This is a genomic window from Pseudomonas sp. S5F11 (assembly GCF_019641515.1).
GTDB lineage: Bacteria > Pseudomonadota > Gammaproteobacteria > Pseudomonadales > Pseudomonadaceae > Aquipseudomonas > Aquipseudomonas rhodesiae.
The window spans coordinates 4,408,168-4,523,510 of sequence record NZ_JAIFJZ010000001.1 but is presented as its reverse complement, the minus strand read 5'-3'; the positions used below and the strand labels follow the sequence as shown (position 1 = coordinate 4,523,510).

Annotated in this window: 99 protein-coding genes and 1 pseudogene (2 of these 100 only partly in view); 46 read left to right on the top strand and 54 right to left on the bottom strand. The window is 59.9% G+C overall.

The genetic code is table 11. From position 1 onward, the window contains the following. On the bottom strand, positions 1 to 1,202 hold the 5' portion of the coding sequence (locus tag K1567_RS20430) for a hypothetical protein (RefSeq protein ID WP_220698808.1). It extends 280 nt beyond the left edge of the window; 1,202 of the gene's 1,482 nt are visible here — the first part of the coding sequence; its start codon is at positions 1,200 to 1,202; its stop codon lies off the left edge, out of view. A gap of 219 nt (positions 1,203 to 1,421) precedes the next feature. Here K1567_RS20430 and K1567_RS20425 point away from each other — a divergent pair, with 219 nt between their 5' ends. After that, positions 1,422 to 2,069 (top strand): HEPN domain-containing protein, encoded by a 648-nt coding sequence (locus K1567_RS20425; RefSeq protein WP_033968774.1) that lies wholly within the window; start codon positions 1,422 to 1,424, stop codon positions 2,067 to 2,069. Positions 2,070 to 2,308: 239 nt separating this feature from the next. On the opposite strand, the gene K1567_RS20420 is transcribed toward K1567_RS20425, so the two are convergent. From K1567_RS20420 to K1567_RS20410, 3 genes are all read right to left on the bottom strand, one after another. Then, complete coding sequence (locus K1567_RS20420; protein ID WP_034100791.1) at positions 2,309 to 2,977, bottom strand: inovirus Gp2 family protein; 669 nt, start codon at positions 2,975 to 2,977, stop codon at positions 2,309 to 2,311. A gap of 489 nt (positions 2,978 to 3,466) precedes the next feature. Next, entirely contained in the window at positions 3,467 to 3,646 is a 180-nt protein-coding gene (locus K1567_RS20415; protein ID WP_023442851.1) for an AlpA family transcriptional regulator, read from the bottom strand. Positions 3,647 to 3,724: 78 nt separating this feature from the next. Then, complete coding sequence (locus K1567_RS20410; protein ID WP_179113964.1) at positions 3,725 to 4,585, bottom strand: hypothetical protein; 861 nt, start codon at positions 4,583 to 4,585, stop codon at positions 3,725 to 3,727. A 661-nt stretch (positions 4,586 to 5,246) separates the two neighbouring features. Here K1567_RS20410 and K1567_RS20405 point away from each other — a divergent pair. Beyond that, entirely contained in the window at positions 5,247 to 5,927 is a 681-nt protein-coding gene (locus K1567_RS20405) for a hypothetical protein (RefSeq protein WP_146018919.1), read from the top strand. Between the two features lie 1,500 nt (positions 5,928 to 7,427). On the opposite strand, the pseudogene K1567_RS20400 reads toward K1567_RS20405, so the two are convergent. Further along, a pseudogene (locus K1567_RS20400) lies at positions 7,428 to 7,828 on the bottom strand (transposase); the annotation flags it as partial. A gap of 701 nt (positions 7,829 to 8,529) precedes the next feature. Here K1567_RS20400 and K1567_RS20395 point away from each other — a divergent pair. From K1567_RS20395 to K1567_RS20380, 4 genes are all read left to right on the top strand, one after another. After that, entirely contained in the window at positions 8,530 to 9,462 is a 933-nt protein-coding gene (locus K1567_RS20395) for a chemotaxis protein CheV (RefSeq protein WP_034115155.1), read from the top strand. 79 nt (positions 9,463 to 9,541) lie between these two features. After that, entirely contained in the window at positions 9,542 to 10,645 is a 1,104-nt protein-coding gene (locus K1567_RS20390) for an HD-GYP domain-containing protein (protein WP_080758791.1), read from the top strand. A gap of 297 nt (positions 10,646 to 10,942) precedes the next feature. After that, positions 10,943 to 12,967 (top strand): methyl-accepting chemotaxis protein, encoded by a 2,025-nt coding sequence (locus K1567_RS20385; RefSeq protein ID WP_371918474.1) that lies wholly within the window; start codon positions 10,943 to 10,945, stop codon positions 12,965 to 12,967. 151 nt (positions 12,968 to 13,118) lie between these two features. Next, positions 13,119 to 14,552 (top strand): glycosyltransferase family 39 protein, encoded by a 1,434-nt coding sequence (locus K1567_RS20380; RefSeq protein WP_220698807.1) that lies wholly within the window; start codon positions 13,119 to 13,121, stop codon positions 14,550 to 14,552. Positions 14,553 to 14,567: 15 nt separating this feature from the next. On the opposite strand, the gene K1567_RS20375 is transcribed toward K1567_RS20380, so the two are convergent. Further along, positions 14,568 to 15,056, bottom strand: coding sequence for a TIGR00645 family protein (locus K1567_RS20375; RefSeq protein ID WP_034100811.1), 489 nt, complete (start codon positions 15,054 to 15,056; stop codon positions 14,568 to 14,570). A 164-nt stretch (positions 15,057 to 15,220) separates the two neighbouring features. Here K1567_RS20375 and K1567_RS20370 point away from each other — a divergent pair, with 164 nt between their 5' ends. Next, complete coding sequence (locus K1567_RS20370; RefSeq protein ID WP_220698806.1) at positions 15,221 to 17,044, top strand: hypothetical protein; 1,824 nt, start codon at positions 15,221 to 15,223, stop codon at positions 17,042 to 17,044. A gap of 5 nt (positions 17,045 to 17,049) precedes the next feature. Here the strand turns inward: K1567_RS20370 and K1567_RS20365 are convergent, their stop codons facing one another. Next, on the bottom strand, positions 17,050 to 17,367 hold the full coding sequence (locus K1567_RS20365; RefSeq protein ID WP_034100813.1) for a hypothetical protein: 318 nt from the start codon (positions 17,365 to 17,367) through the stop codon (positions 17,050 to 17,052). Between the two features lie 1,205 nt (positions 17,368 to 18,572). Beyond that, a complete protein-coding gene (locus K1567_RS20360; RefSeq protein ID WP_034115167.1) occupies positions 18,573 to 21,014 on the bottom strand; it encodes a Lon protease family protein in 2,442 nt (813 codons plus the stop codon). Positions 21,015 to 21,281: 267 nt separating this feature from the next. Here K1567_RS20360 and K1567_RS20355 point away from each other — a divergent pair, with 267 nt between their 5' ends. The 5 genes from K1567_RS20355 to K1567_RS20335 all read left to right on the top strand — a co-directional run bounded on the left by K1567_RS20355 (position 21,282) and on the right by K1567_RS20335 (position 25,172). Continuing rightward, positions 21,282 to 21,770: a DUF3015 domain-containing protein gene (locus K1567_RS20355; RefSeq protein WP_016973832.1), complete on the top strand. Its 489-nt coding sequence runs from the start codon at positions 21,282 to 21,284 to the stop codon at positions 21,768 to 21,770. Between the two features lie 91 nt (positions 21,771 to 21,861). Next, the gene (locus K1567_RS20350; protein ID WP_220698805.1) at positions 21,862 to 23,715 is read left to right on the top strand and encodes a DUF4105 domain-containing protein; all 1,854 of its coding nucleotides are present in this window, start codon (positions 21,862 to 21,864) and stop codon (positions 23,713 to 23,715) included. Positions 23,716 to 23,806: 91 nt separating this feature from the next. Continuing rightward, positions 23,807 to 24,112: a chorismate mutase gene (locus K1567_RS20345; RefSeq protein ID WP_034100819.1), complete on the top strand. Its 306-nt coding sequence runs from the start codon at positions 23,807 to 23,809 to the stop codon at positions 24,110 to 24,112. 135 nt (positions 24,113 to 24,247) lie between these two features. Next, positions 24,248 to 24,604 carry a hypothetical protein gene (locus K1567_RS20340; protein WP_034100821.1) on the top strand — a complete coding sequence of 119 codons (357 nt, stop codon included), beginning with the start codon at positions 24,248 to 24,250 and terminating at the stop codon, positions 24,602 to 24,604. 70 nt (positions 24,605 to 24,674) lie between these two features. Next, positions 24,675 to 25,172, top strand: coding sequence for a GreA/GreB family elongation factor (locus tag K1567_RS20335; protein ID WP_040265482.1), 498 nt, complete (start codon positions 24,675 to 24,677; stop codon positions 25,170 to 25,172). Here K1567_RS20335 and gdhA read toward each other — a convergent pair. Both gdhA and ettA read right to left on the bottom strand, forming a co-directional pair. Then, positions 25,169 to 26,506: an NADP-specific glutamate dehydrogenase gene (gdhA, locus tag K1567_RS20330; protein ID WP_184336920.1), complete on the bottom strand. Its 1,338-nt coding sequence runs from the start codon at positions 26,504 to 26,506 to the stop codon at positions 25,169 to 25,171. The genes K1567_RS20335 and gdhA overlap by 4 nt on opposite strands. Before the next feature lie 298 nt (positions 26,507 to 26,804). Then, positions 26,805 to 28,469 (bottom strand): energy-dependent translational throttle protein EttA, encoded by a 1,665-nt coding sequence (ettA, locus tag K1567_RS20325; RefSeq protein ID WP_034100827.1) that lies wholly within the window; start codon positions 28,467 to 28,469, stop codon positions 26,805 to 26,807. Positions 28,470 to 28,754: 285 nt separating this feature from the next. Here ettA and K1567_RS20320 point away from each other — a divergent pair, with 285 nt between their 5' ends. Together K1567_RS20320 and glyA are read left to right on the top strand one after the other, a co-directional pair. Further along, the gene (locus K1567_RS20320; RefSeq protein WP_169868433.1) at positions 28,755 to 32,606 is read left to right on the top strand and encodes a bifunctional diguanylate cyclase/phosphodiesterase; all 3,852 of its coding nucleotides are present in this window, start codon (positions 28,755 to 28,757) and stop codon (positions 32,604 to 32,606) included. A 228-nt stretch (positions 32,607 to 32,834) separates the two neighbouring features. Further along, complete coding sequence (gene glyA / locus K1567_RS20315; protein ID WP_034115170.1) at positions 32,835 to 34,088, top strand: serine hydroxymethyltransferase; 1,254 nt, start codon at positions 32,835 to 32,837, stop codon at positions 34,086 to 34,088. 113 nt (positions 34,089 to 34,201) lie between these two features. On the opposite strand, the gene yjiA is transcribed toward glyA, so the two are convergent. The 3 genes from yjiA to K1567_RS20300 form a co-directional block, all read right to left on the bottom strand. After that, on the bottom strand, positions 34,202 to 35,161 hold the full coding sequence (gene yjiA, locus K1567_RS20310) for a GTPase (protein ID WP_034100832.1): 960 nt from the start codon (positions 35,159 to 35,161) through the stop codon (positions 34,202 to 34,204). A gap of 151 nt (positions 35,162 to 35,312) precedes the next feature. Further along, positions 35,313 to 35,510, bottom strand: coding sequence for a YbdD/YjiX family protein (locus tag K1567_RS20305; protein ID WP_003194308.1), 198 nt, complete (start codon positions 35,508 to 35,510; stop codon positions 35,313 to 35,315). Between the two features lie 15 nt (positions 35,511 to 35,525). After that, on the bottom strand, positions 35,526 to 37,592 hold the full coding sequence (locus K1567_RS20300) for a carbon starvation CstA family protein (protein ID WP_034100834.1): 2,067 nt from the start codon (positions 37,590 to 37,592) through the stop codon (positions 35,526 to 35,528). 174 nt (positions 37,593 to 37,766) lie between these two features. Here K1567_RS20300 and K1567_RS20295 point away from each other — a divergent pair, with 174 nt between their 5' ends. Beyond that, on the top strand, positions 37,767 to 38,135 hold the full coding sequence (locus K1567_RS20295; RefSeq protein ID WP_047882031.1) for a PilZ domain-containing protein: 369 nt from the start codon (positions 37,767 to 37,769) through the stop codon (positions 38,133 to 38,135). 2 nt (positions 38,136 to 38,137) lie between these two features. On the opposite strand, the gene K1567_RS20290 is transcribed toward K1567_RS20295, so the two are convergent. The 4 genes from K1567_RS20290 to katB are packed head-to-tail and all read right to left on the bottom strand — an operon-like array spanning position 38,138 to position 42,424. After that, entirely contained in the window at positions 38,138 to 38,866 is a 729-nt protein-coding gene (locus K1567_RS20290; RefSeq protein WP_220698804.1) for a hypothetical protein, read from the bottom strand. Between the two features lie 16 nt (positions 38,867 to 38,882). Further along, the gene (gene radA / locus K1567_RS20285; RefSeq protein ID WP_017528869.1) at positions 38,883 to 40,250 is read right to left on the bottom strand and encodes a DNA repair protein RadA; all 1,368 of its coding nucleotides are present in this window, start codon (positions 40,248 to 40,250) and stop codon (positions 38,883 to 38,885) included. Between the two features lie 35 nt (positions 40,251 to 40,285). Next, a complete protein-coding gene (locus tag K1567_RS20280; RefSeq protein WP_220698803.1) occupies positions 40,286 to 40,825 on the bottom strand; it encodes an ankyrin repeat domain-containing protein in 540 nt (179 codons plus the stop codon). A 57-nt stretch (positions 40,826 to 40,882) separates the two neighbouring features. Further along, positions 40,883 to 42,424, bottom strand: a complete 1,542-nt coding sequence (katB, locus tag K1567_RS20275) for a catalase KatB (protein ID WP_034100841.1) — start codon at positions 42,422 to 42,424, stop codon at positions 40,883 to 40,885. A gap of 287 nt (positions 42,425 to 42,711) precedes the next feature. On the opposite strand from katB, the gene mscL reads away from it, so the two are divergent. Next, complete coding sequence (mscL, locus tag K1567_RS20270; protein WP_034100843.1) at positions 42,712 to 43,128, top strand: large-conductance mechanosensitive channel protein MscL; 417 nt, start codon at positions 42,712 to 42,714, stop codon at positions 43,126 to 43,128. 46 nt (positions 43,129 to 43,174) lie between these two features. Here mscL and K1567_RS20265 read toward each other — a convergent pair whose 3' ends face one another. Beyond that, positions 43,175 to 43,951, bottom strand: a complete 777-nt coding sequence (locus K1567_RS20265) for a ferredoxin--NADP reductase (RefSeq protein WP_034100845.1) — start codon at positions 43,949 to 43,951, stop codon at positions 43,175 to 43,177. A 458-nt stretch (positions 43,952 to 44,409) separates the two neighbouring features. On the opposite strand from K1567_RS20265, the gene K1567_RS20260 reads away from it, so the two are divergent. Then, positions 44,410 to 45,120, top strand: coding sequence for a LuxR family transcriptional regulator (locus tag K1567_RS20260; protein ID WP_034100847.1), 711 nt, complete (start codon positions 44,410 to 44,412; stop codon positions 45,118 to 45,120). A 124-nt stretch (positions 45,121 to 45,244) separates the two neighbouring features. Beyond that, the gene (locus K1567_RS20255) at positions 45,245 to 46,369 is read left to right on the top strand and encodes a methyltransferase (protein ID WP_047882028.1); all 1,125 of its coding nucleotides are present in this window, start codon (positions 45,245 to 45,247) and stop codon (positions 46,367 to 46,369) included. Positions 46,370 to 46,440: 71 nt separating this feature from the next. On the opposite strand, the gene K1567_RS20250 is transcribed toward K1567_RS20255, so the two are convergent. Genes K1567_RS20250 through K1567_RS20240 form a run of 3 tightly spaced genes read right to left on the bottom strand, consistent with a single transcriptional unit; the run spans position 46,441 to position 49,069 of the window. Next, positions 46,441 to 46,608 carry a DUF2474 domain-containing protein gene (locus tag K1567_RS20250; RefSeq protein ID WP_080758794.1) on the bottom strand — a complete coding sequence of 56 codons (168 nt, stop codon included), beginning with the start codon at positions 46,606 to 46,608 and terminating at the stop codon, positions 46,441 to 46,443. Between the two features lie 12 nt (positions 46,609 to 46,620). Further along, complete coding sequence (cydB, locus tag K1567_RS20245) at positions 46,621 to 47,628, bottom strand: cytochrome d ubiquinol oxidase subunit II (protein ID WP_034100851.1); 1,008 nt, start codon at positions 47,626 to 47,628, stop codon at positions 46,621 to 46,623. Between the two features lies 1 nt (position 47,629). Further along, positions 47,630 to 49,069, bottom strand: a complete 1,440-nt coding sequence (locus K1567_RS20240; RefSeq protein ID WP_034115175.1) for a cytochrome ubiquinol oxidase subunit I — start codon at positions 49,067 to 49,069, stop codon at positions 47,630 to 47,632. A gap of 319 nt (positions 49,070 to 49,388) precedes the next feature. Between K1567_RS20240 and K1567_RS20235 the strand changes: the two genes are divergently transcribed. Continuing rightward, entirely contained in the window at positions 49,389 to 50,633 is a 1,245-nt protein-coding gene (locus tag K1567_RS20235; protein WP_034100853.1) for an MFS transporter, read from the top strand. Between the two features lie 429 nt (positions 50,634 to 51,062). Here the strand turns inward: K1567_RS20235 and K1567_RS20230 are convergent, their stop codons facing one another. The 4 genes from K1567_RS20230 to K1567_RS20215 all read right to left on the bottom strand — a co-directional run bounded on the left by K1567_RS20230 (position 51,063) and on the right by K1567_RS20215 (position 55,296). Then, the gene (locus K1567_RS20230) at positions 51,063 to 53,246 is read right to left on the bottom strand and encodes a xanthine dehydrogenase family protein molybdopterin-binding subunit (protein ID WP_047882026.1); all 2,184 of its coding nucleotides are present in this window, start codon (positions 53,244 to 53,246) and stop codon (positions 51,063 to 51,065) included. Continuing rightward, positions 53,243 to 54,232 (bottom strand): xanthine dehydrogenase family protein subunit M, encoded by a 990-nt coding sequence (locus K1567_RS20225; RefSeq protein ID WP_034100855.1) that lies wholly within the window; start codon positions 54,230 to 54,232, stop codon positions 53,243 to 53,245. The genes K1567_RS20230 and K1567_RS20225 overlap by 4 nt, the downstream gene beginning before the upstream one ends. Beyond that, a complete protein-coding gene (locus K1567_RS20220; RefSeq protein ID WP_034100856.1) occupies positions 54,229 to 54,753 on the bottom strand; it encodes a (2Fe-2S)-binding protein in 525 nt (174 codons plus the stop codon). The genes K1567_RS20225 and K1567_RS20220 overlap by 4 nt, the downstream gene beginning before the upstream one ends. A gap of 96 nt (positions 54,754 to 54,849) precedes the next feature. After that, entirely contained in the window at positions 54,850 to 55,296 is a 447-nt protein-coding gene (locus tag K1567_RS20215; protein WP_034100948.1) for a DUF4879 domain-containing protein, read from the bottom strand. A gap of 188 nt (positions 55,297 to 55,484) precedes the next feature. Here K1567_RS20215 and K1567_RS20210 point away from each other — a divergent pair, with 188 nt between their 5' ends. The 4 genes from K1567_RS20210 (at position 55,485) to K1567_RS20195 (ending at position 59,335) form a co-directional block, all read left to right on the top strand. Further along, positions 55,485 to 56,780: an NCS2 family permease gene (locus tag K1567_RS20210; protein ID WP_034100857.1), complete on the top strand. Its 1,296-nt coding sequence runs from the start codon at positions 55,485 to 55,487 to the stop codon at positions 56,778 to 56,780. Then, the gene (gene trmA / locus K1567_RS20205) at positions 56,777 to 57,856 is read left to right on the top strand and encodes a tRNA (uridine(54)-C5)-methyltransferase TrmA (protein WP_034100858.1); all 1,080 of its coding nucleotides are present in this window, start codon (positions 56,777 to 56,779) and stop codon (positions 57,854 to 57,856) included. Before K1567_RS20210 ends, trmA begins: the two co-directional genes overlap by 4 nt. Positions 57,857 to 58,040: 184 nt before the next feature. Continuing rightward, entirely contained in the window at positions 58,041 to 58,487 is a 447-nt protein-coding gene (aroQ, locus tag K1567_RS20200) for a type II 3-dehydroquinate dehydratase (RefSeq protein WP_034100859.1), read from the top strand. After that, a complete protein-coding gene (locus K1567_RS20195; protein WP_034100860.1) occupies positions 58,487 to 59,335 on the top strand; it encodes a shikimate dehydrogenase in 849 nt (282 codons plus the stop codon). The genes aroQ and K1567_RS20195 overlap by 1 nt, the downstream gene beginning before the upstream one ends. A gap of 72 nt (positions 59,336 to 59,407) precedes the next feature. On the opposite strand, the gene K1567_RS20190 is transcribed toward K1567_RS20195, so the two are convergent. Then, positions 59,408 to 60,073 (bottom strand): TetR/AcrR family transcriptional regulator, encoded by a 666-nt coding sequence (locus tag K1567_RS20190; protein WP_034100949.1) that lies wholly within the window; start codon positions 60,071 to 60,073, stop codon positions 59,408 to 59,410. A gap of 78 nt (positions 60,074 to 60,151) precedes the next feature. Next, on the bottom strand, positions 60,152 to 62,053 hold the full coding sequence (gene quiC / locus K1567_RS20185; protein ID WP_220698802.1) for a 3-dehydroshikimate dehydratase QuiC: 1,902 nt from the start codon (positions 62,051 to 62,053) through the stop codon (positions 60,152 to 60,154). Between the two features lie 223 nt (positions 62,054 to 62,276). Here quiC and K1567_RS20180 point away from each other — a divergent pair, with 223 nt between their 5' ends. Continuing rightward, positions 62,277 to 63,611 (top strand): MFS transporter, encoded by a 1,335-nt coding sequence (locus tag K1567_RS20180; RefSeq protein WP_034100862.1) that lies wholly within the window; start codon positions 62,277 to 62,279, stop codon positions 63,609 to 63,611. 1 nt (position 63,612) lies between these two features. Here K1567_RS20180 and K1567_RS20175 read toward each other — a convergent pair whose 3' ends face one another. Then, positions 63,613 to 64,491: a DMT family transporter gene (locus K1567_RS20175; protein ID WP_034100863.1), complete on the bottom strand. Its 879-nt coding sequence runs from the start codon at positions 64,489 to 64,491 to the stop codon at positions 63,613 to 63,615. A gap of 198 nt (positions 64,492 to 64,689) precedes the next feature. Here K1567_RS20175 and K1567_RS20170 point away from each other — a divergent pair, with 198 nt between their 5' ends. From K1567_RS20170 to K1567_RS20160, 3 genes are read left to right on the top strand one after another with little or no spacing between them, the layout of a single operon-like run. After that, positions 64,690 to 65,106, top strand: a complete 417-nt coding sequence (locus tag K1567_RS20170; protein WP_034100864.1) for a membrane lipoprotein lipid attachment site-containing protein — start codon at positions 64,690 to 64,692, stop codon at positions 65,104 to 65,106. A gap of 53 nt (positions 65,107 to 65,159) precedes the next feature. Continuing rightward, the gene (locus tag K1567_RS20165) at positions 65,160 to 66,044 is read left to right on the top strand and encodes a neutral zinc metallopeptidase (protein WP_034100865.1); all 885 of its coding nucleotides are present in this window, start codon (positions 65,160 to 65,162) and stop codon (positions 66,042 to 66,044) included. Continuing rightward, positions 66,045 to 67,025 (top strand): alpha/beta hydrolase, encoded by a 981-nt coding sequence (locus K1567_RS20160; RefSeq protein WP_220698801.1) that lies wholly within the window; start codon positions 66,045 to 66,047, stop codon positions 67,023 to 67,025. 1,748 nt (positions 67,026 to 68,773) lie between these two features. Here K1567_RS20160 and K1567_RS20155 read toward each other — a convergent pair. From K1567_RS20155 to K1567_RS20145, 3 genes are read right to left on the bottom strand one after another with little or no spacing between them, the layout of a single operon-like run. Further along, a complete protein-coding gene (locus tag K1567_RS20155) occupies positions 68,774 to 69,373 on the bottom strand; it encodes an HAD family hydrolase (RefSeq protein ID WP_047882023.1) in 600 nt (199 codons plus the stop codon). After that, positions 69,370 to 70,239, bottom strand: coding sequence for an acyl-CoA thioesterase II (gene tesB, locus K1567_RS20150; RefSeq protein ID WP_034100868.1), 870 nt, complete (start codon positions 70,237 to 70,239; stop codon positions 69,370 to 69,372). The genes K1567_RS20155 and tesB overlap by 4 nt, the downstream gene beginning before the upstream one ends. Positions 70,240 to 70,277: 38 nt before the next feature. Next, positions 70,278 to 70,847 carry a GNAT family N-acetyltransferase gene (locus K1567_RS20145; protein ID WP_034100869.1) on the bottom strand — a complete coding sequence of 190 codons (570 nt, stop codon included), beginning with the start codon at positions 70,845 to 70,847 and terminating at the stop codon, positions 70,278 to 70,280. 76 nt (positions 70,848 to 70,923) lie between these two features. Here K1567_RS20145 and K1567_RS20140 point away from each other — a divergent pair, with 76 nt between their 5' ends. Further along, a complete protein-coding gene (locus tag K1567_RS20140; protein ID WP_213548065.1) occupies positions 70,924 to 71,844 on the top strand; it encodes a histone deacetylase in 921 nt (306 codons plus the stop codon). A 173-nt stretch (positions 71,845 to 72,017) separates the two neighbouring features. Further along, entirely contained in the window at positions 72,018 to 73,244 is a 1,227-nt protein-coding gene (locus tag K1567_RS20135; protein ID WP_034100871.1) for a TIGR03862 family flavoprotein, read from the top strand. Positions 73,245 to 73,366: 122 nt separating this feature from the next. Here K1567_RS20135 and K1567_RS20130 read toward each other — a convergent pair whose 3' ends face one another. Both K1567_RS20130 and yedA read right to left on the bottom strand, forming a co-directional pair. After that, complete coding sequence (locus K1567_RS20130) at positions 73,367 to 74,701, bottom strand: DEAD/DEAH box helicase (RefSeq protein ID WP_220698800.1); 1,335 nt, start codon at positions 74,699 to 74,701, stop codon at positions 73,367 to 73,369. Positions 74,702 to 74,748: 47 nt separating this feature from the next. Continuing rightward, on the bottom strand, positions 74,749 to 75,645 hold the full coding sequence (yedA, locus tag K1567_RS20125; RefSeq protein ID WP_034100873.1) for a drug/metabolite exporter YedA: 897 nt from the start codon (positions 75,643 to 75,645) through the stop codon (positions 74,749 to 74,751). Positions 75,646 to 75,804: 159 nt separating this feature from the next. On the opposite strand from yedA, the gene K1567_RS20120 reads away from it, so the two are divergent. After that, positions 75,805 to 76,266 carry an Lrp/AsnC family transcriptional regulator gene (locus tag K1567_RS20120; protein ID WP_034100874.1) on the top strand — a complete coding sequence of 154 codons (462 nt, stop codon included), beginning with the start codon at positions 75,805 to 75,807 and terminating at the stop codon, positions 76,264 to 76,266. A gap of 188 nt (positions 76,267 to 76,454) precedes the next feature. Here K1567_RS20120 and K1567_RS20115 read toward each other — a convergent pair whose 3' ends face one another. From K1567_RS20115 to K1567_RS20105, 3 genes are all read right to left on the bottom strand, one after another. Beyond that, on the bottom strand, positions 76,455 to 77,066 hold the full coding sequence (locus tag K1567_RS20115; RefSeq protein WP_034100875.1) for a PolC-type DNA polymerase III: 612 nt from the start codon (positions 77,064 to 77,066) through the stop codon (positions 76,455 to 76,457). Between the two features lie 25 nt (positions 77,067 to 77,091). Next, entirely contained in the window at positions 77,092 to 77,568 is a 477-nt protein-coding gene (locus K1567_RS20110) for an NYN domain-containing protein (protein ID WP_034100876.1), read from the bottom strand. 129 nt (positions 77,569 to 77,697) lie between these two features. Further along, a complete protein-coding gene (locus K1567_RS20105) occupies positions 77,698 to 78,432 on the bottom strand; it encodes a DUF2076 domain-containing protein (protein ID WP_220698799.1) in 735 nt (244 codons plus the stop codon). A 180-nt stretch (positions 78,433 to 78,612) separates the two neighbouring features. Here K1567_RS20105 and K1567_RS20100 point away from each other — a divergent pair, with 180 nt between their 5' ends. Further along, positions 78,613 to 79,272 (top strand): YciC family protein, encoded by a 660-nt coding sequence (locus K1567_RS20100; protein ID WP_034100950.1) that lies wholly within the window; start codon positions 78,613 to 78,615, stop codon positions 79,270 to 79,272. 40 nt (positions 79,273 to 79,312) lie between these two features. Further along, complete coding sequence (locus K1567_RS20095) at positions 79,313 to 80,401, top strand: endonuclease/exonuclease/phosphatase family protein (RefSeq protein WP_220698798.1); 1,089 nt, start codon at positions 79,313 to 79,315, stop codon at positions 80,399 to 80,401. A 102-nt stretch (positions 80,402 to 80,503) separates the two neighbouring features. On the opposite strand, the gene hrpB is transcribed toward K1567_RS20095, so the two are convergent. After that, positions 80,504 to 83,014 carry an ATP-dependent helicase HrpB gene (hrpB, locus tag K1567_RS20090; RefSeq protein ID WP_047882018.1) on the bottom strand — a complete coding sequence of 837 codons (2,511 nt, stop codon included), beginning with the start codon at positions 83,012 to 83,014 and terminating at the stop codon, positions 80,504 to 80,506. Positions 83,015 to 83,124: 110 nt separating this feature from the next. Here hrpB and K1567_RS20085 point away from each other — a divergent pair, with 110 nt between their 5' ends. Next, entirely contained in the window at positions 83,125 to 83,544 is a 420-nt protein-coding gene (locus K1567_RS20085) for a hypothetical protein (protein WP_034100880.1), read from the top strand. A gap of 9 nt (positions 83,545 to 83,553) precedes the next feature. Continuing rightward, a complete protein-coding gene (locus K1567_RS20080) occupies positions 83,554 to 84,447 on the top strand; it encodes a cation diffusion facilitator family transporter (RefSeq protein WP_034100881.1) in 894 nt (297 codons plus the stop codon). Here K1567_RS20080 and K1567_RS20075 read toward each other — a convergent pair. Next, positions 84,444 to 85,472, bottom strand: coding sequence for a DUF6515 family protein (locus tag K1567_RS20075; RefSeq protein ID WP_169868443.1), 1,029 nt, complete (start codon positions 85,470 to 85,472; stop codon positions 84,444 to 84,446). The genes K1567_RS20080 and K1567_RS20075 overlap by 4 nt on opposite strands. A 416-nt stretch (positions 85,473 to 85,888) precedes the next feature. Between K1567_RS20075 and K1567_RS20070 the strand changes: the two genes are divergently transcribed. Continuing rightward, a complete protein-coding gene (locus tag K1567_RS20070; protein WP_003194418.1) occupies positions 85,889 to 86,368 on the top strand; it encodes an Lrp/AsnC family transcriptional regulator in 480 nt (159 codons plus the stop codon). 175 nt (positions 86,369 to 86,543) lie between these two features. After that, positions 86,544 to 86,753 (top strand): DUF2788 domain-containing protein, encoded by a 210-nt coding sequence (locus K1567_RS20065; protein ID WP_025999909.1) that lies wholly within the window; start codon positions 86,544 to 86,546, stop codon positions 86,751 to 86,753. Here the strand turns inward: K1567_RS20065 and K1567_RS20060 are convergent. The 4 genes from K1567_RS20060 to K1567_RS20045 form a co-directional block, all read right to left on the bottom strand. After that, positions 86,748 to 87,383 (bottom strand): pseudouridine synthase, encoded by a 636-nt coding sequence (locus K1567_RS20060; protein ID WP_034100884.1) that lies wholly within the window; start codon positions 87,381 to 87,383, stop codon positions 86,748 to 86,750. The genes K1567_RS20065 and K1567_RS20060 overlap by 6 nt on opposite strands. A 71-nt stretch (positions 87,384 to 87,454) precedes the next feature. Then, positions 87,455 to 88,927 carry an AMP nucleosidase gene (gene amn / locus K1567_RS20055; protein WP_162276694.1) on the bottom strand — a complete coding sequence of 491 codons (1,473 nt, stop codon included), beginning with the start codon at positions 88,925 to 88,927 and terminating at the stop codon, positions 87,455 to 87,457. Positions 88,928 to 89,046: 119 nt separating this feature from the next. Beyond that, a complete protein-coding gene (locus K1567_RS20050; protein ID WP_034100886.1) occupies positions 89,047 to 90,702 on the bottom strand; it encodes an acyl-CoA dehydrogenase family protein in 1,656 nt (551 codons plus the stop codon). 70 nt (positions 90,703 to 90,772) lie between these two features. Continuing rightward, entirely contained in the window at positions 90,773 to 93,163 is a 2,391-nt protein-coding gene (locus tag K1567_RS20045; RefSeq protein ID WP_169868444.1) for a hybrid sensor histidine kinase/response regulator, read from the bottom strand. A gap of 277 nt (positions 93,164 to 93,440) precedes the next feature. Between K1567_RS20045 and K1567_RS20040 the strand changes: the two genes are divergently transcribed. The 4 genes from K1567_RS20040 to K1567_RS20025 all read left to right on the top strand — a co-directional run bounded on the left by K1567_RS20040 (position 93,441) and on the right by K1567_RS20025 (position 96,975). After that, positions 93,441 to 94,238, top strand: coding sequence for a hydroxymethylpyrimidine/phosphomethylpyrimidine kinase (locus K1567_RS20040; protein WP_034100888.1), 798 nt, complete (start codon positions 93,441 to 93,443; stop codon positions 94,236 to 94,238). A gap of 32 nt (positions 94,239 to 94,270) precedes the next feature. After that, positions 94,271 to 94,894, top strand: a complete 624-nt coding sequence (thiE, locus tag K1567_RS20035; RefSeq protein WP_169868445.1) for a thiamine phosphate synthase — start codon at positions 94,271 to 94,273, stop codon at positions 94,892 to 94,894. Positions 94,895 to 94,911: 17 nt separating this feature from the next. Beyond that, entirely contained in the window at positions 94,912 to 96,195 is a 1,284-nt protein-coding gene (gene hemL, locus K1567_RS20030) for a glutamate-1-semialdehyde 2,1-aminomutase (protein WP_099313208.1), read from the top strand. A gap of 225 nt (positions 96,196 to 96,420) precedes the next feature. After that, on the top strand, positions 96,421 to 96,975 hold the full coding sequence (locus K1567_RS20025; RefSeq protein WP_034100891.1) for a tetratricopeptide repeat protein: 555 nt from the start codon (positions 96,421 to 96,423) through the stop codon (positions 96,973 to 96,975). 3 nt (positions 96,976 to 96,978) lie between these two features. On the opposite strand, the gene K1567_RS20020 is transcribed toward K1567_RS20025, so the two are convergent. The 6 genes from K1567_RS20020 to K1567_RS19995 all read right to left on the bottom strand — a co-directional run bounded on the left by K1567_RS20020 (position 96,979) and on the right by K1567_RS19995 (position 103,038). Next, positions 96,979 to 98,091 carry a succinylglutamate desuccinylase/aspartoacylase family protein gene (locus K1567_RS20020; protein ID WP_047882014.1) on the bottom strand — a complete coding sequence of 371 codons (1,113 nt, stop codon included), beginning with the start codon at positions 98,089 to 98,091 and terminating at the stop codon, positions 96,979 to 96,981. Between the two features lie 9 nt (positions 98,092 to 98,100). Continuing rightward, positions 98,101 to 98,811 (bottom strand): ABC transporter permease, encoded by a 711-nt coding sequence (locus K1567_RS20015; protein WP_034100893.1) that lies wholly within the window; start codon positions 98,809 to 98,811, stop codon positions 98,101 to 98,103. Continuing rightward, the gene (locus K1567_RS20010) at positions 98,808 to 99,524 is read right to left on the bottom strand and encodes an ABC transporter permease (protein ID WP_034100894.1); all 717 of its coding nucleotides are present in this window, start codon (positions 99,522 to 99,524) and stop codon (positions 98,808 to 98,810) included. Before K1567_RS20010 ends, K1567_RS20015 begins: the two co-directional genes overlap by 4 nt. 32 nt (positions 99,525 to 99,556) lie before the next feature. After that, positions 99,557 to 100,315, bottom strand: coding sequence for a transporter substrate-binding domain-containing protein (locus tag K1567_RS20005; RefSeq protein WP_220698797.1), 759 nt, complete (start codon positions 100,313 to 100,315; stop codon positions 99,557 to 99,559). A 39-nt stretch (positions 100,316 to 100,354) separates the two neighbouring features. Continuing rightward, positions 100,355 to 102,409, bottom strand: coding sequence for an FAD-dependent oxidoreductase (locus K1567_RS20000; RefSeq protein WP_220698796.1), 2,055 nt, complete (start codon positions 102,407 to 102,409; stop codon positions 100,355 to 100,357). A 302-nt stretch (positions 102,410 to 102,711) separates the two neighbouring features. Then, a complete protein-coding gene (locus K1567_RS19995) occupies positions 102,712 to 103,038 on the bottom strand; it encodes a DUF1820 family protein (RefSeq protein ID WP_003215457.1) in 327 nt (108 codons plus the stop codon). Positions 103,039 to 103,169: 131 nt separating this feature from the next. Here K1567_RS19995 and miaB point away from each other — a divergent pair, with 131 nt between their 5' ends. From miaB to lnt, 5 genes are all read left to right on the top strand, one after another. Then, positions 103,170 to 104,498 (top strand): tRNA (N6-isopentenyl adenosine(37)-C2)-methylthiotransferase MiaB, encoded by a 1,329-nt coding sequence (miaB, locus tag K1567_RS19990; protein ID WP_220698795.1) that lies wholly within the window; start codon positions 103,170 to 103,172, stop codon positions 104,496 to 104,498. Between the two features lie 194 nt (positions 104,499 to 104,692). Beyond that, positions 104,693 to 105,697, top strand: coding sequence for a PhoH family protein (locus K1567_RS19985; protein ID WP_034100898.1), 1,005 nt, complete (start codon positions 104,693 to 104,695; stop codon positions 105,695 to 105,697). Continuing rightward, positions 105,690 to 106,148 (top strand): rRNA maturation RNase YbeY, encoded by a 459-nt coding sequence (ybeY, locus tag K1567_RS19980; RefSeq protein WP_034100899.1) that lies wholly within the window; start codon positions 105,690 to 105,692, stop codon positions 106,146 to 106,148. Before K1567_RS19985 ends, ybeY begins: the two co-directional genes overlap by 8 nt. Before the next feature lie 42 nt (positions 106,149 to 106,190). Beyond that, positions 106,191 to 107,030 carry an HlyC/CorC family transporter gene (locus tag K1567_RS19975; RefSeq protein WP_010206772.1) on the top strand — a complete coding sequence of 280 codons (840 nt, stop codon included), beginning with the start codon at positions 106,191 to 106,193 and terminating at the stop codon, positions 107,028 to 107,030. 8 nt (positions 107,031 to 107,038) lie between these two features. Beyond that, positions 107,039 to 108,562 (top strand): apolipoprotein N-acyltransferase, encoded by a 1,524-nt coding sequence (gene lnt / locus K1567_RS19970; RefSeq protein ID WP_034115195.1) that lies wholly within the window; start codon positions 107,039 to 107,041, stop codon positions 108,560 to 108,562. Between the two features lie 51 nt (positions 108,563 to 108,613). On the opposite strand, the gene K1567_RS19965 is transcribed toward lnt, so the two are convergent. The 6 genes from K1567_RS19965 to K1567_RS19945 all read right to left on the bottom strand — a co-directional run bounded on the left by K1567_RS19965 (position 108,614) and on the right by K1567_RS19945 (position 113,266). After that, the gene (locus K1567_RS19965) at positions 108,614 to 109,396 is read right to left on the bottom strand and encodes a hypothetical protein (protein WP_220698794.1); all 783 of its coding nucleotides are present in this window, start codon (positions 109,394 to 109,396) and stop codon (positions 108,614 to 108,616) included. 29 nt (positions 109,397 to 109,425) lie between these two features. Further along, positions 109,426 to 109,653 (bottom strand): hypothetical protein, encoded by a 228-nt coding sequence (locus K1567_RS27595; protein ID WP_259445011.1) that lies wholly within the window; start codon positions 109,651 to 109,653, stop codon positions 109,426 to 109,428. A 51-nt stretch (positions 109,654 to 109,704) separates the two neighbouring features. After that, the gene (locus K1567_RS27590) at positions 109,705 to 110,415 is read right to left on the bottom strand and encodes a hypothetical protein (protein ID WP_259445010.1); all 711 of its coding nucleotides are present in this window, start codon (positions 110,413 to 110,415) and stop codon (positions 109,705 to 109,707) included. Between the two features lie 105 nt (positions 110,416 to 110,520). After that, positions 110,521 to 111,579: a hypothetical protein gene (locus tag K1567_RS19955; protein ID WP_220698793.1), complete on the bottom strand. Its 1,059-nt coding sequence runs from the start codon at positions 111,577 to 111,579 to the stop codon at positions 110,521 to 110,523. A gap of 508 nt (positions 111,580 to 112,087) precedes the next feature. Continuing rightward, on the bottom strand, positions 112,088 to 112,849 hold the full coding sequence (locus K1567_RS19950) for a YdcF family protein (protein WP_034100901.1): 762 nt from the start codon (positions 112,847 to 112,849) through the stop codon (positions 112,088 to 112,090). A 99-nt stretch (positions 112,850 to 112,948) separates the two neighbouring features. Continuing rightward, positions 112,949 to 113,266, bottom strand: coding sequence for a hypothetical protein (locus K1567_RS19945; RefSeq protein WP_034100902.1), 318 nt, complete (start codon positions 113,264 to 113,266; stop codon positions 112,949 to 112,951). A gap of 262 nt (positions 113,267 to 113,528) precedes the next feature. Between K1567_RS19945 and leuS the strand changes: the two genes are divergently transcribed. After that, a protein-coding gene (leuS, locus tag K1567_RS19940) for a leucine--tRNA ligase (RefSeq protein WP_034139416.1) crosses the window boundary here: on the top strand, positions 113,529 to 115,343 show its 5' portion. The gene runs 792 nt beyond the window's last position; the window shows 1,815 of its 2,607 coding nt (coding positions 1-1,815); the start codon lies at positions 113,529 to 113,531; its stop codon lies off the right edge, out of view.

Here is a 115,343-nt window from a genome sequence, read left to right as displayed (position 1 = left end):
AGGGCCGCACGCAATCCGTCCTCACCACCGGCGACGATGCGCTCAAGCTGTGCAAGCGGTCGGCCGAACAAGTCGAACTCTTCAATGGAAAACGGGAAACAGTAGCCCTGTGCAGTGGTACGCGTGAGCGGCTTCTCGTCACGCGGCTGGGCCACCAGCCATTCAACAAACGAGGCTTTGTTATCGAGAGCACCGCTGTAGCGGAAGGCCAGATAATCCTTGAGAACCTGGCTGAAAGGATGCCCCGTGGGCACCCAATTATTGCCTCCACGCTCGCAGTCCTGCGCCTCGACTTCTGGCTTACCCGCTATGGAATTAGACGCCAGCGCCAGACCAAAGCAGCGAAGGTCATAGCCAAGCATGAACAGGCTGGCCTCGAGGGCATGGCAACGCGCGGGGAGAGTCCCTTGCCCAGCAAACCAATTGGTACGCTCGAGCAGCGCTCGAATAATCCAGCCCAAGCGCACTTGCCAACGCGCCCACTCGGCATAGTCGATCGTCGAAAACTGCGGCGCCGCCACGCTGTTCAGGAACGCTCCCGGGTTGCGGATCTGGCTGCCTCGCGCGCCGCCGGACGGGAACATCAGCAAGGGTTTACCACGCCCCGCCCACTGCTGGCGAAACAGCGAATACAACATGGCAATCGCAGCGCCCACACGGCTGTCATAGATTGGAGAACCGGACAAATCGAGCAAGGCGTGAATCTTGGTCAGTCCAGAATCGAAACGCTCGACACTGCTAGCGTCGAGGTCATCCAGGTCATTGTCACCCTCGAGCGTCATGAGTCCGGCCATCTTTTTCAGGTAGCCCGACAACTCGCCTTTGGCCGCCAGCCGGTGCAAGAACGGTATGGCGCCCCGCACGCCGCCCCAACGAAGAATCTGCAAACACGCCTGAAGCGCTTGTTGCTCATCACCTGCGTTGACCGCACTCGTCAGCCACTCACGCAGTTGCCCCAAAGAGCGTTGGGTTTCAGCCCAGGTTTCAGACTCAACCACACTCTGGTTGGAGTCGTGCCAGCTTGCCTTCCAGCGATAGTGCTCAAGTACCCGCTCAATCCCCTGGACATCAACCGTCAAACCGCCAGGTACAAACTTGCTGGACTTGAAGCGCAGCTTGAACGTGAGCGCCGGCAAGTTGGCTGCCAGCCATGCAACGAAAGATTCCACTTCGGGTTGTGCCAGGAACTGTTCACGCTTCATGCAAGCCGCCTTGCGGGCAATGTCGAATGGCCATACCCTAAGCAAAATGGCAGGCCACGTCCACGTTGTCTGTTCATACAGGTAAACAAATTGAGCAGGTTCTAATGCCCTGAATAGACGCTTTTCAACGCCAGCGGCGATTGGCCCGGCCACCTGTAAAGTTTTCAGGCACACGCTACCTCTTTACCGACCGCCCACGACTTCAAGGATCGGCACTTCATGGACCATCAAGCACTCAAAGCCCGTCACCGCCAGGAACGTGAAGGCCACCATCCCAACCTCACCTTGCGCGTTCATCGCGCATTAAGCTGGCTGAATCGCGCCGAGCAGGCGGATGATCTTGATGGGCGCTTTATCTTTCTGTGGATCGCCTTCAACTCTGCCTATGCCACGGACATTGATGAGCAGTTCCGACTTTCCGAGCAGTCCACGTTCAAGGCGTTCCTGGACAAACTCTGTGCGCTAGACACGGCCAACCTGATCGAGAACCTGGTCTGGTCCGAGTTCTCAGGCAGTATCCGCGCATTGCTGGACAACCCCTACGTATTTCAGAGTTTCTGGGACAACCAGAACGGCAAGATCAGCGAGCAACAGTGGACCGAGCGGTTTGCCAGCGGTCGACGAGCAGCGCAGCAAGCGTTAGCCAACCGCAATACCCCAGCAGTACTCGGTGTTCTGTTCAATCGAATCTATACATTGCGTAACCAGGTAATGCATGGGGGCGCAACCTGGAACAGCAGTGTGAACCGGGATCAACTGCGTGACTGCTCGAACCTCCTCGGCAAGCTGGTGCCTGTGATTATTTTGCTGATGTTGGATAACCCGGAAACGCTATGGGGTGATGCTTGTTATCCGGTTGTTGCTTAGGCAGACCACATTCCAATCCCGCGATGACCGGTGAAAAACCAAGTGATTCCGCTTGCTGCTTACACTGAGTGGAAGGCGTTCACACGCGTTTGAATATGCGCGAATGCTTTGCCTGTAGGAAGTCAACGCAACAAGAATTTGAATTCGGGGCTCGAATTTGTCCTCAGTGACAAAGCCCTCCAAGCCCTCAGGAAGGCAAACTGACCTGAGGGCTGGACTGGGAACAAGCTACTTACCCTCTATCCTCGGCTGAATCCGAAGCCATGAGCGCCCTCCCCATAACGCTTCGTCGCAGCTTTACAAAGGTAGCTGGCACGATGAAACAGATCAGGTAAGTAATCCACATTCCCTGGCCGGACCTCCCTGTCTACTCGGTATTCCGCATTAGACGGGATATGTACCAAGCCCCTCACTTGCTCAACCTCGCACTTCAACGCACTGGCCCAAGCCTCCTGCATGCGGCTGATCATGTTCGGCCTCTGTGGCTGCAACCGCCCGATTGTGTAGTAGGCGTCCCTGTTGAGCAGGATCAGCAGGTGGTAATGCTGTCGCCCTGCCTCGCTCCTCTCTCTCGCCCAGACGTAACGCACCCTGCAGTCATGGGCGTACTTGTTCTGCTCACGTGCTTTCTCACGATTGTGCTCAATTTTTGCTTTGAACGACTCGATGAACCTACTAATCACACGGTTTGACAACGCATCATCCGGAATACCCCCAAAACGCGGAAGACGCAGGTCCACCCTGAACGCAATCACCCTAGGATACTGATCAAGTGCAAGGTTGATGGTGCGACTCAGGGCTTCAAGGTATCCAAGTATAAAAGGGCCTTTTTCACCCATTATCGGCAGGCCCTGAAAAGTATCTGCTGAGTACAAACGAAGATTACGGTTCTCTGAAAAACGACGCATGGTTACTACCTACTCTACTGAAGTTCATATCTTCAGTCGGCTTGGTAGTTATTTACACGTTCACCGCAACCCATTGAGCTAGACCTCAACGAGCTCATCACGCAGATACCAAAGTTCAATATCGATCACCTAAACCATACTGCCAACCGCAAGGTATAAAGTAGACATTCATGATAGATACCCGCTAGAGGGACATCTATGACCTTAACCTAATGATTCAATATCAGGCCCTGCATGAGTGACAGGCAGGAGTTATTAAACAGTAGCGCTTAGAACACTAAAGCATACTACCCGCACCGAAAGCTCCAAAAGCATAAGCCCTAGAGAAAGTTAAAGCATTCCTGTTCAGAGCCAGAAAAACAACGCCACCAAAAGGTCCGGCAAAAAAACATCATGTCCGGGAGTCAACCGGACATGATGTTTTCATTGAAAGAAAATAAAGCAAACAAGAAGCAGACCAGCTGCCAAGAACAACCCTATCAATACCTACTAATTTCTCTCAACTAGCCTAGACTGAATCCAGGAATGAACCTCTGACTCCAACCAGCCAACAGAGCGCCCGCCTAACGAAATAGGCTTCGGAAATATCCCTTCAGCAACGTACTTATACACCGTAGATCGGGCCAAACCAGTAATTTCAATAACCGTTTTCATTCGAAGTATGCGCATGACCAACTCCTCAAATCCGTACACAGGATCTAGGAGGCCGGTAAAGAGTTACTGACCATTACTGGCATACAGAGCGATTTACCCCCGATACCGATAGCGCGTGGGAGTATGAACCTGAAAAAGAAGGCCAAAACGATAACGGTCAATCTCAGGCATCTCCTCCTCACTTGAAAACCTCTCACACGTAGGCTCGCCAAGATTGCTCTCATTCATGACATAGCACTCTCCTGCTCGAAAACTATTACCAGGAACAATCAACAGAGACCGGCCAACAGCAAACCGCCCAAAGTATGTGCCGGGCTCAAAACTCGGCAGGATCTGCAACCCGGCAATTTCGTACGCAAAACCCTTAGCACTTAAAACCAAACTCTGCACACGCCGAGCCATCAAAACAGCGACTACATAAACGAACTCAAAAAACAGCTCGCTTCGAAGGCCATCATCCTTGAAATCTCGCCCTGTGCCCGTTCCTTTACTGAAATCTTTCTTGATTCGCAGCTGCAATTCATCATCAGAATTAAACTGACCTAGTTCCAAGGCTTTCCAATGCTTGGACAGTAGCCCTGACGCGTACTCCTCCAATCTAACCTGAAGCGCCCTCGACGAGCTTCTATCCTTGGCTAAAGAAGAAAACAACCCCGCCAGCGCATTAAATCTATCGCTATCAGGCAGTATTCCAGAAAACTTTTTATGCCTCTCGAATTCCAGCCCTTTGCCAAGCCCCGCAGAGCCAATGATGACTGCAACCTCACTCATCTCCCCCGAATCCCCACTGGATTTCGAGACGAAAGTTAGCACGATCGCTCCCGAAGTACCTTTTTGAAAAAAACCATGATGAAAATTAATAAAGTAAACTGACTTTGAAACGCCCAATACAACAGATGTTGCAACACCCGGAATCACCCCTCTCATGACCCTCAGAGCGATCAGCTTGTGCACCTGGGCCTTTATTCGATCTCGATTCAGACCAGTAGCCTGGGACAGCCTGGATACTCCGATTCCCCGTACAACCCCAAATTGATCGGCGTATAGAAGCAGAGTGGACAGTAGCAACCGATTACAAACACTCAAGCCACCCTTACAATTTTCCGCAGAAGGGTTCAGTACGTGATCAATTCTCGGTCTATTTATCACATTGAGCTTTTTGTTTTCGTCTTCTAACAACCTAGACAACTTACTTGACGCCCGATACCCACTCTTGGGGCGTCCCCGCCCGCAGACGATAGGTGTGCGTATCAAAAGATCTTCGGCCACCAATTCAGCCAGAGCGCTAGATACCACACGATCCGTAGCACCTGAGGCCTTGGCTAACTCCTTAACCCCGATTGTGATCGACTCCCACAACCCGTACATCTGCACGAACCTTACAAGGACAAACTTCGCCTCAGGGCTCACCCCAGCCAATCCAAGACCCAACAGAACGCAGTGCATCACCCACCCTCACCTCTTCAGGAAGGCAGCCATTAAATCGTAGAATAACACCCTGTTTCAAGCACATGTAGAATAGTCTATGCTACTACGTAACGTCACTCCGTAACGACGCATTAAAAATTACCCCATATAACCTTTAATTCTAATAAGCGCATTAGCGAGGGATTCCTTGGAAAAGGCACAAAACAGACTTGGATGGATAAAAAAAGACAACCAAGACATGCTGAAGTGGGCCATTCGATATTTAAACAATCACAGAGCAAGTATTCCCGAGCAAATCACCTACGACGGGCTTATAAGGGAATCTGAGAAATGGCCTGAAGGCAGTGAAATACGAGAGCTCTTAAAAAAGATGAAAGGCGCCTGGCGCCAAAAGAAACTGAGAGAAAGCCTAAATGGGAAAAAGCCCAGCAACTTTATACTTTCGAATTCAGCAAAGAAATGTCTGGAAAATTTAGCCAAATCAAGACACAGCACCATAACCGAAACACTGGAGTGGTTAATTAAAAATGGAGTTGAAATAAAAAATCAATACCGCGACCAACTCAACGAGCTAAACAAGTCCCACCGCAAACAACTCGACGATTATCAAATAGCGGCTATCACTCTCACTGAAAAACTAAGCGAATCTCTAACCGAAAACTGCAAATTAACCCTTCAAATCGAAGCATTAACCCCCACCCCGAAAAGTCTTCCAACCCCACATAAGGACCAGATCGAAAATCTTTTCAGAAAGAAAAAATCAACACTCTTGAAATCAAGTTCAATCATCAAAAGAGAAGCCATACGCATACACGAAAGGCAGATACAACCAACAATCCACCACCTTGAGCAGGAGCTGGAGAAATGAATAGCTCCTAAAAATCACCCAATCAGTACTGCAACCGAAAAATCATCGGAAGATAAACCGCGTCCTGCGCTCAGTATTTTATTTCCGTCTGATACCTAACTGGTTATGAATTTTAATTTTCGGCATAACAATGCAATTACACCAGCAACCTTAGATATTCTTTACTTACTAAACCGAGGCTTCATACGTCTGAAGATACGACTTGGAGAATCACTAAGACCAAACTTTAGCGTGTCACCCAGCACCTTCTGACCGACTTTTCTAGCCTGGCCACTGGTACCAAATCACACCCATACTTGGAAAGCACCTCTGCCACAACCAAGTTTTCAGAAGTATTCCGTCAGGTCTGTTACGGGAGATACTGCACCGTCACTTTAGGTAGTCTTGGAGTAAGATCCGCGAACTCGGCAACACTACTTAGACCCGACTTTTATTCCTTTCAAAACCCTCAAAGACTATCTTTCTATAGACGACCAAAAATACTCAAAAGCTAAAACTCGGTCAAAGCTTTCCAAACCTGCTCTTGATTGATTGGCCACTTCAGCCAAAAAAGATCCAGCACTTGGCCGGCTGGACCGGCGAAAACATCACCAGGTAGCAGCTAGTGAAAGATACAAATTCTTAATACCTCGCAAAGTAAGTACCCTCAGGGTAGCAACTGACCCTTCAACATATCCTCGCAAGCGTCAAGAAACTTTATACTAATTGCATGACCAGCTCATTACAGTCGGGCGAAAGCCAACTTGCCGCCAGGGATTTAGTTATCAACCACCAAGGAAATCCTTATGCAACCAAAATAAAAAATCAATAACGCTTTATAACTCATGATCATAGCGTCGGCCATGTAAGCCTAAGACTGCATCACCTGACACAACTAGGTGAGATATCTAGCCTGATTATAACTTGTCCGGATTTTGCTCCTCTCGGCATGCGCCAATTCACGCTCGATCACGTCCGAGCGAGATTCCATCTAGTTGAGCATGGTCCAGGCGCTGGCGCGAATGTCATGGGCTGAAAAGCCGATGCGGTCCTTACCCATGCGTTCGGGTCCTCGACTCAATGTCGTTGCTGTCATGCACTCATCCGGCTTGCGATAATAAGGAAATAGCAACCGATTCGCTCCGTATAGGTGAGAAGCTCACGTAGAAACTCGACCGCCGGAAGACGCAATTCGGACAGGATCCAGATCAAATCCCACCAATCCGCCCTGCAGAGTTCTACTGTGCGAACAAAGATGAAAGCATCATATGCAGCACAATCCACGTAGTCTTGTACAAGCTGTTCGGCCTGTCTGTTGTGCGCCGGGCGGACACCCCAGAAAATCCGTGACCTAGTATTTCTCGCTCATTGCGCACATCAGCCAGTCCGATCTCTCGGGATGCCTCGATCAACTTGCTGCGCAGTGACGGCAAGTCGTAATCTGCTCGGCAAGCAGCGCTATTTGCTGAAAACAGCCTGACGCAGCGTGCGTCGAGGGCGTTTTCTGCCCGGTTCTCCGTATTAAGCGCGTGACTCGCCCATACTCATCAGGTGTTTTCGAGCCATCCGCAGGTTCGACAGAGCGAACAGGGTGGTCAACTGAGCCGTGTTTTTCATCAGCCCGCGAAAGCGTACTTTCACGTATCCAAACTGGCGCTTGATCATCCGAAACGGGTGCTTGACCTTGGCGCGCGTTTGGGCTTTGAGATACTCGATTTTACGCTTGGCCTTGTAGATCAGACCGCGCTTGTTGAGCTTGGAATAGGTGCCGCGCCGGGCAGCGATCTGCCAGATCACCTTACGACTTTTGTGCTCCTCGCGCTTCTCGACACCGGTATATCCGGCGTCCGCGTACACCGCGTTTTCGTCGCATGCAGCAGCTCTGCGACCTGGGTGACGTCAGCTACATTCGCGGACGTACCCTAGGTAAGCGGTTGTGAAGGAACGATCTAGCAATAGCACACTGTCAGCCCCCCAAGGACCAAGCAAATCCTATCGGCATTCCAAATGGCATTCCAACAAAAAAATCAAACCGATATTTTGTTTTATAATCAATAAGTTATAACTTCTGTTCAGATTACCCCGGCACTAAAGACGTCCACGGACGTCTTTTTTTGTGCCTGAAATCCAGTGAAATCAAGGATTTCAGGGCCTTTGGCTTCCGCAGAGGCCTTTTGACTTCCATGCGTTTTGGTATCCCAAGCTTTGGGAATACCAAAACGATGTCAGAGGTGGCCCGCATGCCCACCAATGCTTCCCACCACTCCCTTCTGCCAAACCAAGGCAACGAAGACAGCAGAAAACGACGTCATCCTCACTGACGATGACTAGCCTTGGCGTAGGATCAAGACCCATAAAGCCGCACTCAACGCGACTTCATCATTCTAAAAAACTCCCCGTCTACACCCTAAAACTTACCAATCACATTTATTCTCACCACACACTTAATAAGCTAGCCACCTATCTAATTTAAAACAACCGTCTGAACTCAACCCCATCTGATAACACCTCTCTTTAACCAACCACACCGCCCTGTTTTTTATTTCACAGGTATTTCACATACCCTTACTTATGCTAATGTCATTACGACATCACCGCTATCAAACCCGGATCGGGAGTGTGTATGACAGGTCTTCTGGCTTCCGTTAACAGCCGTACGCAACTGGTCGGGCAAAACCGCCTGGAATTGCTTTTATTCCGGTTCAACGATCACCAGCTGTACGGCATCAATGTGTTCAAAGTGCGGGAGGTTATTCGCTGCCCCAAGTTATCTGTACTACCAAAGTCTAATAACAACATTTGTGGCGTAGCGAACATCAGAGGCTCTTCTATCCCCGTTCTAGACCTTGCGATGGCCACTGGGCTGCCGGGCATTACCGATAAGGAGAGCGCTTTTATCATACTTACGGAGTACAACAATCGCGTTCAGGGCTTTCTGGTTTATGCAGTTGAGCACATCGTCAATTTGAATTGGGAGGACATCCATCCTCCGCCCAAGGGCAGTGGCGATAATAATTATCTGACTGCTGTGACCCATGCGGATGATCGGTTGGTGGAGATCATCGATGTGGAAAAGGTGCTGACGGAAATTTCTCCGACGTCGGAGGAGATTTCCAACGGTGTGGTGGATCAACAGGTGACTCAGTGGGCGCGGCACCTGCGCGTGCTCACGGTCGATGACTCGATGGTCGCCCGCAAGCAGGTGACGCGTTGCCTGGAAACCGTCGGGGTGGAGGTGGTTGCGCTGAACGATGGGCGTCAGGCTCTGGATTATCTTCGCGCCATGCTCGATGAAGGGCGCGATCCGCAGGAAGAGTTTTTGATGATGATCTCGGACATTGAGATGCCCGAGATGGATGGCTACACCCTGACCGCTGAAGTACGCAGCGATCCGCGCCTGGCGAAGTTGCATATTGTGTTGCACACCTCGCTGTCGGGCGGGTTTAACCAGGCCATGGTGAAGAAAGTCGGGGCCGATGACTTCCTGGCGAAGTTCCGCCCGGATGACTTGGCCGGTCGGGTCGTCACTCGCATCAAGGCGGCCAACGCCAACTGATCCATTCAACCACCACACCATTCACGCCAGGGAGGCTGAGCGGCAATACATAAAAAGAAGAAACAGTAGAGGCCATATCATGACCAAGTGTAATGAGCTCTATCATCAGGCTCCAGACGGCGAAGCAAGGCCTTTCTGGAAGGGCACGCTGGATACCTGCACATCGGGCTGCGCAACCACGTCGCCTAATTCCGCATGCGAACCCGGCACCACAACCACGCCCATCTCCCCTACCTCAATGAAAGACGAGCTGATCGCCGCCCAGGCGGTGTGCACCCGAGCCAAAGCCGCAGTCGTCGAAATGTTCAGCCATGCGCGCATGGGCCGTGCGCTGGAGCTTGAGCCCATCAGCTCGCTAGTGGATGACATTTCCAGCTCGATCGCCCGCCACCCAGACGCTTTTATCAGCCTGGCACGCCTTAAAAGCATCGACGATTACACCTATATGCACTCGGTGGCGGTGTGTGCACTGATGATCGCGCTGGGCGTACAACTCAAGCTGCCGCCCGCGCTCATTCGTCGCGCGGGGCTGGCCGGCCTGCTGCACGACATCGGCAAGATGGCTATTCCAAACGCCATCCTTAATAAACCCGGGCGTTTGAGCAGCGATGAATTGCAAGTGGTCCGCCGCCATCCCCTGGAAGGCGAAAAAACCCTGATGGGCACCGCCCAGATGTGCGACATGGTGGTGGACGTATGCCTGCATCACCACGAGAGAGTCGACGGCAATGGCTACCCTCACGGGCTGGCGGGTGAGCAAATCAGTGTTTTTTCACGCATGGCCGCAGTGTGCGACGTCTATGACGCGGTGACTTCCGACCGCTCCTACAACCAAGGCTGGGACCCAGCCGTGGCCATTCAGCAGATGTCCACATGGCAGGGGCATTTTGACGATGAAGTATTTCGGGCCTTCCTAAAAGCCGTCGGCATTTACCCCGTGGGCTCTATCGTTCAAATGAAAAGTGGCACGATCGGCGTGGTCATTGAACAACATACTGATTCGCTGTTGACGCCCAAGGTCAAGTTATTCTTCTTACCGGTTCTTAATATTTATATCACCCCGAAAGTTGTCGATTTGAGTGACCCAGCTCAAACCGATCGCATCATCGCACGGGTGCCGCCGCAACGTTATGGCTTTAAAAACACCGAGCACTTGTGGCTCGATGATAATGAGTCCAACTGAGCAGCGATAACTGTCATGCAGTATTGACCGATGAAACGATAAGCATCGGCGCTACTGCCTAAGCAGCCCATGATTAAGCCTTAAGTCTTGTGTGCACAAAAACATTGGAATGCCAGTATCCGGCGGTATTGGTAACTATCAGCGCGGGCAGGAATCATCATGAAATTCAACTCATTGCAGACTCGAATTTGCTTTACTGCAGGACTCTGCTTATTCATCTCTTGCGCCAGCCTGGTTTTATATGGGCTGTACTCTTCAAATGCGAATCAAACTTATGTGGGCCGCGAAGTTTCTACGCTGATCGAAAATTCGACCATCCGCGAAGTGCAGAACCTTGCCGAATCGCGCGCAAATGCCATCCAAGCCAAATTGCAGAACGCCCTGGACTCAGCTCGCACAATGGCCAACACCATGAGCGCCAGTAAAAGTGCGCAAAGCCCGCTCGCTCTGGGCCGGGAGCAAATCAACACAATGTTGCTCAGCGTGCTCAAGGACAACCCGGATTTCAACGGCACCTACTCGTGCTGGGAGCCGGATGCCCTCGACGCTCAGGATCAAGCCTCTCGTAACAATGAGGGCGGTAACAACCCGCTGACGGGTCGCTTTACCCCCTATTGGACCCGCAGCTCGGACGGCCATATCGCCGTGCAACCGCTGGTGGAATACGACTCCGACGCGCGTCACCCCAATGGTGTCCTTAAAGGCGGCTGGTACTCCGGCCCCCGCGACACTCAGAAAGAGAGCGTGTTGGACCCGATCCCCTACGTGGTTCAAGGCAAAAACGTATGGCTGACGACGCTCTCGGTGCCCATCACCGCCAATGGCAAGTTCTACGGTGTGGTCGGTGCTGACTTCGATATTTCGTTTATTCAGAAACTCAGTGAGCAAATGTCCGCCGCCCTGTATGACGGCAAAGGTTCGGTGACGATATTGAGCCATCAAGGCTTGGTGGTGGCCAACAGTAAACGCCCCGAACTAATCGGCCAGCCATTGAAGGCATTGCTGCCCGACACCTGGGAAAAAGTGTTGGCCAACGTGCAGAAAGGCCAGGGTGACAGTCGGATGAACCAGGAAGCTGAGGAGATCGAGGTGCAAATGCCGATCACCCTGGGCCGCACCGGCAAACCCTGGGCGATCCTGATCCATTTGCCCAAGGCCGTGGTGATGAGCCAGGCGATTGCGCTGGAGCAGGAGCTGAAGTCCCGCGGGCTGAGCAGCAGCATCTGGCAGGTGGGCGTCGGGCTCAGTATTTCTGTGCTGGCCTTGATGGTGTTGTGGTTTGCCACCGCGAAAATCGTCGGCCCGATCCGTGAGGCCGCGACCCTGGCCGCGACCATCAGTCTTGGGGATTTTTCCCAGCGTCTGGTTCAGAAATCCGAAGATGAAGTCGGGCAGTTGTCTTTTGCCCTGAACGAAATGTCGGACAGCCTGCAACGTCAGGTCAAAGTCGCCGAACGCATCTCCGAAGGCGACCTGGACCTTGAGGTTCGTCTGTCGTCCCCCAACGACACCTTGGGCAAGGCGCTGGAAAAAATGGTCGGCAACTTGAACAACCTGATCTCCCAGGTTCAGGTCAGCGCCACCGAGATCACCGGCAGTTCGGGCCAGGTCACAGAGTTGAGTCAGTCGTTGTCCGAGGGTGCGGCCAACTCCGCGTCGTCCATCACCGAGATCAGTGCGGTCATGACGCAAATGGCCGCGCAAACCACCGACAACGCGGCCAACGCTAAGAAGGCCGATGAGCAGTCACAGGCATCACGCGCGGACGCGGGGGAAAGTGACCAGCTGATGAGCGAGCTGATCGCCGCCATGGCCGAGATCGACAACTCGGGCAAAGACATCACGGCCATCATCACCACCATCGACAATATTGCTGCCCAGACCAACCTGCTGGCCTTGAACGCCGCCATTGAAGCGGCGCGTGCCGGCGAACTCGGCCGTGGTTTTGCCGTGGTGGCCGACGAAGTGCGTAGCCTCGCCGCACGCAGTGCCGAAGCCGCCCAGCAAACCGCGGCGCTGATCGCCGACTCGTCGACCAAGACCCAGCGCGGCATGGTCATCGCCGGACGCACCGCCGATTCGCTGCGCAATATCGTTAATGGCACCACGGCGGTTTCGAGCTTGGTGTCCCTGATCTACCAGGCTTCGAGCGAACAAGCCTCCGGGTTGCAGCAGGCCAGTATCGGCTTGGAGCAGATCGATGAAGTGACTCAGCAAAATCAGCACAACTCCCAGCAATGCGCGGTGGCGGCCAAGAACTTGTCGGAACGGGCTAACGCCATGCAGCAAGGGCTGAGCCGTTTCAAGGTCAAAACCAGCTAGCGCGGCGGCCCGGCCGGGGGCGGTCAACCGCTGCCCTCGGTCCCTTTCATCAACCGCAGGTTCATTCACGAAATGTTAAGAATCGCCTCCCTATACTGACCGACTGCGAGCCGCTCCCCCGAGCGGCCCCCTGCCCCGGTATCCACAACCCATGACGCGCCCCGCCTCTCTGCTGCTCCTGCTTGCTGGCCTGTTGTTTTTCTTTGCTTTGGATAACCACGAACTGCAAGGCTCCACCGAAGCCCGCGTCGCCGGGATCGCCATGGCGATGCACCTGGACAACGACTGGGTGGTGCCGCAGTTGTTTCGCGAGCCGTTCCTGGAAAAACCACCCCTGAGCCTGTGGCTGGACGCCGGCGCGATTCGCGTGCTCGGCGGCACCACCTGGGCGGTGCGCCTGGCGTCGGCCTTTGCTGGGTTGTTCAGCGTGATGCTGCTGTACGGGATGCTGCGCAAGTTCGGACGCCCGCAAACCCTGGCGTTCAGCGCGGCATTGATCCTGGCGACCATGGCCAGTTACTGGAGCAATGTGCGGGGTGTCGGCGAAGATGCGTTGCTCAGCCTGGGCGTGACCACCGCCCTGTTGGCGTTCTACCAGGCGGTGCGGCCGGATCGTCAAGGTTCGGCAACCGGCGCCTGGGCGTTGTTTACCGCCGGGATGGTGATCGCCACGTTGAGCAAAGGCGTGCTAGGCCTGGCGATGCCCGGCGTGGTGATTTTTGTGTACTTGGTCAGCACCAGCTTGATGGATAAACGCCTGCGCCTCGGGGACTGGCTCAAGCCGGCGGCGTTTACCCTGCTGGCCCTAATTCCATTGCTGATCTGGCTGACATTCCTATTCCAACGCGGCGGCCTGCAGGCCGTGGGCGAAGTGCTGTGGACCAATAGCGTCGGACGCTTCAGCGGCGAATTCGTCGAGGCTGGGCATTACGAGCCGTTCTATTACTACCTGCTGAAGCTGCCGCAAGCGTTTTTACCGTGGAACATCCTCGTGTACCTGGGGCTGTGGCATTTCCGCAAAAGCCTGGTACGTAATCGTTACCGGTTATTTTTCAGCGTTTGGCTGGTGGCGCAGTTCACGTTGCTGACGTTGGCCTCAAGCAAACGCACGGTGTACCTGATGGCCCTGACACCCGCCGCCGCGGTGCTGGCCGCCGAGTATGGGCGGGTCATCCTGGAGTGGCTGAAGGCGCATAAGCCGTCACTCTACAAGTACCACAGGCGTCTGGTCGGCGGCGTGTTCACGCTAGCGGTGGCGTGTTACCTGACGGCCGCGTTCTGGTTTGCGCCCAAAGCCGATGTGCGTCAGTCGTTCGTGCCGGTGATCCGCCAGGTTCAGGCACTGCAAGCCGAAGGCAAGGAAGTGGTGTTGTTTCAACCCAACGAACGTATCGCCGGGGCCAGCGTGTTTTATTTGCAGAGCTACTTGAAGATCTTGCAGACAGACGCGCAACTGCACAGTTATCTCGCCGCCAGGCCTGGCAACGTTGCGTTGCTGGACCGTACCGACGGCCTGAGCACGCCGGTCAAGGTGATCAAGGAAATGGCGATCAATCGCCAGCCCTACTACTTCGTCGAGCAGTAGGGCCGGCGCGGCAGGTTAGTGTTTGGTGAGTTTGTCCAGGTAACCCATGGCGAATGCCGAGACCACGAAGGTCATGTGGATGATCACGTACCACATCAGGTGCTGAGGATCGACGTTCTTGGCGTCCATAAAAATGCGCAGCAAGTGGATGGAGGAAATCGCTACGATGGAGGCCGCCACTTTCATCTTCAGCGACGAAGAGTCCATGGTGCCCAGCCAGTTGAGCTTTTCCTTGTTGTCGTCGATGTCCAACTGCGAGACGAAGTTCTCGTAGCCGGAAATCATCACCATCACCAACAGGCCGCCGACCAGGGCCATGTCGATCAACGACAACAGCAGCAGGATCACTTCGGCTTCCAACATGGTGAAGATGTTGGGAATGACGTGAATGATTTCCTGGAAGAATTTCAACGCCAGGATCAGCAAGCCCAGGGACAGCCCCAGGTAGATCGGCGCCAGCAACCAGCGCGAGGCGTACATCGCATTTTCGATAAAGCGTTCCATTGGATCTCACACAGCGTGGTTAGAAATGGCGGCGAGTATACCAGCCGCCATCAGCGCGCTGTAACCGCGAGAAAACTGACCTGGGCGGCTTCTGTAAGAGAATTTTTCTGCTAGTGTCGAGCCCATCAACTCGGCTCGATGATGTCGGACAGGAAGAAACTCAGATGATGGATGTGCGATCCCCTTTGGCCGGTTTCGGCCTGTGCGCAGCATTGCTGCTGGCGGGCGGCTGCTCCCCCAGCGATGAAAAAAAACAGGCCACCCTCGAAGAGAAAACCGCGCAATTCGAACAATCCTTGGACAGCATCCAAGATCCCAAACTGCGCGACGCCATCGCTGACCTCGGCGGCTCGCTGCTGTTGCTGGAGCGCGCGCAACTCAAGCTCGCCAACAAGCCCATCGAGCCCGAGTACGGTGAAGACTCCCTGGCCCTGCTCAAGCACTACCCCACGCCCCAGGCGTTGGTGGACACCTACATCAATGGCCTGTTCGTGCTGCGCAAGACCTCCCACTCCGATTACCTGACCGATCTGCAGCCGGTCTTCCCATTCAATTTCAACCTGCCCGACCAATTCCCGTTTCCCCACGGCCTGGAATGGCAGTCGGTCACCCTGAGCAACCACAAAGTCATTCCGTTCCAGCCGGAATGGTCGGAAACCGATCCGGGCATCCAACTGAGCCCCAGCAGCTCCAACCTGACCAACCCCGATGATCTGACGGTGACCTACCCGTTCATCGACGGCATCGAGACCGAAAACAAAAGCCAGCCGCAACCGGTGAGCCTCAAGGGCACGGTGGAGGTGATCGCGCCGGGCAATGTGCTGACGTTTGACTTGTCGACCAAGGACGTAGGCCACCCGCGCACTGAAGGCGCGATCAGCGTCAATCTGCTGCGTCTGGAGAAGAACTACGCCGAAATCGAACTGACCAATAGTCAGCCCCTGGCGCCCCAAGTCGGCGATGAGTCCCCCAACCCGCTGCTGGTACAGGCGCGCGACAGCACCGGGCAATTCCTTACTCGCTCGGGATCCATCAATGAAAGCGCGGCTCAGGTAGCGTTCTACCAGAAACAATTGGCCGAGATGCAAAAGCAAAAAGTCTGGTCCGACGCCTTGGAAAAACAGCTCAGCGATGAGCAAAAAGCCTTCGAACACCAGCAGAACACCCATTACGCCAAGGTGTACTTCAATGGGCTGATCGACACCGTGCAAGTCAACGTGCTGGATTTTTCCAAGGCCACGGTGACCCGCAAGGACCTCGACCTGCCGGTGCTTCGCTTCGACAAAAACAGCCTGGAAAAAACCGTGCAAGCCTTGCCCATGCCGGTCACCGTGTATGACGACAGCGCCGCCGATTGGCTCAAGGACGCCACACTGACCGAAGACCAGCTGAAAAACAGCGTCACCATCAGCCAGTCCGTCGAAGACGCCAGCGCCGCGACTATCGTGTTCGACCACCCCTTCACGTTCAATGACGATCTGGTGGGCGCCGAGCGTAATAGCACTGAGTCGCCGGTGACCTTCTTTACTGCCGATGAAAAAGGCGAGCGCGGCGAACCGATTGAATTGCCCACCGAGGCTTTTGAGCTGAACCCGGCACGCGGCACCCTCACCTACGACCTCACGCTGTTTCCGGAAAACCCCGCTTATGTGGTGGGCTCGATCCCGTTGTTCCTGGCGACCATCGAGAAAAACCAGATCGACGTGGGCACGTTGCCTAAGGGCCTGTCGGTTAAGGACAACGCGCTGGTTGTCGACCAGAAAGCCTTCCCCTCCGACAGCTGGCGTTTCTATGCCAAGGACGCCAGCGGCCACTATCTCAAGGAAATCCTCGCCGTCAGCCATCGCGCCGCGGAATACGGCACGGCGTTATTCGACGTGCATTACTTCTACGGCCAGCCGAGCGCGCTGGAAAGCTACCAGCGTACCGAGCTGAATACCGTGCAATACGGCTTTGAGGTCAAACTGGATAAGCCCGAGAGCAAATAAGCGGATTACAGAGCGAGCTGCTCGTGGTTGCGGTTGAGCAGTCGAAGATGAGCCTGCAAGTGCAGGCACCAGATCGGCGGGTCCTCGACCATTTCGTAGCCCTGCCGAGTCAGGTTTTCGACGATCGACTCCAGCAGATGGGCTGCCTCGAAGGGGCCGCGAAATGGGCCCTGGGACTTCACCGCGGACGGCTGCTCGCCGGTCATCCCGGCGGCAAACAGCACCGTCCACAGCCCGTTATCTCCAGCGAGAGGGCGAATGGCGCATTCGATACGGGTAGCCAGTCCGAAGTACTGGCGGGTAAGACAGAGGTTGCGCGACATGGCGGCGACCCTCGGTAGTTCGGTGTTCAGCCCCTGCGCGTGGGCGAGGCTGTTGCTGTCCAGCGACTCCTGTGGATATCCCTAATCCTCAGGATAGAAGAAAAACACGACAAACCAAGGCCGTAGAGACCAACGGTGTAGGCCCCTGTAGTCACCAGTCAAATTATTGTCATTTCTGCCAACCTTGCGGCGAGCGAACTGGCGCCGCGCGAGACAAGCTCGCTCACCACAGGGATCGGGCCAGAGGCTTGGATTTCCAGCGCCATTTCGTTTGAGAGAAGCGGCAGTCAACTCAGGTTCTGTGGCAACACACCAACCCCTGTGGTGAGCGGGCTTGCCCCGCGCGAGGCCAGCTCGCTCACCACAGGGATCGGGCACAGGCTTGGATTTCCAGCGCCATTTCGCTTGAGAAAAGCGGCAGTCAACTCACGTTCTGTTGCAACACCTCAACCCCTGTGGTGAGCGGGCTTGCCCCGCGCGAGGCCAGCTCGCTCACCACAGGGATAGGGGCAGAGGCTTGGATTTCCAGCGCCATTTCGCTTGAGAAAAGCGGCAGTCAACTCAGGTTCTGTGGCAACACCCCAATCCCTGTGGTGAGCGGGCTTGCCCCGCGCGAGGCCAGCTCGCACACCACAGGGATCGGGGCACAGGCTTGGATTTCCAGCGCCATTTCGCTTGAGAAAAGCGGCAGTCAACTCAGGTTCTGCGGCAACACCCCAACCCCTGTGGTGAGCGGGCTTGCCCCGCGCGAGGCCAGCTCGCTCACCACAGGGATCGGGGCAGAGGCTTGGATTTTTTAGCGCCATTTCGTTTGAGAGAAGCGGCAGTCAACTCAGGTTCTGTGGCAACACACCAACCCCTGTGGTGAGCGGGCTTGCCCCGCGCGAGGCCGGCTCGCTCACCACAGGGATAGGGGCAGAGGCTTGGATTTCCAGCGCCATTTCGTTTGAGAGAAGCGGCAGTCAACTCAGGTTCTGTGGCAACACACCAACCCCTGTGGTGAGCGGGCTTGCCCCGCGCGAGACAAGCTCGCTCACCACAAGGATCGGGGTAGAGGCTTGGATTTTCAGCGCCATTTCGTTTGAGAAAAGCGGCAGTCAACTCAGGTTCTGTGGCAACACACCAACCCCTGTGGTGAGCGGGCTTGCCCCGCGCGAGGCCGGCTCGCTCACCACAAAAATCGGTGCATTCAGTGACATCGGCTGTTATGAAGCGGGTTTGGCCTCGGCCAGCGCCTGTTGCGCCAGTTCCTTCTCTGCTTCTTTGAGGTCGTCTTCACTGATCATTTCTGCAATCGCGCGCAAACGCTCGACCACCCGGGCGTTGACGGTGCCTTCCGGGAATTGCCCCTCGGCATCCGGCTCACCGGCGTCCTCGCCCACCAGCAGGCTCAAGGCTTCATCGGCCTGGCGTACCGCGTAGATGTGGAACTGCCCAGCCCGCACGGCCTGCAGCACCTTTTCATCGAGCATCAGTGTGGCAACGTTGGCCTGGGGAATGATCGCCCCCTGCTCACCGGTCAGCCCACGGGCTTCGCAGAGACGGAAGAAACCTTCGATCTTCTCGTTAACCCCACCCACCGCCTGCACTTCACCAAACTGGTTGATGGAGCCGGTGATGGCAAAGCACTGCTTGAGCGGGGTTTTCGACAGCGCCGAGATCAACGTGCACGCTTCGCCGAGGGACGCACTGTCACCGTCCACGTACCCGTAGGACTGTTCCAAAGCGATGCTGGCGGAAATCGCCAGTGGGAATTCCTGGGCATAGCGGCTGCCCAGGTAACCGGTGAGGATCATCACGCCCTTGGAGTGGATCGGCTGGCCGAGGTTGACCTCACGCTCGATGTCGACAATCCCGCTGCCGCCGGGGTACACCGTGGCAGAAATCCGCGCCGGCACGCCGAACGCCGAGTCGCCCACTTCCAGCACCGTCAGGCCGTTGCACTTGCCGACCGCCGCACCGGCGGTGTCGATCAGGATCACCCCGGCGAGCATATCGTCGAGAATCCGCGCCGACACCCGCCCGGTGCGCGTGGCCTTAGCCTTGAGTGCGCGTTCGATATGGCCGGCGTCGGTCATCTCGTCGCCCGCCAGGTGACGAATGAAATCCGCCTCGCTGACCAATTGAAACAGATCGCCAATACGCGCCGACAAACGCCCCTGATGCTCCGCCAGCCGCGCGCTGTAAGTGGCCAGGCGCGCCACGGCGTCGGATGTCAGCGGCGCCATGCCCTCTTCCGAGGTGCGGGTTTTGAGCAACTGCGCGAACTGCTCCAGGCTTTCGTCGACCATCGGGATGTCTTCGTCGAAGTCCACCAGCACCCGGAACATTTCCTGGAAGTCCGGATCGGCGTCCTGCAACGCGTAGTACAACTGACGCGAACCGATAATGATGACTTTGACCTGCAGCGGGATCATCTGCGGGTTGAGGGTCACGGTGGCCAGACGCCCCAGTTCGCCCAGCGGCGACTCCATTTTCAGCTTGCGCGACTGCAGGGACCGTTTGAGGGCGTCCCACACGAACGGCTCGCTGAGCATTTTTTCCGCTTCAAGGATCAGAAACCCGCCATTGGCGCGGTGCAACGCGCCTGCGCGCAGTTGGCGATAGGTGGTGTAGAGCGCGCCTTGATCGGTGCTGTATTCGATACGCCCGAACAGGTTGTCGTAGGTCGGGTGCGGTTCGAACACCACCGGTGCGCCGCCGTTGACCGGATGGCCCACCACCAGGCTCGGGCAGTATTGCTCTTCCAGCAGTTTGCGGGCCTGGGCGTCGGTCTTGGCATCATCCACCAATTGCTCGACCACGGTCTTGAGCAGGTACACCTGCATGGCTTGCAGGTAACCGCAGACGGCCGCGTTTTCCGCGTACTTTTCCGACAGCGGCGCCAGCAATGGCTGAAGGGCCAGTGTGATGGTTTCTTCGTTGAATTGACGCAGTTGGTTATTCGACTCGCGTTTCCACTGCGGCAGGCTGGCCAGCTCCTCGTTGAGGCGTTCTTCCAGCTCGGAAATATCGGTGTGAAAGCGCTCGCGGTCGGCTTCCGGCAACTGCGAGAACTCGGCCTCGTCCAGGGCCTTGCCGTCGAGCATCGGCGTGAACGCGATATTGGAGCTGTCGCGGTACAGCGCCACGTCTTTTTCCAGGGCCAGGCGTTCGATCACGTCCAGCGCTTTGTCGTAACGCTGGTTGAAGGCGCGGTCGATAGCGCTCTTGCGCTGCTGGTAGGTAGGGTGTTCGAACACGGCCGGGAACGTGGCCACCAGGTTGTCGATCAGCGCGTTGATATCGGTAATGAACGCTGCGCCTCCCCCGGCGGGCAACTCAAGGGCGCGCGGTTCGCGGGGCTCATCGAAGTTATTGACGTAGACCCAGTCCGACGGGGTTTGCAGGCGCTTGCCTTCGGCCTTCAGGTAGCGTTTGACGAACGAAAAGCGACCGGTGCCCGGCTCGCCCATGACAAAAACGTTGTAACCGGGGCGTGGCATGGCCACACCGAACTGCAAGGCTTCAACCGCGCGTTCCTGGCCAAGCACACCGCGAAAGGGCTCCAAATCATTGGTGGTCGAGAAGCTGAACTGTTCAGCGGAGAAAGGGCGAGTCAGCGCATCGGGCGCTAGACGCAAGCTGGCAGCAACAGGATCAGGCATCGGGCTTCCTTACATCAGGCGGGGCAGATAGCGGCATTCTGGCTCCCCCTTGCGCGCTCTGGCAAGGCGGGTCTCTGGGAAAGCATAGACGCGGGAGGCGGCCAGCAAATATTTCATCAAATCGCCAACGGTTTTATAAAAACCCACGGAACCCTTCGAACGTGCCTAAACTCCAAACTGCGCGGGTTGGACTAATAACCGATCCCTAGGGCGCTATGAAGTGCCTGAACCCTTGTCCATTGGTTTGCACACAAAGAGAACAAAGCTATGAAACGGATCCTTCTCGGTACTCTCTTCACCGTCGTCTCCCTCAATGCAATGGCAGAAGCACCAGGTGGCCCGAACTGCGGTTGGGGCAACATGTTGTTCGAAGGCCAGCGCGGCACTCCGGCTCACTTCCTGGCTTCCACCACTAACGGCACCTCGGGTAACGCCACCTTCGGCATGACCTCGGGCACCAATGGTTGCAGCACCAACAGCGCGCTGACCTACGGCGGCAAGTCTTGGATTGCCATGAATGGCATGATGAACGAGCTGTCCGAAGACATGGCCAAGGGTAATGGCGAAGCACTGACCACCTACGCCGTGGTACTGGGTGTTGCGCCCGAAGATCGCGAGCACTTCGCTGCCGTGACTCACGAGCACTTCCAGCAAATCTTCAGCAAAGCTGACGTCACTGCTGACGACGTGCACAACAACACCCTCGCTGTACTGAAAAGCGATGCCCGTCTGGCGAAATACGCGACCCAGGCTTAAGCTCGACCGACCCGCGCCTCTCCAGGCGCGGGTTTTATTTTTGGGCCCGCCTCCCCTTTGGGTCTTTCTATTTCCGACTTAAGTTGCCTTTATGCTCAAACGAATTGCCTGCCTGGCACTCTTCGCCTGCGCCCCGCTGTATGCGGCCCCGCACCTTGATGATCAACGTTTGCAGCAATTGGCCAACGATCCGTTCTGGCTTTCCCTGGGCCATTACGAAGCCGGCAAGCTCAAAGGCTGGCGCAGTTATGTCAGCGATAAGAAATTTTTCCTGGCGGCCGATGGTGCTCACCATCCGGACGCGGAACTCAAGGCCACCGTCGACGCACTCTATGCGCCCGCCGGCCTGGGTGAAAAACACGCCCAATGCGTCTACCCCGCACGTACCCGCTGGCTCAAGGATCAGTTGCACCTGACCGACCTGCCCGCCGTGGACTGCGCCGAATTCAAGCAATGGTTCAAGGACGTCGCCCCCCACAGTGCGGTGATGATCTTCCCGGCGGCCTACCTCAACAGTCCGTCGTCGATGTTCGGCCACACGTTGTTGCGTATCGACCAGGCCGACGTGCAAAGCAACAACACCGCACTGCTTAGCTACGCGATTAATTTCGGCGCGTATATCGAAGGCTCGGACAACAGCATTCTCTACGCCTGGAAGGGCCTGATGGGCGGCTACCCCGGCCTGTTCGCGCTGGTGCCCTACCAGGAAAAACTCTCCGAGTACCGTAGCCTGGAGAACCGCGACCTGTGGGAATACCGCCTCAACCTTACCCAGGTCGAGACCGAGCGCATGGTCGAGCATGTGTGGGAACTCAAGCAGATCCAGTTCGATTACTTTTTCTTCGACGAAAACTGCTCTTATCGCCTGTTGGAACTGCTGCAAGTCGCCCGCCCCGGCCTGCGTTTGACCGAGCAATTCCCGCTGACCGCCATCCCCACCGATACAGTCAAAGCCGTGAAAGAGGCGGGTCTTGTAGAGAAAATCGACTATCGCCCGTCCCGCGAGCGCGAATTGCTTGAACGCGCCAAACCCTTGGATGGCGACGAGCAGCAATGGGTGCTCAAGATCAGCGACGACCAGAAGCAATTGCAGGAGCCGGCCTTCAAGGCCCTGCCCCGCGAGCGTCAGGCCCTGATTATCGACGCGGCTTATCGCCTGGGCCGCTACCGCGCCAATGGCCTGGAACGCGACACCGTCCGCTCCCAACGCAGCTTCGAGCTGCTGCGCGCGATCAACCAGAACCCTGCGCCCGACCTCAAGATCCAGCCGCCCGGCCTGCCGGAAGACGGCCATGAATCCCGCACCTGGCAAGCCGGTATCGGCACCCGTGGCGACAAGGCTTTCGGCGAATACGGCCTGCGCATGGCTTACCACGACCTCAACGACAACGCTGAAGGCTTCCCCCTCGGCGCGCAGATCGAAATCCTGCAAATGAAACTGCGCCAGTACGAAGGCAACCACTGGCAGTTGCAACAACTGGACCTGGCCACCATCCGCTCCCTGACCCCGCGCAACGCGTTGCTGCAGCCCTGGTCCTGGCAAGTCACCGGCGGCCTGGAACGCGTACCGGGCAAACACGACGACGAAACCCTGGTCGCCCATGTCAACGGCGGCGCCGGCAGCACCTGGCAACTGCGCGACGACATGCTCGGCTTCGCCCTCGGCACCGTGCGTGTGGAACACAACAACGACTTCAACGAAGCCATCTCCCCGGCCGCTGGCTTTAACACCGGCGTACTGTGGAAAAACCCGCTGGGCAACCTGAGCCTGGAAGCCAAAGGCGATTTCTTCACCAATGGCGAAGTGCGGCGCAGCCTCAGCCTCAACCAACAGTGGGAACTGTCCCGCAACCTGGGCCTGCGCCTGAGCGCCCAGCGCGAATACAGCCATCTATCCTCACCGGTCAATGAAGTGATGCTTGAAGTGAAGTGGTACCACTACTGACCAACGCCTGGCGAAAATCAAAAATGCGGGAAGGGGCAAGCACCCTCCCCCATTTGTTAGCATTGCCCGCACCATCAGGAGTTCACTCGACATGGCCGTTACCTGCACCACCCTTGAAGAAGTTCGAAACAATATCGACCGCCTCGACCAACAAATCGTCACTCTTCTGGCCGAACGCGGCCGCTACGTCTCCCAGGCCGCCCACTTCAAAAAAGATGCCGATGGCGTCAAGGCCCCACAGCGGGTCGAACAAGTGATCGCCAAAGTGCGCAACCTGGCGGAGGTGGCGGGCGCCAATCCGCAAGTCACCGAACAGGTTTATCGCGCCATGATTGCGGCGTTTATCCAGCAGGAATTGGCTGAGCACGCGGCGCTGACCACGCAGCAGGCGACCTAACCCCTAAAGCGGGCTGAGCAAAGATTTGGCCTCTACCGTTAAGGCCAACACATTTCTCACACCCCCTTCACATCCGTCCGACGAAACCCCTTCTAGACTTTCCCTATCAGCCGTAAAACGGCCAGGGAGTACGCCATGTGGCGGTATGCGGTCATGTTGTGGGCGGTAATGGGGTTGGCGGGTTGCCAGACGACCCATCAGGAATTGTTGGCCAAGGGTTATCCACCGGCCTTCGCCGATGGCTTTGACGATGGCTGCAGCAGCGGTCGCCAGGCGGCTGGGGTGATCAGTGGGGAGTTTCGCAAGAATGTGCCGCGCTATCTGCAAGAGCGGGAGTACGCCGAGGGCTGGGAGGACGGTTTTCGTCAGTGCAAGGCGATGCGGGAGAACGAAGAACTGCGCGATTACAAAGAGCGCCATTGGGATGAGCGCGAACGCGAGTGGCAGCAGGAGAAGGATCGCGATGCGGCCCGGGCCTATCGTTCGCAATAGGTCGCTTTCAGACATCCATCGAAACTAAAGCACAGCGAACATGGCCCAAGCTCCATAGAGGGAGATCATCATGAGCCGTGCTTTTGTAAATGAAGACAACGCCGCCGCCCAGGCCGATCAGCCGGTGGAGCGTCAAGTCAGTGAGCAACCCAACCGCCTGACCGCGCAAGGTCTGGCGCAGTTGCACGCCAAAGTCGCGCAGTTGCAGCAGGAACATGGCGCCGAATCCGCCAAGGGCGAGCAGGCCGATAAACAGCGCCAAGCCGACCTTGAGCGGGATTTGCGCTATTTCAACCAGCGGGTGCAAAGCGCCCAGGTGGTGGCGCCTGCCACGTCCACCGATCAGGTGCAGATCGGTAGCTGGGTCACCTTTGCCAACGAGCAGGATGAGCAGCAGCGCATCCAATTGGTGGGTGAAGACCAGGCCGACGCCAGTGCAGGGTTGATCAACTGGGGCTCGCCCCTTGGCCGCGCGTTGCTCGGTGCGCGAGTCGGTGACGAGGTGCTCTGGAAGCGCCCCGTCGGCGATCAGTTGATCGAAGTGCTGCGCATCGACACCGAGGCCTAGACGATGCCTTGGGCCAGCATTGCGTCGGCCACTTTGACGAAACCGGCGATATTCGCGCCTTTGACATAGTTAACCCGGCCGTTTTCTTCGCCGTAGTGCACGCAGGCATGGTGGATCGACTGCATGATGGCGTGCAGCTTGCTGTCCACTTCCCCGGCGGTCCACAGCAAGCGCATGGCGTTCTGCGACATCTCCAGGCCGCTCACCGCCACGCCACCGGCGTTGGATGCTTTGCCCGGTGCGAACAGAATGCCCGCCTCGATAAAGATATCCACAGCCTCCAGCGTGGTCGGCATATTGGCGCCTTCGGCCACGCAGAGGCAGCCGTTACGCAGCAAGGTGCGGGCGGCGTCGGCGTCCAGTTCGTTCTGGGTCGCACAGGGCAACGCGATGTCACAGGCCAGCGCCCATGGCGTTTGGCCTTTGCGGAACTCCAGGCCAAAGCGCTCGGCCAGTTCGCTGATACGGCCGCGCTGTACGTTTTTCAGTTCCAGCAGCGCCGACCATTGCTCCTCGGTCAAACCGCTTTCGGCGTACAGGGTGCCTTCGGAGTCAGACAGGGAAATCACCTTGCCGCCCAAGTCCATGACCTTGCGCGCCGCGTATTGCGCCACGTTGCCGGAACCGGATACCGCGACACGCTTGCCCTCCACGCGCTGGCCGTCGCGCTTGAGCATTTCTTCGGCAAAGTACACACAGCCAAAACCGGTGGCTTCGGGACGGATCAGGCTACCGCCGTAGGTCATGCCCTTACCGGTCAGCACCGAGGTGAATTGGTTGCTCAGGCGCTTGTATTGACCAAACAGGAAGCCGATCTCCCGGGCACCCACGCCGATATCACCGGCCGGCACATCGACGTCCGCACCGATATGCCGATACAGCTCGCTCATAAACGCCTGGCAGAAACGCATCACCTCGGCGTCGCTCTTGCCCTTGGGATCGAAGTCCGACCCCCCTTTGCCGCCGCCCATGGGCAACGAGGTCAGGGAATTCTTGAAGGTCTGCTCGAAAGCGAGAAACTTCAAAACCCCCAGGTTCACCGACGGATGGAAACGCAGCCCGCCCTTGTACGGGCCGATGGCGCTGTTCATCTGAATGCGGAACCCGCGATTGACTTGGACCTTGCCGTGATCATCCACCCACGACACCCGGAACGTAATCGCACGCTCGGGCTCGCACATCCGCTCCAGAATGCCCGAATTCAGATAGTGCGGATTGGCTTCGAGAAACGGCCACAGGCTGCGCAAGACTTCTTCTACGGCCTGGTGAAATTCCGGCTGATCAGGGTCACGTTTCTTTAGGCGAGCGAGGAAGGATTCGACGGATTCGATCATGAAAAGTCTCGGCAAATTGATTGTTTTTAAATGAGATTGGGCCGGACTTTAACAATTCATGTCGCACCGCGACAGGGCAAAATGTCGCTTTTGTGAATTTAAATGGTGCATTGGATGTAAATAAACCTGGGAAACGGGAGTTTTCTGCACTTTAAAGGGGATTGCCAGGCTGGGTGTGTGCACCGTCGAGGGAACTGCTATCGAGGTCAAGCCACCTCCCACATTTGATCGGTGTGGGTCAGGGGAATGTGCAAAAAAAACGGTGCCCGAAGGCACCGTTTTTTTAACCGGCCCGGGATCAGGCCAGTTTTTTGTGACGTACACGGTGTGGCTGGGCAGCGGCATCGCCCAGGCGCTTCTTGCGATCGGCTTCGTACTCGGTGTAGTTGCCTTCGAAGAACACCGCTTGGGAGTCATCTTCGTACGCCAGGATGTGGGTCGCGACGCGGTCAAGGAACCACCGATCGTGAGAGATCACAATGGCGGCGCCTGGGAAGTCCAGCAGGGCTTCTTCCAGGGAACGCAGGGTTTCGACGTCGAGGTCGTTGGACGGTTCGTCGAGCAGCAGGACGTTGCCGCCCTCTTTCAGGGTCAGGGCCAGGTGCAAGCGGCCGCGCTCACCACCGGACAGGTCCTTGACGAACTTCTGCTGGTCGCCGCCCTTGAAGTTGAAACGGCCGACGTAGGTGCGCGACGGGATTTCATAGTTGCCGATGCGGATCTGGTCGGAACCGTCGGAAATCTGCTGGAACACCGTCTTGCTGCCGTCCAGGTCGTCACGGCTCTGGTCGACACAGGCCAGTTGCACGGTTTCGCCGATTTCGATGCTGCCCGAATCCGGGGTTTCCTTGCCCATCAGCATGCGGAACAGTGTGGATTTACCCGCACCGTTACCGCCGATAACGCCGACGATCGCGCCTTTTGGCATGGAGAACGACAGGTTGTCGATCAGCACGCGGTCGCCATAGCCTTTAGTGACGTTCTTGAATTCGATGACCTTGTCACCCAGGCGCGGGCCGGCCGGGATGTAGATCTCGTTGGTTTCGCTGCGCTTCTGGAATTCCTGCGACTGCATCTCTTCAAAGCGTTGCAGACGCGCCTTGGATTTGGACTGGCGGGCCTTGGCGCCTTTGCGCACCCATTCCAGTTCTTCCTTCATGGCCTTTTCGTGAGCCGATTGCTGCTTGGATTCGGCGGCCAGACGCTCGGACTTGGCTTCCAGCCAACCGGAGTAGTTGCCCTCGTAAGGGATGCCGGCGCCACGGTCGAGTTCGAGGATCCAACCCGCCACGTTGTCCAGGAAGTACCGGTCGTGCGTAATCGCAACCACGGTGCCCGGGAAATCGTGGAGGAAATGCTCCAACCAGGCGACGGAATCGGCGTCCAAGTGGTTGGTCGGTTCGTCGAGCAGCAGCATGTCGGGGGCCGACAGCAGCAGACGGCACAAGGCCACGCGACGCTTTTCACCACCGGACAGGTGTTCGACTTTGGCATCCCACGCCGGCAGGCGCAGCGCGTCGGCGGCGACTTCCAGCTGACGCTCCAGGTTGTGACCGTCGCCGGCCTGCAGGATGGCTTCGAGCTTGGCCTGTTCGGCGGCCAGTTTGTCGAAGTCGGCGTCCGGCTCGGCATAGGCGGCATAGACTTCATCCAGGCGCGCCTGGGCGTCCTTGATCACGCTGACGGCCTCTTCGACCACTTCACGCACGGTCTTGGCCGGGTCCAGCTGCGGCTCCTGCGGCAGATAGCCGATGTTCAGTTCGGGCATCGGGCGTGCTTCGCCTTCGAACTCGGTGTCGACGCCAGCCATGATTTTCAACAGGGTGGATTTACCCGAGCCGTTGAGGCCGAGCACGCCGATCTTGGCGCCGGGGAAGAAGGACAACGAAATGTTTTTCAGGATTTCCCGCTTCGGAGGGACAACTTTGCCCAGCCGATGCATGGTGAAGACGTATTGAGCCATGGTGAACCTAGCGTCAGTGACTGATGAATTGAGCGGGCGAAGCCCGTGCCAGGCCATGCGCCGCGCGGGCCTTTGACTATCATCAATGCCAGCGAGCGGAAAAAGCCTGAATATCTGGGGCTGGAACGCCCCCGCGTAACCGGCAAAGCTACCTGAATGCGCTTGGTCAGTCCAGCCAGGCGGGACTGGCACTTTGCCACAACACAAGGCATGCTAGCCGCCCTCCGGGCGTCCGGCTTATAGTGCACGTCGCGCGCCAGTCCAGCCAAACCGCAGGATTACAGCTTGTCCAAAGTCACGCCGCCAACTCCTTTGCGCGCCGCTCATTTAGCGCCGGGAGCGCCCCTGCACGGTCCTCTTAAAGGCGCACTGGCGACGCTCGTCTTGCTGCTGCTCGCTTTATTGTTCTGGCAGTTGCTGGATCAACTGCAGCAAAACCAGAAAAACCAGCAGCAATACACCATCGACTACAGCGCCGACCTGGCCGAACAGATCAGCCTGAACATGGCCCTGAGCGCCAAGATCGCCCTGAACCTGCTGCCGATGGTCGAAGCACCGCGCGACCGCGAACAGCAACAGGCACTGATGCTGACCTTGCAACGCTCCTTGCCGGAATTACGCAGCGTGGCCCTGCTCGCCCCCAGCGGCGCGATGATCAGCGACAGCGCGCCCGATAGCCAGGACGCCGCCTGGCTCGAAGATCTGGTACAGCGCAGCCACGGCCAAGCCTATTACCTGAGCAACAACGACGACGGTTCGCTCATCTATCTGTTGCTGCACCAGCCAAGCGGCGGTTCCAGGGTGTACTGGGCGTTGCGGCTGGCACCGGAGTACCTGACCAACCTCACCCGCCAGGACAACCCGGGCCAGCGCCCGGCGTGGGCCATCGAGAACCGCCTCAACCACCGCGTGATCAGCCGTGACAGCGGCATGCCGGCCCAATGGACCAGCGCCCTGACCCCGGACGAATTGAACAAAAGTGTACTGGTCACGCCTCTGAGCAAAAGCGATTGGCAACTGCGCGGCCTGTTCGACCGCAGCGCCGTGCTTGAGGAACTGCTACCGGCGTTCATCGGCAAATGCCTCCTGGGCCTGGCCTTCTCGCTGGTCCCCGTGATCGTTCTGTTTAACATGCGCCGTCGTCAGCGCCAGGTGCATGAGGGACGCCGCCGTTACCAGGACATTTTCGAAGGCACCGGCGTGGCCCTGTGCGTGCTTGACCTATCCGGCCTCAACACGTTCTTTGAGCGCGCACACCTGCGCAGCCGCGAACAATTGAACGCCTGGCGGCATGCCAACCCGGACGACTATCGCCAACTGCTCGATGAGCTGCGCATCACCGAAGTCAACCAGGTCGCGGTACGCCTGCTCAACGTGGGTTCGTGCGAAGACGCCTGGGAACGCTTGATCAGCGATTGCCCGAACAACGTTACCTCCATCGGTTACCAGATCCTCGAAGCGGTCCTGACCCAACAGGACCAGTTAGAGCTGGAAATCCAGCTCAACGATGTGGCCGGCAACGATCAATACCTGTGGCTGGTGATGCGCTTGCCAGAGCAGCAGGACGATTTCAAGGCGGTGATCCTCAGTATCAGCGATATCACCAGTCGCAAGCTGATCGAACTGTCCCTGGTGGAGCGCGAAAGTTTCTGGTCGGACGTGGTGCGCACAGTGCCGGACCACCTGTATGTACAGGACGTGATCAGCCAGCGCATGATTTTCAGCAACCACCACTTGGGCCAGACCCTAGGCTATAACCGCGTCGAACTGCAGCAAATGGGTGAGTACTTTTGGGAAATCCTGCTGCATCCCGAAGACGCCGAGCATTATCACGACTTGCGCCAGCAGCAACGCCAGACCGGTTATGCCACCCAACTGCACTGCCAACTGCGCTTTCGCCATCGCAACAACCAGTGGCGACGTTTCGATATCCGTGAACAGGCCCTGGCCCGGGACAAAACCTCTCAAGTCACCCGCATTATCGGGGTGGCCAAGGACATTACCGACCAGATCGAAGCCAGCGAATCTCTGCGCGACAGCGAGCAGCGCTACCGCATGTTGGCCGAGAGCATCAGCGACGTGATCTGCTCCACCGACAGCAATTTGGCCCTTAATTACATCAGCCCTTCGGTCAACGCGGTGTTGGGCTATGACGTGGACTGGGTGTTCAAGAACGGCTGGCAATCGATCATCGCCAACCCGCAGCAACTGGCCGGCATTTACAGCCTGGTGGAACAGGTCAGCCGCGCCCTGGGCGACCAGGAGGCCTTGAGCAAGCTGCGCGATCAGGTGCAGACCCAACTGTTTCTGTTCGACTGCCTGCGCGCCGACGGTCGTAAAGTGCCGATCGAATTGCGGGTGGTGCTGGTGTGGGACGAGCACGGCACGTTCGAGGGCATCCTCGGTGTCGGTCGGGACATCAGCCAGCAACGCCGCGCGGAAAAAGACCTGCGCATGGCGGCCACGGTATTCGAACACTCCACGTCGGCGATCCTGATCACCGACCCGGCGGGCTATATCGTGCAGGCCAACGAAGCGTTCAGCCGGGTCAGCGGTTATGAAGTGGCGGATGTGCTCGACCAGTTACCCAACATGCTCACCGTCGACGAGCAGCAGGAAGCCCACCTGCGCTATGTGCTCAAGCAATTGCATCAGCACAGCACCTGGGAGGGCGAAGTGTGGCTCAAGCGCCGCAACGGCGAGCATTACCCGGCTTGGGTGGGTATCACCGCCGTGTTCGACGATGAAGGCGATTTGGCCAGCTACGTGTGTTTTTTCAGCGATATCAGCGAGCGCAAGGCAAGCGAGCAGCGCATCCACCGCCTGGCCTATTACGACGCCCTGACCCACCTGCCCAACCGCACATTGTTCCAGGACCGCCTGCACACTGCGTTGCAGTCGGCCGAACGGCAGAAGTCGTGGGTGGTGCTGATGTTCCTTGACCTGGACCGTTTCAAACCGATCAACGACTCCCTGGGCCATGCCGCCGGCGACCGCATGCTCAAGGAAATGGCGACCCGTCTGCTAGGTTGCGTCGCCGAAGACGACACCGTGGCGCGCATGGGCGGCGACGAGTTCACCCTGTTGCTGCAACCGCGGGTCAACCGTGAAATGGCGCTCAACCGCGCCATTCATGTGGCCGAGCAAATCCTAGCGAGCCTGGTGAGGCCGTTCGTGCTGGAGGGCCGCGAGTTCTTTGTGACCGCCAGTATCGGTATCGCCTTGAGCCCGCAGGATGGTAACGAGCTGAGCCAGCTCATGAAAAACGCCGACACCGCGATGTACCACGCGAAGGAGCGCGGCAAGAACAACTTCCAGTTCTACCAGGCCGACATGAACGCCAGCGCCCTTGAACGCCTGGAACTGGAAAGCGACCTGCGCCACGCCCTCGACCAGAACGAATTCGTGCTCTATTACCAGCCGCAATTCAGCGGCGACGGCAAACGCCTGACCGGCGCCGAGGCGCTGCTGCGCTGGCGCCATCCGCGTCGCGGGCTGGTGCCGCCGGGGGACTTTATCCCCGTGCTGGAAGAGTTGGGCCTGGTAGTAGACGTGGGCGATTGGGTTATCGCCGAGGCATGTCGCCAGCTCAAGACCTGGCACCAGAACAAAGTCCGCGTGCCGAAAGTCTCGGTGAACATCTCCGCGCGGCAATTTTCCGATGGCCAACTGGGCACCCGCATCGCCACCATTCTGAAGGACACCGGCCTGCCGCCGGCATGCCTGGAGCTTGAGCTGACGGAAAGTATCCTGATGCGCGAAGTCAACGAAGCCATGCACATCCTCGACAGCCTGAAAAACCTGGGCCTGAGCATTGCGGTGGACGACTTCGGCACTGGTTACTCGTCGCTCAACTACCTCAAGCAGTTCCCCATCGATGTCCTGAAGATCGACCGCACCTTCGTCGACGGCCTGCCGTCCGGCGAGCAGGATGCCCAGATCGCCCGCGCCATTATCGCCATGGCTCACAGCCTGAACCTGGCGGTGATCGCCGAGGGCGTGGAAACCCACGAGCAGTTGGACTTCCTGCGCGAGCATGGTTGCGACGAGGTACAGGGCTACCTGTTCGGGCGGCCAATGCCGGCGCATCGGTTCGAAGCGCAGTTCAGCAATGATGCGCTGTTCATGTTCGATTGAAGGGTGTGGCGCGGCCACAGGCCTCATCGGGGGCAAGCCCCCTCCCACATTTGAATGTATTCACAAGTCGAAGGTGGGAGGGGGCTTGCCCCCGATGAGGCCGGCACAGCCACCACCCATCCCGAAGTGAATCCCGCTTGTCCGCGACATGACGTCCTTTCATATGCCATCTAAAACCCATTGGGTTAGAATGCCCTCCTTTTCTGCCCCCGATCCTTGAGGACCGCCATGTTCAGCCGTGATTTGACTATTGCCAAGTTCGACGCCGATCTCTTCGCCGCCATGGAGCAAGAAGCCGTGCGCCAGGAAGAGCACATTGAGCTGATCGCTTCGGAAAACTACACCAGCCCCGCGGTCATGGAGGCTCAAGGTTCGGTTCTGACCAACAAGTACGCCGAAGGCTACCCAGGCAAGCGCTACTACGGTGGTTGCGAGTACGTCGACGTGGTTGAGCAACTGGCCATCGACCGCGCCAAGGAGCTGTTCGGCGCCGATTACGCCAACGTCCAGCCACATGCCGGCTCCCAAGCCAACAGCGCCGTGTACCTGGCCCTGCTGCAAGGCGGCGACACCATCCTGGGCATGAGCCTGGCCCACGGCGGTCACCTGACCCACGGTGCAAGCGTGTCCTCCTCCGGCAAGCTGTACAACGCCGTTCAATACGGTATCGATGCCAATGGCCTGATCGACTACGACGAAGTCGAGCGCCTGGCAGTCGAGCACAAACCAAAAATGATCGTGGCCGGTTTCTCTGCCTACTCGCAGATCCTGGATTTCCCACGCTTCCGCGCCATCGCCGACAAAGTGGGCGCGTACCTGTTCGTGGACATGGCCCACGTGGCCGGTCTGGTCGCCGCTGGCGTCTACCCGAACCCGGTGCCTTACGCTGACGTGGTCACCACCACCACCCACAAAACCCTGCGCGGTCCGCGTGGTGGCCTGATCCTGGCGCGCGCCAATGCCGAGATCGAGAAAAAGCTGAACTCCGCCGTGTTCCCAGGCGCCCAGGGTGGCCCGCTGGAGCATGTCATCGCCGCTAAAGCGATCTGCTTCAAGGAAGCACTGCAGCCTGAGTTCAAGACCTACCAGCAACAAGTGGTGAAGAACGCCAAGGCCATGGCCGGCGTGTTCATCGAGCGCGGCTTCGACGTGGTCTCCGGCGGTACTGAGAACCACCTGTTCCTGCTGTCGCTGATCAAGCAGGACATCTCCGGTAAAGATGCCGACGCTGCCCTGGGCAAAGCCTTCATCACCGTGAACAAAAACTCGGTACCGAACGACCCACGTTCGCCGTTCGTCACTTCCGGCCTGCGCTTCGGCACCCCGGCGGTGACCACTCGTGGCTTCAAGGAAGCCGAGTGCAAGGAACTGGCCGGCTGGATCTGCGACATCCTGGCTGACCTGAACAACGAAGCCGTGATCGACGCAGTGCGCGAAAAAGTCAAGGCGATCTGCAAGAAGCTGCCGGTATACGGCGCTTGATCGCAGTAGCTTGAACAAGAAGCCCGGCTCTTGAGCCGGGCTTTTTTATGCCTGCTCTGCAACTTGAAATGAGATCAACTGTGGGTGGGGCAAGCCCCCCTCCCACATTGTTTTCAGGGTTGGTAGACCTTGGCAAAGCCTTCGCGGATTTTGTCTTCCGGCAACTCATCGGCAATAAACACAATCACACTTTCCCGCGCTTCACCCTCGGCCCACTCGGTGTCCCAGTCGAAGCCGTAGAGTTTCAGCACGCCCTGAAACACCATGCGCCGATCTTCCCCGGCAATGTTCAGCACGCCTTTGTAGCGCAGCAATTGTTTGCCGTGGTCTTCCAACAGTTCGTTCATAAACTCGCTGAGGCGGTCGATATCCAGCGGTTGGTCGGTGCGCAGCACCAGGCTGGAGATACGGTCCACGGAAGGCGCGGCGCTCACCGGGCGCAGGCTCATGCCGGCGTTGAGATTGAAACCGCGCACGTCGAGCAATTCGCCCAGATCGATCTGCCCATGGTCGACCACACGAATCGGCGCGCGACGGTTGATGCGGGTCAGGCGTTCGCTGAGGGCGTCGAATGTGGCGTCATCCACCAAATCACGCTTGCTCACCAGCAGGCGGTCGGCAAAGCCAATCTGCGCCTGGGCGATGGTCTGGGTCAGGTGGTGCTCGGCGTGGGCTGCGTCCACCAGAGTGATGATGCCGTCGAGGATGTAGCGCTCGCGCAATTCCTCGTCGATGAAAAAAGTCTGGGCCACGGGAGCGGGGTCGGCCAGGCCGGTGCATTCGATCACCAGGCGGTCGAAGGCGATTTCGCCACTGTCCAGGCGTTCAAGCAGCAGGTACAGGGCTTTGGTCAGGTCCGTGTGGATGGTGCAGCACACGCAGCCGTTGGACAGCGTCATGACTTGCACCGGCTCCTCACCCAACAGCTGGGTGTCGATACCGGCGTCACTGAATTCGTTTTCGATCACGGCGATTTTCAGGCCGTGTTCGGCTTTGAGCAGGTGGCGCAGCAAGGTGGTTTTACCGGCGCCAAGGAAGCCGCTGAGAACGGTAACGGGAATGGGAGAGGACACAACAATTCTCCTTATAGCTGAAGAAACACAAAACAATGTGGGAGGGGGCTTGCCCCCGATAGCGGCGTGTCAGTGGCAGATAAGTGCCTGACACACTGCTGTCGGGAGCAAGCCCCCTCCCACAAGGAACACTGTCAGCCGGATTACCCGGTCAACAGCACTTGGGCCCACCCTTGCCACCGTAACGGGCTTCCTGGCGTTCGCGGAAGAACGCCTTGTAGTCCATCACTGGTTTGTCCGGGTGCTTGGTTTGCATATGCTCGACGTAGGTGTCGTAGTCGGGCATGCCGACCATCAGGCGTGCGGCCTGACCGAGGTATTTACCCAGGCGACTGATGTCATTGAACATGGCTGCAATCCTCGATCATGCGTCCGGTATGGCCTGGAACGGGGCTTCTTTATCCGTGCGTTCTTTGTTGCCCCAGGCGGCGACGCCGACCTTGAGCGCATAGAACAGGATGCTGAACACCACGAACAGAAACAGCGCCGTCAGCGTCGCGTTGGTGTAGGCATTCCAGATCACATGCTGCATCTGGTCGATGCTCTTGGCCGGCGCGAGGATCTGGCCACCGGCCAGGGCATCGCTGTACTTCTTGGCCAGGGACAGGAAGCCGATTGCCGGGTTGGCGTCGAACAGCTTGATGAAGCCTGCGGTGGTGGTGCAGATCAGCAGCCAGACCGCCGGCAGCATGGTCACCCAGATGTAGCGCTGGCGTTTCATTTTGATCAGCACCACGGTGGCCAGCATCAGCGCGATACCCGCCAGCATCTGGTTGGAGATACCGAACAGCGGCCACAAGGTGTTGATGCCGCCCAGTGGGTCGATCACCCCTTGATACAGCAGGTAACCCCACATCGCTACGCAACCGGCGGTCGCGATCAGGTTGGCAGTCCACGACTCGGTACGCTTGAGCGCCGGCACGAACGAACCCAGCAGATCCTGCAGCATGAAGCGACCGGCACGGGTACCGGCGTCGACAGCGGTGAGGATAAACAAGGCTTCGAACAGAATCGCAAAGTGGTACCAGAACGCCATGGTGTTTTCACCCGGCAGCACACTGTGCAGGATCTGCGCGATCCCCACCGCCAGGGTCGGCGCACCGCCGGCACGGGCCAGGATGGTGGTTTCGCCTATGTCATGGGCCACTGCCTGCAGCGCTTCCGGAGTGATAGCAAAACCCCAACTGCTGACCGTCTGCGCCACGGCCATCACATCCCCGCCAACTACGGCGGCCGGGCTGTTCATGGCGAAGTACACACCCGGCTCGATCACCGAGGCCGCCACCATCGCCATAATGGCCACGAACGACTCCATCAACATGCCGCCGTAACCGATGTAGCGGGCGTTGGTCTCGTTATCCAGCAGCTTGGGCGTGGTGCCCGAGGAGATCAGCGCGTGGAAACCCGAGACCGCGCCGCAAGCGATGGTGATGAACAGGAACGGGAACAGCCCGCCTTTCCACACCGGGCCGGTGCCATCGATAAACTGGGTCAGCGCCGGCATTTTCAGCTCGGGCATGGTGACCAGGATGCCGATTGCCAGGGCAATGATGGTGCCGATCTTGAGGAAGGTGGACAGGTAGTCCCGTGGGGCCAGGATCAGCCACACCGGCAGTACCGCTGCTACGAAGCCGTAGCCGATCAGCATCCAGGTGATCTGCACGCCGGTAAAGCTGAACGCCTTGGCCCACACCGGATCGGCGGCAATCTGCCCGCCCAGCCAGATCGAACCGAGCAGCAACAGCACGCCGATGATGGAAATTTCACCGATACGGCCTGGGCGGATGTAGCGCATGTAGATGCCCATGAACATCGCGATCGGGATGGTCGCCATCACGGTGAAGATGCCCCATGGGCTCTCGGCCAGGGCCTTGACCACGATCAGTGCCAGCACCGCGAGGATGATGATCATGATCAGGAAGCAGCCAAACAGCGCGATGGTCCCCGGAATGCGCCCCATCTCTTCGCGCACCATATCCCCCAGGGAACGGCCATTGCGACGGGTGGACAGGAACAGCACCATAAAGTCCTGTACCGCACCGGCCAGCACTACACCGGCAATCAGCCACAGCGTGCCGGGCAGGTAACCCATTTGCGCTGCCAGTACTGGGCCGACCAGCGGGCCTGCGCCGGCAATTGCCGCAAAGTGGTGACCGAACAGGATGTGTTTGTTGGTCGGCACATAGTCCAGACCGTCGTTATTGAGCACTGCGGGGGTGGCCCGCCGTGGGTCAAGCTGCATCACATTGTTAGCGATGAACAGGCTGTAGTACCGGTAAGCAACCAGGTAAATGGCCACTGCGGCCACCACAATCCACAAGGCGTTGATCGCCTCGCCGCGGCGCAAGGCCACTACGCCCAGGGCGCACGCTCCTACGATTGCCAGCACCAGCCAGGGTAAGTGGCGTAGCAGGCTATTATTATTTTTCATTTTTATATTCCAGCCAGGGTGGACAGAAAGGACAACCACCCGGAGTTTAGCGCTGTTGGCCTCAAAGGCCACCCCCCTCCATTGGTCTAGAGCCTTGCAACGCGGAAAAAAGCAGAAAAAACCGCCCAATGATGGCGCAGGGCTACACTCCATCCATCTCCAGAGGGTTTCACCATGACCAATCACCCGTCCGACCGCCGCTGTTTCCGCCGCATCGCCCTGGATGCGAAAACCGAACTTCGACAAAACGGCGAGGAATGGCCGGTAAAGTTGGTGGACTTGTCGTTAAAGGGCCTGGCGGTAAAACGGCCGGAGCCCTGGAAGGGCAATAAAGCCCTGCCGTTCGACGTCGATATCCGTCTGGACCCAAAGGCGCATATCAAAATGCAGGTCAAGCTGACCCACGACGATCACGGCCAACTGGGCTTTGTGTGCAAAGAGATCGACTTGGATTCGATCAGCCACTTGCGGCGGCTGATCGAGTTGAACCTCGGCGATCAAGCGGAACTTGAGCGAGAGTTGGGCGCGTTATTGGAGGTATAAGCTCAGGGAAACGCCTCGCGAGCGGGAAACTCGCTTTCCATGTCCCAGTAACCCTTTTTCTGACTCGACGCGACTTGCCATTGCCCGTCGACATAGCGATACGTCTGGTAGCGCGTGGTGAAATCGTCCTCACCGTCGCCGTCCATAAAAGACGATACCTGCAACAGTTCATCCGGCCCGCCATTGTCCGGCGTCGCCACCTGCCAGTCAGCCTTTCCGGTGTGCGCCAGGGTCAGCGGCTGGGATTTGCCGTCCGCGCCGGTGAAGCTCAGCGGTGTGAGTTGCTGCTTGGCCGGTAGCAGCATTTGGGTGGCTGGGCCGCTGTAAGTGCCCATTGGCGCAGTCATGTCGATGCTCAAAAAATACACAGGTTCGGGCAAACCCTTGAGCGGGGCCTCGCTGACCTCGGCCAGTGGGTAGCCGAGGTCCTGTTGCGCGATCACCTGATCGGCAGCCGACACCAGGCGCACTTGAGCCTCAAGCAACGGGTTGTCGACCAGATCGCCGGGCTCGTCGAACGAGTCCTCATCCAGCCCGCTGCCCCAGCTGTCCTTGTGCATCTGCGCGCTGATGCGCTGGTCTTCCAGGATCTGCAACTGGCTGCCCTGCTCGGTTGCCAGGGTTTGCGCCAGGCGATAGCCCGCCGGCGGCGCCGCCGCCCAGGTCATGGCGGAGGCGGCGGTCAGGGTGACAAATAGGGCGGCAATGCCCCAGTGCTTGGATCGTTGCATAGCGGCCCGTCCTGATTTATTCGAAAAGTGCATCCAGCGCCTGCTCCAGTCGCGTCACCGCAATGATCTGCAACCCCGCCGGCGCTTCCTTCGGCGCGTTGCCCTTGGGCACGATCGCGCGCTTGAAGCCGTGCTTGGCGGCTTCCTTGAGACGTTCCTGACCGCTCGGCACCGGGCGCACTTCGCCGGACAGGCCGACCTCACCAAATACCAACAGGTCGTGGGGCAACGGCCGATTGCGCAGGCTGGACATCACCGCCGCCATCAACGCCAGGTCCGACGCGGTTTCCAGCACCTTGACCCCGCCGACCACGTTAAGGAACACGTCTTGATCGTGGGTCGGAATGCCGCCATGGCGGTGCAGCACCGCGAGCAGCATCGCCAGACGGTTCTGATCCAAGCCAAGGGTGACGCGGCGCGGGTTGGCCAAATGGCTGTCATCCACCAGCGCCTGCACTTCCACCAACATTGGCCGGGTGCCTTCCCACGTCGCCATTACCACGCTACCGGGGACTTCTTCTTGAGCGCGAGTCAGGAAAATCGCCGAAGGGTTGGAGACTTCTTTCAACCCGCGGTCGGTCATGGCGAATACGCCCAGCTCGTTGACCGCGCCGAAGCGGTTTTTCACTGCCCGCAACAAGCGCAGACGGCCGTCGGACTCGCCCTCGAAATACAAAACCGTGTCGACCATATGTTCCAGCACCCGAGGCCCGGCCAAGGCGCCTTCTTTGGTCACATGGCCGACCAGGAAAATCGCCGTGCCGCTCTGCTTGGCATAACGCACCAGCAGCGCCGCGCTCTCACGCACCTGGGACACGCCGCCCGGCGCCGACTGCAATTGCTCGGTGAAAATCGTCTGGATCGAGTCGATCACCATGACTTTCGGCTTTTCGATCCGCGCCGTGGCGATGATGCTTTCGATGCAGGTCTCGGTCATCACCCGCAACTGGTCCTGGGGCAGGCCCAGACGACGGGCGCGCATGGCCACTTGTTGCTGGGATTCTTCACCGGTGACGTACAGCGCCGGCATGCGGCTGGCGATGCTGCACAAGGTCTGCAACAGGATGGTCGACTTACCGATGCCTGGGTCGCCGCCGATCAGCACCACTGAGCCATCCACCAAGCCGCCGCCCAGCACCCGGTCAAGTTCGCCGGATGCCGTGGAAAAACGCGGGATTTCTTCGACGCTGACTTCAGCCAGGGTTTTGATCTGCGCCTGTTGCCCGGTCCAGCCGGCGCGACCGGTAGGCGCCGCCGCCCCGCCGCTCTCGATCATGGTTTCCGTCAGGGTGTTCCACGCCCCGCATTCGCCGCACTGGCCGGCCCACTTGGGAAAGGTCGCGCCGCACTCCGTGCAGCCGTACATGCGCTTGGCCTTTGCCATTCGAGAACCTCCAACCGAAAAACCGCGATGATAGCTCAGCGCGACGCTGGGGGCCGGATTTCACCACTGGCCAATCGCGAGGCGCTATTGCCCACCGGGTCTTCGGCGTTGAGGTCGGCGCCCTTGGCCTTCAGTTCATCCAGCAGTTCGACGCGCTTGAACAGCCCGGCGTACATGGCGGCGGTCTGCCCGGCGCCGTTGCGCTGGTCGGGGTTGCAGTCGGTGGCCAGCAAGCGCTGGGCGATTTTCAGCTCACCCTTGAAGATTGCGCCCATCAGCGCGGTATTGCCGCGTTTGTCCTGCACACAGGCATCGGCACCGGCGGCGAGCAAACGATCCACGAACGGAGCCTGGCCGTGGTAGGCGGCCAGGATCAGGGCGGTGTAGCCCTTGTCGTCCTGGGTATTGAGGCTGTAGCCGGACTCGATGAAGGTATTGAGCATATCGAGGTCGCCACGGCGGGCGGCGTCGAAGTAATAGTCCTGCAACTGCGCTTTGAGCGCGGCGGGATCGGGGGATTCAGCCTGGGCGGTGAACGCCAGCAGGGCGATCAGCAAACCGATAGTTAAACGCATGGGTTTTCTCCTGCCAGGGATCGGCGCCGCTGGCCGGCGCCGATCGGAACCAACGGATCAGTCGGTCAGTTTGTCGGCCAACGCCTTCACGCGGGCCAGGTCACCCTTGGCGACCTTGGCCACACCGGTGCCGTATTCCGGATCAGCCTTGTAAAGGAAGGACAGGATGATGTGCTTGCTCACGTCGTCCGTTGTAGCCAGGGAACCACCGAAGTTTTCGATTAGGTTCTGACGCTCTTTCTGACTGTACGAACGGTACAGATCACCGGCCTGCTTGAAGTTCTGCTCACGCTGGATCTTCGCTTGCTGGGTGCTGCCGGTCAGCGGCAACTGGCTGTAGCGCGCGGCTTGTGGCTCTTCCCGCGGCTCCAGGCGGCTTGGCTGATAGTTCACTCCGCTGCTGGTTTTACCGCTGTTCATCGCGCCATCCTGGTTGCCGTTGTTGACGGTCACGCGTGGGGCGTTGATCGGCAGTTGCAGGGCATTGGCGCCCAGGCGGTACATCTGGGTATCGGCGTAGGAGAACACCCGACCTTGCAGCAGACGGTCTTCAGACGGCTCGATGCCCGGCACCAGATTGGCCGGCGCCATGGCGACTTGTTCGGTCTCCTGGAATACGTTAGCCGGATTGCGGTTCAGTACCATCTGCCCCACTTTGCGCTCGGGCACATTCGGCCAGATCTTAGTAGCGTCCAGTGGATCGAAGTCGAACTTGGCCAAGTCTTCCGGTTTGAGCACCTGCACATACAAGTCCCACTTAGGGAAGTCGCCCTTGTTGATATGGGTGACCAAGTCGTTAGTCATGTGGCTGTAATCACGCCCTTGCACATCGACCACTTGTTTCGGATCCAAGTTCTTGATGCCTTGCAGGCTCTTCCAATGGAACTTGACGTAGTGCACTTCCCCTTTGGCGTTAATCAACTTGTAAGCATGTACGCCATTACCGTCCATCTCCCGGTAACTGTCAGGCGTGCCGTAGTCCGAGTACAACTCGGTGAGGGTGCGGGTTGCTTCGGGAACATGGGAGAAGAAGTCGAAACGGCGGGAGTCGTCGTCCAGGTTAGTGCGCGGGTCGGGTTTGAATGCGTGCACCATATCTGGGAACTTGATGGCGTCGCGGATAAAGAACGTCGGGAAGTTATTCCCGACCAGGTCCCAGTTGCCGTCGGCCGTGTAGAACTTGGTGGCGAAGCCGCGCGGATCACGCAGGGTTTCCGGGGAATGGTTGCCATGCACCACGGCGGAGAAGCGCACGAACACCGGGGTTGTTTCGCCGGGAGCAAATACTTTGGCCTTGGTCAGGTCGCTGAGGCCATCGGTGACGGTGAAGGTGCCGTGGGCACCGGTGCCGCGCGCGTGCACCACGCGCTCGGGGATGCGTTCGCGGTCGAAGCGTTGCAGTTTCTGAATCAGTTGCACGTCTTGTAACAGCGCCGGGCCGGTGGCGCCGGCGGTCTGGGAGTTCTGGTTGTCGCCAACGGCGGCACCGTTGTCACGCGTGAGGGTGGCGGCGTGTACAGACAGGGAAAGCAGGCTGGCGGTGGCCAGGATCAACGCGTGCCGCGTCAAAACCGGGCCGCGGCTGAGTGAGTTTTTCATCAAGGTTTCCTCTGGTTTTTTTGATGCACATTCAGTTGTGCTTGCCAGAGGCTAGTGACCCAAGAGTCAGAAGATAAATAGAAAAGCCGTACCAGCCCGATTAACAAAATAATCTGGTAAGCCACTGAAATTCTGGGTATTTCGCGCGCGACTGATGGCACTTTGCAAACTATTTGCGTTTTAATGTGTCGATAAAAACCAACAGTGCTAAGAGTTGTTTCGCGCAAGCCCGCAACGACTGACTTACACTGAGCCCCACCCTTCTCATCTGTAACAAGGAATAACCTATGGGCGTGATCAGTGAGTTCAAGGCCTTCGCGGTCAAAGGTAATGTGGTCGACATGGCCGTCGGTATCATCATCGGCGCCGCCTTCGGCAAAATTGTTTCCTCGTTTGTAGGCGACGTGGTGATGCCGCCTCTCGGTCTGTTGATCGGCGGGGTGGACTTCGGTGATCTGGCGATCACCCTCAAGGCAGCCCAAGGCGACGCACCGGCTGTGGTGCTGGCCTACGGCAAGTTCATCCAGAGCGTGGTCGACTTCCTGATTGTGGCGTTTGCGATCTTCATGGGCGTGAAGGTGATCAACCGTCTCAAGCGCGAAGAGGCCAAGGCGCCGACCCTGCCGCCGACGCCGACCAAGGAAGAAGTGTTGTTGGGCGAGATCCGCGATCTGCTCAAGGCACAGCACGACAAACCGCTTTAAACCGCAGCGGTTTGGAAAAAAGGCGCCTCCAGCAGGCGCCTTTTGTTTACCAGTAGTTTTCCACCGCCACCTGGCCAGGGCGCCGGGATAGCGACAGATTCATGTCGCGTTTTTTCAGCAACTGACGGGTGTCATCGACCATTTGCGGGTTACCGCAAATCAGCACGCGTGAGTGTTCGGGGCTCAACTCTACGCCGGCCGCGCGCTCCAGTTCGCCGTTTTCGATCAGCGTGGTGATACGCCCATTCAGCGCGCCAGGGTGCTGCTCGCGGGTGACGATGGGCAAGTAGGTAAGCTTATGCGCGTACTCGGCCAGGTACTCGCGCTCGCCCAGCTCCTTAATCAACGCCTGATAGGCCAGTTCCTTGGCTTCGCGGGCGCTGTACACCAGGATGATGCGCTCGAATTTCTCCCAGGCTTCGAAGTCCTGCAGGATCGACAGAAACGGCGCCACCCCGGTGCCCGTGCCCAGCAGCCATAGGTCACGACCATCGACGAAGCGGTTCAACGTCAAGTAACCCGTGGCCTGGCGCTCCACCATCAACGTATCGCCGACGCGCAGGCGGCTCAGTTCACTGGTGAACTCCCCGCCGGGGACGACAATCGAGAAAAAATCCAAATATTCATCGAAGGGCGCCGACACCACCGAATACGCACGCCAGACCGTGCTGCCATCGGCTTTGGTGACGCCCAGGCGCACAAACTGGCCGGCGGTAAAACGAAAGCCGGGGTCACGGGTGGTACGCAGGGTGAACAGGCTGGGGGTCAGCGATTGCACATCGAGCAAGGTCTGACAGGTGTATTTTTCAGCACTGGCCGTCATGGGGAACTCCGTTCTGCAGAAGGCGCTAGTGTCCCTCAAAGCGGCGCCGGCTAACACCGATGATTGAAATCTCCTGACCCAATATGCGAGCAAGTGATGTTCTAACGCTGTAAAGACCACTAACTATTTAAGGTTATTAGCGCCGCAATCCTGTATGAACGCGCACTAATTATTTGGCTATTAATCCACTACCAAACTAAAACCATTCCCTATCATCCAATCAAAAGATATCAAATTGATATTATGCGCAGCCCCCTTGAATCCAATGGGAAGGCCATAAGCAAGGCGAAATTAATTACACAGAATTCCGATTCTTGTATAAGGCCAACGCTTTAAATAGCCACCTAACATACTGATTTTTTCATACGAATAAATAGCCCATGTCCTACACTCTTTTCCGTGCAGCGTTGGGATTCAGGACGTACCCAAGTCACATATACACCCATGGAGAGTTATCGATGGTCAACTGGCGCAATACACGGGTCCCCAAACTGGAAGAAGAGGACGAGATCACCAGTGTCTTCGAGATGGTTATCAATGAAACATATTCACTCGGCTTCCAATTCTGCTCATTCAAGATGAGTGCACAACATCAAAACAGTCAAAATGTCATCTTCGAGAAGAACAGCTATCCAAACGAATGGAACACGTTATACCGAGAAGCGCATTTCTCCAGCACTGATCCTGTCATGTCTCATTGCCAACGCTCTGTCCTGCCCTTTGTCTGGAAAGAAAGTGCATTTAACAGCGCACCTCACTTGTGGGAACTGGCCACCTCCTATGGCGTTCATCTGGGCTGGACTCAACCACTGCATGGGCCTCAGGGCGTCTTCAGCATGCTAACTCTAAGTCGTGGCAGAGGTGAGATCACACCGGAGGAGCTGTATGAAAAAGCCGGCAATGCGCTCTGGCTGTGTCATGCAATGCATACCGTGGTGGCGAATAAGTACGCCGATGGGCCAGCCGCGAAACCATGCAGCAAGCTGACGCCCCGCGAGATCGAAGTATTGCGCTGGTCTGCACTGGGCAAGACCGCTGCCGAGATTGCACAGATCCTGTGTTTGTCCGAACGTACAGTCGGCTTTCACAATTGCAGCTCGATGCGAAAACTGGGGGTCAACAATAAAATCGCGGCCGTGATGGTGGCCGCAAAGGCTGGGTTTCTTTAAACATCGCATGTAATCCGCATGAAAAAACCGTAACATTTACGACCAGTTCCGGGTGATGACGCGGCGCGCGCCGGCGCGTCGTCGTTCACCCCAATGGTTCGATTACCCAGAGTTTTCTCCCCCCATGCCCCTGCTCGACAGCCCCTTCGCTCAGCTCGATCTGATCCGCCAACCCGAGCAGCACAACGACCCGCTGCAAGCCTTCGACGCCGCCGACGAATACCTGCTCAACCACTTGGCCGCCCAGCGGCCGAGCGTCGACACCCGCGTGTTGGTGCTCAATGACAGCTTTGGCGCTTTGGCGGCCAGTCTGCAAGGCCAGGTGCAGGTGATTTCCAGCGGCGACTCGTTTCTGGCGGCCCAGGGCCTGGAAAAAAACCTGGTGCGCAACGCCAAGGCGTTCGATGCAGTGCCGTTCATTCCCGCCAGCGAAACCCCAACCGGGCCGTTCGACCGCGTGCTGATCCGCGTGCCGAAAACCCTGGCGCTGCTTGAGGAACAGTTGATCCGCTTACAAGGCCAACTGGCCCCGGGCGCCGAAGTGATTGCCGGGGCGATGGTCAAACACCTGCCACGCGCAGCCGGTGACCTGCTGGAGCGTTACATCGGGCCGATGCACGCCTCACTGGCGGCGAAGAAAGCTCGCCTGTTGATCGCCACCGTTGCCGAGCGCCCCGCCGCCGCCTCGCCCTACCCGACCCGCTACCGCCTGGATACACCCGCCATCGAGCTGCTGAACCACGCCAACGTGTTCTGCCGTGAAGGCCTGGACATCGGCACCCGCGCCTTCCTGCCGCACTTGCCCACCGGCCTGGGTAACGCCCGCGTTGCCGACCTCGGCTGCGGCAACGGCGTATTGGCGATTGCCAGCGCACTGCACAACCCCGACGCCCACTACACCCTGGTGGACGAGTCCTACATGGCCGTGCAATCGGCCCGTGAAAACTGGCAGGCCGCGCTGGGTGAACGTGACGTGAGCGTGCGCGCCGCCGATGGCCTGGCCGGCCAAGAGCCGCAGTCCCTGGACGTGGTGCTGTGCAATCCGCCGTTCCACCAGCAGCAGGTGGTGGGCGATTTCCTCGCCTGGCGCATGTTCCAGCAGGCCCGCGAGGCTTTGGTGGTGGGCGGTGCGCTGTATATCGTCGGTAACCGTCACTTGGGTTATCACAGCAAACTGGCGCGGTTGTTCCGCGGCGTCGAGCAAGTGGCGGCCACGCCCAAGTTCGTGATTCTCAAAGCGCGCAAATAAAAAAGACCCCGCCCCTACAAGATGTAGGAGCAGGGTCAAAAAACCGTGCCGCAAGGCAACGGGATGGGATGTCAGTGAGTGGTCAGGCCGGCCGCATTCATAAACATGCGCATCAGGCTAGCGACAACAAACAGCACCAGCACACTGCCGGTCCAGATCATTGCCAACCACCCCAGGCGCCGCCACAGCGGCTGCTTTTCCGCCTGTTCGATCTCGTGCAACGAAGGTTTGCCGGACATGTCACGCCCCTCCTAGTGATAACCGTCTTCGTGGGTGACCTTGCCGCGGAACACGTAGTAGCTCCAGAAGGTGTAGCCCAGGATGAACGGGATGATGAACAAGGTGCCCACCAGCATGAAGCCTTGGCTCTGCGGCGGCGCGGCGGCATCCCAGATCGATACGGACGGCGGCACGATGTTCGGCCACAGGCTGATCCCCAAACCGCTATAGCCGAGGAAAATCAGCACCAACGTCAGCAAGAACGGCGTGTAGTGCGCATTGCGGGCCACCGCACGGATCAGCCCGTACATGGTCACCAGCACCAGCAGCGGCACCGGCAGGAACCAGAACAGATTTGGCAGGGTGAACCAGCGCGAGGCGATTTCCGGGTGCGACAGCGGGGTCCACAGGCTGACGATGCCGATCACCGCCAGCACCACGAACGCCAGCGGCCGCGCCAGGTTGTGCATCTGTTCCTGCAACTTGCCTTCGGTCTTCATGATCAGCCAGGTGCAGCCGAGCAACGCATAGGCGACGATCAGCGCCACGCCGCAGAACACGGTGAACGGCGTGAGCCAGTCCAGCGAACCGCCGGCGAACTGGCGATTGACCACCGGAATGCCGTCGATAAATGCCCCCAGCGCCACGCCCTGGAAGAACGTCGCCGCCAGCGAACCGCCGATGAAGGCCTTGTCCCACAGGTGGCGCTTGGCGTCTTTGGCCTTGAAGCGGAACTCAAAGGCCACGCCGCGGAAGATCAGCCCCACCAGCATCAGGATCAGCGGCAGGTACAGCGCCGACAGCACCACCGAATACGCCAGCGGAAACGCGCCGAACAACGCCGCGCCGCCCAGCACCAGCCAGGTTTCGTTGCCGTCCCAGACCGGCGCGACGGTGTTCATCATCACGTCGCGGTCGACCTTGCCCGGAATAAACGGAAAGAGGATGCCGATACCCAGGTCGAAGCCGTCCATCACCACGTACATCATGATGCCGAAGATGATGATCACGGCCCAGATCAGCGGAAGATCAATACCCATCTCAATTCCCCTTATGCTGGATGTGGTCGTGGTGGTCGTCGGTGCCATCGTCGGCCGCCGACAACGGACGCGCCGGTGTGCGTTTCTGGCCAGGGCCGCCGTGGGTCGGTTCAGTACCTTCGTGGGTCACAGGGCCTTTGCGCACCAGGCGCATCATATAGCCCAAGCCCGCACCGAACAGCGCGAAGTACACCACCACGAACAACACCAGGGTGATGGTCATCTGCGCCAGGCTATGCCCAGACGACGCATCCGCCGTGCGCATCAGCCCGTAGACCACCCAAGGCTGACGCCCGATTTCGGTGGTGAACCAGCCGGCGAGGATCGCGATCAACCCCGAGGGGCCCATCCACAGCGCCAGATACAGGAACGGTCTGGAGGTGTACATCTTGTCGCCCCGGCGCAGCCACAGGCTGAACAGACCGGTAAAAATCATCAGGAAACCCAGCCCGACCATGACTCGGAACGACCAGAACACAATGGTCGAATTCGGCCGGTCCTCAGGTGGGAACTCCTTGAGCGCCGGCACCTGTTTATCCAGCGAGTGAGTCAGGATCAGGCTGCCCAGGTACGGAATCTCTACGGCGTACTTGGTTTTTTCCGCCTGCATATCGGGCCAGCCGAACAGGATCAGCGGCGTAGGCTCATTGCCTTTGTTTTCCCAGTGGCCTTCGATCGCGGCGATTTTCGCCGGCTGGTGCTCCAGCGTGTTGAGACCATGGAAGTCACCGATTACCGCTTGGATAGGCGCCACGATCAATGCCATCCACATGGCCATGGAGAGCATTTTGCGGATCGCCGGGTTGTCCTTGCCGCGCAGCAAGTGCCAGGCCGCCGAGGAGCCGACGAAAAACGCCGTCGCCACGAAGGCCGCCGTGGCCATGTGCATCAGGCGATACGGGAACGATGGGTTGAAGATTACCGCCAGCCAGTCGGTGGGAATCACACGGCCGTCGATGATTTCAAAGCCCTGAGGCGTCTGCATCCAGCTGTTGGAAGCCAGGATCCAGAACGTGGAGATCAGTGTACCCACCGCCACCATGACCGTTGAGAAGAAGTGCAGCTTGCGCCCCACCTTGTTCCAGCCGAACAGCATCACGCCGAGGAAACCGGCTTCCAGGAAGAAGGCCGTAAGCACTTCGTACGTCAGCAGCGGCCCGGTAACGGCGCCGGCGAAGTCCGAGAAGCGGCTCCAGTTGGTGCCGAATTGGTAAGCCATAACCAAGCCCGAGACCACCCCCATGCCGAAGTTGACGGCAAAGATCTTCGACCAGAAATGGTAGAGGTCACGGTAGGTGTCGTTATGGGTCTTGAGCCACAACCCTTCCAGCACTGCAAGGTAACTGGCCAGGCCGATGGTGATCGCCGGGAACAGGATGTGGAATGAGATGGTGAACGCGAACTGAATTCGGGCGAGATCTAGCGCCTCCAAACCGAACATAAGTCTTCCTCTGTCAGGTAATACCGGCTGCTGGCGGGAGCCTGCACCCACTGCCCCCACGGATATGGAGTGTGGCGAATTTCAATTCGTTTCTTTTTTTAACCAACCACGTAGGGAGTCTGGCCTTACGGCCCGCCAGAGCAAATCCTGGAAGAAATTTGATCTGGATCAATTACAGCTCAAAGAGTAGTCCCATTTTCTGCGTCCAGTTGTGTGGTCGATTGACGCGTGACAGGCTGCCTCACCCCGGTTCTCGCAACTATTTGTTACAGCTTGATGCTAATCTCGCGGTTCCCTCCGGCCGTGATCTGAATGCCCGATGCCTACTGAACCCGCGTTGCTGTTGCGTCACCACCGCCCTTTTATCGCGTTCTGGCTGGCGCGGATCTTTACCGCCAGCGGCTTCCAGATGCTCACCGTGGCCATCGGCTGGAACCTCTATCAACTGACCGGCAACGTGCTGGACCTGGGCTTGGTCGGCTTGGTGGAGTTCGTGCCGCGCGTGCTGTTTATGCTGCACACCGGCCATGTGGCCGACCGCTATGAGCGACGTAAAGTCGCGGCCATCTGCCAGACCGTACAGGCGTTGATCGCGCTGTCCCTGGCCATTGGTGGCCTGACCGGCACCGTGACCCGCGAGATGATCTTTATCCTCGCCTTCCTGCTCGGTGCCGCGCGCTCCTTTGAATTGCCCACCACGCAAGCGCTGCTGCCGAGCATCGTGCCCAGCACGCTGTTCCCGCGCGCCGTGGCGTCGTCGCAGTCGGCTCAGCAACTGGCCACCATCGTCGCCCCGGCGCTGGGCGGTCTGCTCTATGCGTTTGGCAGCGTGTGGGTGTATGGCCCCACCGTGGTGCTGTACCTGATCGCCTGCGCGCTGACCCTCAACCTGCCTGCCCGCCAGACCCCGCTGAACAAAGGCAAGGCCACTCTGGATTCACTGCTGGCCGGCATCCGTTTTATCCGCAGCCGCCCGGACATCCTCGGCGCCATCTCCCTGGACCTGTTCGCCGTGCTGCTGGGCGGCGCCACCGCGTTGCTGCCGGTGTTCGCCAAAGACATCCTGCTGACCGGTGCCTGGGGCCTGGGCCTGTTGCGCTCGGCGCCGGCGGTGGGGGCATTGCTGATGTCGTTGTGGCTGGCGCGTTTCTCGGTGGACCGACATGTCGGCCGCGTGATGTTCACCGCCGTCGGGGTATTCGGTGTGGCGACCATCGCTTTCGGCCTATCGACGTCATTCTGGTTTTCCCTGGCGGTGCTGGTGGTGTTGGGCGCGGCGGACATGATCAGCATGGTGATCCGCGCCTCGTTCGTGCAGTTGGAGACGCCGGACGAAATGCGCGGGCGCGTCAGCGCCGTCAACGGCCTGTTTATCGGCGCGTCGAATCAACTGGGCGAATTCGAATCCGGCATCACCGCCCACTGGTTCGGCACCGTGCCCGCCGTGGTCATGGGCGGGATCGGCACCCTGGTGGTGACCGGGGTGTGGATCAAACTGTTCCCCACCCTGGCCAAGCGGGATCGCATGCATGTGCCAGAACCGGTTTCCCCGCCCACCGCCTAACCTTTATGGCAGCAAGGTCAATGTGGGAGAGCACTTGCCCTCGTTAGCGGTGTAACTGTCGAGGCATCTATTGACTGAAACACCGCCATCGGGGGCAAGCCTCCTCCCACACCGGTCTCACAGCCATCGCATAGCCACTATGGCAACAAGCTCAATGTGGGAGAGGACTCGCCCTCGATGGCGGTGTAACAGTCGAAGCATAAATTGACTGAAATACTGCTATCGGGGGCAAGCCCCCTCCCACACCGGTCTCACGCCCACCGCATAACCACTATGGCAATAAGCCCCCTCCCACACCGGCCTCACAGCCACCGCATAGCCACTATGGCAATAAGGTCCAATGTGGGAGAGGGCTTGCCCTCGATAGCGGTGTAACAGTCGAAGCATAAATCGACTGAAACACCGCCATCGGGGGCAAGCCCCCACATTTCAAAGCACCTTATCCAGGGTGATCGGGAAGTCCCGCACTCGCTTGCCGGTGGCGTGGTACACCGCATTGGCCACTGCCGCCGCGACGCCGACGATGCCGATTTCCCCGACGCCTTTGGACCCCAGCGCATTGACGATCTCGTCGTGTTCTTCGACGAATACCACGTCAATGTCGCCGATATCGGCATTCACCGGGATGTGGTACTCGGCCAGGCTGTGGTTCATGTAGCGGCCCAATTGATGGTCGATCTGGGTCTCTTCGTGCAGGGCCATGCCGATACCCCACACCACGCCGCCGAGGATCTGGCTGCGGGCCATCTTCGGGTTGACCACGCGCCCGGCCGCAATTGCGCTGACCACGCGGCTGACCTTGATAGTGCCGAGGTCTTCATCCACGCGCACTTCGACGAATACCGCCGAATGGGTGGCGGTAGCATAGCCTTCGCGTTTTTTGTCCGGCTCGCTGTCTACCTGCACCTCCAGGGCATCCTCACCGCTGTCCTTGACCAGCTGCGCCAACGACACGCTCACGTCACGCGCGTGCAGTTGCCCATCCTCAAAGCGCACCGTCTCAGCGTCCTTGAACACCGGATAGGTCTGCCGCGCCACGCTCAACAGTTTGGCGGCCAAGGCTTCGCAGGCTTGTTGCACAGCGGTGCCCACCGAGGAAACAGTGAACGAGCCGCCCTGCAACGGCGCGGTGGGCAGCGACGAGTCGCCGAGCACGAAACGCACGTCGTCCACGGCTACCCCGCTGGCCTGGGCGGCGATCTGGGTCATCACCGTGTAGGTGCCGGTGCCGATATCGGTGGTGGCGCTGCTCACCACGAGCTTGCCCTCGGCATCGATTCGCGCCTTGGCGCTGGCCTTCATTTGCATGGCCTCCCACACCCCGCCGGCCATGCCCCAGCCCACTAATTGGCGGCCGTCGCGCATGCTGCGCGGTTCCGGGTTGCGCTGGCTCCAGCCGAAGCGCTCGGCGCCTTCGGTGTAACACTCGCGCAGGGCTTTGCTCGACCAGGGTTTGTCTTCGTTCTGGTTACGCTCGGCGTAGTTGATCAGGCGCAGTTGCACAGGGTCGATCGCCAAGGCGCAGGCCAGTTCGTCCATGGCGCACTCCAGGCCGATCACCCCGAGGGCGGCGCCGGGCGCGCGCATGTCCAACGGCGTGAACACATCCAGCGGCACCAACTTATAGGTCAACTGCACGTTGTCGCAGTGATAGAGCATGCCGCTCCACTCCACCACGTGTTCACTGAAGTCCTCGAAACGCGAGGTCTGGCCAATCGCCGTGTGCCCCAACGCCAGCAGGCGGCCGTTGGTGGCGGCGCCCATTTGCAAGCGCTGCAGGGTGCGTGGGCGGTAGCCGAAGGTGAACATCTGTTGACGGGTCAGGGTCACGCGAACCGAGCGTTTGAGCGCCAGCGACGCCATCACCGCCAGGGGTAACTGGTACTGCGGGCGCAGGCCGGAACCAAAAGCGCCGCCGACAAACGCGGCGAACACCCGCACCTGGCTTTTATCCAGGCCGAACACTTTCTGCACATAGGCCTGACAGTTCTGCGGGCCCTGGGTTTTGTCATGGATATGCAGCGTGCCGTCCGCCTGGTACAGCACGGTGCTGGCGTGGGGTTCCATGGGGTTGTGATGTTCGATGGGGGTGCTGTAGTGCACGTCCAGGCTGACGGCGGCAGCAGTCCACTCGGCCTGGAAATTCCCGCGCGGCGCGGGCGGTGTCTGTGGCGAGGGATGGGCCTCGGCCTGCTGGGCGACGAGATCGGTCTCGAATTCATCGCGCTCGTACTCGATGCGCACCAGGGAACCGGCATGTCGCGCCAGCTCCAGGTTGTCGGCAATCACCAAGGCCAGGGGCTGGCCGCTGTACAGCACGCGGTCGTTGTACAGCGGGCGAAACGGCGAACCATCGGCGGCATCGGCATCGGCAAACGCGTCGTCATAGCTGGCCAGCCGCGGCCGGTTGCTGTGATCGAGCACCATGACCACACCCGGCAGAGCCAGAGCCTTGGACGCATCAATACGAACCACGCGGCCCTTGGCGATCGTGCTGGACACCACGCTGCCATGCAGCAGGCCCTGCTGCGCAAATTCGCCGGCATAGCGCGCCTGGCCGGTGACTTTAAGCAGACCGTCGACACGGTCCAGGGGTTTTCCGACGGCACTCATGGGCGTTCTCCTGCGACAGCGGCATCGCTCAAGGCGCGGATAATTGCGCGCCGTGCCAGCTTGACCTTGAAAGCGTTGTGTTCCAGCGGCTCGGCGTCCTGCAACATCGCATCGGCGGCGAGGCTAAAGGTTTCGCGGCTGACGGCCTGCCCGATCAATCCCGCTTCCACCGCGCGGTCGCGCCAGGGTTTATGGGCCACGCCGCCCAGGGCCAGACGCGCGTCGACGATCACATCGCCGTCCAACTCCAGAGCGGCAGCCACCGACACCAACGCGAACGCGTAGGACGCCCGGTCACGGATCTTCAGATAATGGCTGTGCCGCGCCAGGTGGTCGGCAGGCAATTCAATGGCAGTGATCAGTTCATCGTCGGCCAGCTGGTTGTCCCGTTGTGGCGCATCGCCGGGCAAACGGTGGAAGTCGGCGAACTCGATGACCCGCGCACCGCCGCGCCCTTGCACATGCACCCGCGCCTCCAGCGCCGCTAGGGCCACGCACATGTCGGACGGATGAGTCGCCACGCACTGCGCGCTGGCGCCGAGGACCGCATGGATGCGATTCAACCCGGTGCGTGCCGGGCAACCGCTGCCGGGTTCGCGTTTATTGCAAGGCACGCTGGCGTCGTAGAAGTAATAGCAACGGGTGCGCTGCAACAGGTTGCCGCCGGTGCTGGCCATATTGCGCAGTTGCGGCGAGGCACCGGCGAGGATGGCCTGGGACAGCAACGGGTAACGCTGTTCGATCAAGGGGTGCCAGGCCAAATCAGCGTTGCTGACCAGCGCGCCAATGCGCACGCCGCCGTCGGCGGTGGGCTCGACACCATGCAGCGGCAGGCCGGTGATGTCGATCAGGTGCTCGGGGCGGCTGATGTTTTCTTTCATCAGGTCCAGCAGGTTGGTACCGCCGGCAATAAAACGCGACGCGGCACTGCTCAAGTGCACGGCCTCGTGCACGTCGGACGGTTTGCTGTACTGGAACGGGTTCATTGCTCGCCTCCCGCCGGACGGCAGGCCGGCAGGGCCTCTTCAATCGCATCGCGAATATTGCTGTAGGCGCCGCAGCGGCACAGGTTACCGCTCATCAGTTCCTGGATTTGCGCGCTGTCGTGGGCACGGCCTTCGTTGGCCAGGCCGACGGCGGAGCAGATCTGGCCAGGGGTGCAATAACCGCACTGGAAGGCATCGTGCTTGATGAAGGCTTGTTGCATGGGGTGTAACTGGTCGCCGCTGGCCAGCCCTTCGACGGTGGTCAACTCGGCACCGTCGCACATCACCGCCAGGGTCAGGCACGCGTTCACGCGCTTGCCGTCGCGCAATACGGTGCAGGCACCGCATTGGCCGTGGTCGCAGCCTTTCTTGCTGCCGACAAGATCCAGTTGTTCGCGCAGCAGGTCCAGCAGCGTGGTCCAGGGCAACACGTCCAGTTGGCGGGCCTGCCCATTGAGGGTCAGGCGTATCGAGTGGCGGGCAAACGGCTGGGCCGCCGCGCCTTGGGGGGTTGCGCTCATAAACACCTCACGGGTTGGTCTGCATCCGCGGCGTTCAGGAAAATCGCCGTCTCAGGGGTACGACTTCCCGGGGTTTTGAGCGTTCAAGATGATTGATCAGCGGATATTGAGCTGGGTCTTCAAGGTGTTTCGCGGGGGGTTGATCGAGGAGTTGCTGTATTCGAACCAGCCTGGGGCCTGCACATCCATTTCGAATACATAGATGTAGCCCATCAGCGTCCCCGCGCCGTTGCACGCCTGGCTGATGCTGCCAACCTGGCACACCGGCGTGCGCTGGCCGTTCAGTACGGCGCCATTGAACAGCCCCACCGGGTTGTTGCCCAGCCCCACTTCCATCACCGACACCTGGGTGGGCCCACGGTGCGTGCACATCTGCGTGGAGGTGATGCGTTCGGGGATGCTTTCCTTGCAGCGCGCCGACTCGACCTGAAACACGCGCACCTCGCTCAAGGCCGGTGCAGTCGCGCCCCACACCGGTGCCGCGCCGAGCCACAGGCTGATAGCGGTGATCGGAGCTAGACTCCACGCGTTGGCTTTTTTCATGCTGTCGATGACCGTGAATTGAACGTCGGCGCAGTATGCCTCAAGCCCATGCGCCACACAGCCTCGGCTGCTGGTATGATGCGCCGCTTTTTCCGATCCTCTCTGAAACCACAGGCGCTTGGCGCAGTTTGTGCTTTGACTTAGAGGTCAACAAATCACGACGCAAAATAGCGTCACAGGGAGCCGGCATGCTGGAAAAGCTGTTTCAACTCAAAGCACACAACACCAACGTGCGCACCGAGATTCTCGCGGGCATCACGACATTCCTGGCCATGGCCTACATCCTGTTCGTGAACCCGAGCATCCTCGGTGAAACCGGCATGGACAAAGGCGCGGTGTTCGTCGCGACCTGCCTGGCGGCCGCCATCGGTTCGACCGTGATGGGCCTGATCGCCAACTACCCGATCGCGCTGGCACCAGGCATGGGCCTCAATGCCTTCTTTACCTACACCGTGGTGCTGCACATGGGCCATACCTGGCAAGTGGCGCTGGGGGCGGTGTTCATTTCGGCGGTGCTGTTCTTTCTGCTGTCGATCTTTCGCATCCGTGAGTGGATCATCAACAGCATCCCTTTGCCGTTGCGTTCGGCGATTGCTGCCGGCATCGGCCTGTTCCTGGCGCTGATCGCCCTGCACAACGCCGGTATCGTAGTCAGCAACCCGGCCACCATGGTTGGCCTGGGCGACTTGAAACAACCGGCGCCGATCCTCGCCACCCTGGGCTTTGCGCTGATCGTCGCGCTGGAAGCCCTGGCCGTGCGCGGTGCGGTGCTGATCGGCATCCTGGCGGTGACCATCGTGTCGATTGTGATGGGCTTCACCCCATTCGGCGGCGTGACCTCGATGCCACCGTCCCTGGCCCCGACCTTCCTGCAGTTGGACATCAAGGGCGCACTGGATATCGGCCTGGTCAGCGTGATCTTCGCCTTCCTGTTCGTCGACCTGTTCGACAACTCCGGCACCCTGATCGGCGTGGCCAAGCGCGCCGGCCTGATGGGCAAGGACGGACACATGCCGAAAATGGGCCGTGCACTGATCGCCGACAGCACCGCGGCCATGGCCGGTTCGCTGCTGGGCACCTCGACCACCACCAGCTACATCGAATCCGCCGCAGGCGTCAGCGCCGGTGGCCGTACCGGTTTGACTGCCATCGTAGTGGCGATCCTGTTCCTGCTCGCACTGTTCTTCTCTCCGCTGGCCGCCAGCGTTCCAGCGTTTGCTACCGCGCCGGCGCTGCTGTTCGTCGCCGTGCTGATGACCTCCGGCCTGGCTGAAATCGACTGGGACGACATCACTGTGGCAGCGCCGGTGGTGATAACCGCCCTGGCGATGCCCTTTACTTACTCCATCGCCAACGGCATCGCCTTCGGTTTCATCGCTTGGACCGCCATCAAGCTGCTTTCGGGCCGCTACCGTGAGCTGAACCCGGCGCTGGTGATTCTGTCGATTCTGTTCGTGATCAAGCTGGGCTGGTTCAACGCATGACTTTTGACGCCGCACGCTACACCGCTCAACTGCAAGACAAGGTCACGCGCCTGCGTGACCTGCTCGCCCCGTTCGATGCGCCCGAGCCGCAGGTGTTCGACTCGCCGCTGCAGCACTTCCGCCTGCGCGCGGAATTCCGCCTGTGGCGCGAGGGCGGTGAGCGCCACTACGCGATGTTTTCCCAGGACGATAAGCGCACGCCGATCCTGATCGAAGACTTCCCTATCGCCAGCGCTCGCATCAACCAGCTGATGCCCCAACTCAAGGCCGCCTGGCAAGCCAGCGCCGCCCTGAGCCACAAGCTGTTCCAGGTGGAGTTCCTCACCACCCTGGCCGGCGATGCAATGATCACCCTGTGCTATCACCGCCCGCTGGACGAGCACTGGCACGCGGCGGCCAACCAGCTCGCCGCTGACCTGAACGTGAGCATCATCGGCCGCTCCAAGGGCAAACGCGATGTGATCGGCCACGATTACGTGGTGGAGAAACTCGAAGTCGGCGGTCGCACCTTCAGCTATCGCCAACCCGAAGGCGCGTTCACCCAGCCCAACGGCACGGTGAACCAGAAGATGCTCAACTGGGCCTACGAGGCTTTGGGCGATCGCCCGGACGATCTGCTGGAGCTGTATTGCGGCAACGGTAATTTCACCCTGCCCCTGGCCACCCGCGTGCGCAAAGTGCTGGCCACCGAGATCAGCAAGACCTCGGTAAACGCGGCACTGAGCAATCTCGATGAAAACGCGGTGGATAACGTCACCTTGGTGCGCCTGTCCGCCGAAGAACTCACCGAAGCCCTCAACGAAGTGCGCCCGTTCCGCCGTCTGCACGGTATCGATCTGAAAAGCTACGAGTTCGGCAGCGTGTTTGTGGACCCGCCGCGTGCCGGCATGGACCCGGACACCTGCGAATTGACCCGGCGTTTCGACAACATCCTGTACATCTCTTGCAACCCGGAGACCCTGGCGGCCAACATCGCCCAACTGCATGACACCCACCGCATTACCCGGTGTGCGATGTTTGATCAGTTTCCGTGGACGCACCATATGGAATCGGGTGTGTTGCTGACCCGACGCTGAACGTTCCATTGCTCCATGCGCGGCCGCCCGAGCCATTGGCTAAGCGGCCGCGCAGTGGGCTATACCTGCCCTTCCTTGATTAACGGTTAGATAATCGAACACATGCCGCGCTGGCAATTGACCAAATTAACCATCCGGTACATTTTATCTCCACAACCGACAAGAACTGTGGAGATACCCCCTCATGCCGCCCATCGTGCTGGTGCTCAATGGCCCCAATCTCAACCTGCTCGGCACCCGCGAACCCGCCACCTACGGGCATGAAACCCTAGCCGACGTGGCGGCCCTCTGCGGCCGCAGCGCCGAGCAACTGGGGCTTAAAATCGAATTCCGCCAAACCAACCACGAAGGCGAGCTGCTCGACTGGATCCACGGCGCCCGCGCGCGCTGCGCCGGTATCGTGATCAACCCTGCCGCCTGGACCCACACGTCGGTGGCAATCCGCGATGCGCTGGTAGCCAGCGAGGTGCCGGTGATCGAAGTGCATTTATCCAATGTGCATACCCGTGAGGCGTTTCGGCATCATTCATTTGTGTCGCCCATCGCCAAAGCGGTATTGGCCGGTTTTGGCAGCCACGGCTACCACCTGGCCCTGGAACATTTCAGCCATCTGCTCAAAGGACGTGCCTGATGAAACCGCGCATTCTTGCCGGCCTGATTGGCGCTGGCATCCAGGCCTCCCGCACACCCGCTTTGCACGAACAGGAAGGCGATGCCCAGGGCCTACGCTACCTGTACCAACTGATCGACCTTGATCCCTTGGGCCTGGATATCAAGGCCCTGCCCGACCTCCTACGCGCCGCCGAGCTGATGCACTTTACCGGGCTGAACATTACCTACCCGTGCAAGCAGGCGATTCTGCCGCTGCTGGATGAATTGTCCGACGAAGCCCGAGGCATCGGCGCGGTGAATACCGTGGTGTTCAAGGACGGCAAACGCATTGGCCACAACACCGATTGCCTGGGGTTTGCCGAAGGTTTCCGGCGCAACCTCAATGACGTGCCGCGCCAGCGTGTGGTGCAGATGGGTGCCGGCGGTGCAGGCGCGGCAGTGGCGCATGCACTGCTGGCTGAAGGGGTGGAGCAGTTGAGTGTTTTCGATGTGGACGCCATCCGCGCCCGCGACCTTGTGGATAACCTCGCACAGCGTTTCGGCAGCGGCCGCGCTCAAGTCGGCGGCGGCCTGGAGAACGCCATGGCCGAAGCCGATGGCCTGGTCAACACCACGCCGATGGGCATGGCCAAGCTTCCCGGTACACCGGTGCCGGCGGCGCTGTTGCGCGCTCATCTGTGGGTAGCGGAAATCGTCTACTTCCCGCTGGAAACCCAACTGCTACGGGATGCTCGCGCCCTGGGTTGCCGCACGCTGGACGGCGGCAATATGGCAGTGTTCCAGGCGGTGAAAGCATTTGAATTGTTCAGCGGTAAAGTGCCGGATGCGCAACGCATGCTGACGCACTTCAAAAGCATGAATACCTGACTGACAAGACCAGATCACCATGTGGGAGGGGGCTTGCCCCCTCTCACTTGGTATGCATTCCAACCTGAGGCCTCAGGCTTGCAGGTAGCGCATCACCGAGTCGCAGAGCATATCGCGGTGGCGCTGTTTAACCGCCTCATCCGACAGTTCGATCTGAAAGATCTCACTGAACGTATGGCGGTTGGACACCCGGTAAAAACTGAACGAGTTGATCAGCAGGTGCACATCCAACGGCTCCAGGCCTTCGCGGAACAGGCCCATTTCGGCGCCTCGGCGCAAGGTGGCGCCCAGGGCTTCGAGGATGTTGCTGTTCATGGCCTTGATCGAGTCCGAACGCTTCACATATTCAGCGTTGTGGATATTTTCGATGCTGACGATGCGCACAAAATCCACGTTCTGATCGTGGTGATCAAAGGTGAATTCCACCAGCCGACGGATCGCTTCACGGGGCTCCAGCGCCGTGAGGTTCATGCGGGTTTCGGTATTGCGGATATCGCCGTAGAGCTTTTCCAGTACCTCGACGTACAGCTGCTCCTTGCTGCCGAAGTAGTAATAGATCATGCGCTTGGAGGTGTGGATGCGTTCGGCGATGGCGTCTACGCGCGCGCCGGCCAAGCCCTGCTGAACAAACTCGACAATGGCTTCTTGCAGTATGTTTTCGCGGGTCTTTTCTGGATTGTTCTTACGACTCTTGCGCGGTGCGTCTGACACTGCGGGGAGTTCGGGACTCGACGTCATGGTGCTCACGGCCATTGTTGTTAGGCAGGCCGCGATTATGGGCCGGGGCGCTCCCCGAAGGAAGCACCCGGCCAGGGTTCACAGCCGCGCCTGGCGCACCGCGCCACTGCGCGACTTGGCCATCGCCGCCAGGCGTACCGCCACATTGGCCGCGCCGTAACCCGCATAGCCGTTTTTGCGCTGGATGATCTCGAAGAAAAACCGTCCTTCGAAGGGCTCGGTGTAGACGTGAAACAACTCACCGCCCTGAGCGTCGCGGTCGTACAACACGTTGTAGTACGCCAGCTCGCTGAGGAACTCGTCATCGAAATCAAAGCGCGCCGCCAGGTCGTCGTAATAATTGAGCGGGATATCCAGCAATGGCACGCCGGCCTCTTTGGCTCTGCGCACCTCGGCGAAAATATCCGCACAGTCGAAGGCAATGTGATGCACCCCCGAGCCCCGATAGCTCGATAGCGCGTGGGAGATGGCAGTGTTGCGGTTTTCGGAGATATTCAGCGGCAAGCGAATCGAACTGCAGCGGCTACGCAATGCGCGGCTTTTCACCAGGCCGTAGGGGTCGGGTAGCACCACTTCATCGTCGGCTTCAAAATCCAGCAGGCTCTTGTAGAACAGCACCCAACTGTCGAGGCTGTCGGCAGGCAGCGCCATGGCCATATGGTCGATGCGCAGCAGGCCGCCGCAGGAGACCGTGGTCGGTTGCAGGTTGAAGTCGGTGTCGTAAAGCCCGCCTTCGCTGGGGTCCACCAGGTAAATCAGGCTGCCGTCCGGCGCACGCACCGCCGCCAGCTCCAGCTCGTTCGGCCCTACCAGGCCGCGATACGGCTGGCCTTTATAAGCCACCGCGCGCTCCAGTGCCTTGGCGCTGTCCTTGACCCGCAGCGCCGTGGCGCACAGCGACGGCCCATGGGCTTCGAAAAAATTGTGGGCGAAGGAATACGGCTCGCAATTGAGGATCAGGTTGATATCGCCCTGGCGCAGCAGGCTGACGGCCTTGGAGCGATGCTGCCCAGCCTTGACGAAGCCCAGACGCTCCAACCAGTGGGAGAGCTTGGCGCCGAGGCTTTCATCCACGGCAAATTCGAGGAACTCGATGCCGTCGTACTCGCTGGCGGGCGGCGTTTCGAACAGGATATCCAGCGGTGCGGCCGGCTGTTCCTCGGCCAGGCGCTGACGGGTTTTCTCCTCCAGGTACAACAACGAGCGCAGCCCGTCGGCGGCATTGGCGCGGGTCGGCGCGGCACGGAAACCATCGTTGAAGATTTCCAGGGACAGCGGCCCGGTGTACCCACTTTTGATAATCGGCGCCAGAAACCCGGCCAGGTCGAACTCGCCCTGCCCCGGGAAGCAACGGAAATGGCGGCTCCACTCCAACACATCCATGGCCAGGATCGGCGCATCGGCCATTTGCACGAAGAAGATCTTGTCGCCAGGGATCTGCGCGATGGCGCTCGGGTCGCCCTTGAGTGACAACGTGTGGAAACTGTCGAGCAACACGCCCAGGCTCGGATGATCCACCTGACGCACCAGGTTCCATACCTGCTGCCAGGTGTTCACATGCTTGCCCCAGGCCAGGGCTTCATAGCCGATGCGCAAGCCTCGTCTGCCGGCGTGTTCGGCCAGCAGGCTCAAGTCATCCCGCAGAATGGATTCGTCGCCCACGCAATCGGCCGAGGCATTGCTGCACACCAGCACCAGGTCGGTGCCCAGCTCCTGCATCAGATCGAACTTGCGCTCGGCCCGCTCCAGATTGCGCGCCAGGCGGTCGCGGCGGCAGCCTTCAAAGTCGCGAAACGGCTGGAACAAGGTGATAGCGATGCCCAGGTCGGCGCACATCTGCCGCACTTCCCGCGGGCTGCCGTCGTAATACAACAGGTCGTTCTCGAAGATTTCCACCCCATCGAACCCGGCGGCGGCAATGGCTTCGAGCTTTTCCGGCAGGGTGCCGCTCAAGGAAACGGTGGCGATGGAACGTTGCATGGAAAACTCCCGGCAATGGTTGTTTATGGCAAATTATTCGCCCCCAGCCTAACGGCAGCAATTAAAATGTACGAACCGGTTAGTTTTTCGGGCGATTATCGAACACTATGCCCTTCTGGCGAATTGACGATTTTTTAACCGCTGCGCACCATCGATCAGGTAACAAACGTTCACAAAAGACCCAGATCACACCATAAAAATTTCAAAAAACGGGTACGACCTCATGCCTCTGCAAAACTCCGTCCTGGCCGAGCGCCCAGGCATGCCGCATGCCGGCATCGGCAGCAAGATCCGCGGCGCCCTGGCCGTGGGTAAAACCCGCTGGGGCATGCTGGCCCTGGTGTTCTTCGCCACCACGCTGAACTACATCGACCGCGCCGCCCTGGGCGTGATGCAGCCGATCCTAGCCAAGGAAATGAGCTGGACGGCGATGGACTACGCCAACATCAACTTCTGGTTCCAAGTCGGCTACGCCATCGGGTTTGTGCTGCAGGGTCGCTTGATCGACCGAGTTGGCGTCAAGCGCGTGTTCTTCTTCGCAGTATTGCTGTGGAGCCTGGCCACCGGCGCCCACGGCCTGGCCACCTCCGCCGTAGGCTTTATGGTCTGCCGCTTTATCCTCGGCCTGACCGAAGCCGCCAACTACCCGGCCTGCGTCAAGACCACCCGTCTGTGGTTCCCCGCTGGCGAGCGGGCAGTGGCGACCGGCATCTTCAACGCCGGCACCAACGTCGGCGCGATGATGACGCCGATGTTGCTGCCGCTGATCTTGCACGTATGGGGCTGGCAGGCGGCGTTCCTGTGCATGTCGGCACTGGGCGGCATCTGGCTGGTGTGCTGGGGCCTGAAGTACTACAACCCAGAAGATCATCCAACGGTTAAACAATCCGAATTGGACTACGTGCAACAAGAACCCGAACCGGAACAACCGCGCGTGCCCTTCAGCCGTATCCTGCGCATGCGTGGCACCTGGGCCTTTGCCCTGGCCTATTCGCTGACCGCGCCGGTGTTCTGGTTCTACCTGTACTGGCTGCCACCGTTTTTGAACCAGCAATACAACCTGGGCATCAACGTGACGCAGATGGGCATCCCGCTGATCATCATTTATCTGACAGCCGACTTCGGCAGTGTGGGTGGGGGGATTCTCTCCTCGTTCTTGATCGGCCGGGGGATGAACTCGATCAAGGCACGGTTGCTGTCGATGCTGCTGTTTGCCTGCTGCATCGTCGGCGTGATCATGGCGGCCGGCTCCAGCCAGCTGTGGGTGGCGGTGTTTGCCATCTCCCTGGCCATCGGTGCGCACCAGGCCTGGACCGCGAATATCTGGAGCCTGGTGATGGACTACACGCCCAAGCACATGATGAGCACGGTGTTCGGCTTTGGCGGCATGTGCGCGGCCATCGGCGGCATGTTTATGACCCAGATCGTCGGCCATATCCTGACCGTGACTAACAACAACTACACCGTGTTGTTCACCCTGATCCCGGCGATGTACTTCATCGCGCTGACCTGGATGTACTTCATGGCGCCGCGCAAGATTCCCAAAGTCGACGTTTGACTCACCGCCGCCGCTGCTGCCAGGCAGCGGCCAACCCGCTCATGCAGATCACCCCGATGCCGACCACCGTGGTCATATCGGGGGTATGGGCAAACACCAGCCAGCCCAGTAAACCCGCGAAGACGATCTGGCAATAGCCGAACGGCGCCAGCAAGGCCGGCGCCGCAAAGCGGAACGCCTGGGTCAGCATCAAGTGCGCAGTCATGCCACAGGTGCCCAAGGCCAGCATCATCACGCCGTGCCACAGGGTCGGCACCTGCCAGAAGAACGGCACCAGCGCACTCATCACCAAGGTATTGCACAGCCCGGCGAAAAAGTTGCTGGTGGTGGGGGTGTCGTATTGGCTGAGGATGCGCGTCAGCAACTGGTAAAAGCAGAAGAACATCGCCGAACACAACGGCAGCAGCACCGCCGGCGTGAACAGTTCGCCACCGGGGTGGATGATCACCACCACGCCGATAAACCCGCAGATCACCGCCAGCCATTGGCCGCGTGTCACATGCTCACCCAGCAGCGGCACCGAGAGCGCCGTCACCAGAATCGGTGCGAGGAAGTTCACCGCAGTGGCTTCGGCCAGCGGGATGTAATGCAGCGCAGTGGTAAAGAACAGGCTGGTACCCAACAGACACAACGCGCGTACCACCTGCATCCCCGGCCGTTTGCTGCGCAGCACGCGCAACCCCGATTGCGGCAGGAAGATCCCGGCCATCAGCACCGTGTGCACCACATAGCGTGCCCACACCACCATAACAATCGGGTAGAACCCGGCGAGGTATTTGGACAGCGCGTCGTGGCTGGAAAACAGAAAAGTCGCCACCACAATCAGCAGGATGCCTTTGAAAGGATGGTTGACGCCGGACAGCGGGGTACTGACAGTCATGGAATTCTCTTGCGTGGCGGGCTTAACGCTGAGCACTGAACGAGGCCGCGCTCAACCCGGTAATCTAGCAGGCGGGCCGCAGCCTGCCCCGAGAGCATAACCAAACACCGGGCGAACAGCGCACTAAATCATGGGAATCGAGTCCAAGCCTGCACGTCGCCTTCCCGTTGCACATTTTTTAATCAAGGCTTTGCCGCTATGAAAAAAACTCTCTTTGTTCTCTCCACCCTCGCCTTGCTCGCCGCCTGTAACCAGGAGGCCAAGCAAGCGCCGAAACCCGCGCCCGCGTCGGTGCAAGCGACCCTGGTTCCGCCAACCCCACCAACCGATCAGTGGGTGGGCAAATGGGTCGGCGTCGAAGGCCTGCACCTGACCATCGCCAAGGACGACAGCATCGGCCGCGGTCATTACATCCTCACCATGCAATACGGCCTCGACGCCGATGACAGCGGCACCTTCAAGGGTGAGGCGGCCGAAGACGGGATCGCCTTCAACCGTCCGGACGGCCCGCAACTGCTGCGCGCCGGTGATGGCGCGGCGACCGGCCTCAAATGGCTGGCGGACAAGAAAGACTGCCTGGTTGTGGTGACCGGCGAAGGGTATTGCCGCGATTAACGGCCATACTCATCTCAATATTTTGTAGGACCGTTCATCAAGAGGATTGCCCCATGCTATGGAAAAAAGGCCGACGCAGCGACAACGTGGTGGATGCCCGCAATGACAGTGGCGGTGGCGGCGGGATGCGCTTCGGTGGCGGTAAGGGCCTGAGCCTCACGGCCATTGTGCTGATTGTCGGTATCGGCTGGTTGACCGGCCAGGACCCGATGCAGATCCTCGGCCAGTTGACCGGTCAGATGGAGCAGGCGCCGTCGGTCAGCACCCAGACGCGCCAGGCGCCACCGGCCAACGATGAGCAGGCCGATTTCGTCCGCGCAGTGCTGGGCGACACCGAGGACACCTGGGGCCAGGTGTTCAAGGAGAACGGCAAAACCTACCAGAACCCCAAGCTGATTCTGTTCCGTGGCCGGGTCAATTCCGCCTGCGGTGGCGCCACTTCGGCGAGCGGTCCGTTTTATTGCCCGGCTGACCAGCAGGTGTACCTGGACCTGGACTTCTTCCGAGAAATGTCCCAACGCTTCCAGGCCGCTGGCGACTTCGCTCAGGCTTACGTGATCGCCCATGAAGTCGGGCACCACGTGCAGACCTTGCTCGGCATCTCGGCGAAGATCCAGGCCGCGCGCCAGCAAGGCCTGCAAATGCAGGGCGACGGAGGGCTGTTGGTGCGTCAGGAACTGCAAGCCGACTGCTTTGCCGGCGTGTGGGCCAACCGCGCACAAAAACGCCTGAACTGGCTGGAACCGGGGGACATCGAAGAAGCCCTGAACGCAGCCAACGCCATCGGCGATGACCGTTTGCAGCAGCAAGGCCAGGGTCGCGTGGTGCCGGATTCGTTCACCCATGGCACCTCCGCGCAGCGGGTGCGCTGGTTCAAGGCCGGCTTCGCCCAAGGCCAGATCAGCCAGTGCGACACCTTTAACGCTAAGAGCCTGTAAATGCATAAACGATCAGGATTGCTGCTGGGTATGTGGCTGGCCTGCTCTACCGCCGGGGCCGTCGAGCATGGGGTCAAGGTAGTCAGCCCTGAGCGTTTCCAGCTGGAGGCCGGCGCCTTAAGCCTGGGTGTAAGCCAGGACTGGGGCCAGCCGCTGCCCCATGTCACCCGCGTGCTGATCGTCGTGCACGGTCGCCTGCGCAATGCGCAGACCTACCTGCACAGTGCCGAAGCCGCCGCCGAACAGGCGGGCCAGGCCGATACGACGCTGGTAATCGCCCCGCAGTTTCTCAACGAGGCCGATGCGCAGCGCAATCACTTGGACAACAGGGTGCTGCGCTGGAAAGGCAATGAGTGGATGGCCGGCGAACCGTCCACGGGCGCAGATCGCGTCAGTTCCTACGGCGCGCTGGACCAACTGATCGAGCATCTGGGGGATCGCCGGTTGTTTCCGGCACTCAAGGAAATCGTGGTCGCCGGTCATTCCGGCGGCGGCCAAGTGGTGCAGCGCTTTGCCCTTCTCGGTCATGACCATCCGGCCTTGCATCACGAAGGCATCCGCCTGCGTTATGTGGTGGCCAATCCATCGTCCTACGCCTACTTCAGCCCGCAACGGCCCGTGCCGTTCGACGCGGCGACCTGCCCCGGTTTCGACGACTGGAAATACGGCCTGCAAAAACTGCCGACCTACGCCAACGGCCAAAACGCCGCGCAACTTGAGCAAACCTATGTGTCACGCACCATCACGTATCTGCTCGGCCAACAAGACACCAACCCCAACCACCCCGCGCTGGATAAAGGCTGCGAGGCCGAGGCCCAGGGCGCCTATCGGCTGATTCGCGGGCACAACTATTTTGACTACCTCCAGCAACGCCATCCGCAGCTGCGCCAAGAACTGGTGGAAGTGCCAGGGGTGGGGCATAACGGCGATGGCATGCTCAGATCACCCGAAGGCCAGAAAGTACTGTTTCCCCAGCTTTAACTGAACAAACCGGCCCAACCTGTGGGAAGGAACTAGCACCCGATAGCCATAGGTACCCACACAACCCTCAAAGGCTGAAATAACTCTGTGGTGAACTCGGCTGTTTGTAATGAGCTGGGCTTGTTGTGGTGACCTGGCCTTGTTGTGGTGAGCTGGACTTGCTGTGGTGACCGGGCTTGTTGTGGTGAGCGGGCTTGCCCCGCGCTGGGTTGCGAAGCAGCCCCATTCCAGGCGATGCGGTTTCAACTGACACTCCGAGGTGCCTGAGTTTGGGGCCGCTTCGCAGCCCAGCGCGGGGCAAGCCCGCTCACCACAAGAGCCTCATCTACTGAGGTGATGGTTCACTGAAGGTGGGTAGGGAGCCATGCCCGTTAGCAGTGGGTCAGTCAGCCCAGCCATTGCTGACTCACCGTTGTGGTGACCTGGCCTTGTTGTGGTGAGCGGGCTTGCCCCGCGCTGGGTTGCGAAGCAGCCCCATTCCAGGCGACGTGGTTTCAACTGACACTCCGAGGTGCCTGAGTTTGGAGCCGCTTCGCAGCCCAGCGCGGCGGGGCAAGCCCGCTCACCACAAGAGCCTCATCTACTGAGGTGACGGTTCACTGAAGGTGGGTAGGGAGCCATGCCCGTTAGCAGTGGGTCAGTCAGCCCAGCTGTTGCTGACTCACCGTTGTGGTGACCTGGCCTTGTTGTGGTGAGCGGGCTTGCCCCGCGCTGGGTTGCGAAGCAGCCCCATTCCAGGCGATGTGGTTTCAACTGACACTCCGAGGTGCCTGAGTTTGGAGCCGCTTCGCAGCCCAGCGCGGCGGGGCAAGCCCGCTCACCACAAGAGCCTCATCTACTGAGGTGACGGTTCACTGAAGGTGGATAGGGAGCCATGCCCGTTAGCAGTGGGTCAGTCAGCCCAGCTGTTGCTGACTCACCGTTGTGGTGACCTGGCCTTGTTGTGGTGAGCGGGCTTGCTGTGGTGAGCGGGCTTGCCCCGCGCTGGGTTGCGAAGCAGCCCCATTCCAGACGATGTGGTTTCAACTGACACTCCGAGGTGCCTGACTTTGGGGCCGCTTCGCAGCCCAGCGCGGGGCAAGCCCGCTCACCACAAGAGCCTCATCTACTGAGGTGACGGTTCACTGAAGGTGGGTAGGGAGCCATGCCCGTTAGCAGTGGGTCAGTCAGCCCAGCCATTGCTGACTCACCGTTGTGGTGACCTGGCCTTGTTGTGGTGAGCGGGCTTGCCCCGCGCTGGGTTGCGAAGCAGCCCCATTCCAGGCGACGTGGTTTCAACTGACACTCCGAGGTGCCTGAGTTTGGAGCCGCTTCGCAGCCCAGCGCGGCGGGGCAAGCCCGCTCACCACAAGAGCCTCATCTACTGAGGTGACGGTTCACTGAAGGTGGGTAGGGAGCCATGCCCGTTAGCAGTGGGTCAGTCAGCCCAGCTGTTGCTGACTCACCGTTGTGGTGACCTGGCCTTGTTGTGGTGAGCGGGCTTGCCCCGCGCTGGGCTGCGAAGCAGCCCCATTCCAGGCGATGCGGTTTCAACTGACACTCCGAGGTGCCTGAGTTTGGGGCCGCTTCGCAGCCCAGCGCGGGGCAAGCCCGCTCACCACAAGAGCCTCATCTACTGAGGTGATGGTTCACTGAAGGTGGGTAGGGAGCCATGCCCCGTTAGCAGTGGGTCAGTTAACCCAGCTGTTGTTGACTTACCGTCATCGGGGCAGGTCGAATCGGCACATCGCCCCTCCCACCTTTGATAGTCATTGCCTGGGCTGGATCATCCGGTGCAGTGCCGCGCAGTCTGCGGCATGCCAGTCCGTCAACTCGGGCCACGGGTTCTCCGGCAGGTTTACCAGCACGGTCCGCGTTCCCGCCGCACGGCCGCAATCGAGGTCGAAGCGGTAATCCCCAACCATCACCATCTCTTCCGGCGCTACCTGCCATGCCGCTGCCAGCTTCAGCAGGCCCCCCGGTTCCGGTTTGGGCGGTGCGTCTTCGCGGCCCAGCACATCGTCGGCGGCGAAGCAGTCGGCCAGGCCGATGGCCTGCAACGTAACGTGGGCCAGTTCCCGTGCGTTGCGGGTCAGGATGCCCAGGCGATAACCGCGCACAGCCAACTCGCGCACCAGTTCCACCGCACCGTCCGCTGCCACCGAGCCCAGCGCCAGTTCACGCTCATGCTCCAGTAACCAGGCATGTTTGGTCGCCGCCACCTCGGCCGGCAATGCCGCCAGGTGGGTGAGGATGTCGTCCTCGGGTGGAATCTCCAGGGCCACGCGGATGGCGGCGAAATCATGCACAGCCACCGTGAGGGTGCCGTCCATATCGAAGACCCAGTGCTTAACGTCCGTCAGGCTCATGCCCAATCCTTGCGATGGCGGATCAGCCCTTCCTGGGTTACCGACGCCACCAACTGCCCGGCGCGGTTGAACACGCTGCCACGGGAGAAGCCTCGGGAGTTGCCGGCCCACGGGCTATCCATGGCGTAGAGCAGCCAATCGTCGGCGCGCAGATCGGCGTGGAACCACAGCGCATGATCGAGGCTGGCGACCTGCATGTCTTTCTGCCACACGGTCTTGCCGTGGGGCAGCAACGAGGTGGTCAACAGGCCGAAGTCCGATGCGTAGGCCAGCAGGTACTTATGCAGCGCCGGCGCATCGGCCAGGGCGCCGTCGGCACGAAACCACACGTACTTGACCGGGTCGGACGGCTGCGGGTTGTAGGGATCTTTTTCAGTGACGGGGCGCACTTCGATCGGCTTGGCGCACAGCAGTTTGTCGCGCATGGGCTCGGGGATCAGGTGCGCACGCTGGCGTGTCAGCTCCAGCTCCGATGGCAGGTTTTCCGGGCCCACCACTACGGGCATGGTGCTCTGGTGCTCGAAGCCTGCTTCGTCGTACTGGAACGAGGCGCTGCATGTAAAAATCGGCTGCCCCTTCTGGATTGCCGTAACCCGGCGCGTACTGAAGCTGCCGCCGTCGCGCACGCGGTCCACCGAGTACACCACCGGCAACCCCGCATCGCCGGGGCGCAGGAAGTAACCGTGCAGGGAGTGCACATGCCGCGCTTCTTCGACGGTCTGGCTGGCCGCCGACAACGACTGGCCGAGCACCTGGCCACCGAACAACTGGCGAAAACCCAGGTCCTGGCTGCGGCCGCGAAAGAGGTTTTCCTCAATCGGCTCCAGAGTCAGCAGGTCCACCAGATCTTCCAATACTTGGCTCATTGAGCAACTCCTAAAAACGATAGGGCATTCCGGGCTGCTTATCCGTGCAGCGTGTCCAACCATTGGGCGCGGGTGATGCGGTACAAAACATGATGACGCAGCGGGTCGTCGGCCGCGACTTTGGGGTGCTCGAAATCGGCTTGCGGATCGTAATGCATACCGATGGCCTGCATGACTTTTTGTGAAGGCAGATTGGCCTCGGTGGTGAAGGCGACGATTTCATCCAACTGCAATCGATCGAAGCCACACCGCAGCGCAGTCCAGGCCGCTTCACTGGCGTAGCCCAGCCCCCAGTGCTCGCGCGCCAGACGCCAGCCAATCTCCACCGCCGGGGTGAAGCCGGTTTCAAAGCTGACGTTCTGCAACCCGGTGAGGCCAATAAACTCGCCAGTGTCCTTGCGCTGCAAGGCCCAGAAACCGAAGCCGTATTCGGCGAAATGCCCACGGATGCGCCCGATCAACGCGGCGCTCTCCAGATGGCTCAACCGGGCCGGAAAATAGCGCATCACCTGAGGGTCGTCGCACATACTCGCAAACGCCTTGAGGTCTTTGTCGCGCCACTGGCGCAGCACCAGCCGCGCGCTTTCCAATTCCAGTATCGGCTCCATGGGGCCCCCTCCCTTGCCATGTGCGTGAGTGTACAGCGCTGTTAAGATCCGTCGCAGGTTCCCGTCAGAAAATTCCATGCCATTGCCACTGATTTACCACGATGACTACAGCCCCGAGTTCCCGGCAGACCACCGGTTCCCGATGGATAAATTCCGCCTGCTGCGCGACCACCTGGTGGCCAGCGGCCTGACCGAAGACCACCAACTGCTGCGCCCGTCATTGTGCCCGCCGCAGATTCTGGCCCTGGCCCATGAACCTGGGTATATCGAACGCTACATGAGCGGCGAGTTGTCCCGCGAAGACCAACGGCGCCTCGGCCTGCCCTGGAGCGAAGCCCTGGCCCGGCGCACGGTGCGCGCGGTCGGCGGCTCGATTCTGACCGCCGAAAAAGCCCTGGAACACGGCCTGGCCTGCCACTTGGCGGGCGGCACCCACCATGCCCATTACGATTACCCGGCTGGCTTTTGCATTTTCAATGACCTGGCGGTGATCAGCCGTTACCTGCTGGAAAGCGGCCGGGTCAACCGCGTGCTGATATTCGACTGCGACGTGCACCAGGGCGACGGCACTGCACGCATCCTGCACGACACACCGGAAGCGATCACCGTGTCGCTGCACTGCGAAAAAAACTTCCCGGCACGCAAGGCCCATAGCGACTGGGACATCCCGTTGCCCATGGGCATGGGCGATGCCGACTACCTCAAGGTGGTCGATGACGCCCTCAACTACCTGCTGCCGCTGTATCAGCCCGACCTGGTGCTATACGACGCCGGCGTGGATGTGCATAAGGACGACGCCCTCGGTTACCTCAAGCTGACAGACCCGGGCCTGGCCGACCGTGATGAACGCGTAATGCGTCACTGCCTGGGCCGTGACATCCCGGTGATGGGCGTGATCGGCGGCGGCTACAGCAAAGACCGCGCCGCCCTGGCCCGCCGCCACGGCATCCTGCACCACAGTGCGCAGCGGGTATGGGCGTCATCAGGCTGTCATTGAACCGTGGGCCGTTACCCACAATGCCTGTGGAACGGCCTGTGGATAACTTGAGCGTAAGCGTCTACGAGCCAGTAGCTGTATAGCGTGTAGGAAGCTGTACATTTTTTGATCAGGCAAGGCTGCGTCGCTCGGGTAGAATGCTCGGCTTATTTCCGCGACCGTAGCCTCTGCCCATGTCCGACCTTTCTGCTCATCACGTCACCATTATCGGCGGCGGCCCTGCCGGCTTGATGGCCGCCGAAGTCCTGAGCCTGGCGGGCGTGCGGGTCGATCTGTACGACGGCATGCCATCGGTGGGGCGCAAGTTCCTGCTGGCCGGCGTGGGCGGCATGAACATCACCCATTCCGAAGCGTACCCGGCGTTTATCGCCCGCTACGCCGAGCGCGCGCCGCAGATGGCGCCGTTACTGCGAGGGTTTGGCGCCGACGACTTGTGCAACTGGATACACGGCCTGGGCATCCAGACGTTTGTCGGCACCTCCGGCCGCGTGTTTCCCACCGACATGAAAGCCGCCCCGCTGCTGCGCGCCTGGCTCAAGCGTCTGCGCGAACAAGGCGTGGTTATCCACACCCGGCATCGCTGGACCGGCTGGACTGCCGAGGGCGATTTACTTATCCACAGCCCGGACGGCGATAAAACCCTGCGCAGCGACGCGGTGTTGCTGGCCCTGGGCGGCGGCAGTTGGTCGCGCCTGGGCTCCGACGGCGCATGGCTCAAGCTGCTGGAAGATCGGGGCGTACCCTACGTGCCTCTGCAACCGAGCAACTGTGGCTTTGAAGTGTCGGCCTGGAGCGATTTGATGGTCAGCAAATTCGCCGGCGCGCCGTTGAAAAACGTCGCCATCGGCTTGGGGGACGACAAACCGCGGCTGGGCGAATGCGTAATCACCGCCACCGGCATCGAAGGCAGCCTGATCTACGCACTGTCGGCGCCGATTCGGGAAGCGATCAACCGCGACGGCGCGGCCACCGTGCATATCGATTTGCTGCCGAGCAAGGCGCTGGATAAGGTCCAGGCCGCCCTGGCCAAGCCGCGCGGTTCACGCTCGATAAGCAAGCATTTGCACAGTCAGCTGGGGCTGGATGGCGTGAAAGCCGCGCTGCTGCGCGAGTTGACGCCAGCCGAGCATTTCCAGGATCCCGCGCAATTGGCGGTGGATATCAAGGCGTTGCCACTGACGCTGGTGAAAACCCGGCCCATGGATGAAGCGATCAGCACAGCCGGCGGCGTGCCGTTCGAAGCACTGGACGAACGCTTGATGCTCAAGCAATTGCCGGGGGTGTTTTGTGCCGGTGAGATGCTGGATTGGGAGGCGCCGACGGGCGGGTATTTGCTGACGGGGTGCTTTGCCAGTGGTCGGGCGGCTGGGCGGGGCGTGCTGGAATGGCTTAATCGTTGAGATGTGTGGTGGGTTTGAAACCCCATCGGGGGCAAGCCCCTTCCCACAATTTGACTGTATTCACAAATCAAAAATGTGGGAGGGGGCTTGCCCCCGATAAGGCCATCAGCCACACCAAAAAATCACTTCTTCTTACGCGGCCCGGTATTGAATACCGGCACCTTACGCACCGGCTTGATCGAAGGCTCCGACGGTGCGACATCACCACTGTCCACCCACTTGCCCAAATTGCGCTTGCCGCCACCACCGGACGCCTTGGGCTTCTTCGGTTTTTTCGGCTTCTTCACCACCTGACCGCTGGCGTCGGTTTCGGGCACGCGGTGCTCCGGCTCGAACTCCGGCTCGGTTTTGCGCGTGAGGGTCTGACGGGTCAGCATCTCGATGGCCGACAGCATGTTCACTTCATCGGCGCACACCAGGGAAATCGCCTCGCCGGTGTTGCCTGCGCGGCCGGTGCGGCCGATGCGGTGGATGTAGTCCTCGGCCACGATCGGCAAGTCGAAGTTGACCACCAGCGGCAGGTCTTCGATGTCCAGGCCACGGGCCGCCACATCGGTGGCCACCAGAATCTGCACATCGCTGGACTTGAAGCGGTCCAGCGCGCGTTGGCGCGTAGCCTGGGGTTTGTCGCCATGGATGCCATCGGCGTTCACGCCCAGGCCCTGCAACTTGTCCACCAGTGCGTCCACGCCGTTGCGGGTCTTGGCAAACACCAGCACCTGCTTCCAGCGGCCTTTGCGCATCAGGTGCACAAACAGCTCCGGCTTGCGCTTCTTGTCCACCGGCACCACCCACTGCTTGACGGTGTTGGCCGCCACGTTGCGCGGGCTGACTTCGATGCTCAGCGGGTCGTTAAGCATTTGCCCGGCCAGCAGGCGGATATCATCGGAGAAGGTCGCCGAGAACAGCAGGGTCTGGCGCTTCTTCGGCAGCATGCGGTAGATGTTCGCCAGTTCTTCGGAGAAGCCCAGGTCGAGCATGCGGTCGGCCTCATCCAGCACCAGGGTTTGCAACTGGTTGAGTTTCAGCGCGTTCTGGCGGAACAGGTCGATCAGGCGGCCCGGTGTGGCGACCAGGATGTCGACGCCCTTGCGCAGCTTCATCATTTGCGGGTTGATGCTCACGCCGCCGTACACCGCGTAGGTGGTCAGCGGCAGGTGTTGCGCATATTCGGCGACGCTGGCGTGAACCTGCTCGGCCAGCTCGCGGGTCGGGCACAGGATCAGCGCGCGTGCCGAGTTGGCGGCGACTTTCGGCCCTTCAATGGTCAGCAATTGCAGCAACGGCACGGCGAAGCCGGCGGTCTTGCCGGTGCCGGTCTGGGCGGCGGCCATCAGGTCGCGACCGGCCAGCACCGCCGGAATGGCTTGCGCCTGCACCGGCGTCGGGGTCTGGTAGCCGAGCGTCTCAAGGGCGCGCAGCAAGGGTTCGATCAGGCCAAGGGTGGCGAAAGTCATGTAGTTACCGTAGGAAAAATCAACGCAAGGTCGCAATGCGCGGCAGTTTACCTTATTTCCGGCTTGGGCTTGCGCCACTGGGGCAGGCTGATCAACAGCACCGCGCTGATAATCACCAGCATCGCCAAGGCTTCTTCCAGGCCGATGCTCTCACCGACGAACACAATCCCCAGCAACACCGCCACCGCCGGGTTGACGTAGGCGTAACTGGTCGCCGCCGCCGGGCGTACGTGCTTGAGCAGGTACATGTAGGCGTTGAACGCGATGATCGAGCCGAACACGGTCAGGTAGGCCAGGGCCAGCCAGCCTTCCAGCGGCGGCAGGGCTTGCAGGTGTTCGCCGGACAGCGCACTGCCGAGCAGCAGCGCTACACCGGCCACCAGCATTTCCGCGGCACTGGCCATGGCGCCCTGGGGCAATGGCAACTGCCGGCTCCACACCGAACCGAACGCCCACGAAGCCGCCGCAAACAGCAACAACGCGGCCCCTATCGGACTCGATTGCAGGGTGCTGCCCATGTTGAGCATGGCGATGCCGACGATCCCCAGGATCACCCCGGCCCATTCCAGCCGCGTATTGCGCGCGCCCCAGAAGTACCCGCACAGCAGGGTGAACAGCGGCACCGTCGCCACCGCCAGCGCCGCCACCCCGGACGACACGCCGGTGTGCTCGGCCACGCTGACGCCGCCATTGCCGAAGGTGAGCAGCAAAATGCCGATCATCCCGGCGGCTTTCCATTGCTTCCAAGTCGGCGCCGGCACCCCACGCCATCTGAGGTAGCCATACATCAACGCCCCCGCCGTGCAAAACCGAATCCCCGCTAGCAACAGCGGCGGCCAATATTCGACGCCGATGCGGATCACCAGGTAGGTGGAACCCCAGATCACATATAAGGCAAAGAAGGCAGCGATCAACGGTAAGGGAAAGCGACGTGGGCCAGGCATGGGGCGGCTCTATGACGGAAACGGGAGGCTTATTCTAGAAAGGCAGGAGGATAAAAATAAGTTACAAAACCTGTTTAAACGGCCCATACACTTTTCAAAACAGGGTTATGGGGGCTATAAGCTTTGTTTTCGAAAGCAACCGGTGATTGGAGCCTTTCTATGGACAAATACGACCGCATGCTCCTCAACGCCCTGCTTGAAGACGGCCGCGCGTCCTACGCACAACTGGCGCGCATCGTTAACCTCTCCGCCCCCGCCGTGGCCGAACGCGTGGCCAAGCTGGAGGCCAGCGGGGTAATCACCGGCTATCAGGCCAAGGTGGACCTGTCCAAAGTGGGCTTACCGATTCAATGCGTGATTGAACTGCGCCTGACCCACCACGGTAATCAAAAGGTCTACGACGCCCTCGCCGAAATCCCCGAACTGACCGAGTGCCACCGCGTCACCGGCGACCCCTGCGTGATCATGCAGGCGGCGGTGGGGTCGATGCAGGAGCTGGAAAACTTGATCAACCGGATTGCAAAGTTTGGGTTCAGCAAGACCTCGATCATCCTATCGAGCGCGATAGAACGGCGAGTGCCGTTGGGGCAGTTGGAGGGCAACGGGAAAACGCTTGGCTGATAGATCGCCATCGGGGGCAAGCCCCCTCCCACAGTTTTGACCGCGTTGACTGCGCAATCCGAAGGTAAACACAGATCCAATGTGGGAGGGGGCTTGCCCCCGATAGCGGTAGACCGGTCAGCTAATCCGTGACTGACACACCACAATCGGGGCAAGCCCTCTCCCACATTTCCAGCAGCGTTGTTCTGTCAGAACCCGCGATGTTTCTTCAGATGCTCATTGATCTTCGCCGCCGGCACTTTCTGCAAGGTGCATAGCAGGTCGTGGGACAGTTCGCGCAAGCCGTGAGTCCCGCGCAACTCCTTGGCCAAATGCGCCGTCAGGTTGGCGGCCATTTCCGCGTCCGCCAATGCCCGGTGAGCCTTGCCGGTATGAGGCAGTTGAGCGAAAGCATTCAAGGTGCCGAGCTTATGGTTGGGGGCCGAGGGCATCAGGCGGCGGGCCAGTAGCAGGGAGCAGGCGAATTTCTGCAGGCGGGTGCGGCGGATCAGGCCCAGTTCGAAGTCCCAGAACTTCTGGTCGAACGCGGCGTTGTGCGCCAGCAGCGGCGTGGTGCCGACGAACTCGTTGACTTCGTTCATCACCCGCTCGGCCGGTGGCGCGCTGCGCAACATGGCGTTGCTGATGCCGGTCAGTTGTTCGATAAAGCCCGGCACGCGCACGCCAGCATTCATCAGGCTCTGGTAGCGGTCGACGATCTGCCCACGCTCAAGGATGACCACGGCGATTTCCGTGGCCCGGCAATGGCTGCTCGGGGTGATGCCGGTGGTTTCAAAGTCGATGACCGCTATACGTTCCAAACCTGTTCCTACTCCGTCAAAACAACTATTTGAGCAGCAACGCGCCTTCGATCGGCACGTAGCGGCTGGCGGCGCGTATCAATGAATTGGCCGTGAGCCCCGGTACGCCATAAGCCACGGCTTCAACGCCATGTTTGTGGATGATGCGTTCGAGCAGCATGTCGAAATCGCCGTCGCCGGAGGCCAGCACCACTTCGTCGACGTGGTCGGCGGCGTCCATGATGTCGAGGGTGATGCCCACGTCCCAGTCGCCCTTGGCCGAGCCGTCGCTGCGCTGGATATACGGCTTGAGCTTTACCGTGAACCCCAGGTTGCGCAGGATCTGCTGGAACTGCTGCTGCTTGCTGTCGCCCCGGTCGATGGCATAGGCGTACGCCTCGACGATCTGCCCGCGCGAGCTGATATCAGCCCACAGGGCGGCGTAATTGAAGTGGCAGCCATAAGCCTGGCGCACGGTGTAATAGAGGTTTTGTACATCGGCGAACACTGCAATTTTCTTCACCGCACTTCCCCATGACAGCCATTTGGACCCGGCATACGGGGGTCCGCAAAGGCGCCAGTATGCCAGCCAGCGGGAAGTTTCCGGGAAAAAATCAGACCGGGGCGCTATGCCGCCCCGGTCTGGCTATGTTCAGACGAAGGAATCGTCGTCGCCGAAGGAGGATGAATCGTCGGAATAATCGCTGTCGGCAAAGCTGTCGGCATTGTTGCTGCCCCAGCTGTCATCGCCGGCGTATTTCTGGTCATCGTTGCCCCAACCGCCTTGATCGCTGGCCGGCGCCGGTTGTTCGATGATTTCCTCCACCACCTGCGGTTGCGAGTTGTGGTGGAACAGGCTGCTGATGCCCTCGGCCAGTAACACACCACCGGCCACGCCGGCGGCGGTTTTCATGGCGCCGCCAAGGAAGCCGCTGCCCATGGGCGCGGCAGGCGCTTGGGGTGGTTGCTGATAGTTCTGTTGTGGCGCGGGCTGGCTAAAGGAAGGCCGCGCCGGTTCGCGCCAACCGCCGCCCGTGGAGGCCGGAGCGCTCTGGGTCGGTTGTGCGTCGCGGGAGCCGCCGCCAAAGATGCTCGACAGGAACCCGCCACCGCTGGAGGCCGTAGGTTGCGCGGATTTGGCACGCTGCAACTCTTCCTGCAACTGCAGGATCTGCTGCGCCTGTTGCTTGTTCTGCGCGTCGAGGCTCTGGAGTGCGTGTTCCTGCACCAGAATCGACTGGGTCATGTAGTACCCGGCGGCCGGTTGGCGAGTCATGTGCTCCTTGATCCGCGCTTCGGCCTGGGCGTCGCGGGGGGCTGAATCCGTTTCGGCTTGCTGCAACCGTGAAAACAGTCCATCGATCAGGGTTTGCTCTTCGCTGTTCATGGCGACCTCGTTAGATTGCCGGTAGAAATCATGGTCCTGACCTTGATCAGGCCAGGTGCGTGCTAGTTATGGGGCTGTTACCAATTGTTTCAATGGTCTTTACTCAAGGTTTACGTTTGCGCCCCTGCGATGCTGATCGGTTAAAGTGTCGCCCTTGTTTACAGGCCTGCGATGAACCTGATGAATCCGTTAGACGTACTGCGCGACTCCTTCCGTTTTACCCAGCGCAATCTGGGCGCCATCGTTCAGTTGTGCCTGCCCTTGGTGATTCTTGAAGCGGTGCTGCAACAGGTGCTCGACCATACGCTGGGGGCGGATGCCTTCCCCGGTTACAGCGTGGTGGTGGGGCTGCTGGTGTACCCGTTGTACACCGGCGCCCTGATCCTGTTCCTCGATGCCCGCACCCGTGGCGAGGCGCCGCGTACCCGCGATGTGTGGGCGATGGCGCTGACCCTGTGGCCGCGTTTCGCGCTGCTGACGGCGATGAGTACGCTGCTGATTCTGCTGGGGCTGTCACTGTATTTTCTGCCGGGGCTGTGGCTGATGGTGGTGCTGGCGTTCGCCGAATACCTGTTGGTGCTGCGCGACATGCCGGCACTGGAGGCGATGAAGGAAAGTTTTCGTCTGACGCGCGGCCACTTCTGGCGCATCCTGGTGTGCCTGCTGTGTGTGATGACGCCGCTGTGGCTGCTCAAGGGCGTAAGCGTCGCGGCGTATCCCGAACCCGCGCCATTGCTGGGGGTATTGATCGACAGCGCCCACAGCTTCCTGCAATTGTTCACCAGTGTGGTGCTGTTCCGTTTATTCATGCTGATCGGTGGCGACGCCGACGCACGGTGATATGCTCCCCGCCACTCCTGACACGCCATAAGCCGAGCCGATGACCCGTTTATTGCGCATCACCTTGCTGGGCCTGTTGTTGATCGCGGGCCTGTTGACCGCGTTGATCTACAGCCTGACCTGGCGCCCCGAGCCCAAGCAGACCCTGCCCGTCAGCTGCGTGGCGCCACGTGCGCCGACCCTGTTGCCCGGGCAGGCGCTCAAAGTGATGACGTGGAACGTGCAATACCTGGCCGGCAAGAACTACGTGTTCTGGTATGACACCCCCGACGGCAGCGGCCCGGATGAGCGCCCCACCGTAGAAGACATGGCCGCCAGCCTCGACGAAGTGGCGCGGGTGATCCGCGACGAACAACCCGACATCCTGCTGTTGCAGGAACTCGACGAAAACGCCAAGCCCTCCCATTACCAGGATCAACTCGCGTTGCTGCAAGAGCGCTTGGTGGACCTCTACCCGTGCAGCGCCCAGACGTTCGACTGGAAGGCCGATTTCGTGCCCGACCGGCATATCTTCGGCAGCGTCGGCCGCAAGCTCGCCACCCTCAGCCGCTACCAGATCGAACACGCCGAGCGCCTGCAACTGCCGGCGCCCGATGCCGGCTTGATCAGCCGCCAGTTCCAGCCCAAGCCGGCTCTGCTGCTGACGTATTTACCCCTAAGCGACGGCGGCCAACTGGCGGTACTGAACACGCGCCTTAGCGCCGACATGCCGGGACGCAGCGTCGCACAGGAACAGGTGCAGGCCACGGTCAAGCTGCTGGATAAATTCGAGGGGCGTGGCACGCCGTGGTTGATCGGCGGCGATTTCAACCTGCTGCCGCTGGGGCAATTCCTGCGCCTGGACGCCAGCAAACGCGGGCAATATTCGCCGGACAGCGAACTGCATCTGCTGTGGGATAAATACCCGATGATCCCCAGCAACAGCCAGTCCAGCGGCATCGACCGCGAGAAGTGGCTGACCTACTTCCCCAATGACCCAAGCATCGATGGCCCGGATCGCACCGTCGATTACCTGTTCTACAGCTCGCGTATCAAGCGGGTGGAGGCCAAGGTGCGGCAGGAGGATACGTTGCGCATTTCCAACCATTTGCCGGTGATTGCCCGCTTCCTGCTGCCCGCCGCGCAATAACTGTGGGAGGGGGCTTGCCCCCGATGGCGGTATGTCAGTCAGCTCTCTAACTGGTCCACCGCTACCGGGGGCAAGCCCCCTCCAACATTTGGAGGCTTAGGGTTACGACTTTCGGGGTTTGATCCGCGCGGTCGGCTCGGCTATCAGCGGATCATCCGGCCAGTAATGCTTGGGATAACGCCCCTTCAGATCCTTCTTCACCTCGGCATAGGTACTGCGCCAGAAGTTCGCCAGGTCCTGAGTCACTTGCACCGGGCGTCTTGCCGGGGACAACAGGTGCAGCTTCACCACTTGGCGCCCGCCGGCGATGCGCGGGGTGTCGGCCAGGCCGAATAATTCCTGCAAACGCACCGCCAGAATCGGCGGCTGCTCGCTGTAGTCCAAGCGCACCGATGAGCCCGAGGGGACTTTGATGTGCTGCGGCGCCAGTTCATCGAGGCGCTGGGGCAGCGGCCAGGGCAGCAGGTTGTGCAGGTAGCTGGAGATATCCAGGTTAGCGAAGTGGCTCAGGCGCGAGACTTTACCCAGGTAGGGCATCAGCCAGTGCTCCAGGCCGGCCAGCAACGCGCTGTCACTGAGGTCGGGCCATTCGCTGGTTTTGCCGGCGTCCAACTGGCGCAGCAGCATCACGCGGGATTGCCATTGGCGCAGTTCCGGGGTCCAGGGTAATAGCTCCAGACCTTTGCGCCGCACCAGGTTGACCAAAGCCTGGCTGCGTGCAGCTTCGTCGAGGCCGGCCAGCGGTTCGCGGCTGAGTACCAACTCACCGACTTTGCGCTGACGCTCGGCGCGCAGTACGCCTTCGCGTTCGTCCCAATCCAGTTGATCGACGTTGCGGACTTGTTCGGCGAGCACCGTGTCGAACAACGTCGGATCGAAATCCGCCGCCAGGTAGATGCGTTCTTCGCGCTGGCCCTGGCGGCTACCCAGGTCGGCGATTACCAACCACGGCTGTTTCATCAGGCTATCAGCCTCCGCGAATAGCGCCGCGCGACCGTTGGCCAAGCGGTATTCGGCTCCGCCTGGGCGGCGTTGCTGGGCCACGCGATCCGGGTAAGCCAGCGCCAGCAAGGCGCCGAGCCAGCGCGGGTGATCGGGATCGGCCACCGCTTGGGTCGGCTTGCCGCGCAGATACCCGCGGTATTGCCGCGCCAGTTGCTTGGCCCGCTGCACGCCACCTTGGCTGCCGCGCGCGCGCTCCTCGCCGGACAACAACGCCAGACGGCTATGCAGGTCCGCACCGCCACCGCGCACGATATCGCGCTCGCCCAACAGCGCAGCGACGTCACACGCGGTCGCCGCCAGCCCCAGGTCCTGCCCGCGCAGCAGCAAATGGGCGATGCGCGGATGGGCCGGCAATTCGGCCATTTTCTGGCCGTGGGCGGTAAGCGTGTCGTCATTCAATGCCCCCAGACGCACCAGCAAGTCCTGGGCCTGGGCATAGGCCGCGCTCGGCGGCGCATCCAACCACACCAGTTGGTTCGGCGTCACGCCCCAGCGCGCCAACTGCAGGGCCAGACCGGCGAGGTCGGCGGCGAGAATTTCTGCGCTGCCATACGCGGCCAGGCCTTCATGCTGGTCTTCGGACCACAACCGATAACACACCCCCGGCTCCAGACGCCCGGCCCGGCCGGCGCGCTGGGTCGCACTGGCGCGGGAGATGCGTTGGGTGTCGAGGCGGGTCATGCCGCTGCCGGGGTCGAAACGCGGCACTCGTGCCAACCCGGCGTCAATCACTACACGCACGCCATTGATGGTCAGGCTGGTCTCGGCGATGTTGGTGGCCAGGACCACCTTGCGTTTGCCGGGCGGCGCAGGGTCGATAGCGGCGCGCTGGGCGTTGAGGTCCAGCTCGCCGTGCAGCGGGCACAGCAACACGTCGGGGCGATCACCCAGGGCGTCGGCGAGTTGCTGGTTGACCCGACGAATCTCCGCCTGGCCCGGCAAGAACACCAACACGCTGCCGGTTTCGTCATGCAGGGCTTCAAGGATGGTTTGCACCACGCGCGGTTCGATAAATTCACCGGGCTGGTACGGCCGCCCCCAGCGCATCTGCACCGGGAACATGCGCCCTTCGCTGCGCAGGATCGGTGCGTCGCCCAGCAAACCGGCCAGGCGCTCGCCTTCGAGGGTGGCGGACATCAACAGGATTTTCAGCGGCTGCTCATCGCGAAACAGCTCACGACCGTTCAGGCTCAGGGCCAGGGCCAGGTCGGCGTCGAGACTGCGCTCGTGAAATTCATCGAAGATCAGCAGGCCCACGCCCTCCAGCGCCGGGTCGTCCTGCAAGCGCCGCGTGAGAATACCTTCGGTGACCACTTCGATACGCGTGTTGGGGCCGACCTTGCTGTCGAGGCGGATGCGATAGCCGACGGTGTCGCCAACCTTTTCCCCCAGTTCGCTGGCCAGGCGTTCGGCGGCGGCGCGGGCGGCCAGGCGCCGCGGTTCGAGCATCAGGATGGTCTGCCCGGCCAGCCACGTTTCATTCAATAAGGCCAAGGGCACGCGGGTGGTTTTACCGGCGCCGGGCGGTGCTTCGAGCACGGCTTCATGGCGATTGGCCAAAGCGTCACGCAGGGCGGGTAAAACATCATCGATGGGCAACGAATTCATACTGGCTCCAAAGCAGAGCGGCGAGTATAACGGCGAACTGCCGGATGCCGACGCTGGTCTCAAGGCCGGTGTTATATAGTCGCGTATCAACCCTGTTGAGGAGCTTGTCCATGCGTATCGCTTCCCGTGTCATCGGCGGTGTTTTAGCCGTCACCCTGCTCAGCCAATTGACCGCCTGCGGTTCGATCTTCTACCCCGACCGCCGTGGTCAGATCGACGGCAAGATCGACCCGGCCATTGCCGCGCTCGATGCCGTGGGCCTGCTGTTTTATGTGATCCCCGGCCTGATCGCCTTCGGCGTCGACTTCGCCACGGGCGCGATCTATTTCGAACCGGGCAAGACTGCCCAGGTCGCCCCGGAAAAACTCCACGAAGCCATCGGCGCCGACGGCCAGGTCGACAACGCCAAACTGCAAAGCATCATCCAGAAAGAAACCGGCCACAGCCTGCCGCTGGACGACCCGCGCCTGATCCAGTTCAAGGGCAGCGTGCAGCAACTTGCCGCCCTCGGCCTGCAACCCGCCGCGTAAGGACTGCCCATGATCAGCAGTCCCGAACACGCCCGCCTGTTGCGCCTGGCGACCCGTGCGTCAGTGGCGGTCGCCTGCGTATTGATTGTTACCAAGGCTATCGCCTGGTGGTTCAGCGGCTCGGTGAGCATGCTCGCGGGCTTGACCGACTCGTTGCTGGACGGCGTGACGTCGCTGCTGAACCTACTCGCAGTGCATTACGCGCTGCGGCCGGCCGACGACGATCACCGCTATGGGCATGGCAAGGCGGAATCGCTGTCGGGCATGGCCCAGGCGCTGTTTATCAGTGGCAGTGCGGTGCTGATTGCATTGCAGGCTTATGAACGCTTGCAGCATCCGGAACCGGTAGGGGCGCCGTGGCTGAGCATCGGTGTGATCGTGTTCTCTCTGCTGCTGACCGTGGGGTTGCTGACGTTGCAACACCGGGTGGTCCGCGAAACCGGCTCCAACGCGGTGCGCGCCGACTCATTGCACTACCGCTCGGACTTGCTGCTCAACGGCAGCATCCTGCTGGCGTTGGTGCTGGCGGCCATGGGCTGGCATCAGGTGGATGCCTGGTTCGGCCTGGGGATTGCGGCGTACATTTTGTGGAGCGCGATCCATATCGCCCGGGAAAGCTTTGCGGTGCTGATGGACGAGGAATTGCCGCCGGAGGTCAGCCAGCACATGCTGGAACTGGCCCGTGGCGTGCCCGGCGTGCTGGGCGCCCATGACCTGCGCACGCGGGTATCGGGCAACCATTGGTTTGTGCAGTTGCACCTGGAACTGCCGGGGGATCTGAGCCTGTCAGTAGCTCACGGCATCAGCGACCAGGCCGCCGACGCCATTCACGCCGCCTACCCGCGCGCCGAAGTGTTGGTACACGCCGACCCGCAGGAAGTGGTCACAGGCGCCAAGGATTAGTACTGCACCTGATAGCCGCGACTGCTCAGGCAGTTGCCTTGGGCCTGGCGGTAGGTCTGCACCACCGCCGGGTCGGGGGCGTAGGTGACGGCCTGGGGGTCGAAGCCGCTTTGCTGCACCGCCCAGCGATAACAGTCATAACCGTCCTGTTGCACCTGGGCCGGTGATTGGCCATTGGCGGGATAGGCCACCACGTCATAACCATTGCCCTGGGGCGCAGGCTGCGGCGCGGGAACCGCTGCCGGCGGCTGCACCACCACGTATTGCTGGGTGCTTTCTTCGTAGGCGTAATAAGCGCCGGCGGCGAGGAACAGCAGCGAACCGCCGACCCACACTTCCCGCGCATAGTCCGGCAGGTAATGCACGCGGATGCCATACGGCGGCGCAACCACCACGTAGCGTGGGCCTTGGGGGCGATACCAGTAACCGCCGGAGAAGAAGTAGTCCTGGCCGCGATAGGGCACGCGGTAGTTGCGGTCGGGGAAGCGGTCCACCACATAACCCGGACGGTACTGCGGGCCGGGGCCCCAGCCATTACCGTGGCCATCGGGGCGGCCAGGCCAGCGATGGTCATCCGGATGCCCGTTGTAGCCGGGGCGCGAACCGGGTCCGCCGGCCTCCCAATGGCGGTTGTCGTCGCTGCGTCGAGGTATGTCACGGTAGTAACCCTGGCGCGGCTCCTGGGTCTGGCGCACGGTATCGGGGCGCCCCTGGATCGGCAGGTTATTCGACGGCTGCGGCGCCGGGCGCGCCTGCTCATTGCCTTGTGGCCGCGCCTGCCATTGACCGCCGCCATTCGGGCCGCCGCGGTCAAAATGCTCGTTCTGCGGGCGTGGTTGAGGGTTCTCGGGACGCGGTGGACTGTTCTCCGCCCGCCGCCCGCCCTCAGGGCCTCGCTCATGCTGCCCACCGCCCTGCGGCCCTTGGCCTTCGCGAGGTACGTTATCGCGCTCGTCGGCCAATACCTGCGTGCCGACACCGACCACCAGCAAACCAACACCTGCCAAACGCCAGATGCGCTTCATGCTTTTCCTCACTGCGATTCAGGGCTTGAACATGAGACTGGGAAAGCCTCGCCCGGTTCTGAGACAGGTTATCAGTCACGAGAACAATTTTCTTAAGGCAAAAGAAAAGGGGCGACCCGTCGGCCACCCCTTGAGAATTTCGTCCTGGCTCAACGCTTTTGACGTTGGCTCACCTCACGCCGTCTTGTGGACAGTGTGCAGCCTGGAGGCCGGCTCAACCCTGCTGGGGTGGCGGCCGCAGCGGGCCTGATTGGGCGAGCTGCAGTGGACTGTTGTCCAGGCGGTGATTCTGTTGCTAACGATACGCGCCAGAGCCCGACAGATGATTGCGAAGATTGCGTCAATAAACAGTGCTTGCGCAATTTTTAACCCTTCATAGATAATTCGCCGCAATAGTTACGACAAAGGCCAACCCAATGAGCAAGCTTGACCGATATGACCTGAGTATTTTGGCTGAATTGCAGCGCGATGCGCGTATCTCCAACCAGGAGTTGGCAGAACGCATCGGCCTGTCGCCGTCACCTTGCTCGCGCCGGGTCAAGCAGTTGGAAGACGATGGCTACATCGCGCGCCAGGTCGCCCTGCTCGACCGCAAGATGCTCGGCCTGAGCCTGACCGCGTACGTGCTGATCGGCATGGACCGCCACACCCCCGAACGTTTCGAAAACTTCGAAGCCGCCATCCGCACCCTGCCCCAGGTACTGGAATGCAGCCTGGTCACCGGCATGGATGCGGACTATCAGTTGAAGGTGGTGGTGCCGGACATGGATCACTATCAAAAACTGCTACTGGGCCACCTCACCCGGATCGAAGGCGTAACCAGCGTACGTTCAAGCTTTGTACTCAACCAAGTGCTCAACAGCACAGAGCTGCCACTGACCCACCTACGCACCTAAGGTCAATGAAGATCAAATGTGGGAGGGGGCTTGCCCCCGATAGCAATACTTCAGTCAGCTTATCCATAGCTGACCCCCGCCCACATTTTGATTGCACTTCGATCCAGGTCAATGTTGCGCTTGTGACACTGCCCTATACTCGCCGCCTGCCCCGTTGGAAGAGCCCATGAACAACATCGACCCCGCCCTGTTTGAAGAATGGATGATGACCGGCCTGGTCACGATTCTGATTATTTTCATGGGCTTTATCGTCTGGGACCTGGCGAAGAAATCCAAGGCCGGACGCTTCGGCTCGTTCATCCTGTTCTTCGTGCTGGGCCTGGGCGTGGCGGCGTTTATCATCAAGAGCGTGGTGATTGGCCTGATCGAATCCGGCGCTTTATAAACGCGCCGGGACTTCCTTCCATTGGCCTTGGTCCAGGCCGTCGATTGTCCAATCGCCAATGCGCACCCGCACTAGCCGCAGGGTCGGCAAGCCCACGGCGGCGGTCATGCGCCGCACTTGGCGGTTACGCCCTTCTCGAATCACCAGTTCAAGCCAGTACGTCGGGATGTTTTTGCGAAAGCGTACCGGTGGGTTGCGTGGCCATAACGCGGGCTCGTCCAAGCGCCGAGCCTCGGCGGGCAAGGTTTTGCCGTCGTTGAGTTCTACCCCATCGCGCAGGCGTTGCAGCAATTCTTCCGTGGGTTCGCCCTCCACCTGCACCCAGTAGGTTTTCGCCAGCTTGTGCTTAGGGTCGGCAATGCGCGCCTGCAACTGGCCATCGTTGGTCAGCAGCAGCAAGCCTTCGCTGTCACGGTCCAGACGGCCCGCCGGGTAGATGCCGGGAATGTCGATGAAGTCCTTGAGCGTCGCGCGCCCGCCTTCGTCGCTGAACTGGGTCAGCACGTCGAATGGTTTATTGAACAGGATCAACTTCGGCTCGGCCGGCGGCGCCTTGGCAACGCGACGCGCAGCGGAATACGGAGGTTTCACGCCAGGGCGGCGCGAATCGGGACGGGTGGGACGAGACATAGCAGAACAACATCTAACGGTCAGGACCGACAATGCTAGTGGCCTGACCGTTAAATGACCATCCCAACCGCTTAGCGGAACGGCGGCTCGTCGAAGCTGCGCAGTTTGCGCGAGTGCAGCGAGTTGAGTTCGTTGCGCAGCAGGTCCACCGCTTCGATGCCGATCTTCAAGTGCTGGCTCACCGCGCGTTCATAGAACGCGTTGGCCGAACCAGGCAATTTGATTTCACTGTGCAGCGGTTTATCCGATACACACAGCAACGTGCCGTACGGCACCCGCAAGCGATAGCCCTGGGCGGCGATGGTGCCGCTTTCCATGTCCACGGCCACGGCGCGGGACAGGTTTATCAGCGGTCGCTCCTGGGCCCAGCGCAGCTCCCAGTTGCGATCGTCGTAAGTCAGCACGGTGCCGGTGCGCAGGCGTTTTTTCAGCTGTTCGCCTTTTTCACCGGTGACGTGGGCCGCCGCTTGCTGGAGCGCCAGTTGCACTTCGGCCAGGGCCGGGATCGGGATATTCGGCGGCACCACACGGTCGAGAATGCCATCGCGACGCATATAAGCGTGAGCCAGGACGTAGTCACCGATGGTCTGGGATTGGCGCAGGCCGCCGCAGTGGCCGATCATCAGCCAGCAATGCGGACGCAGTACGGCCAGGTGATCGGTGATGTTCTTGGCGTTGGACGGGCCCACGCCGATATTGACCAGGGTCACACCGTGACCATCGCTGGCCTGCAAGTGATAGGCCGGCATCTGGTAGCGGTGCCAGACCACGCCGGCGGCAATGGCCGAGGCTTCGCCGTGATCCATGCTCTTGTCGATCACCACGTTGCCCGGCAGCACCATGCGGATAAAACGCGGGTCGCTGCGCAATTGTTCCAGGCCATGCAGGATGAACTGGTCGACATAGCGGTGATAGTTGGTCAGCAGAATCCAGGGTTGTACGTGGCGCCAGTCGCTGCCGGTGTAATGCACCAGGCGGCGCAGGGAAAAGTCCACGCGGGCCGCATCGAACAGCGCCAGGGGCAGTGGGTTGGTGTTTTCCCAGTCATACAGACCATCGGCGATGCCGTCGGTGGCGGCCGACAGGTCGGTGCTCGGGAATACGCGGGCCAGGGTGGCAGCAGTCACGCCGGAGCCGGCGAGTTCATCGCCCTGCTCGACCACATACGGGTAAGGAATATTCTGTTGGCTGACGCCCACTTCCACCGTCACGGTGAAGTCGTGCATCAACGGCACCAGTTGCTCCAGCAGGTACTTACGGAACGCCGCAGGATGGGTGACGGTCACGCTGTAGGTGCCCGGCAGTTGCACCTTGGCATAGGCGCGGGTGGTCTGTGGGACTTCGCCGTGGCAGTGGTAGGTCAGGCGCAGCTCGGGGTAGCGGAACAGCGCGCGTTGCTCGGCGTCGGGTTCGACGCGGTCCTTGAGGTATTGCTTGAGGGCCTGATTGAGCGCGCCGGTAGCTCGCTCATGCAGAGCCGCCAGCCGGTCCACGGCTTCTTCGGCGGTTTTAACGACAACAAAAGCTTCGGTCACGGTAAGCATCCTGTGTTCTGACATGCAGGCCTGTATCTTGCCTGCATCCCAGCCGCACCGAAACAGTGGCGTTGGAATGCACTCAATAATGTGGGAGAGGCTTGCCCCCTCCCCCCTTTGGACCGGGCTTATTCAGAAACAGAAGGCGTTGAGCGGGCGACAATCGCCGCCACATCCACACCTCGCGGCAAGGCGCCATAAGCGCGGCCGGAGGAATCGCTCAAGCGGCTGGCAATAAAACCGTCGCTGACCGCGGCATTCCCCGCCTCCAACAACAGCTTGGCCTGCAAGGCCACGGCAATGTCCTCGGTTAACTGCCGCGCGCGGTATTGGATGTCCTGGGTATCCATAAAAGCTGACTTTAGCTGTTCGATATGCCGCGCCAAATGCCGGTCGCCGTGGCCATTGCCCAGTTCGATAAACAGCGTCTCCAATACGCCCGGTTCCTTGGACAGCGCACGCAGCACATCCAGGCATTGCACGTTGCCGGAGCCTTCCCACGTTGAATTCACCGGTGCCTCACGGTACAGGCGCGGCAGGATGCTGTCCTCCACATAACCGGCGCCGCCCATGCACTCGGCGGCCTCGTTGATCATGGCCGGCGCGCGTTTGCAGATCCAATACTTGCCCACCGCCGTCACCAGCCGTGCGAATTTACTCTCCTGCTCGTCATCCAAATGGTCCAACGCCCTCCCCATGCGCATGCTCAAGGCCAGGGATGCTTCACTTTCCAGGGCCAGGTCGGCCAGCACGTTTTGCATCAGCGGTTGCTCGCTGAGCACGCGGCCGCTCACCGAGCGATGGGCGCAATGATGGCTGGCCTGGGTCAGGGCCTGGCGCATCAGGGCGCTGGAGCCGACCATGCAATCGAAGCGGGTCATGGCCACCATCTCGATGATGGTCGGCACACCACGGCCTTCTTCGCCGACCATCCAGGCCAGGGCGCCGCGAAACTCCACTTCGCTGGAGGCGTTAGAACAATTGCCGAGTTTGTTTTTCAGGCGCTGGATGTAGAACTCGTTGCGGGTGTCATCCGGGCGGTGCCTTGGCAGTAGGAAACAGCTCAGGCCCTTGTCAGTCTGGGCCAGCGTGAGGAACCCATCGCACATCGGCGCGGAACAGAACCACTTGTGGCCCACCAGCTCATACGCCTGCCCAGGGCCGCCAGCGCCCACCGGATAAGCCCGGGTGGTGTTGGCGCGCACGTCGGTGCCGCCTTGCTTCTCGGTCATGGCCATGCCGAGGGTGGCACCGGCCTTGTGGGCGATGCCGACGTTGCGCGGGTCGTATTGGGTGCTGAGGATTTTCGGCAGCCAGGTCTTGGCCAAATCCGGCTGCAACCGCAACGCCGGTACGCAGGCAAAGGTCATGGTCAATGGGCAACCGCTGCCGGCTTCGGCCTGGCTGTGCAGGTAGGTCATGGCGGCGCGGGCCACATGGGCGCCGGCCTGCGGATGAGCCCAGGGCAGCGAAGGTAGGCCATGTTCGACGGCGGTGCGCATCAGCTCGTGATAGGCGGGGTGAAACTCAACCAGATCAATGCGGTGACCGTAACGGTCGTGGCTGTTGAACACCGGTTTGTGTTGATTGGCCAGAAACCCAGCCGCCATCAACGGCCCGCCGGCCAATGCGCCATAGGTATCGATGCGCGAGTGCGCCCAACCGGCGCCGAAACGTCGCGACCACTCTTGCAGGGGCAGGTCGATGCGGTACAGGTTGACGCCGTCCAGGGAGGGCGGTTGGTTGGTCACGTCGTGGGTTTCGGCAAATTGATGCAGGTTCATCACGGGCGTCCTGGAAAAAAGGCCACGCTCAGTTGAGGCCGGTTTTTTCAGTTAAGCACCGCTACCGCGCTTAAAAAAGTGACATACGCGCCGAATGCGCGGCGCTTTCACCCTCTAAAACCCCTAGCACGCAGCGCTCCATCACCGCTTGCAGCGCCTCGAAACGCACCGGTTTGGTCAAACGCTCAGTGACACCTACGCCCAGGCACCGCTCTCGCTCAGGCACATTCGACGATGTACCCAGGGCGATCACCGGCAATTCTCCCCCACCAGGCAGTGCGCGGATCTGACAGCACACAGAGAAGCTTCCTTCGGGAAGGTCCAACAGAACCGCGTCAAACGCCTGCGCTTGCAGCGCCTCCAACGCCGCAGGGCCACTGTCCACGGTTTTGACCCGATAGCCGAGCTTGAGCAGCATGCCGCGCACGGCCAGTTGACCGACGCTGTTGTCATCCACCAACAACACCGCGCAATCCTGCGCCGCTCGTTGCCGGGCCGGCAACGGCTTGGCTTCGGACGGCACCGAGCGCACCTGCATTTCGAGCTGGAAGCGACTGCCCTTGCGGGGTTCGGAATGATGGGTAAGGCGCCCGCCGATCAGTTCGATCAATTGCCGGCAGATCGCCAGACCGATGCCCAACCCGCCGTATTCGCGGGTGGTCGAGCCATCCAGTTGGAAGAAGCGCTGATACAGCGTGGCCTCATCCAGGGAGGCAAAACCAATGCCGGTGTCAGTCACGATAAAACTCAGGTGCACGCCGCCGTCGCGGTGAGGCACTCCCACCACGCGCAGGCGTACCGAACCTTCGTGGGTGAATTTGAAGGCGTTGTCCAGCAGGCAATCCAGGCACTGAATAAGCTTGTCGACGTCCCCCTCCAGACGGTCCGGCAGCTCATCCGCCACGTCGATGGAAAACGCCAGGCCCTTGCCCTGGGCGCTGGTATTAAATTGCTGGCGCAGGCTGTCGAGCACGCCACGCAGGCTGAACACGCGGTGTTGCGCACTCAGGCGACCGGCCTGCAATTCGGTGAGGGTGAGGATGCCATTGACCATGCGCATCATGTCCCGCGCGGAGCCGGCGGCGGTCTGATGGTATTGGGTCAGATCGTGACTCAGGGGCACCGTCTGCATGAGTTCCAGGGAACCGATCACGCCGTTCATCGGCGTGCGTAGCTCGTGGGTCAGGGTGGCGAGAAACTCATCCTTGAGCCGGTTGCTGCGGGCCAATTGGGAGTTAAGCACTTCGAGCTTTTGGCTGGCATCGAACAGAATCTGCGCCTGCTGCTCGCGCATGGCATTGATGCGGTCGGCCAGGGCCAGGGACAGCAGTGCCACTTCAATCGCCGAACCGATCTGACTGGCGTACATGGTCAGGAACATATTGGGCAGATAACCCAGCACCATCAGGGTGTTGACCACCCCGCCCAGCAGGAACGCCGACCAGGCGATGATGAAGTAACGCGCCACCCTCTGCCCGCAGTACCAGGCCTTGATGGCGGCGACGAAGATGGTCACGGTGAACACCAGCGCCAGGCCCGTGGCCAGACGCAACGCCAGCGCGTAGCTGGTCATCAACGACAGCAGCATGACCACTGCCCCGCACGCCACCAGCGCCAGCAACACACGGTTGATCCAGCGACTGTGTTGAGCGGTGTGCAAAAAGCTGCGCGCGAACAGACTGCCGAACAGCGCCGACGCGCCGATCAGAAACGGTGTCGCGGCGTTCGTCCACCAAGGGTTGTTGGGCCAGAAATATTCCACCGCCGCGCCGTTTACCGACAACTGGTACAGACCGAACGAGGCGATATAGAAGATGTAATACAAGTAGCTGGTGTCGCGCACGCTGAGGTAGATGAACAGGTTATAAACCAGCATCCCCAGCAACACGCCATAGATCAGACCCAGCACATACAGGCGCAGCGGCTGCTGTTCCAGATACGCGGTGCTCGACCAGAGGGTCAGCGGCGCCTGAATCGAGCCCTCGCTCTGCACTCGCAGATAAACGGTTTTATCCTCGCCCGGGGTGAAATCCAACTTGAACAGGTAGTTGTTCTGACGGATCTCGCGACTGGCGAACGGCAACGCATCTCCAGTGCGCCTGACCAAACGATAGGTGCCCGTGCTGTCGGGCAGGTACAGGTCCAGATGGTCCAGCGGCGGGTACGCCAGCTCCAGCAGCCAGGTGCGTCGGGCCTCGGCGTTGTGGGGCACATAGTGCAGATTGAGCTTGAGCCAGAACACCGAACGCGAATAGCCGGCGTTGAGGGTGTCCTTATCGTGGAGCTTGAATTGCGCGAGCGCGGAAGGCGCGCTGACATCGGCAATGGTGAGGGCGGCGCTCGGGTCTTCGAGCACTTGCAGGGCTCGGCCCAGGGGCAGGCTTCGGGTGTCCTGGTTGAACTCAATGGCGCTGGCGAGCATCGGCAGCCCGCACAACAATAGAATCAGCAAATAGCGCATAGAGCCCCAGCGTGGCCTGTCCGGTTATATCAAAAGCCCCCCATTCCTTTTGAGAAGACGTACACCGGCGGTACAGATAAGTTGTTTGAATCCACTCTAGCATAGCCGTTGCAGGCCATTGGACACCATTGAAATAATTTTTTGAAAGGCTCTAGATCAAGGCTTTCAGCGCTGTTTTTCAGGGTTTCAGGCAGCAAAAGAAACTCGCCGGGTGCGACAACATTCAGCCACCGCCCGAAGGCCACGCAAAAAGCGTTTGGTGGTAAGCTCGCCCACCATGAATATCTACAGCTCTCGCCCTGTTGTCCTCTGTCTCTCCGGCCATGATCCCAGTGGTGGCGCCGGCTTGCAGGCAGATATCGAAGCCCTGCTCGCCCAGGGTTGCCATGCGGCTCCGGCCGTCACCGCGCTGACCGTGCAGAACACGGTGAACGTCAGCGACTTCCGCGTGCTCGACCGCGAGTGGGTGCTGGCCCAGGCCAACGCCGTGCTCAGCGACTCCGAGGTGGCGGCGGTCAAGCTGGGCATGCTCGGCTCCACCGCGATGGTCGACACCGTAGTCGAGCTGCTGCAGGCGCACCCGCACCTGCCGGTAGTCTGCGACCCGGTGCTGCGCGCCGGTGGTGGCGGTAGCCTGGGCAAGGACGAAGTGGGCTACGCGATGCGTGAGCGGTTGTTGCCGCTGTCGCTGATCGCCACGCCGAACCTGCCCGAGGCACGTATCCTCGCCGAGCTGCCCGAAGGCACGGCGGACGAGTGCGCCGACAAGCTGCTGCCGTTTATCAAACACCTGTTGATCACCGGTGGTCATGGCGACGAGCATGAAGTGCACAACCGCCTATATAGCCGCGACGGCACGCGCCAGACCTTCACCTGTCAGCGCCTGCCGGGCAGCTATCACGGTTCGGGCTGCACGCTGGCCAGTGCTTTGGCCGGGCGTCTCGCCCAGGGCGAGGGCCTGGTCAGCGCCGTGCAATCGGCCCTCAACTACACTTGGCGCACGTTGCGTGACGCCGAACAACTCGGCCAGGGCCAGTTCGTACCGCGCCGGCTGCCGCTGGATTTCTGCTCGTAGGCGCCTGCTCGCCACTTCAAGGGACATGCCCGATGAAATTACGTGGCCTTTACGCCATAACCGACGGCCAACTGTTGGCCGGCAAATTCCTAGCCTACGTCGAAGCGGCGTTGGACGGTGGCGTGACCCTGCTGCAGTACCGCGACAAAAGCAGCGATGACGCGCGCCGCCTGCGCGAAGCCGAAAAGCTGCGAGAACTGTGCTCGCGCTACAAGACCCAACTGATCATCAACGACGACGCCGAACTGGCCGCGCGCCTGGGCGTCGGCGTGCACCTGGGCCAGACCGACGGCCCGCTCACCCCGGCCCGTGCGCTGCTCGGCCCCAAAGCCATTATCGGCGCCACCTGCCACAGCCAGATCGAACTGGCCGAACAGGCCGCCAAGGAAGGCGCCAGTTACGTGGCTTTTGGCCGCTTCTTCAATTCCAACACCAAGCCCGGCGCCCCGGCCGCCACGCTGGAGATGCTGGCCGAAGCGCATCAGCGCCTGCATGTGCCCATCTGCGTGATCGGCGGCATCACTCTGGAGAACGCCGAACCGCTGGTGGCCCAGGGCGCCGACCTGCTCGCCGTGGTCCACGGCCTGTTCGGTGCCGACAGCACCCAGGAAGTGACGCGCCGCGCCCGCGCCTTCAACGACCTTCTTAAATCTTAAGTTTAGAGAGCCCGCTCATGTCCCGTTCCGAAACCCTGTTTGCCAATGCCCAGAAACACATCCCCGGTGGTGTGAACTCCCCCGTGCGTGCGTTCAAAAGCGTGGGCGGCACGCCGTTGTTCTTCAAACATGCCGAAGGCGCCTACGTCACTGACGAAGACGACAAGCGCTACGTGGACTACGTGGGCTCGTGGGGCCCGATGATCCTCGGCCACAGCCATCCGGATGTGCTGGACGCCGTGCGCAAGCAGTTGGAACACGGCCTGTCCTATGGCGCGCCGACCGCCATGGAAACCGAGATGGCTGACCTGGTGTGCTCCATCGTGCCGTCGATGGAGATGGTGCGCATGGTCAGTTCCGGCACCGAAGCCACCATGAGTGCGATCCGCCTGGCTCGCGGCTTTACCGGGCGCGACAGCATCATCAAGTTCGAAGGCTGCTACCACGGCCACTCCGACAGCCTGCTGGTCAAGGCCGGGTCCGGCGCGCTGACCCAAGGCGTACCGAGCTCGGCCGGTGTGCCGGCGGCGTTCGCCAAACACACCCTGACCCTGCCCTTCAACGACATCGCTGCCGTGGAGCACATGCTCAGTGAAGTCGGCCAGGAGGTGGCGTGCATCATCGTCGAGCCGGTGGCGGGCAACATGAACTGCGTACCGCCGGCGCCGGGCTTCCTCGAAGGCCTGCGCGAGCAATGCGACAAACATGGCGTGGTGCTGATCTTCGACGAGGTGATGACCGGTTTCCGCGTAGCCTTGGGCGGCGCGCAGGCGTACTACGGCGTCACGCCGGACCTGAGCACCTTCGGCAAGATCATCGGCGGCGGTATGCCGGTGGGCTGCTTCGGCGGCAAGCGCGAAATCATGCAGCACATCGCCCCGCTGGGCCCGGTGTACCAGGCCGGCACGCTGTCGGGTAACCCGCTGGCCATGGCAGCAGGCCTGACCACCCTGCGGTTGATCAGCCGTCCGGGCTTCCACGCCGAACTGACCGACTACACCACGCGCCTGCTCGACGGCCTGCAACAGCGTGCCGATGCGGCCGGTATCCCATTCGTCACCACCCAGGCCGGCGGTATGTTCGGCCTGTATTTCAGCGGCGCCGACGATATCGTCACCTTCGACGATGTGATGGGCAGCGATGCGGACCTGTTCAAGCGCTTCTTCCACCTGATGCTCGAGGGCGGCGTTTACCTGGCGCCAAGCGCGTTCGAAGCCGGTTTCACCTCCATCGCCCATGGCGACGCCGAGTTGAAACTGACCCTGGATGCCGCTGAACGCGCCTTCGCCGCTCTGAAATAAACATTTGAAACCGGTAGGCGCCACCCCAGTGGCGCCTGATGGACTACTTTGCCTACGGATATTTCCGAGTTTTTTCGAGAAATAACCTGCAATCCGGCAGATAACTTGCCCAACCAGCAGAAAAACGAGTAAAGACTTTGTAAGCAGGGGCCTGCTTATTTCATAATGCGCGCTTATTGGATCCCACGAGGATCCGCGCGCCCCGTCAGAGGTAAGTCGATTCCCATGAAACGCACCGGCCGCACCCTGGTTCTGGGCTGCCTGTTGCTCCTTCAGCCGCTGCTGGCACATGCACAAGCAGGCGGCAACTCGTTGTTAATCCCAGCGATGGGTCGTTGCACCCTCAATACCCAGCCAGACAGCCAGGCCGAAGCGCTGAGCGCGTGCCAGAAACAGGCCGACGACGGGGATGCCCAGGCGCAATACGAGTTGGGCGAGTACTACCATGACAGCAAAAACCCCGCTCGCGACCTCAACAAAGCCCTGAGCTATTTCGAAAAAGCGTCGTTACAGGGCCACGCGCAGGCGCAATTCGAGCTGGGTAACATGTTCTTCCACGGTGAAGGTGTACCGGCCAATAACGTCCAGGCTTACATCGTGTTGAAAATGGCGGCGGTCAACGGCGCCGAAGACGCGCTGGACACCGCCGACGAAGTCGCCGAACACATGCAGCGCGATGAACTGGAAGTGGCTACCCAGGTACTGGGTCAGATCTTCCGCAAGTACCTGCTGGAATTGCAAAGCGCCGACGGGCGTTCGCCCTTCTCGCCCCTGCCTTGATAACTAAGGCGACAAGAGGTCTCCCTGGCGATAGGCATGTGCGCCTGCGACATGCGCGATCGTCATCCCCGCGGTCGCCATTCGCCGTATAGACCGAACGTACAAGAGCCCGGCGTACGTGCAGGCCACGTGTGTCACACGGTCTGTGATCGGATCAATGATTTCGGCCAGGATTTGCCCCGCCTCCACGTACTCCCCGACCTGCGCGCAAAACACAATCAGCCCACCCACCGGAGTCTTTACGGGCTCCACTCCCGCCAAGGGTATTGGTGGATTGAGCAAGGGCGGCATAGGTAACGCTTGGCCTTCAATGACACCGCGCTGCATCAAGAAGTTGATCATCCCTTGGCAATCCCTGCGTGCCAGCCGATGGTCGACATCGGCAACACCCCGCAACTCCACGGTCACTGCAAAACCGGGCGCACAAAAGCGCCCGTTGAACCTCTCCTGCATCTGCTCCCAAAACAACGTAAAGCACTCATCGAAAGAGTGCCCGCCAGCCTGCTTGGTCAAAAAACACGCTTCGGCGCCCAAGTAACGAGCCAACGGTTCCACTTGTGGCCAGAAATCCGGCGACAGATACAAGTGCTGCACTGCTTCAAAATCACAATGTAAATCCATCACCAAGTCGGCATCACAGGCCAGTGTCTGCAGGATCAAGCGCATGGAATGCAGTTGTGTGGCGGGCACTTGGCTGGCAAGCGTTCGTAGCAGAGTCGAACGGATCAAGCGCAGGTTGCTGACAGGGTCTTCGGTCAAGATGTCTTGCACACTGTCGCCGACCTGCTGGCTGACATCCAAGAACAAGCGATTGAAGTTTTCCCGACTCTCGTTATCGAAACGCCCCTGCGGCACGTCCATCAGCACCTGCTCCAGCCCCAGCGGATTGGCCACCGGCACGAGCACCACAGCGCAGCGCAACAACCCGGCAGCCTCCAACTGCGCAAGTTGCTGCTTCAGATGCCACACCACCAACATTCCCGGCAACTCATCGGCGTGCAGTGAGGCTTGGATGTAAACCTTGCCCGCCGCTGCGGTCGGGCCGTAATGAAAACTATGGATCCGCCGTACCGTACCCGGCACGGCCGCCAGCAATTCGTGCGTCTGAATTTGCATAACAGCCTCCTATCGGCCCACATCGAGAAAACGCAGCCAACGCCGTTCAGCGAGACGAAACAAACCGACCAGCGCAAAAGTAATACACAGGTAAAGGAGTGCAGCGAGGCCGAAGGATTGGAAGGTCAGAAAGGTCGCGGCATTGGCATCCCGCGCGACTTTGAGGATGTCCGGTACCGTAGCCGTGAACGCCAACGTGGTGGAATGCAGCATGAAGATCACCTCATTGCTGTAGTAGGGCAATGATCGGCGCAGTGCCGAGGGCAAAATCAAGTGCACGTATAGCTTCCACCCATCGAACCCCAAGGAGCGCGCGGCCTCGATTTCACCCCGTGGCATCGCGCGAATGGCGCCGGCCAATATTTCTGTCGTGTAAGCACCTGTATTCAGGGCGAACGCGAGCAGCGTGCAATTGAGCGCCTCGCGGAAGAACGCATCCAGGACCGGCTGTTCTCGCACGGCGGCGATGCTGTAGATGCCGGTGTAGAAGATCAGCAATTGGATATACAGCGGCGTACCGCGAAACAGGTAAGTGAAGGTACGCACCGGCCAACGCAGCCAGCACCGGGGAGAGTCCCTGGCGATGGACAATGGCAACGCCAGTATCAGCCCGAAACACAGCGAAGCGCTGGTCAGCCATAACGTCATGGCCAAACCGGTGAGTTGATGGCCGTCGGAGTAAATGAACGGCCGCCAATACGTCTGTATCAACTCAATCATCGTGACGGCTCCTGCGCACCCACGCCGTATCGACGCTCCAGCCAACGCAAGGCGAGGTTGGAAACGCTGCTGAGCAGCAGGTAGATCAGCGCCGCCAACAGCAGGAAAGGCAACAACAGTTGGCTGCCCTTGCCTGCCATCTGAGCCACTTTGATCAGATCCGCTAAACCAATGACCGACACCAGGGCCGTGGCCTTGAGTAATACCATCCAGTTATTGCCCAGCCCCGGCAGGGCGAGCCGCATCATTTGCGGGAACACCACATGCACAAACCCCTGAGTGAACGTCATACCAAGCGCCTTGGCGGCCTGGAATTGGCCGCGTGGTACAGCCAGCAAAGCCCCCCGAAAGGTTTCGGTGAAATACGCGCCGTAGATGAATCCCAACGTGAGCACGCCAGCACTCAAAGGGTCGATTTCGATGTAATCCCATCCCAAAGCGCGGGTCAGGCGGCTCAAGCCGGTTTGTGCCCCATAAAAAATCAGCAACATCAACAGCAGGTCTGGCACACCCCGTACCAGCGTGGTGTAGAGCTGCGCCCATAGGCGCAAGAGACGCAAGCCGGATAATTTGGCCGCCGCACCGAGCAAGCCCAACAGAAGTCCCAACAGCACTGATAGCAGTGCCAGTTGCAGGGTGACGCAGACGCCAAGCAGCAAAAGCGGTGCATACGCGTCCAGCGTCGAGATGAAATGAGTGAACGTGACTGGCATCGCTCGCGCCCTCGTCGACGATTGAAAGGCGGTTATTGACCGCTGTACATGTTCACACCAGGAAAATACTGGTCTTGCAGGCGCGCGTAGGTGCCATCGGCGTGCAGCGCGGCCAGCCCTTTATCCAGCAAGGTTTTCAAGGCGTGGTTGCCCTTGGCGATGCCGATGGCGCTTTTGGAGGGCATTAAATCGCTTTCAATCAACGGTCCCATGACGAACCCGGCCCCCTGAGGTAACCGCAGGAAGCCACTTTGCGCCTGCTGAGCATCTTGCAGGGAGGCGTGCAAACGCCCTCCGACCAAGTCGGCATACACCTGCTCCTGGTCGGCATACGCCACGACTCTCATGCCTTGGGTGGCGAGCACTTGGCGAGCGTAGGTTTCCTGGATACTGCCTTGCAGATAGCCAACGGCCATGCCCTTGCCCAGCTCGGTGCCGGGGCGTAAGACCATGGCCGTAGGGCTGGAAAACACTTCAGATGAAAAATCGATCACCTGCCCCCGGGCATCGGTCACGGTCATCGACGCCAGAATCGCGTCGATCTTGCCAGCGTTCAGGCTGGGGATAAGCCCGTCGAAATCGCTTTCAACCCATCGGCAACTAACGTTCAACTGTTTGCAAAGGGCATTGCCGATATCAACTTCGAAGCCGGTCAACTTTCCCGCATTGTTCTTATAAGCAAACGGGGCATAGTTAGGATCCACACCAAAACGAATAACGGTATATTCCTTGGCAAACAGCGAAGTATTTAAAAAAAGAAGCATGAGAAGAAACAGGCATATTTTTTTCATTGTTGTATTTCTCTCGTGATTGATTTAACGACGGATTGACTACACCTCGATAAAAGGAATTTCTCTACGAACAACTAAAGAATGGGCTGGCGCATCAAACTCCCGCGCATGCCGATGCCCCGAATAAACAGCCGCGGCGATGGTGCCAGGTGCCAGGCTGTCGCCAACCAAGGTGAGCGTGCCAATGCCACGCTCGTGCAGAATTTCCGGGGTGCTGGCCAACGCCTGATAAAGCGACTGCTCAGGCTCGCGCGAGGTGACCAGCAACACCGATGCGGCAGGCAGCCGGCGCGTACGCCCGGTGTAGACACACGCAACCTCCATACCTTCCGGTGCCGCATTGACCAGCGTATGGGACGGGACGATTGTGATGTTAAGTTCCAGCAAACGGCGCTGGATGCGGTGTTGCTCCAGGGTGTTGTGCGTCCACGCCGCCACATCCGCCGCCGGAGTGACGAAGACCACCTCTACACCCTGCGCCACCAACCGTTCGGCCAGCACGCTGCCCATATAATAGTGATCATCGTCAAACAGCAGCACCGGTGAAGGCGGCACTGCGCCAGCCATCAGATCGTCTGGGGTCAGCACCGGGAGGCATTCGAGGCCCGGTAATGCAACGCGCAGAGCACGGCCCAGACCGTCCCGCCGCCAGTGCGAGCCGGTGGCGATAACCACATGCTCGGCCGCGAAATCGAGTACGTCTTGGGCCTGCAGGGGGCTCTCACGGTAAATGTCGACCGATGGCAGGCGGCTCAACGCATCCAGCCGGTAGTCAACGACCCGGGCCCAACTCGCCAGGCCCGGGAGCCGGGATTCCAGCGCTACACGCCCACCCAGGGTACGCCGGCTGTCGACCAGCGCCACCTGCATCCCACGCGCGCCAAGCACCCGCGCGCACTCCAGCCCCGCGGGGCCAGCGCCCACCACCAGGGCAAGGCCGGGCTGACGGACTTGATGGAGGTTCTCCGGGTGCCAGCCGCGCCGCCATTCCTCGCCCATGGTGGGGTTCTGCGTACAGCGCACAGGCGTACTGGTGTGGTCACCACTCACGCAAATATTGCAGCCAATACACTCACGGATCTCGTCCGCACGCCCCTCTTGGATCTTTCGCGGCAGAAACGGATCGGCAATCGACGGACGAGCCGCGCCGATCAGGTCGAGCACCCCGCGGCGTACCAGAGAGACCATGGTGTCCGGGGAGGTAAAGCGCCCGACGCCCACCACCGGCTTACTCGTAAGCGCCTTGAGCCCCAGCAGGAAGGCTTCCTGATAACCTTCCGCGGCGAAACGTGCCGTCATACTGTCGTTTGCCCAGTCGGCGACATTTACGTCCCATAGGTCCGGCAGGTCGGCCAGCCTCGAAAAAATCTCCGCCCCCTCGCCCTCGCGACATAGGCCGCCAGCCATCTGCTCATCCACGGCCAGACGCACCGCCACGGCGCAACGCCCTCTCACCGCATCGCGGGTGTCTTCAATCAGCTCTCGCAACAGGCGCACGCGATTCTCCAGCACACCACCGTACTCATCGGTGCGCCGGTTGTTACGCTGGGTCAGAAAATGAAAGGCCACGCTCAGGTCATGTCCGGCGTAGACGTAGATGATGTCGAACCCTGCCGCTTGCGCCCGTAATGCGGCAGCCCTGTGCAGGGCGCGCAGCTGACGGATATCGGCTAGGCTCATGGCCCGCGCCTGTACCGGGTCGTACCCGCGCACAGGTGTATTCGAGGGAGCCCAGGGGATTTCCCGGCTATAGCGATTGGGCGCCGCATAGCCGTTGAAGGCCAACTCCACACCGGCCAGCGAGCCGTATTGATGTACCTCCTCGCACATGCGCGCCAGGGCAGGAATGTCGCGTTCATCCCACAAACGCGCCTCAATGCAGGGAGAAAACTCGCTCAACGGGCTGATTTCGCACTCTTCGGTACAGACCACGCCCCACCCGCCCTCAGCTTTTATACCGCGCATGCGGGCCATGGCCGATGGATGTACATGCCCCATGCCATTGCAGTGGGGCACTTGATAAAAGCGGTTTGGAGCGCGAACGGGGCCGATGAGGACCGGTTCAAACAGAATGTCATAGCGTGAATCGCGCACAGGGATACTCCCGAACGGATACGTTCTTTGAAGACTGCTATAAGAAACTCGGCGACAACTAACGGCTTTATAAATGAGGTGACAACCTACTCAGACACTCACCCTGTTAAAGTCGAATCAACGTGACAGCTCAATAACAAGAACATCAAGATCCAGGCCCATTATTACGGCGAGACTTGAGGTGATTTGTTATTGGCATCGTTATATCGCCCTCCAGACATAAACAAAATCTGCTATTTTTTAAACAGAATGTCTATGTACTAGAGGGCAAAATCAGAAACGCCCTACAAAATAGTTGAGCCTTACTTTTCAGGCATCGGCATCGGAAACGGCATGACATTGCTCATGCCCCGTGCTTCGCTGATCTTCGGTGTACCCAGGCGCTCGACTTCATCGATGCGCACGATCGAGTGCATCGGCACAAAGCTGCGCACTACACCTTCGAACTGCGCCTTGAGCTTTTCCTCGCCCGGATCGACGACCAACTGGGTGCGCTCGCCAAAGACGAACTCTTCCACTTCCAGGAAGCCCCACAGATCACTTTGATAGATCTGCTTGGCGTACATCTCGAACACCTGGCCCTGGTTGAGGAAAATCACCTTGTAGATTGGAGCTTCACGTTTGGTCATGGTGGGCGAACAACACATCGGGGATATAAAAGAGGGCGCGAACTATAGCATGGCACCCGATGCACAGCGCTAGGAACCAATGGGCATGCCCCCTATAATGCGCGGTTCTTTACCACCAGTTGACGATTCCCATGGCCAAGAAGCTTTACATCGAAACCCACGGTTGCCAGATGAACGAGTACGACAGCTCGCGCATGGTAGACCTGCTGGGTGAACACCAGGCCCTGGAAGTCACCGCCCGCGCCGAAGATGCCGACGTGATCCTGCTCAATACCTGCTCGATCCGCGAACGGGCCCAGGACCGTGTGTACTCGCAGCTGGGTCGCTGGCGCGAATTGAAACTGGCCAACCCGGACATGGTGATCGCCGTCGGCGGTTGCGTGGCCAGTCAGGAAGGCGCTGCAATCCGCGATCGCGCGCCCTATGTCGACGTGGTTTTCGGCCCGCAGACCCTGCATCGCCTACCCGACATGATCGACGCCGCGCGCACCAGCAAGCTGCCGCAGGTTGACGTGTCATTTCCTGAAATCGAAAAATTCGACCACTTGCCCGAGCCGCGCATCGACGGGCCCAGCGCCTATGTTTCGGTGATGGAAGGTTGCAGCAAGTACTGCACGTTCTGCGTGGTGCCCTACACCCGTGGCGAAGAAGTCAGCCGTCCATTTGACGATGTGCTGTCGGAAATCATCCATCTGGCCGAGAACGGCGTGCGCGAAGTGACCCTGCTGGGTCAGAACGTCAACGGTTATCGCGGCCAGACCCACGACGGGCGGCTGGCGGACCTTGCCGAACTGATCCGCGTGGTCGCGGCGGTGGACGGCATCGAGCGCATCCGCTACACCACTTCGCACCCGTTGGAGTTCTCCGACAGCCTGATCCAGGCCCACGCCGAAGTGCCGGAACTGGTCAAACACCTGCATTTGCCGGTTCAATCGGGCTCGGATCGCATTCTGGCGGCCATGAAGCGCAACCATACGGCCCTGGAATACAAATCCAAGCTGCGCAAATTGCGCGCAGCCGTACCGGGGATTTGCATAAGCTCGGACTTTATCGTCGGTTTCCCCGGCGAAACCGAGAAAGATTTCCAGCAAACCATGAAACTGATCGAAGACGTCGGCTTCGACTTCTCCTACTCGTTCGTCTACAGCCAACGCCCCGGCACCCCGGCGGCGGACCTGGTGGACGAAACCCCGGAGACCGTGAAAAAAGAACGCCTGAATGCCCTGCAACACCGCCTGAATCAGCAGGGCTTCGAGATCAGCCGACAAATGGTCGGTTCGATCCAGCGCATCCTGGTCACCGACTATTCCAAGAAAGACCCCGGCGAACTGCAAGGCCGCACCGAGAACAACCGGATCGTCAATTTCCGTTGTGATAATCCAACATTGATCGGTCAGTTTGCCGATGTGCACATCGATGCGGCGCAGCCGCATTCGTTGCGCGGCTCGCTGGTGCAATAAACGTGGGAGGGGGCTTGCCCCCGATGGCGGCGAATCAGACCACTCATTTATTGGCGACACACCGCTATCGGGGGCAAGCCCCCCACCCACATTGGAACCGTGCAACATTCCAATGACGTAAGTGCTTTCGTACCCGCGTCACTGGCGTTATCCTCTCTTTCACTTAAACAGCCAAAGGGCGGCTAAAAGCAACCTTGAACGCACCCATAGCAGAACCCCATCGTTTTCTCCTCGAGCCATTTGAGGCTCGCCGTTTCGCCAATCTGTGCGGACAGTTCGACGAGCACCTGCGTCTGATCGAACAACGCCTGAGCATCGAGATCCGCAACCGCGGCAATCAGTTCGAACTCATTGGCGACCCCCAGCACACCACGTCCGCAGAAAACCTGCTGCGCCGTCTCTACCGCGAGACGAAGGGCAGCGAGTTGTCACCGGAAACCGTGCACCTGTACCTGCAGGAGTCGGCCGTGGAAGACCTGGCCAACAACCCTGTAGCCGAAGCCAGCGTGGCCCTGCGTACCAAGAAAGGCATGATTCGCCCACGCGGCTTGAATCAGCAGCGCTACGTCAAGGAAATCCTCGGCAACGACATCAACTTCGGCATCGGCCCGGCCGGTACCGGTAAGACCTACCTGGCCGTGGCCTGCGCGGTCGATGCTCTGGAACGCGAGCAAGTACGCCGCATTCTGCTGGTACGCCCAGCGGTCGAGGCCGGTGAAAAGCTCGGCTTCCTGCCCGGTGACCTGGCCCAGAAGATCGACCCCTACCTGCGCCCGCTCTACGACGCGCTCTACGAGATGCTCGGCTTCGAGTACGTGGCCAAGCTGATCGAGCGCCAGGTGATCGAGATCGCTCCGCTGGCCTACATGCGCGGCCGTACCTTGAACAACAGTTTCATCATCCTCGACGAAAGCCAGAACACTACCGTCGAGCAGATGAAGATGTTCCTCACCCGTATCGGTTTCGGCTCCACGGCCGTGATTACCGGCGACGTCACCCAGGTCGACCTGCCCAAGGGCACCAAGTCCGGCCTCGCCCAGGTGATCGAGGTACTCAAGGACGTTCCGGGTATCAGCTTCACGCACTTTATGCCCAAGGACGTGGTGCGCCACCCGCTGGTGCAGCGCATTGTCGAAGCCTACGAGCGCTTCGACCATCGCGATGGTGCCCCGGCCAAGGACGTTCGCGGCGATGCTTGAACTGGATCTGCAGTTGGCTACCGACGCGCCAGCCCCCAGCGAGGAGCAGTTTCGCCAATGGTGTGCACTGGCACTGCGCCAGCGCAGCGCCGACTCGGAACTGACCATCCGTCTGGTGGGCGAGGCCGAGGGCCGCGAGCTGAATCACACCTGGCGCCACAAGGACTACGCGACCAACGTGTTGTCCTTCCCCGCCGATGTTCCCGACGAGTTGCTGGACATTCCATTGCTGGGCGACCTGGTGATCTGCGTCGAAGTCGTCGAGCGTGAAGCCAGGGAACAAGGCAAGGAACTTGAGGCGCATTGGGCCCATCTAGTCATCCACGGCTGCTTGCATCTCTTGGGTTACGACCATATAGACGATGACGAAGCCGAGGAAATGGAAGCACTGGAACGAACGTTGCTTGCGCAATTGGGTCATCCCGACCCTTATGCCGATGACGAAGCTTAAAAAACACTCAACTGTAACAACAAAGGATTCAGAGTAATCGCTATGAGCGAAGACCGATCGAGCAACGGGCAGAAGTCATGGCTGGGTAAACTGACCCAGGCTTTTGCCCACGAGCCGAAAAACCGCCAGGAGCTGCTGGAGCTGCTGCGCGAGGCCCATCAGAACAAGTTGCTGGACAGCGAAGCGCTGGCCATCGTCGAAGGCGCCATCCAGGTGGCTGACCTGCAGGTCCGGGACATCATGGTCCCGCGTTCGCAGATGATCAGCATCAAGGCGACCCAGACCCCACGGGAGTTCCTCCCGGCCGTGATCGACTCGGCGCACTCGCGCTACCCGGTGATCGGCGAAAGCCATGACGACGTCATGGGCGTGCTGCTGGCCAAGGATCTGCTGCCGCTGATCCTCAAAGAGAACGGCGACAGCTTCAACATCAAGGATCTGCTGCGCCCGGCCACCTTCGTGCCCGAGTCCAAGCGCCTGAACGTGCTGCTGCGCGAATTCCGCGCCAACCACAACCACATGGCCATCGTGATTGACGAATACGGCGGCGTGGCGGGCCTGGTGACCATCGAAGACGTACTGGAACAGATCGTCGGCGACATCGAAGACGAACACGACGTCGAAGAAGACAGCTACATCAAGCCTCTGCCCAGCGGCGACTTCCTGATCAAGGCGTTGACGCCGATCGAGAACTTCAACGAGTTCTTTGACAGCGAATTCTCCGACGACGAGTTCGACACAGTGGGCGGTTTGGTGATGAGCGCGTTTGGCCACCTGCCCAAGCGCAACGAAACCACCGAAATCGGCGCCTATCGCTTCCGCATCCTGAATGCCGACAGCCGTCGTATCCACTTGATTCGCCTGACACCTATCGCCCGCTAAGGACTGACATGCGCCGTCTTATCGCACCCGGCTGGCCCGGTAACCTGCTGGCCGTGGTGGCCGGCGCCATCACTACCCTGGCGCTGGCGCCGTTCGATTTGTGGCCATTTGCGCTGGTGGCCGTCGGGCTGTTCTATATCGGCCTGCGAGAGCTGACACCGCGCCAGGCCTTGGGGCGTGGCTGGTGCTTCGGTTTCGGCCTGTTCGGTGCCGGCACCAGCTGGATCTACTACAGCATCCACCACTTCGGCGGCGCTTCGGTGCTGCTGGCGGGGTTCCTGATGCTATTGTTCACGGCCGCCATTGCCTGGTTCTTCGCCCTGCCCGCCTGGCTGTGGGCACGCTGGCTACGCCGCAACGAAGCGCCGCTGGCGGACGCCCTGACATTCGCAGCGCTATGGGTGGGTCAAGAGGCCTTTCGCGGCTGGTTCCTCACCGGTTTCCCGTGGCTCTATTCCGGCTACAGTCAACTCGATGGCCCACTGGCAGGGCTGGCCCCGCTCGGCGGGATGTGGCTGATTTCCTTTGCCCTGGCGCTCACGGCTGCCGTGCTGTGCAACCTGCCGCGCCTGCTGGCCGCCAAACGCAATGGCTTTGTCGCCGCGGGCCTGGTGCTGCTGGTCGCGCCATGGGGCATCGGGCTGGCGCTCAAACATCATGCCTGGACCGAGCCATCCGGCGCTCCGTTGAAGGTGGCCGCGATCCAGGGCAACATCGAACAGAGCATGAAGTGGGACCCGCAGCAGCTCAATGCGCAATTGGCGCTGTACCGCGACATGAGTTTCAGCTCCAAGCCTGTGGACCTGCTGGTCTGGCCCGAAACAGCGGTGCCGGTGCTCAAGGAGTCGGTGGAGGGTTACCTGGGGATGATGGGGCGGTTCGCGGCCGACCGGCATACCGCGCTGATTACTGGCGTGCCGATTCGTCAGGAAGTGCACCACCAGAAGCGTTACTTCAACGGCATCACCGTAGTGGGCGAAGGCGACGGCACCTACCTGAAGCAAAAACTGGTGCCTTTCGGTGAGTACGTACCGTTGCAGGACATATTGCGCGGGCTGATTGCGTTCTTCGACCTGCCGATGTCGGACTTTGCCCGTGGCCCCTCCGACCAGGCCATGCTGCAAGCCAAGGGTTATCAGATCGCCCCGTTCATCTGCTACGAAGTGGTTTACCCCGAGTTTGCCGCAGGCCTTTCAGCCCAGAGCGACCTGTTGCTGACCATTAGCAACGACACCTGGTTCGGGCGCTCCATCGGCCCTCTGCAACACCTGCAAATGGCGCAAATGCGTGCGCTGGAAGCGGGGCGCTGGATGATCCGCGCCACCAACAACGGCGTGACCGGGCTGATCAACCCGTTCGGACAGATCACCGTGCAGATCCCGCAGTTCGAACGCGGCATCCTGTATGGCGAAGTAGTTCCCATGCATAACCTGACGCCGTACCTGCAATGGCGTTCGTGGCCGTTGATCATCGTGTGTCTGGGGCTGTTTGGCTGGGCGCTGCTGGCGGGCCGCCTGTCGAAAATCGGCTGACAAGAGCCCCACCCGCAGGCAGGGCTTTCTCCGAGGAGAAAGCCCTTGCACCTACCTTAGCGTCATGGCGATTCTGCCGGTGATTGCCATGCCCGACCCAGCCAGTTTCACGCGCCGCCCGTAATAATCCATGTGACCGTCGACAACGGCCAGCATATGGCCGGGGGTATACATCGAGCCCGTTCCGCCCTTTCGTAGCTCGCGCATCGACGCGGCGACCATCTGGTGCTTCAGCCCCAACCGTCGTAATGCCTCACCTGGATAATCACCTGAACTGAGCATTTGCAGCGCCGAGGCAAAGGTTTCACTGCTGCGCTCGTAAAACTTGTCGAGCTGCATGCGTTTGGCGCTGACCGCATATAAAAACTGGGCGTTAACCAGCACATCATTGGAGCCGTCGCCTATAAATCCCGAAGCGGCGGCAGCCTGCCGGATTTCGTCATGAGTAATGAAGAGCTTATAGCCGTCCCTCATCCTCACATTGAACCCGTCAGCCGTTGCCTCGATTTCTTTATAGATATGGTGAGGGTTGTGGCCGAACTTCATCATGGCCAGTTTAATCGCCGAAATGACCACCGAATTTCCACTGCCGCCCTGGTAGAAATCGCGAAAGATATTCGTGGGGATAACGCTGGGTGAATCCGCATCGCCCTTGATCAATGAATTGCCGGGCTCTGCTCCGTTGTCGAGGCTGGCATACGCCTGGTTTGCGGACGGTCTATTGAGAGGCGACCGGTACGATGAATAGGTGTTTTCGTTATTGTTGCGCTGGGCGGTGACAGGCTGACCGTAACGCCCCTCGTAAAAACTGTTAGCGACTCTGGACACGCTCATCAGCAGTATTCCTTACTTACTTGATTGGTTTAGATCAGTTTGGCGCCATAACGCCAATGAAAGTCCTTATAGACGCTGGTCTTGGTGCCCCACATATCAAGCGCGCCATCGACTACCGCCATTTGGTGCGGCCCATTGCAGAGAACTCCGATGGCACCCTCGGCCAGTTCCCTCACGGTGGTAGGCGCCATATGCGCCCGCAATCCCAGGCGAATAAGCCCCTCGCCCGCAAGCTCTCCATCGGCCAGCGTCACCATGGCATCCTCGAAGCTCTCTTCGGCGTTTCCGTCATTGTTTTCAAGCTGCGCTCATTTGGCACTGACGGCGTATAAAAACTGCGCATTGATAAGAACATCCTCCGAGTGGCCCGGCCTAAGTCCGGCACCTTCTTGAGCCTCTTCCAATTCCTCAAAGGAAATATGCAACTTAAAAGAGTCCCGCATGGTGACTTCAAAACCGTCCTTAACTTCGGTGATTTGCTTGTAGATGCCATGAGGGTTATGGCCGAACTTAGCCATGGCGGCCTTGATTGCACTGACGGTGACGCAGTTACCCACCCCTTCCTGAGAGAACGCCCCCCAAATATGGGTCGGTTTTATGCCGGCATTCTCCGCGTTGCCCCGGATAAATTTTCGATGCGGCGTCTCGGGAACATCTGAACGCGAATCTACGCCGAGCGCCGAGCGTTCCAAAGGCGGGCTATGGGGCTGATGCACTGATCGTGTTTGATCAGGGATCAACTTAGTAGCGGGTAATGTCCTGTGCTGCTGCCCACCCATGCGTGCGGACAGCGTAGTGATCATGTTATTTAACTCGCGCAACATGTCAGTGATCGCGGAGAACGAAGCCTGGGCATGGGGGGCCGCACTTTTGGCTGCTGCGCCATCGGGGCGCGCAACCCTGTCGAACGCCCCTGCCCCGTGCGGCCTTTCAGGCGCAGCACCCACATAACTTTTATGCACCTCAGCCTGATAACGCCCGTAGTAACCATTTACGGGGCTGGCAACCGAATGACTCATACCTCTTTCTCCCTGGTTTTCATTAACAGCCACGGCCAGCCAAGACTAACCGGCACTCATCAACAGATAGCCCTAATAACCCTTGAAATATCTTCCATCAGAGGCTCAGTAATTATGTTGCCGTACCTTTCTTTCACGAGGACCTTTGGCCAATTCAGTGGTGCTGATCGCGTCGCGCAATCCAAGCGCCGCCAGAATTTCATGTTTGTTCGTATTAAATGGCGTGAGCGCTAATACACCGGCATAGGTGCGCATTTTCGGAATTTTTTCAGCAGATGAGCGCGTCCAAGGTTCATTGTCCGCGAAGTGCTTCGCTTGCTCAGTCAAATATATACGCTTGCACAGTACCCCAAATAAAAACGAAGCATCGTTCACCATGCCTTCATCGAAGCCCACAAACCCACAGGCCTTGGACGCCAAGTGCAACTCTTTATGAGTGATATTTAACGCGACACCATCTTTCATAATAATGTCGTACCCGCCAGGCACGGCCGTTACTTTTTCCAGGACACTGTCCACACTCTGGCCATACTTCGACATGGCCAACTTAATGACTTCCAAATAAGGAACACGGCTGTCATGGCCCAACCACGGGTACGGCTTGTATTGCCAGGACACCCCCGCTTTCAGATCATCCGGTTTTTGCCCCTTGGGTTTTCCAGACAACTCCACCGCCCAATCGTCTTCATTGATCACTTCGCTCCATATCCGCCGCCATTCATAATCCTCAAGTGCAACGCCTGCGCCGCCATGCTTGCCATCAGCGAAGTCCAGTGCATCAAACGGATCAAGCTCCTCGTCAGCCACAGGCAAGCGGTCTACGAGGTGCCTGACCTTGATATCAACTGCTGGCAGAGCTTCGAGTTTACGCGGTTTGGGCGCTACGTCGGTCGCGGGCGCCGGCAATATCGCGTCGGCATCCAAAAACTGTTTCAAGCTGTCGGTGACGTTTTTCAATAACAAAAGCAACGTCGTCAGCGTTTGACCTAATTGCGCGTCGTCCTGTTTTAAAGGGCCAAGAACGTTAGGGCTGTAAGCCGTGAAATGCTCACCTCGTTTCGCTGACAAGTTTCCCGCTCCAGATGTAGCAGGAGCCTCTTCACCGGCAAAGGCATTACCCAACCGGCTTACTCGGTGATTATTTGCTGTTGATAATATATTCACACAACTGCGCCTCTCTAGGTCAATTAGCACATAGTTCACCACGGAAACACTTGCGACAACTTAACGTACGAGGGGAGCGATTAATTTATCCCACAAGTTTAATTTGTCGCACTGCGCAGCGTCAGTGTTCGCCCAGACTAGTGGCAGCCAACTTCTTAAAAATTCCACCTTATCAACGCACAAAAAATTACGGCACGCAGCGAACCCGCACAAGCAAAAATCACTTATTCACACAACAACTTTTAATTGACCGCGAATTAATTGAAAATTTACGCAACCAAAGAATTACGAACCTCCATAAACAATCAATCAACACAACAACAAAAAGTTATTCATTTATATTCATCACTCAGCATCTTAGGTACTGCGCGCACTAGGATGTACTACATATCCTACAAGCAAGAATGCGCCTGACCGCTTGCGCCATAAGGCCAGTTAGAACATTGCGTTCATACCGAAAACTGACCTTCTCTAAATCCGCCCACCGGCTGATTTCTTATGACGCAATTCAGCGATAAAACAATCGATACCCCACCTGCCCGACCGCTTCGTTAATCAACTGCCCGCTCTGCCACACCGATTTGAATTCCGGCATCCAACCGCCCAGAGGACGGGCATTGTCCACCCCCAAAAAACCGACCGGGGCCGGTACGACGGTGAAACCGGCCTTTTCAAAACTCCAGACCGATCGCGGCATATGCCAGGCCTGGGTGACCACGACCACGCGCTTGATACCCTCGGGTAATAGAATCTCGGCGCTCATCTGCGCGTTCTCCCAAGTGGTACGGCTGCGTTCTTCCTTCCAGCGCACCGTGACGCCAAAGTCATCCTGCATCGACACCGCCATCAACTGCGCTTCGCTGGGGGGCGTGCCGTAATGCAGGCCACCGGTAGTCAGTACCGGCAACCCCGACGCCTTGGCCAAGCGCGCGGCGTAACGCTGGCGTTCCAGCCCGATGCCCGTAGGCTGATCGGCGCCCCACGCGGGGTCGCCTCGCTCACGCCCGGAACCCAACACTACGATGGCGTCGGCGCGTTGGGCCAGGGTTGACCAGTCCTCACGAGCCAATGGCGGCTCGGTCTCAAGCGCACGGGCGCCCCACTCCACCATCACGGGCAGGCTGATCAACCACATACCGCCCAGGCCCAGGACAAAGCAGCAGCCGGCCAACTTCGGGCGGCTACGGCGAAACCACCAGGCAAGCGCCAGCAGCAGCAAGAGAATGCCGGGCGGCAGGAGCAGTTGTTTGATGAAATAACGAATAGGCATCGGGCATCTCCACAGATGCCCGAAGCCTAAGGTGTAACGGGGTCTAGCGACAATCTAGAAAGTTGCACGTTTAAATGGTGCTGTTCAGGGGGGAGCGAACTACTTGCAGCGGGCGGACCGGAATCTCTCCGGGCCACGACCGGCCGGCAAATCCTTGAGCCACACCACCTTGGCAGACTGCGTGGGCTCCTTGACTGGCGGGGTTGCCGCCATGGGAGGCGCACTGCACTTGTTGCGTTCCAGATAAGCCTTGATCAGTTCCAATTCCGCGCGGCTCAAACCGCGCAGTTCCAACTCCACAGGCCGCTCATCACGCAATCGGCCCGCAGTTCTCGCTGCATCCAATGCACGACCCAATCGGTCGATAAGTCCTTCGTAGATTTCCGGTTTCGTTGCGATTCGCTGCGATTCAACCATCCCCTCACCTCATTGAAGAAAGACTTGCTCCCCAATAAACAGCGTAGCCCCCGTAGCTGCGCCTGCCCGGCGCCGCGACAGACGGCCTTGGCCGCGCAATCAGGGTTTCCCTCGATAGAGTGGGGTCATGTATGCTACGGCGCTTCCTGTAACTCCACTTCCCGCAGGGTTTGGGCACGGATGCGGCGCTTTTGGGTGTCGATCTACCCGGACAATGCACCGAAGAGGATTAGGCCACCCCTATTCAGTTCAAAAAGTAGCCATGCACGAACAATATCAGCCCCGTGAAATAGAAAATGCCGCCCAAGCCTTCTGGGACGAGCAGAAGTCCTTTGAAGTCAGTGAACAGCCAGGCAAGGAGACCTTCTACTGCCTGTCGATGTTCCCTTACCCCAGCGGCAAGCTACACATGGGGCATGTGCGTAACTACACCATCGGCGACGTGATTTCCCGTTACCAGCGCATGCAAGGTAAAAACGTCCTGCAACCCATGGGTTGGGACGCCTTTGGCATGCCGGCGGAAAACGCCGCGATGAAAAACAATGTAGCGCCCGCCAAGTGGACCTACGAAAACATCGCCTATATGAAGACCCAGCTGCGCAGCCTGGGCCTGGCCGTGGACTGGTCCCGTGAAGTGACCACCTGCAAGCCGGACTACTACCGCTGGGAACAATGGCTGTTCACGCGCCTGTTCGAAAAAGGTGTGATCTACAAAAAAAGCGGCACCGTGAACTGGGACCCGGTCGACCAGACCGTACTGGCCAACGAGCAGGTGATCGACGGTCGCGGCTGGCGTTCCGGCGCGCTGATCGAAAAGCGCGAAATCCCGATGTACTACTTCAAGATCACCGCCTACGCCGATGAGCTGTTGTCGAGCCTGGATGATCTGCCGGGCTGGCCGGAACAGGTCAAGACCATGCAGCGCAACTGGATCGGCAAATCCAAGGGCATGGAAGTGCAGTTCCCGTACAACGTCGACTCCATCGGCGAAGCGGGCACCCTCAAAGTGTTCACCACCCGTCCCGACACCCTGATGGGCGCGACCTACGTCGCCGTGGCCGCCGAACATCCGCTGGCCACCCAGGCCGCACAGAATAACCCTGAGCTGCAGGCATTCATCGCCGAATGCAAAGGCGGTAGCGTGGCCGAAGCCGACGTCGCCACCCAGGAGAAGAAAGGCCTGCCGACCGGGTTGTTCGTCGAGCACCCGCTGACCGGCGAGAAGTTGCCAGTATGGGTCGCCAACTACGTGCTGATGCACTACGGCGATGGCGCGGTAATGGCCGTGCCGGCGCACGATGAGCGCGATTTCGAATTTGCGACCCAGTACAACCTGCCGATCAAAACCGTAGTGCGCACCAGCTCGGGCGACAGCAACCCGGCACCATGGCAAGACGCGTACGGCGAGCACGGCACCCTGATCAACTCCGGCGAATTCGACGGCCTGGACTTCGCCGGCGCCTTCGACGCCATCGAAGTGGCGCTGATCAAGAAAAACCTCGGCGCTTCACGCACCCAGTTCCGCCTGCGCGACTGGGGCATCAGCCGTCAGCGCTACTGGGGCTGCCCGATCCCGATCATCCACTGCGCCAGCTGCGGCGACGTGCCGGTGCCCGAAGATCAACTGCCCGTGGTGCTGCCGGAAGACGTGGTGCCGGACGGCGCCGGTTCGCCCCTGGCGCGCATGCCCGAGTTCTACGAGTGCAGCTGCCCGAAATGCGGCCAGCCGGCCAAGCGTGAAACCGACACCATGGACACCTTCGTCGAGTCCTCGTGGTACTACGCGCGCTACGCCTCGCCTCACTACGAAGGCGGCCTGGTAGAAAAAACCGCAGCCGACCATTGGTTGCCGGTCGACCAGTACATCGGCGGTATCGAACACGCCATTCTTCACCTGCTGTACGCGCGCTTCTTCCACAAGCTGATGCGCGACGAAGGCCTGGTCACCTCCAACGAGCCGTTCAAGAACCTGCTGACACAAGGCATGGTAATCGCCGAGACCTACTATCGCCGCGAAGCCAATGGCGCCTACACCTGGTTCAACCCGGCGGATGTAGAGCTGGAACGCGACAGCAAA

Bases quoted from the DNA above. Each gene is read 5' to 3' on its own strand.
- K1567_RS20425 (WP_033968774.1), top strand. From the start codon at position 1,422: ATGGACCATCAAGCACTCAAAGCCCGTCACCGCCAGGAACGTGAAGGC.
- K1567_RS20420 (WP_034100791.1), bottom strand. From the start codon at position 2,977: ATGCGTCGTTTTTCAGAGAACCGTAATCTTCGTTTGTACTCAGCAGAT.
- K1567_RS20415 (WP_023442851.1), bottom strand. From the start codon at position 3,646: ATGCGCATACTTCGAATGAAAACGGTTATTGAAATTACTGGTTTGGCC.
- K1567_RS20395 (WP_034115155.1), top strand. From the start codon at position 8,530: ATGACAGGTCTTCTGGCTTCCGTTAACAGCCGTACGCAACTGGTCGGG.
- K1567_RS20390 (WP_080758791.1), top strand. From the start codon at position 9,542: ATGACCAAGTGTAATGAGCTCTATCATCAGGCTCCAGACGGCGAAGCA.
- K1567_RS20380 (WP_220698807.1), top strand. From the start codon at position 13,119: ATGACGCGCCCCGCCTCTCTGCTGCTCCTGCTTGCTGGCCTGTTGTTT.
- K1567_RS20375 (WP_034100811.1), bottom strand. From the start codon at position 15,056: ATGGAACGCTTTATCGAAAATGCGATGTACGCCTCGCGCTGGTTGCTG.
- K1567_RS20370 (WP_220698806.1), top strand. From the start codon at position 15,221: ATGATGGATGTGCGATCCCCTTTGGCCGGTTTCGGCCTGTGCGCAGCA.
- K1567_RS20365 (WP_034100813.1), bottom strand. From the start codon at position 17,367: ATGTCGCGCAACCTCTGTCTTACCCGCCAGTACTTCGGACTGGCTACC.
- K1567_RS20360 (WP_034115167.1), bottom strand. From the start codon at position 21,014: ATGCCTGATCCTGTTGCTGCCAGCTTGCGTCTAGCGCCCGATGCGCTG.
- K1567_RS20355 (WP_016973832.1), top strand. From the start codon at position 21,282: ATGAAACGGATCCTTCTCGGTACTCTCTTCACCGTCGTCTCCCTCAAT.
- K1567_RS20350 (WP_220698805.1), top strand. From the start codon at position 21,862: ATGCTCAAACGAATTGCCTGCCTGGCACTCTTCGCCTGCGCCCCGCTG.
- K1567_RS20345 (WP_034100819.1), top strand. From the start codon at position 23,807: ATGGCCGTTACCTGCACCACCCTTGAAGAAGTTCGAAACAATATCGAC.
- K1567_RS20340 (WP_034100821.1), top strand. From the start codon at position 24,248: ATGTGGCGGTATGCGGTCATGTTGTGGGCGGTAATGGGGTTGGCGGGT.
- K1567_RS20335 (WP_040265482.1), top strand. From the start codon at position 24,675: ATGAGCCGTGCTTTTGTAAATGAAGACAACGCCGCCGCCCAGGCCGAT.
- gdhA (WP_184336920.1), bottom strand. From the start codon at position 26,506: ATGATCGAATCCGTCGAATCCTTCCTCGCTCGCCTAAAGAAACGTGAC.
- ettA (WP_034100827.1), bottom strand. From the start codon at position 28,469: ATGGCTCAATACGTCTTCACCATGCATCGGCTGGGCAAAGTTGTCCCT.
- glyA (WP_034115170.1), top strand. From the start codon at position 32,835: ATGTTCAGCCGTGATTTGACTATTGCCAAGTTCGACGCCGATCTCTTC.
- K1567_RS20305 (WP_003194308.1), bottom strand. From the start codon at position 35,510: ATGTTCAATGACATCAGTCGCCTGGGTAAATACCTCGGTCAGGCCGCA.
- K1567_RS20300 (WP_034100834.1), bottom strand. From the start codon at position 37,592: ATGAAAAATAATAATAGCCTGCTACGCCACTTACCCTGGCTGGTGCTG.
- K1567_RS20295 (WP_047882031.1), top strand. From the start codon at position 37,767: ATGACCAATCACCCGTCCGACCGCCGCTGTTTCCGCCGCATCGCCCTG.
- K1567_RS20290 (WP_220698804.1), bottom strand. From the start codon at position 38,866: ATGCAACGATCCAAGCACTGGGGCATTGCCGCCCTATTTGTCACCCTG.
- radA (WP_017528869.1), bottom strand. From the start codon at position 40,250: ATGGCAAAGGCCAAGCGCATGTACGGCTGCACGGAGTGCGGCGCGACC.
- K1567_RS20280 (WP_220698803.1), bottom strand. From the start codon at position 40,825: ATGCGTTTAACTATCGGTTTGCTGATCGCCCTGCTGGCGTTCACCGCC.
- katB (WP_034100841.1), bottom strand. From the start codon at position 42,424: ATGAAAAACTCACTCAGCCGCGGCCCGGTTTTGACGCGGCACGCGTTG.
- mscL (WP_034100843.1), top strand. From the start codon at position 42,712: ATGGGCGTGATCAGTGAGTTCAAGGCCTTCGCGGTCAAAGGTAATGTG.
- K1567_RS20265 (WP_034100845.1), bottom strand. From the start codon at position 43,951: ATGACGGCCAGTGCTGAAAAATACACCTGTCAGACCTTGCTCGATGTG.
- K1567_RS20260 (WP_034100847.1), top strand. From the start codon at position 44,410: ATGGTCAACTGGCGCAATACACGGGTCCCCAAACTGGAAGAAGAGGAC.
- K1567_RS20255 (WP_047882028.1), top strand. From the start codon at position 45,245: ATGCCCCTGCTCGACAGCCCCTTCGCTCAGCTCGATCTGATCCGCCAA.
- K1567_RS20250 (WP_080758794.1), bottom strand. From the start codon at position 46,608: ATGTCCGGCAAACCTTCGTTGCACGAGATCGAACAGGCGGAAAAGCAG.
- cydB (WP_034100851.1), bottom strand. From the start codon at position 47,628: ATGGGTATTGATCTTCCGCTGATCTGGGCCGTGATCATCATCTTCGGC.
- K1567_RS20240 (WP_034115175.1), bottom strand. From the start codon at position 49,069: ATGTTCGGTTTGGAGGCGCTAGATCTCGCCCGAATTCAGTTCGCGTTC.
- K1567_RS20235 (WP_034100853.1), top strand. From the start codon at position 49,389: ATGCCTACTGAACCCGCGTTGCTGTTGCGTCACCACCGCCCTTTTATC.
- K1567_RS20230 (WP_047882026.1), bottom strand. From the start codon at position 53,246: ATGAGTGCCGTCGGAAAACCCCTGGACCGTGTCGACGGTCTGCTTAAA.
- K1567_RS20225 (WP_034100855.1), bottom strand. From the start codon at position 54,232: ATGAACCCGTTCCAGTACAGCAAACCGTCCGACGTGCACGAGGCCGTG.
- K1567_RS20220 (WP_034100856.1), bottom strand. From the start codon at position 54,753: ATGAGCGCAACCCCCCAAGGCGCGGCGGCCCAGCCGTTTGCCCGCCAC.
- K1567_RS20215 (WP_034100948.1), bottom strand. From the start codon at position 55,296: ATGAAAAAAGCCAACGCGTGGAGTCTAGCTCCGATCACCGCTATCAGC.
- K1567_RS20210 (WP_034100857.1), top strand. From the start codon at position 55,485: ATGCTGGAAAAGCTGTTTCAACTCAAAGCACACAACACCAACGTGCGC.
- trmA (WP_034100858.1), top strand. From the start codon at position 56,777: ATGACTTTTGACGCCGCACGCTACACCGCTCAACTGCAAGACAAGGTC.
- aroQ (WP_034100859.1), top strand. From the start codon at position 58,041: ATGCCGCCCATCGTGCTGGTGCTCAATGGCCCCAATCTCAACCTGCTC.
- K1567_RS20195 (WP_034100860.1), top strand. From the start codon at position 58,487: ATGAAACCGCGCATTCTTGCCGGCCTGATTGGCGCTGGCATCCAGGCC.
- K1567_RS20190 (WP_034100949.1), bottom strand. From the start codon at position 60,073: ATGACGTCGAGTCCCGAACTCCCCGCAGTGTCAGACGCACCGCGCAAG.
- quiC (WP_220698802.1), bottom strand. From the start codon at position 62,053: ATGCAACGTTCCATCGCCACCGTTTCCTTGAGCGGCACCCTGCCGGAA.
- K1567_RS20180 (WP_034100862.1), top strand. From the start codon at position 62,277: ATGCCTCTGCAAAACTCCGTCCTGGCCGAGCGCCCAGGCATGCCGCAT.
- K1567_RS20175 (WP_034100863.1), bottom strand. From the start codon at position 64,491: ATGACTGTCAGTACCCCGCTGTCCGGCGTCAACCATCCTTTCAAAGGC.
- K1567_RS20170 (WP_034100864.1), top strand. From the start codon at position 64,690: ATGAAAAAAACTCTCTTTGTTCTCTCCACCCTCGCCTTGCTCGCCGCC.
- K1567_RS20165 (WP_034100865.1), top strand. From the start codon at position 65,160: ATGCTATGGAAAAAAGGCCGACGCAGCGACAACGTGGTGGATGCCCGC.
- K1567_RS20160 (WP_220698801.1), top strand. From the start codon at position 66,045: ATGCATAAACGATCAGGATTGCTGCTGGGTATGTGGCTGGCCTGCTCT.
- K1567_RS20155 (WP_047882023.1), bottom strand. From the start codon at position 69,373: ATGAGCCTGACGGACGTTAAGCACTGGGTCTTCGATATGGACGGCACC.
- tesB (WP_034100868.1), bottom strand. From the start codon at position 70,239: ATGAGCCAAGTATTGGAAGATCTGGTGGACCTGCTGACTCTGGAGCCG.
- K1567_RS20145 (WP_034100869.1), bottom strand. From the start codon at position 70,847: ATGGAGCCGATACTGGAATTGGAAAGCGCGCGGCTGGTGCTGCGCCAG.
- K1567_RS20140 (WP_213548065.1), top strand. From the start codon at position 70,924: ATGCCATTGCCACTGATTTACCACGATGACTACAGCCCCGAGTTCCCG.
- K1567_RS20135 (WP_034100871.1), top strand. From the start codon at position 72,018: ATGTCCGACCTTTCTGCTCATCACGTCACCATTATCGGCGGCGGCCCT.
- K1567_RS20130 (WP_220698800.1), bottom strand. From the start codon at position 74,701: ATGACTTTCGCCACCCTTGGCCTGATCGAACCCTTGCTGCGCGCCCTT.
- yedA (WP_034100873.1), bottom strand. From the start codon at position 75,645: ATGCCTGGCCCACGTCGCTTTCCCTTACCGTTGATCGCTGCCTTCTTT.
- K1567_RS20120 (WP_034100874.1), top strand. From the start codon at position 75,805: ATGGACAAATACGACCGCATGCTCCTCAACGCCCTGCTTGAAGACGGC.
- K1567_RS20105 (WP_220698799.1), bottom strand. From the start codon at position 78,432: ATGAACAGCGAAGAGCAAACCCTGATCGATGGACTGTTTTCACGGTTG.
- K1567_RS20100 (WP_034100950.1), top strand. From the start codon at position 78,613: ATGAATCCGTTAGACGTACTGCGCGACTCCTTCCGTTTTACCCAGCGC.
- K1567_RS20095 (WP_220698798.1), top strand. From the start codon at position 79,313: ATGACCCGTTTATTGCGCATCACCTTGCTGGGCCTGTTGTTGATCGCG.
- hrpB (WP_047882018.1), bottom strand. From the start codon at position 83,014: ATGAATTCGTTGCCCATCGATGATGTTTTACCCGCCCTGCGTGACGCT.
- K1567_RS20085 (WP_034100880.1), top strand. From the start codon at position 83,125: ATGCGTATCGCTTCCCGTGTCATCGGCGGTGTTTTAGCCGTCACCCTG.
- K1567_RS20080 (WP_034100881.1), top strand. From the start codon at position 83,554: ATGATCAGCAGTCCCGAACACGCCCGCCTGTTGCGCCTGGCGACCCGT.
- K1567_RS20075 (WP_169868443.1), bottom strand. From the start codon at position 85,472: ATGAAGCGCATCTGGCGTTTGGCAGGTGTTGGTTTGCTGGTGGTCGGT.
- K1567_RS20070 (WP_003194418.1), top strand. From the start codon at position 85,889: ATGAGCAAGCTTGACCGATATGACCTGAGTATTTTGGCTGAATTGCAG.
- K1567_RS20060 (WP_034100884.1), bottom strand. From the start codon at position 87,383: ATGTCTCGTCCCACCCGTCCCGATTCGCGCCGCCCTGGCGTGAAACCT.
- amn (WP_162276694.1), bottom strand. From the start codon at position 88,927: ATGCTTACCGTGACCGAAGCTTTTGTTGTCGTTAAAACCGCCGAAGAA.
- K1567_RS20050 (WP_034100886.1), bottom strand. From the start codon at position 90,702: ATGAACCTGCATCAATTTGCCGAAACCCACGACGTGACCAACCAACCG.
- K1567_RS20045 (WP_169868444.1), bottom strand. From the start codon at position 93,163: ATGCGCTATTTGCTGATTCTATTGTTGTGCGGGCTGCCGATGCTCGCC.
- K1567_RS20040 (WP_034100888.1), top strand. From the start codon at position 93,441: ATGAATATCTACAGCTCTCGCCCTGTTGTCCTCTGTCTCTCCGGCCAT.
- thiE (WP_169868445.1), top strand. From the start codon at position 94,271: ATGAAATTACGTGGCCTTTACGCCATAACCGACGGCCAACTGTTGGCC.
- hemL (WP_099313208.1), top strand. From the start codon at position 94,912: ATGTCCCGTTCCGAAACCCTGTTTGCCAATGCCCAGAAACACATCCCC.
- K1567_RS20025 (WP_034100891.1), top strand. From the start codon at position 96,421: ATGAAACGCACCGGCCGCACCCTGGTTCTGGGCTGCCTGTTGCTCCTT.
- K1567_RS20020 (WP_047882014.1), bottom strand. From the start codon at position 98,091: ATGCAAATTCAGACGCACGAATTGCTGGCGGCCGTGCCGGGTACGGTA.
- K1567_RS20015 (WP_034100893.1), bottom strand. From the start codon at position 98,811: ATGATTGAGTTGATACAGACGTATTGGCGGCCGTTCATTTACTCCGAC.
- K1567_RS20010 (WP_034100894.1), bottom strand. From the start codon at position 99,524: ATGCCAGTCACGTTCACTCATTTCATCTCGACGCTGGACGCGTATGCA.
- K1567_RS20005 (WP_220698797.1), bottom strand. From the start codon at position 100,315: ATGAAAAAAATATGCCTGTTTCTTCTCATGCTTCTTTTTTTAAATACT.
- K1567_RS19995 (WP_003215457.1), bottom strand. From the start codon at position 103,038: ATGACCAAACGTGAAGCTCCAATCTACAAGGTGATTTTCCTCAACCAG.
- miaB (WP_220698795.1), top strand. From the start codon at position 103,170: ATGGCCAAGAAGCTTTACATCGAAACCCACGGTTGCCAGATGAACGAG.
- ybeY (WP_034100899.1), top strand. From the start codon at position 105,690: ATGCTTGAACTGGATCTGCAGTTGGCTACCGACGCGCCAGCCCCCAGC.
- K1567_RS19975 (WP_010206772.1), top strand. From the start codon at position 106,191: ATGAGCGAAGACCGATCGAGCAACGGGCAGAAGTCATGGCTGGGTAAA.
- lnt (WP_034115195.1), top strand. From the start codon at position 107,039: ATGCGCCGTCTTATCGCACCCGGCTGGCCCGGTAACCTGCTGGCCGTG.
- K1567_RS19965 (WP_220698794.1), bottom strand. From the start codon at position 109,396: ATGAGCGTGTCCAGAGTCGCTAACAGTTTTTACGAGGGGCGTTACGGT.
- K1567_RS27595 (WP_259445011.1), bottom strand. From the start codon at position 109,653: ATGGTGACGCTGGCCGATGGAGAGCTTGCGGGCGAGGGGCTTATTCGC.
- K1567_RS27590 (WP_259445010.1), bottom strand. From the start codon at position 110,415: ATGAGTCATTCGGTTGCCAGCCCCGTAAATGGTTACTACGGGCGTTAT.
- K1567_RS19950 (WP_034100901.1), bottom strand. From the start codon at position 112,849: ATGCCTATTCGTTATTTCATCAAACAACTGCTCCTGCCGCCCGGCATT.
- K1567_RS19945 (WP_034100902.1), bottom strand. From the start codon at position 113,266: ATGGTTGAATCGCAGCGAATCGCAACGAAACCGGAAATCTACGAAGGA.